We start from the raw sequence: 104,670 nt of genomic DNA, 5'->3' as shown, positions 1-104,670 counted from the left end.
CGGAGAGGCCCCCCCCCCCCCCCCCCCCCGCCCCCCCCCCCCCCCCCCCCACCCCCCCACCCCACACACCCCCCCCCCCCCCCCCCCCCCCCCCCCCCCCCCCCCCCCCCCCCCCCCCCCCCCCCCCCCCCCCCCCCCCCCGGCCCCCCCCCCCCCCCCGCCTCACTCGCGGGCGAGCCGCTTCTCGATGAGCGCGCGGAACTCCTCGTACGAGCCGGGGTTGGGGATCCTGAGCCCGTCGACGAAGAACGTCGGTGTGCCCTGGACACCGAGGCCGAGGCCGTCGCGCTGGTCGGCCTCGATCCGCTCGGCGGTGGCCGGGTCGTTCAGCGCGGCGGTGAACTTCTCCATGTCGAGACCGAGTTCCTCGGCGTACGTGCGGAAGAGGGCTTCCTTGGACTCGTCGGCCTCGCCCCACTGCGCCTGGGTGGTGAAGAGCTTGCCGTACATCTCCTCGAACTTGCCCTGCCGGGACGCGGCCTCCACCGTACGGGCGGCGAGCTGCGCGTTCTTGTGTCCCGGCATCGGGAAGTAGCGGGCGATGAAGGTGACCCGGTCCCCGTACTCCTCGCGCAGCTTCTCCACGGCCGGGTGGACCGCTCCGCACGCCTCGCACTCGAAGTCCAGGAACTCCACCACCGTCAGCTCGCTCCGCTCCGGTGAGGTGAGCCGGTGGCTGGAGGCTCGTACGGGCTGGGCCTGGGCGGCGGGTTCGACGTCCGCCATCCCCCGGTCGCGGTCCTCGGGTGCCAGCAGGAGGAAGGAGCCGAGGCCGGCGGCCAGGGCGGCCAGGATCACCGCGGCGACGATCAGATGCTTCTTCATGGGTCGTGCGTCCTCATGGATGGGCCGGACACGCCGATGGTCGGGTGCCCGGCGGGGCAAAACGGGCGTGGCAGGGCCCGTCAGGGCAGGCAGGGGCCGCCGGCCGGCATCGGCCGGACGAGCGGCGGCCCGGACGGAGGTGCCCTCCCCGACCGCAGCCGCGCGAGGACGGCGGACTTCGGCCGCCGCGTGCGCTCTCGGTGCCTTCGCTGCGCCCCATGGACGCGGGGTTCGCAGGCCTGCGGCCGTAGGAAGGCCAGGAGGCGGCCGACCGCCGCCAGCAAGGGCCGACCACGCCCGAGCAGCAGCTCCGTGAGGCCCAGGGCGCGGGCCGCGACGAGCAGCGCGACCAGCTGTCCGGAGAGCAGCACACCTGAGGGGACGTGGGTGTTCGCCACATGCCCGGTCCAGAGCGGCACACCGCTCGCGCCCACCGCACGGCAGACGCCGGGCAGCGCGTACGCCAGGTGGTACGCCAGCTGCGAGACGGCCAGGACCGCGACGACCTGGGTGTCCGGCAGACGCCGCCGGGTCAGCACCACCGCCGCCGGAACCGCGACCACCGCGACCGCGGCGACGGCGGCCCACACCGGGGCCCGGCAGCGGGCGAGCAGATGAGCGGCGAGCGGCAGCGACACGCACAGCACGGCGAGCGACCCCGCCCGCAGCCCGCGCGCCATCCCGGCCGCCGTGGCGGCGGGGCGCGTGGCGCGGAGCGGTGGCATACCAGGGGCTTTCGAGGAGTCGGGGCGGCTGCGGAGGGCCTGCGCCGCACGGCCGCGCACGCACCCGCAGCGTACTCGCCGCGCCTTCGCCTCCCTTCGACGGGATGAGAGCGACCGATCGACGGGCTGACAGCGGCCGAAAAGGACCTGCGCGGCCGATCGGGCAGGTGGTCGAATGCTCCGATGCGCAGAGGTGACGTTGACAGGACCGAGACCGTGGACCGTGGGCGCTTCCCGGACGCCAGGACTCCCTGGGACGACCCGGACGTCCGGTCGGAGGCCCTGGACTGGGCGACCGGGCAGTTGGCTGCCCACGGACTGCGCGAGTCCGGCCACCGGCAGGTCCGGCTGCGCCCCTGGTCGGTGCTCGTACGGTTCTCCGTCGGCGGTGGCCACGGTGACCGGCCGGTCTGGTTCAAGGCCGTGCCGCCTGCCGCCGCCTTCGAGGCGGGTCTCGCCGCCGGCCTGGCCGCCTGGGTGCCGGACCACGTCCTGGCGCCGCTCGCCGTCGAGGCGGAGCGCGGCTGGTGCCTGCTGCCGGACGGCGGGCCGCTGTTCCGGCAGGTGCTGGACAAGGGCGCGGGCACACTCGCGGACTGGGAGGACGCCGTGCGGAGTTACGCGGTGATGCAGCGCGCGCTCGTCCCGTACGCGGAGAGGATGACGGGTCTCGGTGTGCCCAGCGCCCGCCCGTACGAAGTGCCGGGGCTGTTCGACACGCTGCTGGCGGAGAACGCGGCGCTGGACCGGGAGGAGCGGACGGCCCTGGAGGCGCTACGGCCCCGGCTGGTGGAGTGGTGCGCGGAGCTGGCCGCGGTGGGCGTGGCCGATTCGCTGGACCATGCCGATCTGCACGACGGCCAGCTCTTCCGGCCCGCCGCCGGCCGGTTCACCTTCTTCGACTGGGGCGACGCGCTGGTCGGCCACCCGTTCTCCAGCCTGCTGGTTGCCGTGCGGTCGGCCGAGGACCGGTTCGGGCCGCACGTACCGACCCGGCTCCGGGACGCCTATCTGGAGCCGTGGACGGGCGACGGGATCGCTGCGGGCGACCTGCGGCGCGCGGTGAGCCTGGCCTGGCGGCTCGCCTCGCTGGGCCGGGCCGCCTCCTGGGGCCGGATGTTCCCCGCTCCCGGCGCTCCGGCCGCACCCGGCGGCGCCGAGGCGGCCCACTGGCTGCGCGAGCTGCACACCGAGCCGCCGATGTGACCGTGGCGCTCCTCCGGTCCACCCTGCGGCGGCCCGTTCACCACCGCCGGGAGGCGGACCGGGGTGCATCCGGTGAGGATGAGGAGTGCATCGGCCGGTATACGGGGCAGGCGAGCGCAGAACCACGCAAGCCCGAGAAGGGACGCAGACCGTGGCACCACCCAGGATTCTCGTCGTCGGCGCCGGCTTCGCAGGTGTCGAATGTGTACAGCGTCTGGAGCGCAGGCTCGCTCCGGGCGAGGCCGAGATCGCGCTCGTCACGCCGTTCTCGTACCAGCTCTACCTACCATTGCTGCCCCAGGTGGCCTCCGGCGTGCTGACCCCGCAGTCCGTCGCCGTCTCCCTGCGCCGCAGCCGCCGCCACCGGACCCGGATCATCCCCGGCGGAGCGATCGGCGTGGACACGAAGGCCAAGGTCTGCGTCATCCGGAAGATCACGGACGAAGTCGTCAACGAGCCGTACGACTACATCGTGCTGGCCGCCGGGAGTGTGACCCGGACGTTCGACATCCCCGGGCTGCTGGACCACGCGCGCGGGATGAAGACGCTGGCGGAGGCGGCGTACGTACGCGATCACGTCATCGCGCAGCTCGATCTGGCCGACGCCAGCAGGGACGAGGCGGAGCGGGCCTCGCGGCTCCAGTTCGTGGTGGTCGGCGGCGGTTACGCCGGTACGGAGACGGCCGCCTGCCTGCAACGGCTCACCACGAACGCGATCCGGCACTACCCCCGGCTGGACCCGAAGCTGATCAAGTGGCATCTGATCGACATCGCGCCCAAGCTGATGCCGGAGCTGGGCGACAAGCTGGGGAAGGCCGCCCTGGAGATCCTCCGCAAGCGGAACGTCGAGGTGTCGCTCGGGGTCTCCATCGCCAAGGCCTCCGCCGAGGAGGTGACGTTCACCGACGGCCGGGTGCTGCCCTGCCGGACGCTGATCTGGACCGCCGGAGTGGCCGCCAGCCCGTTGATCGCCACGCTCGGCGCGGAGACCGTACGCGGCCGGCTCGCCGTGACCCCGCAGCTGAAGCTGCCGGGTTCGGACGGGGTGTTCTCGCTCGGCGACGCGGCGGCGGTGCCCGATCTGGCGAAGGGCGACGGGGCGGTCTGTCCGCCGACCGCTCAGCACGCGATGCGCCAGGGCAAGGTGATGGCGGACAACCTGATCGCCTCGCTGCGCAACCAGCCGCTCAAGGACTACGTCCACAAGGACCTGGGTCTCGTCGTGGACCTCGGCGGCAAGGACGCGGTCTCCAAGCCGCTCGGCATCGAACTGCACGGGCTGCCCGCGCAGGCCGTGGCGCGCGGCTACCACTGGTCGGCGCTGCGGACGAACGTCGCCAAGACCCGGGTCATGACGAACTGGCTGCTCAACGCGGTCGCCGGTGACGACTTCGTACGGACGGGGTTCCAGGCGCGCAAGCCGGCGACGCTGCGGGACTTCGAGTACACGGGCGCCTATCTGACGCCCGAGCAGATCAAGGAACACACGCAGTCGTCGGTCATCAAGCACTGACCGCCGACGCCTGAGCCGCGCCCCCGCTGTCCCGGGGCGCGGCTCACCGCTGTCGTGAGAGGACCGTCTCCACCGTGTCGGCCTCCTGGGCCGTCTTGTCCTCGCGGTAGCGCAGGACGCGGGCGAAGCGGAGGGTGACGCCGGCCGGGTAGCGGGTGGAGCGCTGGAGGCCGTCGTAGGCGATCTCCACGACGAGTTCCGGGCGGACGGTCACCACGTGTCCGTCCTCCTCGGTCGCCAGCTCCCGCAGCTTCCCGGTCTGCCACTCCAGCAGCGCGTCGGTGAGCCCTTTGAAGGTCTTGCCGAGCATCGCGAAGGTGCCGTCGGGCCGGCGCGCGCCCAGGTGGAGGTTGGAGAGCTTTCCCGTACGCCGTCCGCTCCCCCATTCGGCGGCCAGCACCACCAGGTCCAGGGTGTGCACCGGCTTGACCTTCAGCCAGGAGGCGCCCCTGCGGCCCGCGCTGTAGGCGGCGGCCAGGTCCTTGACCACAACGCCTTCGTGGCCCCGCTCCAGGGTCTCGGCGAGGAAGGCTTCGGCGGCCCGGCGGGCTTCCGCGTCCGCAGGGTCCGGAACCAGTGCGCGCCGGACCCGCAGGTGCTCGGGGACCAGCCGGGCCAGGGCCGCGTGGCGCTCGGCGAAGGGAAGGTCGAGCAGCTCCTCGCCGTCGGCCGAGAGGGCGTCGAAGAAGACGGGCACGATCGGTACGCCGGCGGCCGCGGCGGCCACATCCCGGCGCGAGCCCACCCGGGAGGCGGTCTCCTGGAAGGGGCGCGGCCTGCCGTCCTCCCCCAGCGCGATCACCTCGCCGTCCAGGATGAAGCGCCGGGTCTCCAGCGCGGCCACGGCGGTGACGAGTTCGGGCAGCCGGTCGGTGATGTCGTCCAGGGTTCGGGTGTAGGCGCGGACCCGGTCGCCGTCCCGGTGGACCTGCACGCGGATGCCGTCGAGCTTCTCCTCCACCGCGCACGGGCCCAGCTTGTCTACGGCCTCGGTGACGGAGACGGCGGTGTGGGCCAGCATCGGCTGGACGGGCCGGCCGACGGTGAGCCGGAAGGCGGCGAGCGCTTCGGGCCCGTCCGCGAGCAGGGTCCGCGCCACCTCCTGGAGCGATCCGGCGAGCATCACGGCCCGGCGGACGTCGGCGGGCGGGGCCTCGGCGGCCTTGGCCAGCGCGTCGGCGGCGACGGCGTCCAGGGCGCCCTGGCGGACCTCGCCGGTGAGCAGGGCCTTCAGGAAGCGCTGTTCGTCCTCGGTGGCGGCGGCGAAGAGCCCGCGCAGCCGGTCCCGGCGCAGGGCCTGGGAGCCGGTGCCGGAGATCGCGGCCAGCGCGGTCAGCTCGGCGTCGACGCCGGTGACGGTGAGCGTGGGCTCGGCGGCCGGTTCGACGGGGTCCCCGAGGGACCGCCAGCCGACGCCGATGCGGCCCTGGGGCAGCCGTCCGGCGAGGTACGGGATGACCACGGGCACGTCGTCGGGTCCGGCGTCCCGGAAGAGCGCGGCGAGGAGGGCCACCTTCTTGGACCGGGCGGAGGTGGCGGCGACCTCGAGGGAGACCTGGGCGAGCTCGGTGAGCAGCATGCGGCCATGGTGCTACGGGGCCGGCCGGACCACCCGCTCGCGACACGGCCGCCGGGTCATATGAAGTTGAGGGCCGCTGCCGCTCCCACTCCCCCGAGCACCATGAACGCGGGCATCAGCAGCTTGATCTCCACCCAGCTGCCGGCGCGGAACCGCATGAACTTCGGCGGGCCGAGCGCGTACCAGCGCTTGCCGCCGATCGGCAGCGGCCACAGGATCGGGCACCCCGAGATGGTCAGGGCGTCCCCGATGTCGTGGACCAGGGCGCCCAGCACGATGGGCAGGCCGAGCCACATGTACTCCTGGCCGGGGGCGTCGAAGAGCCAGCCGGCACCGTGGCCGGGCTGGTCCAGGACTCCGGCGAGGATCCACGCGCTGGTGGCGCCGAGCAGCCAGACGAGCACATCGCTGGAGACCCGGGCGGCCCGCCAGAGCAGGCCCTCGACGGCGAGCACCAGGTGGACGAAGAGGATCGCCAGGACCGCCCAGCGTCCGCCGGTGACGGCGGCGAAGGAGCAGCCGGCGCCCATCAGGACGGCGAAGAACCAGGTGTGCGTGAGGGTGCGGTGGCCACCGGTGCGGCGGGGGTCGGCCTTGCTCTTGGTGGCCTTGTAGACGGCGTAGGAGACCTTGTCGGTGATCTCGCAGAGCGCCTTGGAGATGGGCCCGAAGGCACGTGAGATGGTCGCGGCCTTGTGGTCGAGGTCGGGGGCGAGGGCGGCTCCCGCGCTGATCAGCGCTCCGACGACCAGGACGGGCCAGGGCATCGTGTGGCCCATGGCGGCGGCCGCCGCACCCACCCCCAGCCAGGCCGCTGCCCCTGACAGAGAGTGCGCCGGTCCCATCATGGTGTCTTCCGCCCCCAGTGCGTCATGCGCCCATCACCGGTATGGCGCGGGCTGGTTGAGTGCGCAGCGTATCGCCCGTGATCTTGGTGGTGCCCGCCGGTTCCCTCATCCGGTCCGAAGACAGGCAAGATGGGGGGCGTGACCCTCATCGACCAGCTTCCCCAGACCGCCGACCCCGACGCCCTCTTCGAGGCCTTCTCGTCATGGACCGAGAGCCAGGGCATCACGCTGTATCCGGCTCAGGAGGAGGCGCTGATCGAGGTGGTGTCCGGGGCGAACGTGATCCTTTCCACCCCGACCGGCTCGGGCAAGAGCCTGGTGGCGGCCGCCGCGCACTTCACCGCGCTGGCCCAGGACAAGGTCACCTTCTACACCGCGCCGATCAAGGCGCTGGTCTCGGAGAAGTTCTTCGACCTGTGCAAGCTCTTCGGCACGGAGAACGTCGGCATGCTGACCGGTGACGCCTCGGTCAACGCGGACGCCCCGGTGATCTGCTGTACGGCGGAGGTGCTGGCCTCCATCGCACTGCGCGACGGGAGGTACGCCGACATCGGCCAGGTCGTGATGGACGAGTTCCACTTCTACGCCGAGCCGGACCGCGGCTGGGCCTGGCAGATCCCGCTGCTGGAGCTGCCGCAGGCGCAGTTCGTGCTGATGTCGGCGACGCTCGGCGACGTCTCGATGTTCGAGAAGGACCTGACCCGCCGTACCGGCCGCCCGACCTCGGTGGTGCGCTCGGCGACCCGTCCGGTGCCGCTGAGCTACGAGTACCGCTTCACGCCGATCACCGAGACGCTGACCGAGCTGCTGGACACCCGGCAGTCGCCGGTCTACATCGTGCATTTCACCCAGGCGGCGGCGGTCGAGCGGGCGCAGTCGCTGATGAGCATCAACATGTGCACGAAGGAGGAGAAGGAGAAGATCGCCGATCTGATCGGCAGCTTCCGCTTCACCACCAAGTTCGGCCAGAACCTCTCCCGTTACGTGCGCCACGGCATCGGCGTGCACCACGCGGGCATGCTGCCCAAGTACCGCCGCCTGGTGGAGAAGCTGGCGCAGGCGGGTCTGCTGAAGGTGATCTGCGGGACGGACACGCTCGGTGTCGGTGTCAACGTCCCCATCCGTACGGTGCTGTTCACGGCGCTCACCAAGTACGACGGAACCCGGGTACGGACGCTGCGGGCGCGGGAGTTCCACCAGATCGCCGGGCGGGCCGGGCGGGCCGGGTTCGACACGGCCGGGTTCGTCGTGGCGCAGGCTCCCGAGCACGTCATCGAGAACGAGAAGGCCGTCAAGAAGGCGGGCGACGACCCGAAGAAGAAACGGAAGGTGGTCCGTAAGAAGGCGCCGGAAGGGTTCGTCGCCTGGTCGGAGACCACGTTCGACAAGCTGATCCAGTCCGAGCCGGAGCCGCTGAGCTCCCGTTTCCGGGTCACGCACACGATGCTGCTCGCGGTCATCGCGCGCCCCGGCAACGCCTTCGAGGCGATGCGGAGCCTGCTGGAGGACAACCACGAGCCGCGCCGGGCGCAGCTGCGGCACATCCGGCGGGCCATCGCCATCTACCGGTCGCTGCTGGACGGCGGGGTGGTGGAGCAGCTTCCGACGCCGGACGCCGAGGGGCGGATCGTGCGGCTGACGGTCGACCTCCAGCAGGACTTCGCGCTGAACCAGCCGCTGTCCACGTTCGCGCTGGCCGCGTTCGACCTGCTGGACGCCGAATCGCCGTCGTACGCGCTGGACATGGTCTCGGTCGTCGAGTCGACGCTGGACGACCCCCGGCAGATCCTGGCGGCCCAGCAGAACAAGGCGCGCGGTGAGGCCGTGGGGCAGATGAAGGCCGACGGGGTGGAGTACGAGGAGCGGATGGAGCGGCTCCAGGAGGTCACGTACCCCAAGCCGCTGAGCGAGCTGCTGTGGCACGCGTACGACGTGTACCGCACGAGCCACCCGTGGGTGAACGACCACCCGGTGTCGCCGAAGTCGGTGATCCGGGACATGTTCGAACGGGCCATGACCTTCACGGAGTTCACCTCGCATTACGAGCTGGCCCGGACCGAGGGCATCGTGCTGCGGTATCTGGCGAGCGCGTACAAGGCGCTGGAGCACACGATCCCGGACGACGTGAAGTCCGAGGACCTCCAGGACCTGATCTCGTGGCTCGGCGAGATGGTCCGCCAGGTGGACTCCAGTCTGCTGGACGAGTGGGAGCAGCTGGCCAACCCCGAGGTGGAGACGGCCGAGCAGGCGCAGGAGAAGGCGGACGAGGTCAAGCCGGTCACGGCGAACCCGCGCGCCTTCCGGGTGCTGGTGCGCAACGCGATGTTCCGACGGGTGGAGCTGGCCGCGCTGGACCGGGCGCGGGACCTGGGCGAGCTGGACGGCGACTCCGGGTGGGACGAGGACGCGTGGGGCGAGGCGCTGGACGCGTACTGGGACGCGCACGAGGAGATCGGCACCGGCCCGGACGCGCGGGGCCCGAAGCTGCTGAAGATCGAGGAGGACCCGGCGCACGGGCTGTGGCGGGTCTGGCAGGCGTTCGCCGACCCGGCGGGCGACCACGACTGGGGCATCAAGGCCGAGGTGGATCTGGCCGCGTCCGACGAGGAGGGCCGGGCGGTCGTCCGGGTCACCGAGGTCGGCCAGCTGTGAGCGGATCCCCGGCACGGAACTGGAGAGGTACGGCATGACGAACCCGGCCGAACATCTGGTCGACCTTCTCGACCTGGAGCCGATCGAGGTCAACATCTTCCGCGGCCGCAGCCCGGAGGAGTCCCTGCAACGGGTCTTCGGCGGCCAGGTCGCGGGCCAGGCGCTGGTTGCGGCGGGCCGGACGACCGACGGGGAGCGGCCGGTGCACTCGCTGCACGCCTACTTCCTGCGCCCGGGCCGCCCCGGCGTACCCATCGTCTACCAGGTCGAACGGGTCCGCGACGGCAGGTCCTTCACCACGCGCCGGGTCACGGCCGTCCAGGAGGGCCGGACGATCTTCAACCTGACGGCCTCCTTCCACCGTCCCGAGGAGGCCGGCTTCGAGCACCAGCTGCCGCCGGCCCGGATCGTCCCGGACCCCGAGGAGCTGCCGACGGTCGCCGAGGAGGTACGCGAACACCTGGGCGCGCTGCCGGAGGCGCTGGAGCGGATGGCCCGCCGCCAGCCCTTCGACATCCGCTACGTCGACCGGCTGCGCTGGACGAAGGACGAGATCCAGGACGCCGATCCGCGCAGCGCGGTGTGGATGCGGGCGGTCGGCCCGCTCGGTGACGACCCGCTGGTGCACACGTGCGCGCTGACGTACGCGAGCGACATGACGCTCCTGGACGCGGTCCGCATCCCGGTGGAGCCGCTGTGGGGCCCGCGCGGCTTCGACATGGCGTCCCTGGACCACGCCATGTGGTTCCACCGGCCGTTCCGGGCGGACGAGTGGTTCCTGTACGACCAGGAGTCGCCGATCGCGACGGGCGGGCGCGGTCTGGCGCGGGGCCGGATCTACGACCGTGCGGGGCAGCTGTTGGTGTCGGTGGTGCAGGAGGGACTGTTCCGGCGGCTGTAGTGCGGCCCGTCTCATGTGCCCGGCAGCGTGTCCTGGTCGACCTCGTGGCGGCGGGTGCGGATGTCGGGCGGTGCCGGGTGCAGTTTGGCGTCGCAGGAGGGCCCGAGGCCGGTGCGGCGGGAGTCGGTGCCGGTGAGGGGGCGGCCGCAGAGGCGGCAGCGGACCAGGCGGCGGGCCGGGGCGTCCTCGGCCGCCGGGTCCGGTGCGAGGGCCCCGTCGGCCCCGGGCAGCGGTCGGGCCCCGGGCAGCGGGTCGGGGAGGATGTCTGGAGTGTCCACGCCCCGATCCTCCCAGTACGGCTCCCCGGCTGTTCGGGGGCGTGTCCGGCGACCCCCTGACCGGCCGGTGCCCGGTTGCCGAGCGGGGTCCGGGCCGCGTTACTGGAGTCCGGTCCCCGTGCCGCCGGCCGGGCGGAGCCGGGAGCCGCGGAGGTAGCGGTATGGACATGATCCACATCCGCGCGGTGAGCCCGCCCGACCTCACCGACGAGGTCGTCGGCCTGCTCGCGGACGATCCGTGCGTGCTCAACCTGATCGTGCAGCGGGCCGCCGCGCGCCATCCGGACGGCGACTCCATCGCCTGCGACATCCTGACCGGAGCGGCCAACGAGGTCCTGCACCGGCTGCGGACCCTGCGGGTCGACCAGCGTGGCTCGCTGGTCATCGAACCGGTGGACATGGCCTTCGCGAGCGCGGCCGCGGAGGGTGGACGGCGGGCCCTCGGACCGCTGCGAGGGGCGCCGGTCTGGGAGCAGGTCGAGGCACGGATCCGGGCGGAGGGCCGGTACCGGCCGAGCTTCTACCTCTATCTCGTCATCGCGGGAATGATCGGTTCGGTCGGCATCGTCACCAACTCGCAGATCCTGATCGTGGCGGCCATGGTCGTGGGGCCCGAGTACGGGGCGATCGTCGCCGTGGCGCTCGGGATCGACCAGAAGCACGGCGCCATGGTGCGGCGCGGCCTGTTCGCGCTGGGGACGGGTTTCCTTCTGACGATCGCCGTCACCTTCCTGTTCAGCCTCCTCATCCGTGGCTTCGGTCTGGAGTCCGACGCGTTCGACCGGGGACTGCGCCCCGTCTCCAATCTGATCAACACACCGAACTTCTTCTCCATCGCCGTCGCCACGCTGGCCGGGATCGTCGGGATCGTGTCGCTCACCGAGGCCAGGACGAGCGCGCTGCTCGGCGTGTTCATCTCCGTCACGACGATCCCCGCCGCCGCCGACATCGCGGTCTCCACCGCGTTCACCAGCTGGCCCGACGCCTGGGGTTCGCTCGTCCAGCTCGTGGTGAACATCGTGGTGCTGATCGTGGTGGGCGCGGCCGTGCTCAAGATCCAGCGGGCCCTCTGGCAGCGGGTGGGCCTCCGGCGCGCCCATCACGCGGGCCAGGAGAAGGGGACCTGACCCTCTTCGGGGGCACGCCTCCCGCATATCGGGGAGACCATGCGGATAGGAAACCTACGGCGGAGGAGCCGGATCACGTCGGCGTCCGGCCCCGGTCCGTCCCCTCCCGACTGTTCAGCTGTGAAAGGACCCTTGCGCATGACCGAGATCGTCCACGTGAGCGGCCCCGAGCTGGTCACGTACGCCGATGCGATGGCCGAGCTGCTCGTGGAGACCGTCGAGGAGGGCTCCTCGGTGGGCTTCCTCGCCCCGCTGGACCGGGAGAAGGCCGCCGTCTGGTGGCGGGAGCGCGCGGGCGCCGTGGAGTCCGGTGAGGTCTCCATCTGGATCGCCCGGGAAGGCGGCCGGGTCGCCGGGACCATCGCCCTGGTCCGGGCGCCGCTGCCGAACGCCCGCCATCGCGCCGAGGTCGCCAAGCTGATGGTCCACCCCGCCGCCCGCGGCCAGGGGCTCGGGCGGGCGCTGCTGGAGGCCGTGGAGGCGTACGCGGAGGTGGAGGGCATCACCCTGCTGATCCTGGACACCGAGAGCGGCAGCCTGGCCGAGCAGGTGTACTGCAAGGCGGGATGGACGGAGGTCGGCTCCGTACCGGGATACGCGGCCGATCCGGCGGGCAGCCTCAAGCCGACCACCTTCTACTACAAGGAGCTCGCCGGTCCGTGAGCGGCGGACCGCGAGCGGCACAATGAGCACCACACGCGATGATCAGGGAGAGAACTTCATGACGCTGCACGACATTCCGCTGCACACCCTCACCGGCGAGCCGACCACACTGGGCGCCTGGAGCGGCCGGGCCGTCCTGCTGGTGAACGTGGCGTCCAAGTGCGGGCTCACGCCGCAGTACGAGGGCCTGGAGCGGCTGCAGCAGGCGTACGGGGACCGGGGGCTGACCGTGCTCGGCGTGCCCTGCAACCAGTTCGCCGGGCAGGAGCCGGGGAGCGCGGAGGAGATCGAGACCTTCTGCTCGACGACGTACGGCGTCACCTTCCCGCTCCTGGAGAAGACCGAGGTCAACGGGGCCGGCCGGCACCCGCTGTACGCGGAGCTGACGAAGCTGGCGGACGCGGACGGTGAGGCCGGGGACGTCCAGTGGAACTTCGAGAAGTTCGTGATCTCGCCGGCCGGTGAGCCGGTGGCCCGGATCCGCCCGCGCAGCGAGCCGGAGTCGACGGAGGTCGTGGCGGCGATCGAGGCGCAGCTGCCCGGCTGAGCGATGACGCGCGAAAAAGGGGGGGCCGCCCTGGGCGGCCCCCCCCTTTTTTTCGTATGTCCGCTAGCGGATCGGCATGCCCGACAGCGTGCGCGCGATCACCAGGCGCTGGATCTCGCTGGTGCCCTCGAAGATGGTGTAGATCGCGGCGTCCCGGTGCATCCGCTCGACCGGGTACTCGCGGGTGAAGCCGTTGCCGCCGAGGATCTGGATGGCCTGCGCGGTGACCTTCTTGGCGGTCTCGCTGGCGTACAGCTTGGACATGGAGCCCTCGGCCGAGGTGAACGGCTTCCCGGTGGTCGCCATCCAGGAGGCGCGCCAGACCAGCAGCCGGGCCGCGTCGATCTGTGTGCGCATGTCGGCGAGCTGGAAGGCGATGCCCTGGTTGTCGATGATCGGGCGGCCGAACTGGCTGCGCGTCTTCGCGTAGTCGAGCGCCACCTCGTACGCCGCCCGGGCGGTGCCCACGGCCATGGCGCCGACGGCCGGGCGGGAGGCCTCGAAGGTGGCCATCGCCGCGTTCTTGACCCGCTCGCCGCCGGACTTGGCGCGCTCCCGGGCGCGGGCGAGGCGCTCGTCGAGCTTCTCCTTGGAGCCGAGCAGGCAGTGGCCGGGGACGCGGACGTCCTCCAGGACCACCTCGGCGGTGTGCGAGGCCCGGATGCCGTGCTTCTTGAACTTCTGGCCCTGCGAGAGGCCCGGGGTGCCCGGCGGCACGATGAAGGAGGCGTGGCCCTTGGAGCCGAGGTCCGCGTCGACGACGGCGACCACCACGTGGACGTTGGCTATGCCGCCGTTGGTCGCCCAAGTCTTGGTCCCGTTGAGGACCCACTCGTCCTTGGCCTCGTCGTAGACGGCACGCGTGCGCATGGCGGCGACGTCGGATCCGGCGTCGGGCTCGGAGGAGCAGAAGGCGGCGACCTTCACGTCGTTCGCGTCGCCGTACATCTGCGGGATCCAGGTGCCGATCTGCTCCTCTGTGCCGTTGGCGAGGACGCCGACGGCCGCCAGGCCCGTACCGACGATGGAGAGGGCGATACCCGCGTCGCCCCAGAACAGCTCTTCCATGGCCATGGGGATGCCGAGCCCCGTAGGGTCGAAGAACTGCTGGGCGTAGAAGTCGAGGGAGTAGATGCCGACCTTGGCCGCCTCCTGGATGACGGGCCAGGGCGTTTCCTCACGCTCGTCCCACTCCGAGGCCGCGGGGCGGATGACGTCCGCCGCGAAGCCGTGGAGCCAGTCACGGACCTGCTTCTGGTCGTCGTTGAGATCGAGCGTGAACTCGGCCATGTTCCCCTCCATGCACTGCCGTGAAAAGCATGCGTTACTTGCGGTAACCGCAGTCTGTTACCGGACAGTAGCCGCTGTCAACAGCCTCGGCGCTGATCGACAAGGGCGCCGGGCGTGGTGTTACGTTGCGCAGGCGCGAAGAAGCAGTCGTGAAGTAAATCGCATGGCCAGGGGCGGGAGAGACCACATGGAGACCACACGCGGCGCCGAGCGGCAGCGGACCGCGGCCGAGGCCCGCCGCCGTGAGCTGCTCGAAGCGGCGGACCGGGTGGTGCTCAGGGACGGCCCGCAGGCCTCCATGAACGCGATCGCCGCCGAGGCCGGGATCACCAAGCCCATCCTCTACCGCCACTTCGGGGACAAGGGCGGCCTCTACCGCGCGCTGGCCAAACGCCACACCGACGCCCTGCTCAGCGCCCTGCGCGCGGCGCTGGACGCGCCGGCCGAGCGCCGCGCCCGGGTCGAGGCCACGCTCGACACCTACCTCGCCGCGATCGAGGCCCGCCCGCAGGTCTACCGCTTCCTGATGCACCCGTCCGACGACTCCGCCACCTCGGCGGAGGTGGCCCTCTCCGCCGAGCACGGCTTCGACGTCGGCCGCCACTCCGCCCCGCTGCTGCGCCGCCTCGGCGAGGAGCTGGGCCAGGTGATCGCCGAGCGCGTGGACCTCGGGCCCGACAGCGAGCAGACGGCCCGCATCTGGGGCCACGGCATCGTCGGCATGATGCACGCGGCGGGCGACTGGTGGCTCGCCGACCGGCCCTGCTCGCGCGAGCGGCTGGTGCGCAGCCTCGCCGACCTGCTGTGGGGCCGGCTGACGGAGGCGGGCGACCGCGACGTGAAGGGCGGCCCGGGGTTCTGACCCGTACGCCTCAGGCTTGACGCGCCCACGGCGCCCGGCGCGCCGCCCGCAGCGCCCGGGACCGCCGCAACCCGGTCAGCCGGTCGGTGTAGACCCTGCCCTCCAGGTGATCGCACTCGTGCTGGAGGCACCGGGCGAACCAGCCCGTCCCGGCGATCCGCACCGGCTCGCCCGTCATCGTCAGGCCCTCGACGACCGCGTGGTCGAAGCGTTCCGTGCCCGCTTCCAGACCCGGAAGTGACAGACATCCCTCCGGTCCGCGTACGGTGAGTCCGTCCGCCTCGACCAGTTCGGGGTTGACGACATGTCCCAGATGACGGACGTCGTCGTCGTCCGGGCAGTCGTAGACGAACACTTTGAGCGGGACGCCGATCTGGTTGGCGGCGAGCCCGACCCCCTGCGCGGCGTACATCGTGGCGAACATGTCCTCGACCAGCCTCGCGAGCGACGGTCCAAAATCCGTCACGTCCTCACAGGCGCGGTGGAGCAACGGGTCGCCGAGCAGACTCATCTCACGGACGAGTCCGGAACTGCCGGGGATCGGGCGGTTTCGCATGGCGGCAAGCGTACGTTCCGCCACGGTCCGCCAGTTCCGTGGTGCCGCGGTGCGGTCGTTGCGACGGACATCGATAGGCTGGGCGCGGACCGATGCAAGGAGGATCTAGGACGATGGCAGGCAACACGGAGCCGTTGTCGCCGCGGGCCAAGCTGGCCGTGACGGCGGGCAAGGCCGCGGCGGCGGTGTCACGCGCCGCGGGGCGGGGCAGCGGATCGGTGATCGGCGGCCGGGTGGCGCTCAAACTCGACCCCGACCTGCTGGGGCGGCTGGCGCAGCACCTGGACGTGATCCTCGTGTCGGCGACGAACGGCAAGACGACCACCACCCGGCTGATCGCCGAGGCGCTGCGGGCCGCCGGGCCGGTCGTGTCGAACGCGCTCGGCGCGAACATGCCGGCGGGCATCACCTCGGCGCTGGCCGGCGGCTCGGACGCGAAGTTCGGCGTGATCGAGGTCGACGAGAAGTATCTGGCGGGGGTGGCCCGCGACACCACGCCCAAGGCGATCGCCCTGCTCAACCTCTCCCGCGATCAGCTGGACCGCGCGGCCGAGACCCGGATGATGGCCGAGCACTGGCGCGAGGGCCTCTCCGGCTCGAAGGCCGTGATCATCGCCAACGCGGACGACCCGCTGGTCGTCTGGGCGGCCTCCTCCTCGCCGAACGTGGTGTGGGTTGCGGCCGGTCAGGCGTGGAAGGACGACGCCTGGTCCTGCCCGTCCTGCGGCGGCGTGATGCAGCGCCCCGGCGACGACTGGTTCTGCGGTCAGTGCGGCTTCCGCCGTCCCGCGCCGAGCTGGGCGCTCAACGGCGACTACGTGCTGGACCCGCACGGTTCGGCCTGGCCGATCCACCTCCAGCTGCCGGGCCGCGCGAACAAGGCGAACGCCACCAGTTCGGCCGCCGTCGCCGCCGTCTTCGGAGTGCCGCCGCAGGTCGCGCTGGAGCGCATGTACCAGGTGCAGGCGGTCGCCGGACGCTACGACGTGGTGAACTTCCAGAACCGCGAGCTGCGGCTGCTCCTGGCGAAGAACCCGGCCGGCTGGCTGGAGACGTTCTCGCTGATCGACCCGCCGCCGACGCCGGTGATCCTCTCCGTCAACGCGCGCGGCGCGGACGGCACGGACACCTCCTGGCTCTGGGACGTGGACTACACCCAGCTCGCCGGCCACCCGATCTTCGTGCTCGGCGACCGGAAGCTGGACCTCGCGGTCCGCCTCGAAGTCGCCGGTCTCGACTTCCGGGTCTGCGAGAACCTCGACGAGGCCGTGCAGTACGCGCCGCCCGGCCGTATCGAGGTCATCGCCAACTACACCGCCTTCCAGGATCTGCGCCGTCGTGTCGGCAACTGACCCCGGCCCCGGCCACCTCCGGAGAGGACGAAGCATGAGCAACAACGGTCTGCGTCTGGTCTGGGTCTACCCCGACCTCCTCAGCACCTACGGCGACCAGGGCAACGCGCTGGTCGTGGAGCGGCGGGCCCGGCAGCGCGGTCTGGACGTGCAGCGCGTCGACGTGCGCAGCGACCAGCCGGTGCCGACGTCCGGTGACATCTATCTGATCGGCGGCGGCGAGGACCGGCCGCAGCGCCTGGCTGCGGAGCGGCTGCGCCGCGACGGCGGGCTGAGCCGGGCCGCATCCAACGGCGCGATCATCTTCTCGGTCTGCGCGGGGTACCAGATCCTCGGCCACGAGTTCATCAACGACCTCGGTGAGCGCGAGCAGGGTCTCGGCCTCCTCGACGTGGTCTCGACCCGCGGCGAAGGCGCCCGGTGCGTCGGCGACGTACTGGCGGACATCGACCCGCACCTCGGTCTGGAGGCGCTGACCGGGTTCGAGAACCACCAGGGCGTCACCCATCTCGGCCCGACGGCACGGCCGTTCGCCCGGGTGCGGTTCGGCCGGGGCAACGGCACCGGGGACGGCACGGAGGGCGCGTACAACGACACGGTCTTCGGTACGTACATGCACGGTCCCGTGATGGCCCGCAACCCGCAGATCGCCGACCATCTGCTGAAGCTGGCGCTCGACGTGAACGCGCTGCCGCCGACCGACGACCGCTGGTACGAGGCGCTGCGCGCGGAGCGGATCGCGTCGGCGACACAGCCCGCCTGATGAGGGGTTTTCCGCTCGGTTGAGCGGAGTCCAGCAGGCGGACGGACGGTTCGGCCCCGCCACCCTGCGCCGGTAGGGTGGCGGGGATCCAACCGGACGACGTGGTCCGGCTCGTCGGCTTAACGTTGCAAAGGTTTTCGGGCCATGCGCATTGGCGTACTCACCTCCGGCGGCGACTGCCCCGGCCTCAACGCCGTCATCCGTTCCGTCGTGCACCGCGCGGTGGTGGACCACGGTGACGAGGTCATCGGCTTCCACGACGGGTGGAAGGGCCTGCTGGAGGCCGACTACCGCAAGCTCGACCTCGAAGCGGTGAGCGGCATCCTGGCCCGCGGCGGCACGATCCTCGGCTCCTCCCGGGTCCAGCCCGCCCATCTGCGCGACGGTGTGGAGCGGGCCCGCGGCCACGTCGCCGACCTCGGCCTCGACGCCATCATCCCGATCGGCGGCGAAGGCACGCTGAAGGCGGCCAACCTCCTCTCCGAGGCCGGACTGCCCATCGTCGGCGTCCCCAAGACCATCGACAACGACATCGCCTCCACCGACGTCACCTTCGGCTTCGACACCGCCGTCGGTGTCGCGACCGAGGCGCTGGACCGGCTGAAGACCACCGCCGAATCGCACCAGCGTGTGCTGATCGTCGAGGTCATGGGCCGTCACACCGGCTGGATCGCGCTGCACTCCGGCATGGCGGCCGGCGCCCACGCCATCGTCGTGCCCGAGCGCCCCTTCGACATCGACGAGCTGACCGAGCTGGTCGGCAAGCGCTTCTCGGCGGGCAAGAAGTTCGCCATCGTGGTGGTCGCAGAGGGCGCCAAGCCGCGCGAGGGCTCCATGCAGTTCGAGCAGGGCGTGAAGGACATCTACGGCCACGAGCGGTTCGCCGGGGTGGCCACGCAGCTCTCCGGCGAGCTGGAGCAGCGGCTCGGCAAGGAGGCCCGCCCGGTCATCCTCGGCCACGTCCAGCGCGGCGGCACGCCGACCGCGTACGACCGCGTCCTCGCGACCCGGTTCGGCTGGCACGCGGTGGAGGCGGCGCACCGGGGCGAGTTCGGGATGCTGACCGCGCTGCGCGGCACCGACATCGTGATGGTCCCGCTGGCGGAGGCGGTCGAGACCCTGAAGACGGTCCCGGCCGAGCGGTACGCCGAGGCGGAGTGCGTACTTTAGTTCGCCGCTCCTCCAGAACTGCCCCCGGCCGCGAGCGCGGCCGGGGGCAGTTCTACGCTGTACCGGACAACCGGCACGAAACGGGGACGTGTCCCCATCGGGAGTGAACAGATGGATCACAGCGGGCACGGCATGAACATGGATCTGCCGCCGTTCACGCTGGGACGGGGGCTGGAGCTCTCACCCGACCCGTTCTTCCTGACCGGTTGCGTCCTGGCGCTCGCCCTCTACGGGTACGGCGTGGCGCGGCTGCGGCGGCGCGGGGACCGCTGGCCGGTCAACCGGATCGTCTTCTTCACCGTGGGCGTGCTGAGCGTCGCGCTGGTGATGTGCACCAAGCTCAACGACTACGGCATGGTCATGTTCAGCGTGCACATGGTGCAGCACATGGTGATCAGCATGCTGTCGCCGATCCTGCTGCTGCTGGGCGCGCCGGTGACGCTGGCGCTGCGCGCGCTGCCGCCCGCCGGACGGGGCCGGACCGGGCCGCGCGAGCTGCTCCTGAAGCTGCTGCACAGCCGGTACATGAAGATCATCACGCATCCCGCGTTCACGATCCCGCTCTTCATCGCGAGCCTGTACGCGCTGTACTTCACGCCGGTCTTCGACTTCCTGATGAGCTCCAAGCCGGGTCACATCGGGATGATGGTGCACTTCCTCGCCGTCGGCCTGGTCTTCTTCTGGCCGATCATGGGCATCGACCCGGGCCCGCACCGGCCGGGCTATGTGATGCGGATGCTGGAGCTGTTCGCGGGGATGCCGTTCCACGCGTTCTTCGGAATCGCGCTGATGATGGCGAGCACGCCGATGGTCAAGACGTACGAGAATCCGCCCGCGTCCCTCGGTATCGACGCGCTCAGCGACCAGAACTGGGCCGGCGGCATCGCCTGGGCGTTCAGCGAGATCCCCTCGGTGCTGGTGCTGATCGCGCTGGTCTACCAGTGGTACCGGTCCGAGCAGCGTACGGCCAAGCGCTCGGACCGGGCCGCCGACCGCGACGGCGACAAGGAGCTGGAGGCGTACAACGCCTATCTCGCGTCATTGCAGGCGCGACAGTAGCGCAGGGGGCGCTTCCGGGGCGACCATGGAGTGAACGGCCGCGCGGCCGACGAGGAGGGACGCGCATGTCCGGATCGACGAAGACCATGGGATACCTGACCGTCGGAGCGCTGGTCACGGTGACGGCGTACACGGTGGCGCTCGGAAGCAGCGGCTGGCTCTGGTTCGGCTGGATCGTGCTGGGGCTCTGCACACTCGGCATGCTGGCCACCCAGGACACCTGACCCGTCACGGCGGGTGGCCACGCCTGAGGGGCCCGGTGGCGGGTACGAGCCGGGGGGACGGTTCGTCACGGTCGCACGGCGATGCCGGAGACCTACACTGACGGTCCCCGGCACGACCATGACCTGGAAGTCCGCAGCGACCCGGCAGTACGCGACCCTGACGCCGGCCCGGCAGAGCGAGGTGCACCCGCACGGTGTTTTATTACGTCCTGAAATATGTCGTGCTGGGACCGCTGCTGCGGGTGCTGTTCCGTCCTCGTATCGAAGGGCTGGAGAATATCCCGCAGGACGGCGCGGCGATCGTCGCCGGGAACCACCTCTCCTTCTCCGACCACTTCCTCATGCCCGCCATCCTCAAGCGGCGCATCACCTTCCTCGCCAAGGCCGAGTACTTCACCGGCCCGGGGGTCAAGGGCAAGCTCACCGCCGCGTTCTTCCGCAGCGCGGGCCAGATCCCGGTGGACCGCTCGGGCAAGGATGCGGGCCAGGCGGCGATCCGCGAGGGCCTGGGCGTGCTGAGCAAGGGCGAGCTGCTGGGGATCTACCCGGAGGGCACCCGCTCGCACGACGGCCGGCTCTACAAGGGCAAGGTCGGGGTGGCGGTCATGGCGCTCACCGCAGGGGTGCCGGTGATCCCGTGCGCCATGCTCGGCACGTTCGAGATCCAGCCGCCCGGACAGAAACTCCCGAAGATCAAGCAGGTCGCGATCCGGTTCGGCGAGCCGCTGGACTTCTCGCGGTACGCGGGCATGGAGAACCACAAGGCCGCGATCCGGGCCGTGACGGACGAGATCATGTACGCGATCCTCGAACTCTCCGGCCAGGAGTACGTGGACGAGTACGCGGCCAAGGTGAAGGCTGCCGAGCAGGCGGCCGCACCGCCGGGGAAGTTCCGCAGGCTGCGACGCTGACGGCGAATTCGCCACCAGCAGAGCGGCCTGGCCCGGCCGCGCTCGCTGCGCCTAGCGTCGGTTCCATGAGCGACGGACACGTGTGGGTGCTGGGAGCGACGGGCCAGATCGGGCGGGCGGCGGTGCGTGCGCTCGCCGGGGACGGCTGGGAGGTGACGGCCGTATCGCGCGGCGGCGGCCGGGACGAGCGGTGGGACGACGGGGTCCGGGCGCTGGCGCTCGACCGTGACGAGGAGGGAGCGCTGGAGAAGGCGCTGGGTGACGGCTGTGACGTGCTGGTCGACATGGTGGCGTTCGACGGCGCGCACGCCCGGCAGTTGACGGGGCTGGCCGGCCGGATCGGCTCGGCGGTCGTGATCTCCAGCGGTGCGGTGTACGAGGACGAGCGCGGCCGCAGCTTCGACACCCAGGCCGAACCCGACGGCTTCCCGCGCTATCCGGTGCCGCTGCCGGAGAGCCAGGCCACGGTGGCTCCGGGAGATGCCACGTACGGGACGCGGAAGGTGCTGCTGGAGCGCGAACTGCTGGCGGCGGGCGACGCGCTGCCGGTGACGCTGCTGCGCGCGGGCGCGGTCCACGGTCCGTACTGCCGCACGCCGCGCGAGTTGTACTTCGTGAAGCGGCTGCTGGACGGACGGCGGCGACGGGTGCTCGCGTACGGCGGCGAGAGCCGCTTCCATCCGGTCCATGTCGCGAACGCGGCCGAGCTGATCCGGCTGGCGGCCCTTCGACCCGGCTCACGGGTGCTCAACGCGGCGGATCCGCAGGCGCCGACGGTGGCCGGGATCGGGGCGGCGATCGATGCGGTGCTGGGCCGGGAGACGGAGACGGTGCTGGTGGACGGTCCGCCACCCGAAGGGGGCGTGGGCGAGACGCCGTGGAGCGGGGCGCATCCTGTTGTGTACGACATGACGGCGGCGGAGCGGGAGCTCGGGTACCGGCCGGTGACGGGGTACCTGGAGTCGCTGCCGGAGACGGTCGAGTGGCTGGCCGGGCGGCTGGCGGGGCGGGACTGGCGGGAGGCGTTCCCGAAGATGGCGCGGAGCTACGGGGAGGTGCTCTTCGACTATGCGGCGGAGGACGCCTGGCTGGAGGCGTACGGCCGGGGCCGCCGCTGAGCTGAGGCGGCCCCGGCCGGTCGGAAAAGGGTCCTTACGGCTTCGGCGTGGCGTGCGGAGCGCACACCACGTCGCGCCGGTCGGTCTTCCCGGTGAGCAGGTAGGTGTCCACCCGCTCGTTCACGCAGGGGTTGGCCAGCCCGGTGACGCCATGGGAGCCGGCGTCCTTCTCGGTGATCAGCCGCGAGCCCTTGAAGCGCTGGTGCAGCTCGACGGCGCCTTCGTACGGAGTGGCGGCGTCGCGCTCGGCCTGCACGATGAGGACCGGCGGCAGGCCCTTGCCGGTCTTCACGTTCAGCGGGGTCTGCTGCTTGGCCGGCCAGGTGGCGCAGGGCAGGTTCATCCAGGCGTTGGCCCACGTCATGAAGGGGTACTTCTTGTGCAGCCGGGTGTTGTCGCGGTCCCAGGTGCGCCAGTCGGTGGGCCACCTGGCGTCGGCGCACTCGACAGCGCTGTAGACGGCGTTGCCGTTCTCGGCCGACGCGTTGCCCGCCAGGTCGCTCATGTCGGGTGCGGCGGCGTCGATCAGCGCCTGGGTGTCACCGGCCCGGTAGGCGCTCCAGGTCTTGGCGGTGGGCGCCCAGGCGGAGTCGTAGTACGGGGCGCTCTGGAAGAAGCCGATGAGCTCGGCGGGGCCGACGACCCCGCCGATGGGGTTCTTCTTGGCGGCCGCGCGGAGCTTCAGCCACTCCTTCTCGACCTTCTGCGAGGTGTCGCCGATGCCGTAGACGGAGTCGTGCTCGGCGACCCACGCCTTCCAGTCGTCCCAGCGCGTCTGGAAGGCGATGTCCTGGTTGAGGTTGGCCCGGTACCAGATGTTCTCGCGGGCCGGATCGACCACGCTGTCGACGACCATGCGGCGTACGTGGGTGGGGAAGAGTGTGCCGTAGACGGCGCCCAGGTAGGTGCCGTAGGAGACGCCGAGGAAGTTGAGCTTCTTCTCGCCGAGCGCGGCCCGGATGACGTCCAGGTCGCGTGCGGTGTTGGGTGTGGTCATGTGGGGCAGCATCCGGCCGCTGCGCTCGCCGCACCCTTCGGCGTACTCACGGGCCAGCTTCCGCTGCGCGCGCTTGTCGGCCTCGCTGTCGGGAACGGGGTCGGCTTTCGGGGCCTTCACGAATTCCTGCGGGTCGACACAGGAGATCGGCGCCGACCGGCCCACGCCGCGTGGGTCGAAGCCGACGAAGTCGTACGCCTTCGCGGTCTTGGTCCAGAGCGGGTTCTTGTTGGTGACCCGCGTGGGGAAGCGCATCCCCGAACCGCCGGGCCCGCCCGGGTTGTAGACCAGAGCGCCTTGGCGCTCGGCCTGGGTGCCGGTGCTGGTGTGCCGGTCGACGGCGAGCTCGATCTTCTTGCCGTACGGCTTCGCGTAGTCGAGCGGCACGGTCACCCAACCGCACTGGATGGGAGCGGCCAGGCCCCAGTCCTCCGGGCAGTCCCGCCAGTCGATCCCGGCCTTCCCCGCCCGCTCGGCGGCGAGCTTCACGCCGCGCGCCTCGGAGTCCGCCCGGGCGTGGTGGCGGCCGTCGGCGGATACCGGTATCGCCTCCGCGGCGGGCGCGGTGATCGCTCCCGCGACGAGCGCGCCGGCCATCAGCGCCCCGGCCGCGCCGAGCCCTGCTGTGCGTCCCACGTGGAACCTCCCCCATCGTCGTCCGATGCGCCGCCGGTGGCGGCGTGGTCTCCATCGGAGCGTTCCGGGGATCCTTTCGCCTGCGGGGTTCCCGGGGCCAGGGCGTACACCTGTTTCTTTACCGAACCCATAACCGGTGAAGGAGATCCGCTGAGCGGACTCAGGAGCCGTGGTTCGCCTTCAGCCCGTCCAGCAGGTCGTACATCGCCTCGTCCAGGATCGCGCGCAGCAGGCGGGCGTCGGCGGCCACGGCGGTCACCAGGACGGCGGGTCCGGCGAGCGGGGTGAGGGCGGCGGTGGGTCCGAGGAGGCGGGCGGGCATGGGGGCGTCTTCGAAGGACGGGTCGGACAGGAGGAGTTGGCCGACAGCGCGGTGGCCGCCGAGAACGGCCGGTCCGTCCCAGCCGCCGGACGCGCCTGGTCCGTAGGCGAGTTGCTGGTCCAGGAGCGGGCGGCCCGCGCGGTGGACGGTGAGGCGGGTGGTGAGGGCGCCGGTGGATTCGCCGTGGCGGCCGAGGATCTGTTCCTCGCGGAGCAACAGGCGTGCGGTGGCTGCCAGTTCGACGCGGGTGGTCTGGTGGAGGTGGCTGCCGTGGGCGGAGATGAGCTGTTCCGGAAGCCAGTGCAAGGTGGCCCGCTCCCCCACGGTCAGGTGGATGTCGTACGCGGACGGGCCGGTGGCCGACCGCGCGCCCGGGAGCGCGACCGTGGCCGCCGCCGCGTCGACGGTGAGATGGGCGCCGTCGGCGGCCTCGGCCTCGATCGCCAGGCGGTCGCCGTCGAGCGGGGCGCTCATGGCGCCGACGACGGTGACCCGGGCGCGTTCCGGGAGCGGCGAGCGGGTGCGGCGGAGAGCCAGCGGGCCGGCGGACTCCAGGATGGGCAGGGCCGTGGAGCCGCGGCCGTCGGGTTCGGCGCGGAGGCGGGCGGTGGCGTGGACGCTCATGCGGTCCAGGCGGCGAGCTGCGCCCGCACCCAGCCGGCGACCGGCCCGACACCTTCGGCGGAGGTCAACGAGGTGAAGAGTACGGGGAGTTCGCCGCGCTGCTCCTTGGCGTCGCGGGCCATCCGCTGGAGGTCGGAGCCGACGTACGGGGCGAGGTCGGTCTTGTTGATGACGAGAAGGTCGGCGGTGGTGACGCCGGGGCCGCCCTTGCGTGGGATGTCGTCGCCGCCCGCCACGTCGATGACGAACACCTGGGCGTCGACGAGGCCCTTGGAGAAGGTGGCGGTGAGGTTGTCGCCGCCGGACTCGACGAGGATCAGGTCGAGCGGGCCGACCGCGTCCTCCAGGTCCTCGACGGCTTCGAGGTTGGCGGAGATGTCGTCGCGGATCGCGGTGTGCGGGCAGGCGCCGGTCTCCACGGCCTGGATGCGCTCGGGCGGCAGGACGGCGTTGCGGAGGAGGAAGGCGGCGTCCTCGCGGGTGTAGATGTCGTTGGTGACGACGGCGATGGAGAGCCGGTCGCGCAGCTCGCGGCAGAGTGCGGCGACGGTGGCCGTCTTGCCGGAGCCGACGGGGCCGCCGAGGCCGATGCGCAGGGCGCGCCGGGTGCCGTCGGGGCGGGTGGCGTCGGCGCTGACGGCGGCGGGGCCGTCGTGGGTGTGGCCGAGGTGCATGGGGGCTCCTTGGGGTGGTCGGGGTTACGAGGCGAAGAGGCGGACCGGCCAGGCGGCGTGCGCTTCTGCGGTGATGTCGAGGAGCGGGGCCGAGGCGGCGGGCAGGGCGTCGATGCCTTGGCGTGCGGCCTCGGCGGCCTGCGCGGCCACCTGGTCCAGCTCCGGTGCGAGACGGGCGAGTACGGCGGTGGCCTGGAAGGGGTCGAGGGAGAGCAGCCGGACCACGGCGGTGGCCGGGCCGCTGACCGTCTCGTACGCCACACAGTGCGCCGCATCCTCGGGCCCGAGCCCGGCCGCCCTGGCGGTGAGGCCGAGGACGACGGGCTGGTGGGCGCCGCGCGGCCGGGCCGTGGCGAGCGCGTCGAGTTCGGGGCTCGGCCAGGTGGCGCGGGCGGCCCTCATCATCTGGCGGCCCAGCTTGCGGGCGGTGGCCCGTAGCGCCGGTGAGGGCGTACGGGCGTCGGCGGCCTCGTCCAGGGCGAGCGGGTCGAGGCCGCCGGCGGCGGCCGCGGCGAGGGCCGCGGCGGTGAGGCCGGTGGTGTGCAGCCGGCCCCGGCAGAAGGCGGCGAGGTCGTCGGCGTCGCGGATGCGCCCCTGGGTGACGGCCGGTTCGGCGCCGCCGGAGTGGGCGTGGCCGCCGGCCGGGAACCGGCCGTCGGCGAGGACGAGCAGGGCTGCGCGTGACATGGCTGGTGGTCCGCCCGGCTCAGAAGAGGAAGTAGCGCTGGGCCATGGGCAGTTCCGCCGCTGGTGCGGGCTCGACCGGTTCGCCGTCGATGGTGACGGCGAAGCTGTCCGGGTCGACGTGGACGTGCGGCATCGCGTCGTTCTCCCGCATGTCCGCCTTGGTGACCCCTCGCGTGCTGGCGATCGGCGTGAACGCCTTCTCCAGGCCGAGCCGTTCGGGCAGCCCGTCCGCGATCGCCGTCTCGGTGACGAAGTTGAAGGAGCCGCGTGCGGCCGCCCGGCCCAGTGCGCCGAACATCGGCCGCGGCAGCACCGGTTGAGGCGTCGGGATGGAGGCGTTGGCGTCGCCCATCTGCGCGTACGCGATCTGGCCGCCCTTGATGACGAGCTGCGGCTTCACGCCGAAGAAGGCCGGGTCCCAGAGCACGAGGTCGGCGAGCTTTCCGCTTTCCACGGAGCCGATCTCCCGGTCCAGGCCCTGCGCCACCGCCGGGTTGATGGTGTATTTGGCGACATAGCGACGGACCCGGTGGTTGTCGGCCCGCCCGTCGCCGGGCAGCGCCCCACGCCGCTTCTTCATGACATGGGCGGTCTGCCAGGTCCGCAGGATCACCTCGCCGATGCGGCCCATGGCCTGCGAGTCCGAGGAGATGATCGAGATGGCGCCGAGGTCGTGGAGGATGTCCTCGGCCGCGATGGTGGAGGGCCTGATGCGGGACTCCGCGAAGGCGAGGTCCTCGGGGACGGCCGGGTTGAGGTGGTGGCAGACCATCAGCATGTCGAGGTGTTCCTCGATGGTGTTGACGGTGTGCGGCCGGGTCGGATTGGTCGAGCTGGGCAGGACGTACGGCTCCGAGACCACGGTGATGATGTCGGGCGCGTGCCCGCCGCCCGCGCCCTCGGTGTGGTAGGCGTGGATGGTGCGTCCGGCGATGGCGGCGAGGGTGTCGGCGACGAACCCGGCCTCGTTGAGGGTGTCGGTGTGGATGGCGAGCTGGGCGCCGGTCTCCTCGCAGACGGTGAGGCAGGAGTCGATGGCGGCCGGGGTGGCGCCCCAGTCCTCGTGGATCTTGAATCCGAGTGCTCCGCCGCGCAGTTGGGAGTACATGGCGTCGCGCGAGGTGGTGTTGCCCTTGCCGAGCAGTCCGATGTTGACCGGGAAGGTCTCCAGCGCCTCGAACATCCGGGCCAGGTGCCAGGGGCCGGGCGTGATGGTGGTGGCCTTGGTGCCTTCGGCCGGTCCGGTGCCGCCGCCGACGAGGGTGGTGATGCCGCTGGAGAGCGCCTGGTCGAGAAGGGTCGGCGAGATGAAGTGGACGTGCGCGTCGACCGCGCCGGCCGTCAGGAGCTTGCCGTTGCCCGCGATGACCTCGGTCTCCGGGCCGATCACCAGGTCGGGGTGGACCCCGTCCATGGTGTCCGGGTTCCCGGCCTTGCCGATGCCGGTGATCCGGCCGTCGCGGATGCCGATGTCGGCCTTGACGATGCCCCAGTGGTCGATCACGACGGCGCCGGTGATGACGGTGTCGGGTGCGCCCTCGGCCCGGGTGGTGCGGGCCTGGCCCATGGACTCGCGGATCACCTTGCCGCCGCCGAAGACCGCCTCGTCGCCCGCGTGTCCGGGGCCGCCGGAGCGGTCCTCCTCGATCTCGACGAGAAGGTCGGTGTCGGCGAGGCGGATCCGGTCGCCGGTCGTGGGCCCGAAGAGGTCCGCGTACACGGCCCTGTTGAGGTCAGGCATCGAGCGCACCCCCGGTTTCGCCGCGCAGGCCCGGGACGATGCGGCGGCCTGCGAGAGGGACGAGTTCGACCTCGACGGGGATACCGGGCTCGAAGCGGACCGCCGTGCCGGCCGCGATGTGCAGCCGCAGTCCGTGCGCGGCCGCGCGGTCGAAGCGGAGGCCGGGGTTGGCCTCGGCGAAGTGGTAGTGGGAGCCGACCTGGACGGGGCGGTCGGCGGCGTTGAGGACGGTGAGGCGGGTGACGGGACGCCCCTCGTTGAGGGCGATGCCCCCGTCCCCGTACAGGATCTCTCCGGGAATCATCGGCGCGGCCCCGTCAGACGATCGGATCGTGGACGGTGACGAGCTTGGTGCCGTCCGGGAAGGTGGCCTCGACCTGCACGTCGTGCAGCATCTCCGGAATGCCTTCCATGACGTCGTCCCGGGTGAGCAGCTTGCGGCCGGACGCCATGAGTTCGGCGACGGTGCGGCCGTCCCGGGCGCCTTCCAGCAGGTGGGCGGTGATGAGGGCGACCGCCTCGGGGTGGTTGAGCTTCACCCCGCGTGCCCGGCGCTTCTCGGCCACATCGGCGGCCACATGGATGAGCAGGCGTTCCTGCTCGTGCGGGGTCAGTTGCACGCTTCCACCTCATCGTCTTCCGCCCGGTACCGGCCTCCGGGCGCAGCGGGACCCTATCCCCGTTCAACAGTTCGTTGAACGGGGAACCCGGCTCTCGCGACCAGGTATTGCACGTTAGGGCGGAAGTTTTTCCGTTGCGTTAACTAGCCTTTTGCGGGCCCATGGACATCAGTCCGCGCAGGCCGTTCTCCGGGACCTCGGGAGTGACGTCTCCGAAGAGGGCCTCCTGCACGAGGAAGCCCTGGGCGGTGGCGATCATCGTCCGCGCCACCTGGTCGGCCTCCACCTCACCGCTCAGGATCCCGGCGTCCCGGTAGGCCTCGACCAGTCCGGTCCATGCGGCGCGCATCGTGGCGTAACCCTCGTCCAGCTGTGCGGCGAGTCGCCTGTCGCGCAGCGTCTCGGACCAGAGCTGTACGGCGAGGGCGGCGAAGGTCCGGCGTTCCAGCCCGTACACCTCCCCGGACAGCACCCGGCCGAGCACACTGCCCAGCAGCACGTCCGGGGTGGGCGGCGGAGTCATGCGACCGGCCTCCTCGAACGCGCCGCGGATGGCGGCGAAGGTCTCCTCGGTGATGGCCGCGATGATGTCTTCCTTGCCGGGGAAGTAGCGGTAGACCGCACCGGCGGAGAGGCCCGCCTCCTTGAGGACGTCCTGCATGGACGTGCCGTGGAATCCACTGCGGGCGAAGCAGCGCGCCGCCCCGTCGAGGATCTGGCGGCGCCGGGCGTCGAGGTGTTCCTGGGATACGCGAGCCATGGGCTCAACCTAAAACGAACGTTCATTCTTGACAAGCGGGCGCACCGTCCCGACAGTGGGGCCGTACGTAAAACGAACGATCCTTCTCTATGATCGTGACCCGGAACGAGGCCCCTCATGTCCACTGCACCCAACCGCCGCGCGGTGGCAGTCGTCCTGCTGATCCCGCTGGTGGTGACGCTCGCCCTCTGGGCCTTCGCCTGGCCCGCCGCCCGGATCGCACCGCGCGACCTCCCGGTGGGCGTGGCCGGTGCGGCGCCGGCGGCCGATCAGCTGGGGCGGCAGTTCGAGCAGCGCGAGGGCGCTTTCGAGGTGCACCGCTTCGACGACGAGGCCGCGGCGCGGGAGGCGATCGAGGACCGGGTCGTATACGGAGCCGTGGTCGCCGGACCGGAGGGCCCGCACGTGCTCACCGCGACGGCCGCGAGCCCCGTGGTCGCCCAACTGCTGCGTGAGGCGGTGACGGCGGCGGCACCGGAGGGCGCCCGGGTGGAGGTCACCGATGTCGTCGCCGCACCTCCCGGGGACCCGCGCGGCAGCGCACTCGGCGCGAGCGTGCTGCCGCTGGCCCTGGCGGGGATGGGCGCCGGCGCGGCCGTGACCCTGCTGGGACTGCGCGGGATACGGGCGGCGCTGACGCTGGCGGGATCGGCCGCGCTGGTGGGGCTCGCCGCCACGGGCGTGGCGCACAGCTGGCTCGGCGTGATCACGGGCGACTGGTGGACCGAGGCCGGCGCGCTCGCCCTGACCGTCCTGGCGATCAGCACGGCGGTGGCGGGACTGGCCTCGCTGCTCGGCCCACGCGGGCTCGGCGTCGCCGCCCTGCTGATGATCCTGCTGGGCAACTCCTTCTCCGGGGTCACCAGCGCTCCCCAGCTGCTCCCCGAACCGGTCGGCGCGCTCGGGCAGTGGCTGCCGCCGGGCGCGGGCGGATCGCTGCTGCGCTCGGTCGCCTTCTTCGACGGCAGCGCGGCGGGCGGCCCCGTCCTCACGCTCGCGCTCTGGTCGGCGCTCGGCCTGGCGGCGGTGCTGGTCGCGGGACGACGGCGCACGACCGCCGCACCGGCCGGAGATCAGGCGCCCGGGTCGCCCTGACCGCGGTGCTCGGCGGCGATCCCGAACCGCTGACGTTCACCGGGGGCCGCCGGGGCGGCGGAGCGGATCGAGGAGGCCGAGCCGATCACCTGCTCCTCGCCCGCCGCGCCCTCCCCGTCGAGCCCTTCGAGCCGTTCCAGGTCGGCGGCGGAGACCAGCGCGACCAGCGGCTTGCCGTGCCGCGTCACGACGACCCGCTCACCGCCGTAGACGACGCGGTTGATCAGGTCGGCGAGCTCCGCCCGTGCTTGCGTCACCGGAATCTCGTAAGCCATGGCCCCAGCTTAAGGCGCGCGCACAACCACCCCGGAGCCGCGCGGCAACCGCACAACCCGACTCCATCGCCGAGCCGTGCCCACCACTCCCCCGCCCTTTGGTCACAACTCCGTCACCAACGGAACATCCTCCTCCTGCGGGCGCGCCCGGCTCACTAGCGTCATTCCTCCACGAACTTCCTTGGGGGGACGATGAATTGGAACGACCCACAGCACCCGTCACGGCAAGCGGACTGGGGGCCGGTCGGCCCCGTCCCGCCGCCAACCCCCTCCACCGGGCCACGCTGGGCCCGTAAGCGCGTCATCTTTCCCGCCGCCGGCGTGCTGTTCCTGCTCGGCATCGGGATCGGCGCCACCGGCGAGGAGCCGGAGGCTGTCCGGACAGCGGCGGTGAAGGCGGGGCCGGGGCCGACGGTGACCGTCACCGTGACGGAGACGGCGAAGGTGACCGTGACAGCCAGCCCGGAGCCGGCCCCGACGGTCACGAAGATCAAGAAGGTACGAGTCACCGTCACCGCTCCGCCGCCCGAGCCCGCCGCCGAGGCGCCCGACCCGGTCTACGACGAGGACGACGACTCGGGCGGGGGATCCACGTACTACAAGAACTGCACCGCCGTCCGCGCTGCGGGCGCCGCTCCCATCCGGAGGGGCGACCCCGGGTACGCCTCCCACCTCGACCGCGACGGTGACGGAGTCGGCTGCGAATAGACGAACAGGCGCCCACCGCCCCTCTCCTCGATCCGGCGAGCGCGTCAACCCTTCCCCTTTTCTGTACGTCCTGTACATTTTTGACAGGGCGTGAGCGCAGGACGGACCTGCGCCGCGCCTGCGTTCCGTCAGGCACAAAGGAGAGGGGCTCCGCCATGATCCGACCCGATGCCCGTTACGTACTGCCCGAGTTCACCGAGCGCACCGCGACCGGGACCCGGACCCAGGACCCGTACTCCAAGCTCCTGTCCGAGCGGATCGTCTTCCTCGGGAGTCCGATCGACGACACCGCGGCGAGCGACCTGATCGCGCAGCTCATGCACCTGGAGCACGCCGAGCCGGACCGGCCGCTGTCGCTCTACATCAACTGCCCCGGCGGCTCGTTCGGGGCGATGGCGGCGGTCTACGACACGATGCGCTTTCTGACGTGCGAGGTGGAGACCTTCTGCCTGGGGCAGGCCGGCTCCTATGCGGCCGCTCTTCTGGCGGCCGGGGCTCCGGGGCGGCGACATGCCCTGCCCGGAGCGCGGGTAGTCATTCAACAGCCCGCACTGGCCGAGCCGTTGCGGGGCCAGCCGTCCGACCTGGAGATCCACGCGCGCGAACTGGTACGCACCCGAGAGCTGTTCACGGACATGCTGGTCCGTCACACGGGCCGGACCGCCGAGCTGGTCACCGCCGACATCGAGCGCGACACCATCTTCGACGCGGAGGCCGCTCGCGCCTACGGGCTGGTGGACCACGTCGTGGAGAGCCGCACACTCTCCCAGCCGCCCCACGACGCGAGGTGAACCGCCTATGGAACCGACGGAGTTCCCGCCCCTGCCCGCACTGACCCGCGCCGAGGGCGAGCTGATCGACTGCTACCTGGCGGTTCTCGACCAGGTGGGCCGCATCAACCCGGCGCGCGGCAGCGACACCTACAGCGCCCTGCGGGCCGCCCAGGCCCTGGCCTCCCGGGCGGCGGCCCTGCGCGACGCACTGGCGCTGATGCACGAACGGGGTGAGCGGCAGATCCACGCGGCGACGCTCGCGCGGGCCCTGCGGGTGCTGGACGGCGAGCGGCGGGCGGGCCGGGTCGCCATGCCGCCGGCCCCGAACTGAGCCGCTGCGCGCGCCGGGAGCCCACTACGGGAGCGGGCCGGTCGTCCCGGCGTGCGACACGCCCAACCCCGCGACCGAATTCCCTCGCTCGTTCGGCGTAGGCGATCACCCGCGCGAGCGACCTCCCAACTTGCGCTCGACGCGCGGCCCGTACTCGAAATCCACCCTTTCGTCGCTGGTACGAGGGTGTGCGCCGGGCTCGGCGACGGGCGCGAACCGCCCCTGCCCACCTGAATGGATCAGTGGTGAGGAGACTCACAAATCACTGTTTGGGCTCGGAAATCCGGCACTTGGTGAGTCAAGATCCCTGGGACGACAAGCCCCCGCCGCCGCGGCGGGGCGGTCCGGGTGGACGCCGAGTCCTGCCGCCTCCCGGATGACTGGTCGACAGGAGTGGATCGGCAGGAGTGGAGGACCCGAGCACAACGGGCCGACCGGGAGACCGGGAAGCCCTCGGGGTGAAGCCGCAGCACGCGGCCGGGCAACTTCGCCAGCCCGAACCCGACAGGTCATCCTTCACAGGCGGCTGACGAAGGGTTGCGCATGTCTGCGCAGGTTCATGTCCCGTCTCTGTTCGCCCGGGTCGGTACGGCTTCCGTACTCACCTTCGCCGTGACGTCGGCGATGCTGGCGCCCGGCCTCGTCGACGACGCCGAGGCCGCCACCCATTCGACGAAGGCGCTCAAGATCGCCGCGTCGAAGAAGGGGGCTCCCTACAAGTACGGAGCCGCGGGTCCCAGCCGGTTCGACTGCTCGGGGCTGACGGTCTACTCGTTCAAGAAGGCCGGGAAGAAACTTCCCCGCACCGCACAGCAGCAGTACAACAAGACCCGCCATATCCCGAAGTCACAGCGTAAACAGGGCGATCTGGTCTTCTTCCATTCCGGGCGCAACGTGTACCACGTGGGGATCTACGCCGGAGAGAACAAGATCTGGCACTCCCCCAAATCCGGGGACGTGGTGCGCAAGGCGAAAATCTGGTCCAAGAGCGTCTGGTACGGAAGGGTCCGCTGACCCACCGACCGGACGCTCTTCGCTTGCGGGCGGCACACCGGCGCACCTCTCGGTGCCGCCCGCAAGGGCCCCGGCTCCCCCTTCCTCAGCGCAGGAGAGGCCCGGCCACCAGCGCCAGGCCCAGTCCGGTGAGCGCCACGCCGCTGCCGCCCTCGATCGCCCGGGCGGTACGCGGCCGGCGCAGCCACCGTCCCAGCCGGTCCACCAGCAGGGCGAGCGCCGAGAACCAGACGAGGGCGAGAGCGACGACGAGGGCGGCGAGCAGCAGGGTCCTGGGGAGCGGCGGCTGCCCGTCCGGGACGAACTGCGGCAGCAGGCTGAGGAAGAGGACCGGCGCCTTGGGGTTGAGCGCGTTGGTCAGGAACCCCTGCCGCAGCGCGCGCCCGAACCCCTCACGTACCGGCTGTTCCGGTTCGCCACCGGACGCCTCGGGCCCCCGGGGCGGTGCCTGGTCCGGCGCACGGCGCTCCTCGGCGACCCGGCGCCGCATCGCGTACAGCGCGCTGATTCCGAGGTGGAGCACGTACGCGCCGCCGAGCAGCTGGACCGTGCGGAACAGCACCGGCATCGTCACCAGCACCGCCGCGAGCCCCGCCACGGCGAGCGCGGTGTGGACGAGCAGTCCTCCGGCGACGCCGAGTGCGGTGGCCAGACCGGCGGTGCGCGAGGCCAGGGCGTTGCGTACGACGACGGTGAAGTCGGCTCCGGGCAGCGCGACCATTCCGGCGGCGACCCCGGTGAAGGCGATCAGTTGTGCGTCCATGGGGCCAGCCTGGACCGGCGGAGCCTTTAGCGTGTACTTGCAATCTTCTGGGTCTGCCTAAAGGAACGCTTCATGTACGACCCGACGCGGCTCACCGCGCTGGTGGCGGTCGCCGAGACCGGATCGATCACCCGGGCCGCCGCCCACCTGGGCTACACCGCGCCCGCGCTCTCCCAGCAGCTGGCCAAGCTGGAGCGGGAGGCCGGCGCGGCGCTGCTGGTGCGCCACCACCGCGGCGCACGGCTGACGGCCGCCGGTGAGCTGCTGGCGGGCCGGGCGCGGCGGGTGCTGGACGAACTGGACCGGGCCCGGCACGAGCTGGCGCAGCTGGCCGGGCTGTCCGGCGGCAGGCTGCGGGTCGGGACGTTCACGACGGCCGGGGTGCATCTGCTGCCGCCGGTCCTGAGCGCGTTCCGGCGGGCCCATCCGGAGGTGGAGCTGGCCGTGGCCGAGTACGAGCCGCCGGGCGGCGTCGCGGCGGTCACCGCGGGCGAGGTGGACCTGGCGCTGACCCATACGTACGAGCCGGCGGTGGCCGACCCGCCGCCGGCCGGGGTCACCGTCGAGCCGCTGCTGGTCGAGGAGCTGGTGCTGGCGACCTCGGTCGGGCACCGGCTCGCCGAGGGGACCGGGCGGCTGCCGGTCGCCGAGCTGGCGGGACGGCCGCTGATCAGCAGCGCTCCGGCGCATCCGCCCCGGCGCGGGGTGGAGAGCGCGCTGGCGGCGGCGGGCGCCGCACCGGCGGTGGTCTGCGAGTCGCCCGGCTACGCGCTGGTGTGCGCGCTGGTCAGCGCGGGGCTCGGGGTGGCGGTGGTGCCGGAGATGGTCGCGTCGCTGTCGGCCACGCCGCTGGCGGTCCGGCGGCTGGAGCCTCCGGACTTCCGCCGGACGATCTCCGTGGTCCACCGCGGCGACCGGGCCACCGCGGCGGCGGCGACACTGCTCGCCCTGCTGCGCAGCGGGTTCGGCCGGGCGGCGGCGAGCTGAGCGGTGGCCTGAGCCGGGCAGGCCGGGCGGCGGCCTGAACTCCGCCGCCCCGTCCGCGCCCGGTCGTCAGCCCTGGACCGGCACCGCCCACGGCAGCGTGATCCAGACCGTCTTGCCGCCCTCGGCCGTCGGGACGACCGTCAGCCGGCCCCCGTACTCCTTGGCCAGCGCCCGGATGATCACCATGCCGCGCCCGTTGTCCTGCCGTACGGCGGCGGGCAGCCGCTGAGGCCACCGAGGGTGACTGTCCGTCACGCCGAGGTGCAGCTCCTCGTCGCGTTCCAGGCGCAGATCGACGGTGAAGGTGGGCGACTGGCCGAACGTGTGCTGGACCGCGTTGGTCGCGAGTTCGGAGATGATCAGCCGGATGGTGTCGGCCAGCTCCGTCTCCTCGGAGAGGCCCCATTCGGCCAACGTCCTGGCCACATGTCTACGGGCCGAGGAGACCGAGACCGGATCGCTCGGCAGGGTGACGGTTGCTTCCTGATGGTCTGCCATGGCGACGCCGTCCCTTTCGCGCCCCGGCCGACCCGCGGTCGGCCGGGATTGTGCTTCGCGCCAGACTGCCATTGTTGAAGCTCGCTGTAACGACGTTCGACCAAGATATGCATATATCTGTCGCTCGAAGCGGTGAATTCGGGTCCCGCACCACCCGGACGACGGGCACACTGGCCCCCCTGCGGGCCCGGATCACGCGGTGCGTGAGGGTCCCGCCCCGTTCCGCACAGCGCGAGGAGACCCGGATGCAGCACGGCCCCGTCGTCCGACGACGGAAGCTCGGCGAGGAGTTACGGAGCCTGCGGCACGGCTCCGGACTCACCAGCCGGGACGCGGCGCACCTGCTCGGCTGGCACCAGTCGAAGGTGAGCCGTATCGAGACCGGCGCCAGCGGGGTTACGCCCGCGGACGTGACGCGCCTGCTCGACCTCTACGCGGTGCGCGACGCGCAGTTGCGCGCCCTGCTCGAAGTGCTGGCCGGGTCGGCGGGCGGTGGCGGCGCGGGGTGGTGGCACGCCTACCGGGGGCTGATCCCGCCCCAGTACCGCGACTTCATCAGCCTGGAGTCCCAGGCCGATACGGTGCGGACCCTGGAGACCTCGGTGGTGCCGGGCCTCCTCCAGACGGCCGGCTACGCGCGGGCGGTGACCCGGGCCTCGCTCGACGGGCTGCCGGCGGACGATCTCGACTCGCTGGTCGAGGTGCGGCTGACCCGTCAGCGGGTGCTGTACGCGAAGCCGCCGCTGCGGTTCACCGCCGTACTGGACGAGGCGGTGCTGCACCGGAGGGTGGGCGGGCTCGAGGTGATGCGCGACCAGTTGGACCATCTGACCCAGGTGTCTCAACTCCCCCACGTACAGCTGCAGTTGCTGCCGTTCTCGGTAGGCGGGTACGTCGGGCTCACCGGTCCTTTCGTCATCTTCTCCTTTCCGAACATTTCTGATCTGGATGTGGTCGTTCTCGACCACTTGACGAGTAGCCTCTATCTGGAGCGGAGAGAAGACCTTGAGGCGTACGGCTCGGCCTTCCGCACCCTGCAGACACACGCACTGACGCCGGACGGATCGCTGGACCTCATCGACGCGATCCGCTGCGGCCTGCGCTAGCACGATGGACCGCTGATCCGTTGGACCGCACCGACACGCTGACCCGACAGGACGTCCGACTCTGCCCGAGGGGGGCACCATGTCCGACCGTCTCGTACCCCGCACGGAGCCGCTCAGGTGGCGCCGCAGCAGCCGCTCCACCGGAATGAACAACTGCGTGGAGACCGCGCGGCTGTACGGCCCCGAGCCCGGCGGCGCGCTCCTCGCCGTACGCGACTCCAAGGACCTGGAGCGGCCGCCGCTCCGCTTCTCCGCCACTGCCTGGACCACGTTCGTGGCCGGACTGGAGCCGCGCTCCTTCAGCTGAGCGGAAGACCGGCCTCCCGGGGAGCGGTGGCGACGACCGTGGCCACCGCGGCGCCGATCTGCTCCTCGGTGAGGTCGGCCCGCGCGGTGAGGCGCAGCCGGGAGATGCCGTCCGGCACCGACGGCGGCCGGAAGCACCCGACCGCCACGCCGGCCGCACGGCAGTCGGCGGCCCACCGCACCGCCGCGTCGGCGGAGGGTGCCCGCACGGAGACGACCGCCGCGTCCGGGCGGACCGCCGTCAGCCCGGCTGCGGTGAGCCGCCCGTACAGCGCGGCGGCCACCTCCCGGGCCCTGGCCGCGCGTTCGGGCTCCCGGCGCAGCAGCCGCAGCGCGCCCAGTGCGCCGCCCGCCGCCGCCGGGGCGAGGCCGGTGTCGAAGATGAACGTACGGGCCGTGTTGACCAGGTGGTCGATGACCCGGGCCGGACCGAGGACCGCGCCGCCCTGGCTGCCCAGCGACTTGGAGAGGGTGAGGGTGGCGACCGCTCCCGCGCCGCCCGCGAGTCCGGCCGCCGCGAGCGCGCCGCGTCCCCCGTCGCCGAGGACGCCGAGGCCGTGGGCGTCGTCCACGACGAAGGCCGCGTCGGCGGCGCGGCAGACCTCGGCCAGCGCGGCGAGCGGTGCCGCGTCCCCGTCCACCGAGAAGACCGAGTCGGTGACCGCGAGCGCGCGTCCGTCGTGGGCCGCCAGCGCCTTGGCGACGGCGTCCGGATCGGCGTGCGGGACGACGGCGGTCCCGGCGCGGGAGAGCCGGCAGCCGTCGACGATGGAGGCGTGGTTACCGGCGTCGGAGACGATGAGCGAACCCCGTCCGCTCAGTGCCGTCAGTGCCGCCAGGTTGGCCGCGTAGCCGGAGGAGAGGACGAGGGCCGCCTCGAAGCCGCAGAAATCCGCGAGTTCGTGTTCGAGTTCGGTGTGCAGCGCGGTGGTGCCGGTGACCAGCCGCGATCCCGTCGCACCCGCGCCCCAGCGGTGGGCGGCAGCGGCCGCTGCGGCGGTGACCTCGGGGTGGCGGGTGAGGCCCAGGTAGTCGTTGCTCGCGAGGTCGAGGAGCCCGTCCTCCGCACTCCTCGGGCGCAGGGCCCGGACGAGTCCGGCGGCGGCCCGGCGGCGGGCCTCGTCGTCGATCCAGTCGAACGGGGAGGAGGGCGGGGCGAAGGACATGAGGCGGTCCCTTTTGTAGGCAGCTCACAGACCCTAGCGGGGTGCGCAGCAGGTCAGGATGTGGCAATACACACACCCTCCCCCGCGTCTGCTGTCTGGTTCCTCCTTGGCTGCAGGCGGTGCCGTACGCCAGGATCATCTTTCATGGACCTGCTGAACACGCTGGTGGACAAGGGGCTGCGGCGCGAACTGCCGACCCGCGAAGAAGCGCTCGCCGTGCTGGCGACCTCCGACGACGACCTGCTCGACTTGGTGGCCGCCGCCGGCAAGGTACGCCGCCAGTGGTTCGGGCGGCGCGTCAAACTCAACTACCTGGTCAACCTCAAGTCCGGGCTCTGCCCCGAGGACTGCTCGTACTGCTCGCAGCGGCTCGGCTCCAAGGCCGGGATCCTCAAGTACACCTGGCTGAAGCCGGACGAGGCGTCGAAGGCGGCCGCCGCCGGGGTCGCGGGCGGGGCCAAGCGGGTCTGCCTCGTGGCGAGCGGGCGCGGCCCGACCGACCGGGACGTCGACCGGGTCACCAAGACCATCGAGGCCATCAAAGAACAGAACGAGGGCGTAGAGGTCTGCGCCTGTCTCGGTCTGCTCTCCGACGGACAGGCCGACCGGCTGCGTTCGGCGGGCGCCGACGCGTACAACCACAACCTCAACACGTCCGAGGAGACGTACGGGGCGATCACCACCACCCACACCTACGCGGACCGTGTGGAGACCGTGCAGCAGGCCCAGGCCGCCGGGCTTTCGGCGTGTTCCGGGCTGATCGCCGGGATGGGCGAGAGCGACAAGGACCTGGTCGACGTCGTCTTCGCGCTGCGCGACCTGGACCCGGACTCGGTGCCGGTGAACTTCCTGATCCCGTTCGAGGGCACGCCGCTGGCCAAGGAGTGGAACCTCACCCCGCAGCGCTGCCTGCGGATCCTCGCCATGGTCCGCTTCGTCTGCCCGGACGTGGAGGTCCGGCTCGCGGGCGGCCGCGAGGTGCATCTGCGCTCGATGCAGCCGCTGGCGCTGCACCTGGTGAACTCGATCTTCCTCGGTGACTACCTGACCAGCGAGGGCCAGGCGGGCCAGGCGGACCTGGACATGATCGCGGACGCCGGTTTCGAGGTGGAGGGCCAGGGCACGACGACGCTGCCCCGCCACCGGGCCGACGCGCTCGCCGGTGGGTGCGGTTCGCATGAGACGTCCGGTGCCGCCGGTTGTGGCGCGCATGAAGGTTCCGGCGGCGGCTGCGGGCCGTGCGGTGGTCACGCGGGTGGTGAGGAGAGCGTTCCGGCTCCGGCCACGGAGCCGGCCGGTGCCGCGCGTACGGATCTGGTGGCGGTCCGCCGCCGCGGTGCGGGGACGGATCTCGCGCCCAATGCCTGAGCCGTACGGCCCCGGACTCCGCCGGCCCGCCGAGCCGGAACCGTACGCTCCCGACGAGCTGCGGGCGCTGGACCGCGCGCACGTCTGGCACCCCTACGGTCCGATGCCGGGCCGGCAGGAGCCGCTGGTCGTGGAGTCGGCCTCCGGCGTACGGCTCCGGCTCGCCGAACCCGTCGAGGGCCGGCGCGAGTTGGTGGACGGCATGTCGTCCTGGTGGTCGGCGGTGCACGGGTACAACCACCCGGTCCTCAACGAGGCCGCGCGCGGCCAGCTGGACCGGATGAGCCATGTGATGTTCGGCGGGCTCACCCATGAGCCCGCCGTCCGGCTGGCGACCCGGCTGGTGGAGATCACGCCCGAGCCGCTCCAGCACGTGTTCCTCGCCGACTCGGGGTCCGTGTCGGTCGAGGTCGCGGTCAAGATGTGTCTGCAGTACTGGCGTTCGGCCGGGCGGCCGGAGAAGCGGCGGCTGCTGACCTGGCGCGGCGGCTACCACGGCGACACCTGGCAGCCGATGTCGGTCTGCGACCCGGACGGCGGGATGCACGAGCTGTGGTCGGGAGCCCTGCCCCGCCAGGTCTTCGCCGACGCCCCGCCGGACGGTTTCGACGCGGAGCCGGATCCCGCCTACGTGACTCATCTGCGGGAGCTGATCGCCGCGCACGCCGACGAGTTGGCGGCGGTCATCGTGGAGCCGGTGGTGCAGGGCGCCGGCGGGATGCGGTTCCACTCGCCCGCCTATCTGCGGGTGCTGCGCGAGGCGTGCGACGAGCTGGACGTGCTGCTGGTCTTCGACGAGATCGCGACCGGCTTCGGCCGGACGGGCCAGCTGTTCGCCGCCGGGCACGCCGGCGTCTCGCCGGATGTGATGTGCGTGGGCAAGGCGCTGACCGGCGGTTATCTCACGATGGCGGCGACGCTGTGCACCTCGCGGGTGGCCGAGGGGATCTCGCGCGGCGAGGTGCCGGTGCTGGCGCACGGCCCGACGTTCATGGGCAACCCGCTGGCCGCCTCCATCGCCTCGGCCTCGGTGGACCTGCTGCTCGGGCAGGACTGGGAGGGCGAGGTGGCGCGGATCGGCGCGGGGCTGCGCTCCGGTCTGGCGGCCGCGTCGGAGATCCCCGGGGTCGTGGACGTCCGTGTCCTGGGGGCGATCGGGGTCGTCCAGCTCGACCATGAGGTGGACATGGCGGCGGCGACCCGGGCGGCCGTGCGCGAGGGCGTGTGGCTGCGGCCGTTCCGCGACCTGGTGTACACGATGCCGCCCTACGTCACCGGGGACGACGACGTACGACGTATCTGCCGGGCCGTGTGCGCCGCGGCACGGGAGGGCTGAGATGGCTCCTCGGCACGGGAGGACTGGCATGGCGACGATCCTGGTGGTGACCGGTACGGGCACGGAGATCGGCAAGACGGTGGTGACCGCCGCGGTGGCAGCCGCCGCGCGTGGGCGCCGGGTCGCGGTGCTGAAGCCCGCGCAGACCGGGCTCGCGCCCGGGGAGCCGGGAGACGCGGCGGAGGTGGCGCGGCTGGCCGGCGCCCATGTGACCCCGGTCGAACTGGCCCGGTTCCCCGAGCCGTTGGCCCCGGCGACGGCGGCCCGGCGGGCGGGGCTCGCCCCGGTACGGCCGCACGAGGTGGCCGAGGCGGCGGAGAAGCTGGCCACCGGGCACGACCTGGTGCTGGTGGAGGGGGCGGGCGGGCTCCTCGTCCGGTTCGACGACGACGGCGCCACGCTGGCGGACGCGGCGCGGCTGCTGTCTGCTCCGGTGCTGGTGGTGGCGCCCGCGGGTCTGGGCACTCTGAACGCCACGGCTCTGACGGCGGAGGCGCTGCGGGCCCGTGGGCTGGCGTGCCTGGGCGTGGTGGTCGGCAGCATGCCGGAGCGGCCGGACCTGGCCTCCCGGTGCAACATCGAGGACCTGCCGGTGGCGGCGGGCGCCCCGCTGCTGGGAGCCGTACCGGCCGGTGCGGGAGCGCTGTCGGGCGCCGACTTCGCGGCGCGGGCGGGCGGTTGGCTGGCGCCGGAGCTCGGCGGGACATGGGCCGTGCCGTCGGTGTGAGGCGGGGGTCCGCCTCGGTGCCGTACGGGGCGGGCCGTTCGCGTACGGGGTCGTACGCGCCGAGCCAGCACCGTCCGGACATGCCTGCATCGGCCCGTACGGGGGAGAATCGGTGAGGAGAGCCGCCGCGTCATCTCCCTCAGCTCACGGAGGTCGCTCATGCAGCTGCGCAACAGGAAGCTCCCGCGCGACGCCGTACGCCACCCGGTCTTCGCCCGCTACTACGCCCGGATGAGCGTGACGGCCGACCTCAAGGGCGGCGTCGCCGCGTACCGCCAGGAGCTGCTGGCGGAGCTCTCCGGCCGGGTCATCGAGATCGGTGCGGGGAACGGGCTGAACTTCGCGCACTATCCGGGCGCCGTCTCGGAGGTGGTGGCGCTGGAGCCGGAGCGCTCGCTGCGGCAGCTCGCCGCCCGGGCCGGGCTGCGCGCCGAGGTGCCGGTGGACGTCGTGCCGGGGGCGGCCGAGGCGCTGCCGGTGAAGAGCGAGGCGTTCGACGCGGCGGTGGCCTCACTCGTCCTGTGCACCGTACGGGATCTGCCGAAGGCGCTCGCCGAGATCAGGCGGGTCCTGCGCCCGGGCGGTGAACTGCGGTTCTTCGAACACGGGCTGGCATCGGGCAGGGCTCTGGCGGCCGCACAGCGCACGGCGGACCGGACGGTGTGGCCGCTCCTCTTCGGCGGCTGTCATACGGCCCGGGACCCGCTGGCCGCGATCGAGGCGGCGGGCTTCGAGCTGGGGACGTACCGGAGGCTGCGGATCCCGGAGAAGGGTATGCAGTCCCCGTCGTCGCCGTGTGTGCTGGGCGTGGCCCGCAAGCCGTTCACCGTGGAGTGACCGCGCCGCGTGTCATCCGCTCCACCGGCGCGGCTCGTCCGCGATGGCCCGCAGGTCCAACGGGCCCCTTCGCGCCGGGTGCCCTCGTGCCGAGGGCCTTCGCGCTCCGGGCCGAACTCCTCGGCGAAGACCGACTCGCACTGCGTAAAGCGATCGACCTCCCAGGCAGGCGGATGGTGGGATGGCCGCCATGGACGATCTCTCTCTCTCCGGCCGGCGACCACGGCCGATCTGGACCAGGTCCTCGCGTTCTGGAAGGTGGCCGCGGAGGGCACCAGCATCAGCGACGACGGGGACGGGATCACACGCCTGGTGGAACGGGACCCCGACGCGCTGATCCTCGCGGAGCGTGGTGGAACGCTGGTGGGCACCGTGATCGCGGGCTTCGACGGCTGGCGCTGCCATCTCTACCGGCTCGCGGTCCATCCGGCGCAGCGGCGCGGAGGTGTGGGCGGGGCGCTGCTCGCGGCGGCGGAGGAACGGTTCGCCGCGCTCGGCGGGCGGCGCGCCGACGCCATGGTGCTGGACCGGAACGAGCCGGCGCACCACGCCTGGCGCGCGGCGGGGTACGGGCATCAGCCGCAGTGGAGCCGCTGGGTCAAGCCACTCGCGGACTGATCGGATAGGACTCGGCAGCGGTGGGCAGACGCCTACGATGACCTGCCCCTCCCGTCACCCGCTGCCTGAGGGTATGAGCCTCTTTCCCTGGGCGAGCCTCCCGGCAGCCGCATCCGCCGACACCGCGCGGTCCGACCGGCCCTGCCTGATCATGGGACGGAGGTGAACCGATGATCGAAGTGCTTCTGCTGTTCGTCGCCCTGCTGCTCTGTGTCGCGTGCGGTGCCTTCGTCGCGGCGGAGTTCTCGCTGACCACGGTGGAGCGCGGGGAGCTGGAACGGGCCGCCGAGCGGGGCGACCGGGGTGCCGGGAGCGCCCTGAAGGCCGTACGGAGCCTGACGTTCCAGCTCTCCGGCGCGCAGCTCGGGATCACCGTCACCAACCTGGTGATCGGCATGCTCTCCGAGCCGTCCATCGCCAAGCTCATCCGCGGCCCGGTCGAGGCCGCGGGCCTGCCGCCCGCCGCGGCGTCCACGCTGGCGCTCGTCATCGGTACGGCCCTGTCCACGGTGGTGCTGATGGTGATCGGCGAGCTGGTGCCGAAGAACTGGGCGATCTCCTCACCGCTCTCCGTGGCCAAGGCGGTCGCCACACCTCAGCGGGTGTTCACCGCCGTGTTCCGGCCCTTCATCAGCCACCTCAACAACACGGCCAACCGGATCGTGCGCCGCTTCGGCCTGGAGCCGACCGAGGAGCTGGCCTCCGCCCGCAGCCCGCAGGAGCTGGTCGCGCTGGCGCGGCACTCCGCGAAGGAGGGCGCGCTGGAGGCGGACACCGCCGAGCTCTTCGTCCGCACCCTGAATCTGGCGCAGCTGACCGCGGAGAACGTGATGACGCCCCGGGTCCAGGTGACCGCGCTGGAGGTACGGGCGACGGCCGAGGACGTGGCCAACGCGACCCGCGCCACCGGCCTCTCCCGCTTCCCCGTCTACCGCGGCAGCCTGGACACCGTGGTCGGCGTGGCCCACATCAAGGACGTGCTGGCGGTCCCGGCCGACGAGCGCCCCCGCAAACGCGTCTCGGAGATGCTGCGTGAGCCTCTTCTCGTACCGGAGACGCTCACCGTCGACCGGCTGCTGGACCAGCTGTCCGGCAAGCTCGCCATGGCGGTGGTGATCGACGAGTACGGCGGTACGGCCGGGGTCGTGACGTTGGAGGACATCGTGGAGGAGGTCGTCGGCGAGGTCCGCGACGAGCACGATCCGCACGAGACGCCCGACCTGGCGGCCGCCGGCGAGGACGCCGACGGCCGCACGGTGTGGTCGGCCGACGGCGCGGCCCGCACCGACCAGCTGAACCGGATCGGGCTGCGCGTGCCGGACGGGCCGTACGAGACGCTGGCCGGACTGGTGGCGGCGGAGCTGGGACGGATCCCGACGGTGGACGACAGCGTGGAGCTGGAGGGGTGGCGGATCGACGTGGTGGACGCCACGGGCCGCCGGGCCGCGCGAGCGCTGCTGCACGCGCCGCCGCCCGGTGCCGAGGAGCAGCGGCGGGAGGAGACCCGATGATCGTCCTTCAGCTCTTCATCGGCCTGTTGACCCTGGTGGCCAACGCCTTCTTCGTGGGCGCCGAGTTCGCGCTGATCTCGGTGCGCCGCAGCCAGATCGAGCCCGAGGCCGAGGCCGGCGACCGGCGGGCCCGGAGCGTCATCTGGGGCCTTGAGCACGTGTCGGCGCTGCTGGCCGCCGCCCAACTCGGCATCACGCTCTGCACGCTGGTGCTGGGCATCGTGGCGGAGCCCGCCATCGCCCATCTGCTGGAGCCGGTCTTCGACGCGGTGGGTGTGCCGGACGGGCTGGTGCACGCGCTCTCGTTCGTGATCGCGCTGAGCGTGGCGACGTACCTGCACATGCTGCTGGGCGAGATGGTGCCGAAGAACATCGCGCTGGCCGAACCGGCGCGCAGCGCGCTGCTCCTGGGTCCGCCGCTGGTCGCGATGGCGCGTGCGCTGCGGCCGGTGATCTTCGCGATCAACGCCTTCGCCAACGCGCTCCTCAAACTCCTGCGGGTCGAGACGAAGGACGAGGTCTCCGCCACGTTCTCGGACGACGAGCTGGCCCGGATGGTGCAGGACGCCGGGGACGCGGGGCTGGTCGACGACCGGTCGGCGGAGCGGCTGCACCACGCGTTGGAGCTGGGCCGCCGTCCCGTACGGGATGTGGTCATGCCGGTGGACCGGGTGCTGTACGCCCGGGTCGGCACCACGCCCGAGGAGCTGGAGCGGCTCTCGCACGTCTCCGGCTTCTCGCGGTTCCCGGTGATGGGCAGCGAGGGCCGCATCCTGGGGTATCTCCATGTGAAGGACGCCCTGGACGCGACTCCTCGGGACGCGCCGTTCCCGGTGACGGCTCTGCGGCCGATCGCCCGGGTCCGCGCGGCGACCCCGCTGGACGACGTGCTGACCGCGCTGCGGCGCAGCCGGACCCATCTCGCGGCGGTGCTCGACGAGGGGGACCGGCTGGTCGGCATGGTCACGATGGAGGACGTGCTGCGTGAGCTGGTGGGCCGGGCGCAGTCCCGCTGAAGGCCTGGCCGGACAGCTCCCCGTACCGTCCGGCCGGTACGGGGAGCTGTCACGGTAGAATCGACGGGCCATGGAATTGAATGCCTCCTACACCAGTCTCGTCGCGGTCGGCGACTCCTTCACCGAGGGCATGTCGGATCTGCTGCCCGACGGCACCTACCGGGGCTGGGCCGATGTCCTCGCCTCGCGGCTCGCCGCCCGCTCCCCCGGATTCCGGTACGCCAACCTCGCGGTGCGCGGCAAGCTCATCAGCCAGATCGTCGACGAGCAGGTGGGCGCGGCGGCGGCGATGCAGGCCGATGTGGTGACCCTCGTCGGCGGGCTGAACGACACGCTCCGCCCCAAGTGCGACATGGGCATGGTCAGGGGGCGGCTGGAAGAGGCCGTGGAGCGTCTGGCCCCGTCCTGCAAGCAGCTGGTGCTGATGCGCAGCCCCGGGCGCAACGGGCCGGTGTTCGACCGGTTCCGTCCGCGGATGGAGGCGCTGTTCGCTCTGATCGACGACCTGGCGGCCCGGCACGGCGCCTCGGTGGTCGACCTCTACTCCGCGCCCTCGCTCAGCGACCCGCGCATGTGGGACGCCGACCGGCTGCACCTGGCCGCCGAAGGGCACCGGCGGGTGGCGGAGGCGGTGTGGCAGACGCTGGGGCTGCCGCCGGAGCTCGACTGGCAGGAGCCGGTCCCCGCCTCGCTGCCGCCGCGCTGGGCGAACCGGCGGGCCGACGACATCCGCTTCGCCCGCCGCCACCTGGGGCCGTGGATCGGCCGCCGGCTCACGGGCCGGTCCTCCGGGGACGGCCGGTGGGGCGCCCAGTTCGACGCCGGGGCGGCCTCGGCCTTCTGGATCACGCCGGAGGACGCCGAGACCCCGGGCCCGGTGACGGGCTGGCGCCGGTTCCCCTCCGAGGAGGGCCCGGCCTCCGCGTCCTCGTAGCCACCCGCCGCAACCGGCCTGCGCTGCCGGCCTTCGTAGCAAGCCACAAAGAGGCCCGCGGCGCTGGCCTGCAGAAACCGACAGTAGAATCCCTTTACGTGACTGCTGTGTCTGCGAAGCCTCGCATCCCCAATGTCCTGGCCGGCCGCTACGCCTCCACGGAGCTGGCCGTCCTCTGGTCCCCCGAGCAGAAGGTGAAGCTGGAGCGTCAGCTGTGGCTGGCGGTGCTGCGCGCTCAGAAGGACCTCGGGATCGAGGTGCCGGACGGAGCCCTGGCCGACTACGAGCGGGTGCTCGACCAGGTCGACCTGGCGTCGATCGCCGAGCGCGAGAAGATCACCCGGCATGACGTGAAGGCCCGCATCGAGGAGTTCAACGACCTGGCGGGTCATGAGCAGGTCCACAAGGGCATGACCTCCCGGGACCTGACGGAGAACGTCGAGCAGCTGCAGATCCGCCTCTCGCTGGAGCTGATGCGCGACCGTACCGTGGCGGTGCTGGCCCGGCTCGGCAAGCTCGCGGCGGAGTACGGCGAGCTGGTCGTCGCCGGTCGCTCGCACAACGTGGCCGCGCAGGCCACGACGCTCGGCAAGCGCTTCGCGACCGCGGCCGACGAGCTGCTGGTGGCCTACGGCCGGCTGGAGGACCTCCTCTCCCGCTATCCGCTGCGCGGGATCAAGGGCCCGGTCGGTACGGCGCAGGACATGCTGGACCTGCTGGGCGGTGACGCGGCCAAGCTCGCCGACCTGGAGCAGCGCATCGCCGCGCACCTCGGCTTCGCCGAGGCGTTCACCTCGGTCGGCCAGGTCTATCCGCGCTCTCTCGACTACGACGTGGTGACCGCTCTGGTGCAGCTCGCCGCGGCCCCCTCGTCGGTGGCGAAGACGATCCGGCTGATGGCCGGACACGAGCTGGTGACCGAGGGCTTCAAGCCGGGGCAGGTCGGCTCGTCCGCGATGCCGCACAAGATGAACACGCGCTCCTGCGAGCGGGTCAACGGTCTGATGGTGATCCTGCGGGGCTACGCCTCGATGACGGGTGAGCTGGCGGGCGACCAGTGGAACGAGGGCGATGTGTCCTGTTCCGTGGTCCGCCGGGTGGCGCTGCCGGACGCGTTCTTCGCGTTCGACGGTCTGCTGGAGACCTTCCTGACGGTGCTGGACGAGTTCGGCGCGTTCCCCGCGGTCGTGGCGCGTGAGCTGGACCGTTACCTGCCCTTCCTGGCGACCACCAAGGTCCTCATGGGCGCGGTGCGGGCCGGGGTCGGCCGCGAGCTGGCCCACGAGGCGATCAAGGAGAACGCGGTCGCCTCCGCTCTGGCGATGCGGGAGCAGGGCGCCGAGCGCAACGAGCTGCTCGACAAGCTGGCGGCCGACGAGCGCATTCCGCTCGACCGGGCGCAGCTGGACGCGCTGATGGCCGACAAGCTCTCGTTCACGGGCGCGGCGGGCGACCAGGTGGCGACGCTGGTGTCCCGGATCGAGGAGATCACCAAGCAGCACCCGCAGGCCGCGGCGTACGCTCCCGGCTCGATCCTCTGACCGGCACCGCGTTCACCGCATGACCCCAAGGTTCATCGCATGACGCGCAGGTTGACCGCATGACCCCCGAAGAGCTGAGTGCCGCCCGCGACCGCATCGTGCCCGATGTGGCCGCGGGCGGTCTGCGCGTGCTCTTCTGCGGCATCAATCCGAGCCTGATGACCGCGGCCACCGGCCACCACTTCGCTCACCCGGGCAACCGGTTCTGGCCGGTCCTCCACCGCTCGGGTTTCACACCCCGTCAGTTCCTGCCCTCGGAACAGTCGGAGCTGCTGCCTCTCGGTCTCGGCATCACCAACGTGGTCGCGCGGGCGACGGCTCGGGCGGACGAACTCGGCGCGGACGAGTTCCGGGAGGGCGGAGCGGCTCTCACCGAGCGGGTCGAGCGGCTCGCGCCGGCGTGGCTCGCGATCGTCGGCATCACCGCCTACCGAACGGCCTTCGGCGAGCCCCGCGCGCGGATCGGCCGGCAGGAGCGCACGATCGGCGGTGCCCAGGTGTGGGCGCTGCCCAATCCCAGTGGCCTCAACGCGCATTGGACGGTCGGCACGATGGCCGAGGAGTACGCCCGGCTGCGCGAAGCCGTACGTGCGCCGGACCTCTCCGGCTGACCCCCGACCGTACGCAGGTTCCGGCCGTCCGGGTCAGGGCGGCGTACGCCGGTTCCGGTCCGGCCGCCCGGGTCAAGGCGGGTCGACGACCGTCACCAGCACCGTCAGCTCGCAGCCCGGTCCCCCGTCCTCCAGGGCCAGCCCGATCGCGACCCACCTCTCCTCGACCTGCCAGAGCCGGACGAACTCACATCCGGACACCGGGTCCGCCCAGGGTTCCGGTATCACCTCGCCCGCCAGCATCCGCTCCTGCGCGCTCCACAGGCTCACCAGCTGCGGTTCGCCCCATCGGGCGGAGAGGAGCGTGAGCAGGGCGTCGTGCTCCGCCAGGCACTGGGCCCGGTACTCCGGGCCGGCTTGTTCGTCGTCGTCCCAGGGTTCGTGGTCGGTGCGCAGGAATGCCGTGTGGTAGCCGGGTCCGCTGACTCCCGAGACCGACGGTGTGCGCGCCCGGGGGAACTCCCTGGTGCGCATCCCGTCGATGAGGCGGAGATGGTGTGCGGTCGTCATACCGTCAGTAAACCGTCCGCCACCGACAGCCGTTGCCCTGCCCCCGGCACCGCGTACGCCGGTGCGGAGACCGTGCAAGCCGTGCGCCTGCTCCGGTTGGCGGCCCGGTATCCGTCGAACGCGGAGGCCGCCGCCGGGCCGGCCGACGGTGCCGGGAAGGCGAAGCCTCATGTCCGTTCGACTCTTATGCAGTTGGGCACCCCGCACCGTACGCACGCGATCGTCGTGACGTACGCCTCCGTTCCCATGGCTCCGGACCGACGCAGGTTGCGGCTCGATACCGGCTTGTGGAGCTGCTCGCAGGCCCTGCGAGCAGCGAGTACGATCCGGCAGACATGCGCACGAGCTGGGAGGACGCACCGTGAGCCGGCTGACCGGGGGAGATCCGTCGCTGCTGCGGCGGATCAATTCAGCGGTGGTACTGCACGCCCTGAGAGGGGCCGGTTCGCCGACGCTCACGGATCTGACCCGGATCACGGGTCTCTCCCGGCCGACGGTCGAAGGCGTCGTCGAGGGGTTGTTCGAGGCCGGTCTGGTGGTCGAGGCGCTGCCCGACGAGAGTGAGGCGCGGCGCCAGGGACGGCCTGCCCGCAGGTTCCGCTTCCGGGCCGAGGCCGGGCATCTGCTGGGCGTCGAGATCGGGCCGCACCGGGTTTCGGCCCTGCTGTCGGGGCTCGACGGCCGGGTGACCGGAGCGGGTTCCCGCACGGTGTCGGAGACGGCCGGCGCGGACGAGCGGCTCGACCAGGTGCGGGCCGTGATCGCGGACCTGCTGCGCCGCACCGGAGTGGCCCGGAGCAGTCTGCGGGCCGTCGGCGTCGGCAGCCCGGGCATCGTGGAGGCGGACGGGACCGTGCGGCTGGGCACGGCGCTGCCGGGGTGGACGGGGCTTCCGCTCGGGGAGCGGCTGAGGCGGTCGTTCCGCTGCCCGGTCCTCGTGGAGAACGACGCCAATGCCGCCGCCGTCGCCGAGCACTGGAAGGGTGCGGCCACCGAGTCCGACGACATCGTCTTCGTGCTGGCCGGACTGAGTCCGGGGGCCGGTTCGCTGATCGGCGGGCGGCTGCACCGGGGATTCGGCGGGGCGGCCGGGGAGATCGGCGCGCTGCACCTGCTGGGCCGGGACGTGACGCCGGAACATCTGCTGTCGACCACGGGGACCCCGCTGGAGCCGCTGGACGAGCAGGCGGTGGCCGCGGTGTTCGCCACGGCGCGTCAGGGCGACGCGGAGGCGCAGGCGGCCGTCGAGCGGTTCCTCCAGCGGCTGGTGCACGACGTGGCGGCCCTGGTCCTGGCGCTCGATCCGGAGCTTGTGGTGGTGGGTGGCTGGGCCGCCGGTCTGGACGGGGTGCTGGAGCCGCTGCGCAAGGAGCTGGCCCGCTACTGTCTGCGCCCACCGCGCGTGACGTTGTCGCTGCTCGGTGAGGCCGCGGTCGCTACGGGGGCCCTGCGGCTGGCGCTGGACCATGTCGAGGAGCAGTTGTTCGCCGTGGAGGGCGCGGTGACGGCCCGCCGCTGATCGCCGGGGGCTGCGGGCGGCAGATACGCCGATGGCGGCCCGGCCGGTCTCCCGGTGGGCCGCCATGAGGTGGCGCCGTTCTCGCGGGCGCGGCACGAACGGCGTGCGGAAGGCGTACGGGACGCCTTCAGGACGCCCGGCGCTCCTGCTGTTCGTCGTGGCTGATCTCCAGCGCGCCGGAGTCGCCGAAGGTGAGCCGGCAGGTGTCCGCCCGGTAGGTGGCGATGGAGACGGCCGCCGTGCCGCCCGCGGCGAAGTACCGGGTGGTGACGACGAGGACGGGTGCGCCGGGGAGCCGGTCGAGCTCCCTGGCGTCGTCCGCGCGCGCCGAGCCGAGCTCCACGGAGCGGTCCTGGCCCTCCAGGCCCAGCCGGTGCAGCTCGCGCAGCACGGCCCGGGCTCGCACGGTGCCCGACGGCGCGTCGATCGCGGAGAGGTCGGGGACGGAGGAGGCCGGTACGTAGAGAAGCTCGGCGGCCACGGCCTGGCCGTGGGTGTCGCGGATGCGGCGCACCACGTGGACCGGCTCGGTGCCGGTGGAGAGCATGGCGGCCACGGCGGCCGGGGCCGCCTCGAAGGCGCAGTCGACCGGCTGCCACGCCTCGCCGGCCACACCGCCCGTCCACTCGTGCTGCGCGGTGGAGACGGCCACACCGACGCGCGGCGGCGCGACGGTCGTGCCGACGCCCCGGCGGCGCTGCAGTCTGCCCTCGAGTTCGAGCTGCTCCAGAGCCTGTCGGAGCGTGGCACGCGCGACTCCGAACCGTGCCGCGAGGTCCCGCTCGTTCGGCAGGATCTCACCCACCGCGAAGTCCGAGTCGAGTGCCTCACTGAGCACGGTCTTGAGGTGCCAGTACTTCGGCTCCTGCACCGATTCCAGCTGCGTGGTCCCCACCAAGTCCTCCGCAATCGCCCAGCGGCTTTTCCGCGACGCTATTTATTAAAGGTTCCTGCCTTAAGGTGACCCTAAGGCGGCGCACCTCCTTGGTCAAGACCAATCCTTATTCCGTAACGGAACGAAACGGGACTTTGGCGTAGAGCGTTCACAAGACGTTCGCGGTGCCGTGAGCCGCGCGCAGCACGAAGCCCCGCCACCGTCCCGGTGGCGGGGCTTCGGCAGGTCAGTCGCGGAAGGAGGTCATCCGGATTCGCGTTGGCCGGAAAGGGTGGGCGGCCGCACGGCGGACAGCTCTGCGAGCTTGTCCGGATTACGAACGATATAGATGCATTGAATGACGCCGTTCCGCACATCGATCTGGAAGAAGGTGTCCGCCTTTCCTGCGACAAAGCACGCCACGGCGGGCCCGCCGTTGAACTCGGCGATGCGCAGGTCCCAGTCCGGCCCGATCTCCCGGCCGACGCCGGCGAGGAGCCGGCCGACCTTGTCGGCGCTCTCGACGGCCCGCAGCGCCGCTTTCGCCTTGCCTCCGGCGTCGCTCACGAGCCGGACGTCCGGCGCCAGCAGAGCCATCAGCTGCTCGATGGAGCCGCCGGACGCGGCGGCCAGGAACCGCTCGGTGAGGTCGCGGCGCTCGGCCGGATCGACGTCGTAGCGCGGCTTGCGCTCGTCCACATGGCGCCTGGCCCGACCGGCGAGCTGCCGGACGGCCGCCTCGGTGCGGTCCAGGGTGGCGGCGATCTCGGCGTACGGGAATCCGAAGGCCTCCCGGAGCACGAAGACGGCGCGCTCCGGCGGCGAGAGCGATTCGAGGACGACCAGCACCGCGAGGGAGACCGAGTCGGCGAGGACGGCCCGCTCCGCCGCGTCGGGCACGGTCGCCCCGAAGTCGGTGGCCATCGGTTCGGGCAGCCACGGACCGACGTACGCCTCCCGGCGCGACTTCAGGTGGCGCAGCCGGTCGATGGCCAGCCGGGTGGTGATCCGCACCAGGAAGGCCCTCGGCTCGCGGACGCCTTCCCGGGCCGTGGTGGACCATCGCAGCCAGGCCTCCTGCACCACGTCCTCGGCATCGGTGACGCGGCCGAGCATACGGTAGGCGACGCCGAGGAGGACCGGCCGGTGCTCTTCGAAGACGTCGGTGGCGGGGTCGGGTGTCACCGGCCCATCCCAGCCGACCCGCCGGACGCTGTCCAGCGGGAATCGCCGGAGCCCTTGAACTCCAAGCTACCGGACGGTAATTGTTGTTGACGCGATGTCTACCCACTCCAGGGAGCGGCTCCATGACCACCACGGTCTCCTTCACCGTCGATGCGGCGCACGGCCCCCGTCCGGTCTCGGTGGCGTACGAACGGACCGGTGCGGGAGAGCCGTTGGTCCTGCTCCACGGCATCGGCCACCACCACCAGGCCTGGGAGCCGGTGACGCGCGTGCTGGCCGCCGAGCGCGAGGTGATAGCCGTCGACCTGCCCGGCTTCGGCGCCTCTGCGGGGCTGCCGGACGGAGTTCCGTACACCCTGGAGGCGGTCCCCTCGGTCCTCGGAGCCCTCTTCGCCGCGCTGGGCCTGGACCGCCCGCATGTGGCCGGGAACTCTCTCGGGGGTCTCTTCGCGCTGGAGCTGGGGCGCACGGAGCTCGTCCGCTCGGTGACCGCGTTGTCGCCCGCGGGCTTCTGGAACGAGCCGGAGCGCCGCTACGCGTTCACGACCCTGCGGGCGATGCGCCGCGCCGCGCTGGCACTTCCGGTACCGGCGATCGAGCGGCTCTCCCGTACCGCGGCCGGGCGTACGGCGCTGACCAGCACCATCTACGCCCGGCCCGGACGGCGTTCACCCGAGGCGGTCGTCGCCGAGACCCTGGCGCTGCGGGGAGCGACCGGATTCCACCAGACGCTGGCCGCCGGCGGGAGCGTCACCTTCACCGAGGACGTGAAGGGCCTTCCCGTCACCGTCGCCTGGGGCACCCGCGACCGGATCCTGCTGCGGAGGCAGGGGATCCGCGCCAAGCGGGTCATCCCGGAGGCCCGGCTCGTGCGGCTGCCGGGCTGCGGGCACGTGCCCATGAACGACGACCCGGCCCTGGTGGCGCGCGTCATCCTCGACACCAGCCGCTGACGGGCCGCGGCGCGCCAGGACCCCTGAGCCGAGCGCCACCCCGGCGCCGACCAGGAAGCTCCCGGCGCCCTGCGCCATGCCGTACGTCCCGGCTCCGACGAACGGTGCGGTCAGCGCGGCGGAGACCGGGATGAGGCCGGAGAAGAGGGTGGCGCGTTCGGCGCCGATGCGCTGCATGCCCATGTACCAGCAGACGAAGCCGATCACGGTGACGACGACGGCCTGCCAGAGCAGCGCCGTCGTCTCGGCCGAGGTCGGCACCCGCAGGAACGCGGGCCCGTGCATCACCAGGCCGAGCAGCGCGGACTGTACGGCGGCGATCGCGCACACGGTGGCCGCGAGCAGCTTCGGGCCGAGCGGTCGCAGCACCGGTACGGCCAGGACCGCGAAGCCGACCTCGCCGGCGAGCGCGCCGGCCGACCAGCCGATGCCCGCCAGGTCGGTGCGGCCCCAGCCCTGGACCGTGAACGCTCCGACGGCGACGAGCCCGGCCGCGTACAAGGTGGTACGGGACGGGCGTCGGCGCTCCAGGAGCGGGACCAGAACGCCGACGACGATGGGCGCGCAGCCGACGAAGACGCCCGGAACAGCTGGTTCCGCCGTCCGTTCCGCTGCCAGGACCGACAGGTTGAAGCCGACCATGCCGACCGCGGCGAGCAGACCGAGCCGCAGCCGGTGGCGCCCGGAGAGGCTTCGCAGCGGCACGGCGACGGGGTCGGGGCCGCGCCGGAGCAGAGCGGCCAGCAGGAGGGCGGCCAGGCCGTAGCGGAGCGCCTGGCCGCCCGCGTACGGATAGTCGCCGAGGACGCTGTTGGCGGTGAAGGAGGCCCCCACCAGGACACAGGCGAAGGCCGCCAGGAGGGCCCCGCGCAAGGAGTTCGCGTTCATGACGGTGACGCTAGGTTTCGGAGCGGACCGGTTTAAGGTCCACTTCCATGACGTCTTCGGGGACCAATGCGAGCGGTGGAGACGGCAGCGGTGGATCCGGCGGCCCTGGTTCCACTTCTCCCGCCTGGGAGTTGCTGCTGCCCGCCGCTGCCGCACCGGCGCGCGGGCGGGGGCGCGCGCTCCGGTCCGCGCTGCGGGAGGCCGTGCGCTCGGGCCGGCTCGCCGCGGGGACGAGGCTGCCGTCCAGCCGGGAACTGGCCGCCGATCTCGGGGTGTCGCGCGGGCTGGTCACCGAGGTGTACGAGCAGCTGACCGCCGAGAGCTATCTGCGCAGCGGGCAGGGCGCGGGGACCTGGGTGAGCGACGGCGTGCGCGCCGCGGCGCATTCCGTACGAGATCTGGCGCCGCGTGCGCCGGGTGCGCGGGTGGACTTCCGGCCCGGCGTCCCCGACCTCTCGCTCTTCCCGCGCGCCGCGTGGGCCGCCACCCAGCGGACGGTGCTCGGCCGGCTGCCGCACGCGGCGCTCGGGTACCCCGATCCGCGCGGGCTGCCGGAGCTGCGGGAGGCGCTGGCCGGTCTGCTGGCGCGGCGGCGCGGTGTGGTGGCAGAACCGGAGCGGCTGGTGGTCTGTTCGGGGGTGGCGCAGGCGACGACGCTGCTCGGCTTCGCCCTCCGGGAGCGGGGCCTGGCCTCGGTCGGCGTGGAGGACCCGGGAAGCCCGGAGCACGCTTCGCTGTTCGCGGCGACCGGGCTGGACGCGACGCCGCTACCGCTCGACGCCGAGGGGGTCGTACCGGAGTCGCTGCGGCGCTCCGGCGTGCGCGCTGTGGTGACCACGCCGGCGCACCAGTTCCCCACCGGAATCGCCTACTCCGCCGAGCGCCGCCGCCAGTTGCTCGACTGGGCGCGCGAGGCGGACGCCGTGATCATGGAGGACGACTACGACGGGGACTTTCGCTACGACAGGGCTCCGGTGGGTGCCTTGCAGGGGCTCGACCCGGAGCGTGTCGTGTACACGGGGTCGGTGAGCAAGTCCCTGGCACCGGGCCTGCGGCTCGGCTGGCTGATCGCTCCCGTCGCGCTGACCGACCGGATCGTCGCCCGCAAACGGACCATGGACCTCGGCAATCCCGCGATCGACCAGGCGGTGCTGGCCGACTTCATCGTGCGCGGCGCCTACGACCGGCAGTTGCGCCGCTGTCAGCGTGCCTACCGGGAGCGCCGCGACGCCATGGTGGCCGCGCTCGCCGAGCACTTCCCGGGCACGGTGGTCACCGGTATCGCCGCGGGCCTGCACATCATCGCGCGGCTGCCGGAACGGTACGGCCCCGAGAGCGCGTTCCTGGCCCGCGCGGCCGGGGCGGGCATCGTGCTGCGGCCGCTGAGCGACTGCGGGGACGCGGGGCCCGGGGACGGCACGGTGGCGCTCGTGCTGGGCTACGCGCACCTGGGCGCCGGTGAGATCTCCCGGGGCCTCGCGCTGCTCGCGGCAGCGTGCGAGCCGGGCGCCCGGGTCTGACGGTGCCTTGGACCGGCCCCGTTCACCCGGCGTTCGGGCGGCGGCCTCCGCGCACCACTAGGCATGGAGGCGGAGACCGGCTCCGGCCCGACGGAGCGTCGCGCGGTCTCCGTCCGCCCGTTCCGCCCACCGCCCCGGAGGCGCCCCGATGCCGCACCGCCCGCGTATCCCCTCGCCCGGCCGCCGTACCGTCCTGCGTGGCTCACTGCTCGTCCCGGCCGCCGCCCTGCCCACGGCCGCCGGAGCGGCCCCCGCCCTGGCGCTGGCGGGACGGCCGGAGGCGGCGTGGGGCGTGCAGGTGGGGAGCGTCACCGCCTCGTCGGCACTGGTGTGGGTGCGCTCCGACCGGCCGGCCCGGATGCTGGTGGAGACCTCGGCGACGGCGTCCTTCCGCCGCTCCCGAAGCTGGTACGGACCGCTGATCGGCCCGGGAAGCGACTTCACCGGCACCACTCCGCTGTACGGGCTTCCGGCGGGCGAGCAGGTGCACTACCGGGTCACGCTGGCCGACCCGCACGATCCGCGCCGTACCGGGAAACCGGTGTACGGAACCTTCCGTACCGCTCCGGCCCGGCGCCGGGACGGCGTGCGCTTCCTGTGGTCCGGGGACATCGCGGGCCAGGGCTGGGGCATCAACCCGGACATCGGCGGCTACCGGGTGTACGAGGAGATGCGCCGCCTCGACCCGGACTTCTTCCTGTGCAGCGGCGACACCGTCTACGCGGACGGGCCGCTCCTGCCGAGCGTGACGCTGCCCGACGGGCGGGTCTGGCGCAACGTCATGACCGAGGAGAAGGCCAAGGTCGCCGAGACGCTGGACGAGTACCGGGGGAACTTCCGCTACAACCTGCTCGACGACAACGTCCGGCGCTTCAACGCGCAGGTGCCGTCCGTGGTCCAGTGGGACGACCACGAGGTGCGCAACAACTGGTATCCCGGCCAGATCCTCGACGACGACCGCTACACCGAGAAGAACGTCGACATCCTCGCGGCCCGCTCCGCGCGCGCCTTCCACGAGTACTTCCCGGTGTCGACGCCGCACGGTTCGTACGGCTCGTCCTCGCGGCGCTCACGGATGTACCGCACCGTCCACCACGGGCCGCTGCTGGACCTCTTCGTGCTCGACATGCGCTCGTACCGGAACCGGAACTCGCCCAACCGGCAGGCCGACGACACGACCGGCATCCTCGGTGCCGAGCAGCTGAGTTGGCTGAAACGCTCCCTGGCGCAGTCCCGTGCGGTGTGGAAGGTGATCGCCGCCGACATGCCGCTCGGCCTGGTGGTCCCGGACGGGGCGACGGATTTCGAGGCGGTGGCCCAGGGCGATCCGGGCGCTCCGCTCGGGCGGGAGCTGCAGATCGCGGAGCTGCTGAGGTTCATCAAGCACCGCAAGGTCACCGGCACGGTGTGGCTGACGGCCGATGTGCACCACACCTCTGCGCAGCACTACGCGCCCGAGCGGGCGGCGTTCAGGGACTTCGCGCCGTTCTGGGAGTTCGTCTCGGGCCCGCTGGCCGCAGGGGGATTTCCGGCCAGCGCGCTGGACGGCACGTTCGGGCCGGACCGGGTCTTCGTGCGGGCGCCGGACCGGGCCAATGTGTCGCCGATGGAGTCGCCGCAGTTCTTCGGAGAGGTCGCGATCGACGGCGAAAGCGCGGAGCTGACGGTGCGTCTGCGGGCGGAGGGCGGTGCGGTGCTGTTCAGCAAGGTGCTGCGGCCGGGGCACATCGGTCAGTGAGAGGGCGCCGCTGAGCTGCTCGGACGGCTGCTCAAGGGCTGGCTGGGGCCCTCCTCCGAGCCTTGGTCCGGGGCCCGTTGCCGACTGCGCCAGGGCCCGTTGTCAGCTGCGCCGGGACCCGTTGTCAGTGGTGGGTCCTACCGTTTTCCTCATGACCCGATCCGTTCAGGCCTTGGCCTACGCACGCCCGTCCGCCCTGGAGTCCTCGCAGGTGGGAGCCGCCCTCGGTCTGGAGACCGCGGGCGGCCTCACCCCGCGCGGGGCGGAGGCGCATCCCCGGTTCTTCGCCGGATTCCTCTCCGCCCCGCGCATCGCGGCGCGAGGTCTGCTGGCGGTGGCCGATGTGGCCGCCGCCCGCTACTACCAGCGCACCTTGGCCGCCTCGCTGGACCCGGTGGTGACGGGGAACGGGGACCGGCTGCGCTTCGAGTCGTTCTCCGGCTGCTGCGGGGTGTACGCGCGCCTCGATGTGCTCCAGGAAGGGCTGGACGGCGAGCGGACGGGCCACGGTACGACCAATGTGGACGTCAACAATCCGCTGCGGGACGCCCTTTCACGGATAACGGCGGACGACCCGCTGCATCTGCGGGTGGGCCCGGAGGAGCTGGCGGTCACCACGCTGGACGGGCCGGTGGTGGAGAAGAAGGTGCCGCTGCCGGACCGGTGGCTGCGGGGGTTCGCGGAGGCGCAGGTGGCCTCGGCCGGGTTCGATCTGCGGGCCGAGCTGTCGGCGGCGCGGGCGGTGGCGTTCCTGCGCTCGCTGCCGCGCGGCTCGGGCAACGCGGCGCGGGGCGCGCAGTGGGTGGTGGCGTCCGGCTCCGCTCTGCGGCCGACGACCCGGCCGGTGCCGGGTGCGGTGTGTCTGCCGGGGCCCGAGCGGCTGGTGGCTCTGCAGCGGGTGCTGCGTCATGCCACGGCGTTGCGCGTGTACGGGCCTCCGGTGGTGGACGGTGCACCGGTGGCGAGCGCCTGGGAGGTGGTGCTGCCGGGCATGCGGCTCACGCTGACGCTGTCGCCGGACGCCTCGCGCGGGTTCTCGGGCGAGGGCGGGGTGCTGGAGGCTATGGCCACCGACGAGGCGGCGGCCGACGCCGAGCTGGTCTCCGTCCTGCTCGCCTGGGAGCCCACGATCGAACCGGCCGCGCTGGCCGAGGGGTCGGGACTGAGCGTCGAGCGGGTGCGTGCCGCGCTCACCCGGCTCGGCACGGCGGGCCGGGTCGGCTACGACCTGGCCGACGCGGCCTACTTCCACCGCGAACTGCCGTACGACGCGGACCGGGCCGAGCGCCACAACCCGCGGCTGGTCGCCGCCCGCGAGCTGGCGGGTGCGGGAGCGGTGACGCTGGACGGCGCGCTGGCGTCCGTGGCCTCCGGTGACCGGCGCTACCAGGTCCGCGAGAGCGAGGGGCGGCTCACCTGCACCTGCCAGTGGTGGGCGGACTACCGGGGAAAGCGGGGCCCGTGCAAACACGCCTTGGCCGTGACGATGGTCCGGCGCGGGGCGACGGTCGCCGGAGGCGTGCGATGAACGACCTGCTCACTGCCGTACGCGCGGGAGCGCACCGCGAGGTTCCGGCGCTGGTCCTCCGGCTGGACCGGGCCGGCCGCCGGGCCGCCCTGGCCGAGTTGAAGGAGCTGCGCAAGGAGGCCAGGGGCTGGGAGTGGCAGCGCCAGGACAAGATCCGCAAGGCCCTCCATGTGGCCGGGGCCGGATGCCACACCGGGGCGGCGGGCTGCGCCGGCTGGATCGGCGGCCGCGATCTGCGCGGCTGGTCCCGGTCTCCGTACCCGCTGATCCTCGTGGCGCTGGGCGACCGCGATCCGGCCTGGCTCGCCGACCTCGCGCACCGGCTGGCGGCGAAGCAGCTCAACTCCGAGGCGGAGTACACGTTCATCAGCGAGCTGGCCCGGATGGCCGCGTGTCCGATACCGACGACGGACAGTCTGGTCGAGGGCTGGTCGGAGCGGATCAGCACCGCGCGGTGGCACGGCAGGTCCGGCCGGGTGCCGCTGGTCGGCATCCTGCGCGCCGACCCGCACGTCGCCGTGCTCGCGCCCCGGCTCTTCGAGATGCAGGAGCTCCCGGCGCAGGTCGGCTGGTACGACACACCGGATGCCACCGACCACTGGCCGGCCGCGCTCTGCGCGCTGGCGGTGGACGGCGTGCTCGACCGGTCGCAGCTGGTCGAGCGGTGCGTGACGCGTCTGGTGCGCGGCGGCAGGACGGGTGACCAGCGGTTCTTCCTCACCGTGCTCCAGCATCTCGGCCTCACGGAGGACGAGGAGAGAGCTCACCTCCGCGACTGGACGGGGATGGCGGCGGACGCCGTCCCGGTGGTCGCCTCCCACGCCCAGGATGTGCTCACGCGGCTGGACGCGCGGGGCGAGCTGCCCACACGGGAGCTGGCGGAGGTGTCGGGCCCGGTGCTCTTCCGCCGGGAGAAGAAGCTGGTGCGCGGGCAGTTGATCCTGCTCGGGAAGGTGCTGGGCCGGGACGGTTCGACGGCCGGCGAGCTGCTTCCGGTGGTCGCCGAGGCGTTCGGGAACGAGGACGTGGCGCTCCAGGAGCGGGCGCTCAAGCTGATCGCACGCCATCTTCCGGCCGGGGACGCGGCGTTGCGGGAGGAGCTGTCCTTCGCGGCGGCGCGGTTGGGTCCGGTCCACCGGGAGGCGGTCACCGCGTTGTTCGGGGAGGTGGACGAGGGCGGTGCGGTGGAGGGTCCGTACGAGGAGTTGCTGCCGCCCGCGCCCGAGCGGGTCCGGCTCGTCCCGGCGCCGGGGAGCGTGGCGGAACTGGTGGAGGAGGTGGCGGCCCAGCTGAAGTCCCGTTCCTGGCAGGGCTCCACACCGGGCGCCCTGGCCGCCGCGTCCGGGATCTCCGGCTTCGAGCGCGCGCTGGACGGGCTGGTCCGCGTGGCCCGCGCCGACCGGGCCGGGCTGACGGAGGCGTTGCGGGAGGCCCTGGCCGGGACGTGGTTCATGGAGCACGGAATCGACCGGCGGCCGGAGCCGGCGTACGTGACGACGGGTGACGCGCTGGCACTGGTGGTGGGCTCACTCCTCGGCCGGGTCTCGTACCAGGCCGTGGTCGAGGGGAAGAGCCGGTGGACCGGGACCGGGACGTGTGCCCATGCGGCGCTGAACGGCGTCCTGCTCGCCCGGGCGTGGGAGGCGGCCGGCGATGTGGCGGCCGACCGGGTGCCCTTCCTGCTCGCCACGCCGACCTGGCACACCGGTGCGCTGGACGCGGCGGAGCTGGTCGAGCGGCTGCGGACGTACCAGCGCCTCGGCATCGCCCCGGGGCCCGCCGACTTCGCGCAGGCTCTGCTGCGTGTGCGCCGGAAGGACGCGTCGGTGGCCGCCGAGGCCGCGGCGGCGCTCGGCACACCGCAGGGCGACCGGCTGGCCGCCTGGATACGGGCCGACGAGCCGGTGGCGCCCGTCCTGCGGCACGGGCTGACCGGCGACCGGCCCTCGGCCGGCAACTGGTGGCAGCGGTCGGCGTCCGGCGTCCGGCACGTGTTGCTCGCCACCAGGGAACGGCTGGTCATCCAGCGGGAGTTCCCGCGCTCCTTCCACTGGCTGGGCCGCCCGCACGTGCCCGACTCCCGGCCCTGCTACCACTGGGGCGCCGAGCAGTGCCCGCACTGGCCGGCCACGCTGCCGGAGGACGGCGACACGCTGTCCGCCTGGCTGATGACGGATCTGCTCCACACCGCCGACGATGGCCCGCGCGGCGGGGCCTGGCTCCTCCCGGCGCTCGTGGAGACCGGCGGCGAGGCCGGTGTCGCGCTGCACCTCGCGCTGGCCTACGGGCTGGGCGCCCGCCATCCCGAGGACCGGATATCCGCCGTGGACGCGCTTCTCGTGCTGGCCGCTCAGCGGCGGCTGGACAGCGCGCTGCTCGGGCGCGAGCTGGGCATCCTCGTCGACCACGACCTGGTCAAGGTCAACCGGCTGGCGGACGCCGCCCGGACGGCGTCCGCCACCGGTGCGTACCGGACCGTGCTGGGCGTACTCGCCGCGGCGCTGCCCACGCTGCTCGCGTACGAGAAGGCGCCCCGGGGCATCGGGGACCTGCTGGCCGTGGCGGCGGAGTGCGCCGAACACTGCGGTACGGAGGGGATCGAGCCGATCACCGGGCTGGCCGCGACGGCCGGGCGGAAGGGGTCCTCGCAGACCGTCCGGCAGGCCGCGCGCCTGCTGAAGACCTTCAAGGAGTGAAGAATACGGCTGAAAAACGACGATAGGCGATCAGATCCATACTTAACCCATCAGTCACAAGGTGTTCGTGATCAGGCAACACCAGCCGTTCACAGTAAGGATATGACTGATGTGACAGCGGCGATCCCCCATGTGCTCGGGCAGCGTTCCGATGTGACCTACCTGCTCATCGCGTCCGCCGTGGCTCTGGTGGCCACGGCGGCGTTCGCCACCTGGTGGGCCAAGCGCCACAGCAACGATCCCCCGCCGGAGCCGGGAGAAGCCGGCCCCTCCGGTACGGCACCGGAGACGGCCGCCGGCTCGATCGACGGGGCAGGTGCCGGCGAGACGGTCCTGTGGCGGTTGCGGACGACCGTGCGGGACACGCCGGGCAGTCTGGCCGCGCTGTGCCTGGTGCTCGCCCGGCTCCGCATCGACATCCTGACCCTGCAGACCCATCCGCTGGCGGACGGCACGGTTGACGAGTTCCTGCTGCGGGCGCCCGCAGCGCTCCCGGCGCGGGAGCTGACCCGGCAGATCGAGGCCGCCGGCGGCACCTCCACCTGGATCGAGCGCGCGGACACCCACGATCTGGTCGACACCCCGACCCGGGTGCTCTCGCTGGCCACCCGCACAGCGCTGGACGCCGCCGAACTGCCGCTCGCGCTACGCCAGTTGCTCGGCCGGTGCACCATCCACTCGCTGCCCGCCGTCTCCATCACCGGCCGCCCGACCGGACAGAGCGCCCCGGTCGAAGGCGTGCTGGAGGAAACGGTGATGCGGCTCCGCGACCCGTCCGGCGGCGTCATCTCCGTCGAGCGGCTCCATCTGCCGTTCACCCCGACCGAGTTCGCCCGGGCCCGCGCCCTGGTGGAGCTGGACGCCCGGCTCGGCCCGCGGGTGCCCCGTAGCGAGTCCGTCCTCACGCTGCCAGAAGGCAACGAGATCACCGTGCGCCGCGCGGACCGCAGCGACCTCGCCGCCGCCCGCGCGATGCACGACCGCTGCTCCCCCGGCACGCTGAGCCTGCGCTACCACGGCCCCGTCGGCGACGCGGACCGTTACCTGGACCACCTGCTGAGCCCGCGGTTCGGCCGGACCCTGGCCGTCCAGACCGCCTCCGGCAAGCTGGTCGCGCTCGGCCACCTCCTCTGGGACGGCGACGAGACCGAGGTGGCCCTCCTCGTCGAGGACGCCTGGCAGCGCCGGGGCATCGGTGCGGAGCTGCTCCGCCGGCTGGTGCGGCTCGCGGAGGAGGCGGGGTGCGAGAGCGTGTACGCCGTCACCCAGTCCCGTAACACCGGGATGGTCGCGGCGATGCGCGCCCTGGAGCTGCCCCTCGACTACCAGATCGAGGAAGGCACCCTGGTCATCACCGCGCGGCTGACGAGTGCGGCGCAGCCGGCGACCACGACGGACCGGACGGGTGCGACGGCACCGGCTACCGCGCCGGAGCCGGAGCTGTCGACCGGGCCGGACGAGCGGACTGCCCGGCCGACGGAAGGACGTCCCGCTCAGCGGTCCGGGTCCGCGGAACAGGCCCGTCGCTGAGCGCCTGGCACAGGTCGGCCCAGAGGTCCTCGACGTCCTCCAGCCCCACCGACATGCGCAGCAGCCGGTCACCGACCCCGGCCGCCTGCCGGTCGCCCTCATCCACGATGCGGTGGCTGATGGAGGCCGGGTGCTGGATCAGCGAGTCCACGCTGCCCAGGCTGACGGCGGGCGTGATGAGCCGTACGCCGGCGATCACGGCGTGCGGGTCCCCGTACACCTCGAAGGAGACCATCGCGCCACCGATCTCCGGGTAGTGCACCCGGGCGATCCGCGGGTCGGCGGTCAGCCGGCGCGAGAGCTCGGCGGCGGAGGCCGATGCGGCCCGGACGCGTACCGGAAGGGTCGACAGCCCCCGCAGCAGCAGATATCCGGCCAGCGGGTGCAGCACTCCGCCGGTGGCGAACCGCACCTGGCGCAGCGTGGCGGCGAACTCCTCGTCGCAGGCGACGACTCCGCCCATCACGTCGCCGTGGCCGCCGAGGTACTTGGTGGCGCTGTGCAGGACGATCCGGGCGCCGTGTTCGACGGGCCGCTGGAGCACCGGGGTGGCGAAGGTGTTGTCGACGAGCAGCGGCACGGAGCCGCAGGAGTGGGCGACGGCCCGGATGTCGATCTCGGCGAGGGTGGGGTTGGCCGGGGTCTCGACCATGACCAGGCCGGTGTCCGGGCGGATCGCGTCGGCGATGCCCGCCGGGTCGGTCCAGGTCACCTCGGTACCGAGCAGTCCGGCGCCCAGCAGATGGTCGCTGCATCCGTAGAGCGGCCGGACCGCGACGACGTGGCGCAGCCCCAGGCTCGCGCGGGCCAGCAGGACGGCGGTGAGGGCCGCCATGCCGCTGGCGAACGCGACGGCGCTGTCGGTCCCTTCCAGCCGGGCGAGCGCGGTCTCGAAGCGGCCGGTGGTCGGGTTGTCCAGCCGCGCGTAGACGGGCGGGCCGTCCGGCCGGGCGCCGGTGGTGGCGAAGGCGTCGATCCGCTCGGCCTCGCCGCGCGAGTCGTAGGAGGGGTAGGTGGTGGACAGGTCGAGCGGCGGGGCGTGCAGGCCGAGGGAGGCGAGGTCGTCGCGTCCGGCGTGCACGGCTTCGGTGGCCAGCGCCCTGGACGGGGTGGGGGCAGGGGGCGTCATCGAGACTTCGTTGTCCATGACAACAGCCTGAACAGTTACCTGCTCGTAGCGGCAAAAGACCGTGCTACGTTCGCCGTATGGCTGATTCTGTCGCTCTGGATCCGGTGGATCTGCACATTCTGCGGCTGCTGCAGAACGACGCACGGACCACCTACCGGGAGCTGGCGGCCGAGGTGGGCGTGGCGGCCTCGACCTGTCTGGACCGGGTGGCCCGGCTGCGCCGCTCCGGGGTCATCCTCGGTGATCAGCTCCGGCTGGATCCGGCGAAGCTCGGCCGGGGTCTCCAGGCGCTGCTGCTGGTGCAGGTCCGGCCGCACCGCCGCGAGCTGATCGGCCCGTTCGTCGACCGGATCCGGGCCCTGCCGGAGTCCCGGGCGCTCTTCCACCTCACCGGGCCCGACGACTATCTCGTGCAGGTGGCGGTGGCCGATGCGGCGGATCTCCAGCGGCTGGTCCTGGACGAGTTCACCTCGCGCCGGGAGGTGGCCCGGGTGGACACCCGGCTGATCTTCCAGCAGTGGGAGTGCGGGCCGCTGCTGCCGCCCGGCGAACCGGCCCGCGGCTGACCACTCGGCGCACGGCCCGGGGCCGACCACCCGCGATCGGCCCGCGGGCTGACCGCCGGCGAGCGGCCGCTCATGATCGCCTTTCGGACGCGCGCCGCTGAACGGTGGTGACGGGGAGGGGCCCGCCGTTGGAGGATGTCCGCATGTCAGACACTTCGAGCAGCGCGCTGCCCCGTCAGGTCGCCGACGCCTACGTCGACGCCATCATCGAACTCGACCCCATCACGGGCACCCATATGGGCGTCCGTGAAAGCTCGCGCCGCCTGCCCGACTTCTCGCCGGCCGGTCAGGAAGCGGTCGCCGACCTCATCCGCGCCACGCTGCTGAAGCTGGACGACGCGGAGCGGCTGTCGGGTGCCGACAGCGATGAGGAACGCCGGTGCGGACGCCTCCTCCGCGAGCGGCTGACGGCGGAACTCGCCGTGCACGAAGCCGAGGAAGGGCTGCGCGCCGTCTCCAACCTGCACTCCCCCGTCCACAGCATCGTCGAGGTCTTCACCCTCACGCCGACCGGGACGGAGGAGGACTGGGACGCGGTCGCCGAACGGCTGCGCGCGGTCCCGGCCGCCGTCGAGGGGTACCGGTCCTCGCTCGGGCTCGGTCTGGAGCGCAAGCTGTACGGCGGCCCGCGCGCGACGGCCACCTTCGTCGGGCAGCTCACGGAGTGGAGCGGCGGCGGCGCGAGCGCGGGTTTCTTCGCGGAGTTCGTCGCGCCGGCACCGGAGGTGCTCCGCGAGGAGCTGGCCGAGGCCGCCCGGCTCGCCTCCGCCGCCCTCACCGCTCTGCGGGACTGGGTGCGTGACGTCTACGCGCCGGCGATCGAGGGCGCGCCGGACACGGTGGGCCGGGAGCGGTACGCGCGCTGGTCGCGCTACTACAACGGTACGGACCTGGATCTCGACGAGGCGTACGCGTACGGCTGGTCCGAGTACCACCGTCTGCTGGCCGAGATGAAGACCGAGGCCGCGAAGATCCTTCCCGGCGCCGGCCCGTGGGAGGCGCTGGCCCACCTCGATGTGCACGGCAAGCACATCGAAGGGGTCGATGAGGTACGCGAGTGGCTCCAGGGCCTGATGGACGAGGCCATCGAGGCGCTGGACGGCACGCACTTCGACCTGGCCGAGCGGGTCCGGAAGGTGGAGTCGCGCATCGCCCCGCCCGGCGGCGCGGCGGCTCCGTACTACACGGGCCCCTCCGAGGACTTCTCACGCCCCGGCCGCACCTGGCTGCCGACCATGGGCGAGACCCGCTTCCCGGTGTACGACCTGGTCTCGACCTGGTACCACGAGGGTGTTCCCGGCCACCACCTCCAGATCGCGCAGTGGACGCATGTCGCCGACAGCCTCTCCCGCTACCAGGCGTCGGTCGGCATGGTCAGCGCGAACGCCGAAGGGTGGGCGCTGTACGCGGAGCGGCTGATGGACGAGCTGGGCTTCCTGCCCGACCCGGAGCGGCGGCTCGGCTATCTGGACGCGCAGATGATGCGGGCCTGCCGGGTGATCGTGGACATCGGCATGCACCTGGAGCTGGAGATTCCGGCGGACTCGCCGTTCCACCCCGGCGAGCGCTGGACGCCCGCGCTGGCGCAGGAGTTCTTCGGCAACCACAGCGGCCGGCCGGCGGACTTCGTGGAGAGCGAGCTGACCCGCTACCTCTCGATGGCCGGCCAGGCCATCGGCTACAAGCTGGGCGAGCGGGCCTGGCTGCTCGGCCGGGAGAACGCGCGCGCGGCGCACGGCGACGCCTTCGACCTGAAGGCCTGGCACATGGCGGCGCTCTCGCAGGGGTCGCTCGGCCTGGACGATCTGGTGGACGAGCTGTCCAGGCTCTGAACGGCCCTGCTCCGGCCGCCTCGGACCGGTGCCCGTCGCCGCCCACGGTGACGGGCACCGCCCACCGTGACGGGCACCGTCCACCGGACGTCAGCAGCCGCAGTCGGCGGCGTCGATCGGAGCGGTGAGCGGGTCGGCGGCGCGCCGCTCACCGCCCTGCCAGGTCTCGAAGGCGAAGCCCTCGCGCGCCCAGTACTCGAAGCCGCCGAGCATCTCCTTGACCTGGTAGCCGAGTTGGGCGAGCGCGAGGGCGGCACGAGTGGCGCCGTTGCATCCCGGGCCCCAGCAGTACGTGACCACCGGGACGGCCGGGTCCAGCAGCCGCGGAGCCTGCTCGGGGATCAGGGCGGTGGGCAGGTGGACCGCGCCGGGGAGGTGGCCCTGGTCCCAGGAGGCGGTGGAGCGGGAGTCCACGACGACGAATCCGGGATCACCGCCGGCGGCGAGTGCCGAGGCGACGTCGGAGACATCGGCGTGGAAGGCGAGCGAGGCGCCGAAGTAGGCGGCCGCCGCGTCCGGGGAGGCGGGCGGGACGCGGAGGACGGGATGGGCGGCGGGAGCCGTGGTCCGAGATGTCATGATCATGAATCTACGACCGCCGACCGGGACCAGGAAGAGGGATTCCCCGGCACTCCTCTTGATTCGCCGGGGATTTCCCTGTTGTCTCGCAAACGTGACCGACTATTCCCCGGACGCCACCGACTGGCGCATTCTCGATGTCCTCCAGCGCGACGGCCGCGCCACCTTCGCCGAGCTGGCCCGCGCCGTCGCCATGTCTCCCAGCGCCGTGACGGAGAGGGTGCGGCGACTGGAGGAGACCGGCGTGATCAGCGGTTACGCGGCGGTGGTCGACGCCGAGCGGCTCGGGCTGCCGATCCTCGCCCTCGTCCGGCTGCGCTATCCGAACGGGAACTACAAGCCGTTCCACGACCTCCTGGAGACCACGCCGCAGATCGTGGAGGCCCACCATGTCACCGGTGACGACTGCTTCGTCCTCAAGGTGACGGCCCGGTCGATGCGGCACCTGGAGGAGGTGACCGGCCGGATCGGGGCGCTCGGTTCGGTCACCACCAGCGTCGTCTACTCCTCGCCGCTCCCCCGTCGCGCGATCGGCCGCTGACGGCTCCCGGCCACGGAGGGCGCCGGGTGGTGCCGTACTGTCCACGGTTTGACCGCTCCCCGACCAAGGCCGGTAGATGAGACAGAGAATGAGCCGCTTCGCGGTGCTGTGTTCCGTTCTGTTCACGATGATGGCGCTGTCCGCCGTGCCCTCACATGCGGCGGACGCGCGCCCGGTGCCCGTCACCGCCGGCGACAAGTACGCGCTGAGGTCTGTGAGCAACGGGCTCTATGTGTCGGTGGAAGTCAACACCGGCGGCGCCCGGCAGGCCATGCTCCGCGCTCGTACGGCCGCCTCCTCCCACAGCGCCCTGGGCTCCTGGGAGAAGTTCACGCTGCACACCACCGACAAGGGGTGGACCACCACACTGCGTTCGGAAGCGAACGGAAACTACGTCACGACCGAGCGGAACTACACCGGCGGCCACGAGAATCTGCTCCGGGCCCGCGCGGCGACCGCCGGTGAATGGGAGAAACTCCAGCTGGAGAAGCAGACGGACAACACGTACGCCCTCAAGGTCTGGACGGACGACGGCTACAAGTACGTGACCGCCGAGGTTCAGGACGCCGGGACCGACAACGGGCTGCTGCGGGCGCGGGGGGACTCGGTGGGCTCGTGGCAGAAGTTCGAGCTCGTCTTCCTGGGCGAGGGGAACGCGAGTGACGAGGGCGGGCGCCCCACTCCCGTGTCCCCCGCACCGGCGACGGACTTCCGGGTGATGTCGTGGAACGTCTGCGCCAACAACAACAGCAAGTGCGGCAACAACCGGGTGGAAGGCCCCTCCCTGGGCGCCCAGGTCACCGCCCGGATGGGTGATCAGGCGACGGAGTACCGTGCCGTGTTCCTCCAGGAGCTGTGCGAGTCGCACGCCAAGGAGATCGAGAGGGCCCTGGAGACCAGCACGGGCACCGGATGGGACGTGCGCTTCGCCCCCGTCAAGTACACCGTCGACGGATCGTCGGTGAAGGCCGCCAAGACGTGCGACAGGTCCGGATCCGCCACGGCCGGCTGGAAGGACCGGGGCGCCTACGGCATCGCCCTGGCCCTGCCCGACTCGAACGTCTGGTACACCTCGTACGACCTGCCTTCTCCGCAGAACGGCACCATCGACGGCACCTGGGTGCGTAGGGAACAGCGGACCGCCCTGTGCGCCGTTCTCCCGGCCCAGGCCGTGCAGTTCTGCACATCCCACTTCAGCGCCGGCATCACCGAGGACGACCCCGAGCCCGGGACGAAGCGCAAGGAACAGGCCGCGAAGCTCCAGGAGATCGTCCACGCGTACACGCCGACCGGCTACCGGACCGTCTACGGCGGCGACTTCAACGTCGTCCCGCCGGACGACGTATCGCTTGACAAGGCCAAGGACGCCTTGTCGTCCGCCTATGCGGCGGACACGGAGTGCGACGAGGGACGCTGGAGCGCGCGGCCGCGTGACGGCCGGGCCACGAAACCCCTGGACAACCGCGACATCAAGATCGACTACCTGTTCGCCCCGCCCTCCGCGGCCGTCGAGTCGTGCGACGTGCCGGCCGACGCGGGACGGTCGGACCACTACCCGGTCAAGGCGCGCTTCCGCTTCTGAGAGCAGGGGTCCGGGCCGGTCGGAACCGGTCCGGACCCCTGGCCGCACGGATGAGCCCCTGCCCCGTCGGAGCGGTCCTGAGCGGCTCACAGCCGGTGTCGGACCCTCGATCCCTGGCGTTCCTTGACCACTTCGAGCCGGGCCGGAATGCGGCGGCGCAGATCGGCCACGTGGCTGACGATCCCGACGCTGCGGTCCCGCTCGCGCAAGGAGTCCAGCACGTCGAGCACCTCGTCGAGGGTCTGGTCGTCCAGGCTGCCGAAGCCCTCGTCGATGAAGAGCGTGTCCAGGCGTACGCCGCCGGCCTCCTCGGTGACGACATCGGCGAGGCCGAGCGCCAGGGCCAGCGAGGCGAAGAAGGTCTCGCCGCCGGAGAGCGTCGCGGTGTCCCGTTCGCTGCCGGTCCAGGCGTCCACGACATGGAGGCCGAGCCCGGCCCGGCGGCCGCCCGTGCGCGCGTCGGAGTGGACCAGGGTGTAGCGGCCGGAGGACATCCGCCGCAGCCGGGCGGTGGCCGCGGCCGCCACCTGTTCGAGGCGGGCGGCGAGCACGTACGCCTCCAGGCGCATCTTGCGCTCGTTGTCGGCCGAGGTGCCCGCGGTGAGGCCGGCGAGCCGGGCGACCCGCTCGTACTCCTGGCGCACCGGTCCCAGCCGCCGGACCTCCTCGGCGGCCTCTCCGGAGAGCCGGTCGAGTTCGGCGCACCGGTCGCGGGCGGCGGCGAAGGCCGAGGAGGCTTCGCGCAGCAGCCATTCCGCCGTCCGGTGGGCACTCTCGGCCGCCTCCGGCCGAGCGGCCGGGCGCTCGGCGGCGGCGCGCGCGTCCTGTTCGGTGCGCCGGTCGGCGACCGCCGCCGCCTCCGCCTGCCAGGCATCGATACGGTGCTGGAGTTCGCGCTGCGCGGCGGCGTCGAGGAGCGTCGCGGCAGCGGCCCGCGGCGTGTCGAACCCGGCCTTGAAGGCCGCGTCGGAGAGCCGGTCGTCGGCCTCCTTCCGGCGCTGGGCCGCGTCCTGTTCGGCGCGTACGGCCTCGGCGGCGTCGGCGAGGAGCGCGACGCGGCGGGTCAGCCGGTCCGCGTGCGCGGCCACGGACGCCGACTCGCCCCGGGCGGCGGAGATCTGCTCCGCCAGGCGGGCCTGGTCGCGGTCGAGCGCCTCGCGCGCCGCGGTACGGGCGGAGATCCTGCCGTGCGCCTCCTGTCGCTGCGCGAGGCGCTCGGCGTGCTCGCGCTCGGCTGCGGTGAGCGCTTCACGTGCGGCGTGCGTGTCTGCGGCGAGGCGGTGGGCCTCGGTGTGCTCGGCGGTCAACCGGTCTACGAGGGAACGCAGTTCGGCCACGGCAGGGGATGCGGATGCGTCGTCCCCGCGGGCCTCCGTCTCCGCCGTCGCATGGCGTTCGCGCACGAGGCCGAGCTGCTGTTCCGCATGGGCGCGGGCCTCCTCCGCGGATCGCTGGACGGTGAGGGCCTTCTCCTCCGCGTCCCGGTCGACATGGCCGTCACCGGGGCTGGCGGGGTCCGGGTGTTCGGCCGAGCCGCAGACCGTGCAGGCTTCGCCCGTGACGAGCTCCGCGGCCAGCTCCGCCGCGATGCCGCGCAGCCGGCGCTCACGCACATCGAGCCAGAACGTCCGGGCGTCCAGCGCCTGTTCCCGTGCGGCGGTGAGCCGCTCCTCGGCCTGCTGTACGTCGGTGGCGAGCGTGTCACGGCGGTGCGCCGCGTCCAGGCGGCGGCGGGCCGGGGCCAGTTGTCCGGCGAGCTGTTCAGCGCGGGTGGCGGCTTCCTGCGAGGCGTCGGCGCGCTCCTTGAGCCTCGTACGGGTGGTGTCCCAGTCGGCGAGCCACGCGTCCGCCTCGCGGATCGACTCGTCGTCGGCCCGCGCCTCCCGGTTCAGCCGGACGCGTTCCTCGTCGATCCTCGCGCTGCGCTCCTCGGCTTCGCGCGCCGCGTCGAGTGCGTACAGCTCCTGCTGGAACTTCCGCTCCAACTGGGTCAGTTGGTCGGCTCCCGCACCGGTCAGCTCGGCGGGCAGCAGCCTCCTGGTCCGGTCGAGTGCCTCGCTCGCCACCCGGTAGGTCCGCTCGGCCTCCTCGCGCAGCTCCAGCGCCGGTGCGACCCGGTCCGCCTGACGGGCGCGCTCCAACTGCTCCCGGCAGCGGTCGTGTTCGGGGCGGCGCACCTCCAGATCCTCGGCGCGGCGCAGGGTTTCCGCGTACCGCCGCTGAAGGCGGTCCCGGTCACGCTCGGCCTCCAGGGCCCGGACGGCGGCCAGTTGGCGGCCCTCGGCGGCCGCGACCACCGCACCGGCGATGTCGAAGTGCTCCCGGGCGGCGCTGCGGGCGATCGCAGCCCACTCCAGGACCGCTTCGGCCAGGCCCGGTTCGCCCGCCCGCACGGTCGGCGCGGCCTCTTCCGCCGCCGCCGGGCCGCCCGCCTGGGCGATGCGCTGGGCGAGGGCGAGGATCTGTTCGTCGCCGGACTTCACGCGGGCCTCGGCCGCCCGGCGCAGTTCGGCGAGGCGTTCCTCGACGGCGGCGAAGCGCCGGGTGTCGAAGAGCTTGCCGAGGAGCTTGCCGCGGGCCTCGGCGTCGGAGCGCAGGAAGCGGGCGAAGTCGCCCTGCGGCAACAGCACGACCTGGCAGAACTGGTCCCGGCTCATGCCGATCAGCTGGGCCAGCTCCTCACCGATCTCCTGGTGCGACTTGCTGAGGGCCCGCCAGGCCCCTTCGGGGGCACGCTCGCGCAGCCGGCTCTGCGCCTTCTCCTGCGTGAACCCGCCGCCGCGCTTCTTGGGGCGCGGCTGGGCGGGGCTGCGGGTGATCTCGAGGCGTCGGCCGCCGACCGTCAGCTCCAGCTGGACCTCGGTCGGCAGGTCGACGGCTGCGTGGTCGCTGCGGAGGGTGGCGCCGGGGCTCTGCCGGGCGCCGGGGACGGCTCCGTACAGCGCGTAGCAGACGGCGTCCAGGACGGAGGTCTTCCCGGCGCCGGTCGGTCCGTGGAGGAGGAAGAGACCGGCGGAGGAGAGCGCGTCGAAGTCGACTTCCTGGGTGGCGCCGAAGGGGCCGAAGGCGGTGAGGGTGAGGCGGTGCAGTCTCATCGGGACACCTCGCGCACGCTCTCGTCGACCCGTACGTCGTCGAACGCGGCCCGCAGCAAGGTGCGTTCGGGGTCGCTGGGTCCGCTGCCGCCGCGTACATGGGCCACGAAGTCCTCGGCGATCTGGTGGTCGTCGCGGCCCTGGAGGCGCTGGGCGTAGGAGGCGAGCGGGTCCTCGGGGGGCCGCTCGGGGTCGAAGACGAGGCTGAGGGTGTGCGGGAAGCGGGCGGCGAGGCGGGCCATGGGGTCGGCGGGGCGGACGGGGTCGGTGAGGGTGGCTTCGACCCAGGCATGCTCGTGGCGGTCGAGCGCCGGATCCTCCAGGAGGGTGTCCAGTCGGCCGCGGAGGCGGGCGAGAGGCCGCTCGACCGGGCAGTCGATCCGCTCCTCTGCGGCGATGGCGCCGCTGCCGTCGAGCTCGATCAGCCACGTGGTCTTGCGGTGGTCGGCCTCGGAGAAGGAGTAGGCGAGCGGCGAGCCGGAGTAGCGGACGCGGCTCGTGACGCGCTGGGAGCCGTGGAGGTGGCCGAGGGCCACGTAGTCGACGCCGTCGAAGACCCCGGCCGGGACGGCGGCGACCCCGCCGACCGTGATGTCGCGTTCGCTGTCGCTGGGTTCGCCGCCCGCCACGAAGGCGTGCGCGAGGACGACGGAGCGGGTTCCGGCGGGACGGGCGGCGAGGTCGGCGCGGACCCGGTCCATGGCGGCGGTGAGGACCGCCTCGTGACCGGCCTTGGCGGCGCGGAGGGTGTCCTTGACCAGGGCCGGTTCCAGGTACGGGAGGCCGTACAGGGCGACATCTCCGTGGTCGTCGGTGAGGACGACGGGGGTGGCGCAGCCTTCGGGGTCCGTACGGAGGTGGATCCCGGAGCGTTCGAAGAGGCCGGAGCCGACGCCGAGCCGGCGGGCCGAGTCGTGGTTCCCGGAGATCATGACGGTCGGGACGCCGGCCGCGGCGAGCCGGTGCAGCGCGCGGTCGAACAGCTCGACGGCGGTGAGCGGCGGGACGGCCCGGTCGTAGACGTCACCGGAGACCAGGACCACGTCCACCTCCCGCTCACGCACCGTGGCCACCAGATGGTCCAGGAAGGCGGCCTGGGCGTCGAGCAGGGGGACGCGGTGGAAGGACCGGCCCAGGTGCCAGTCCGAGGTGTGCAGCATCCTCACGCGATCGCTCCACCGGCGGTGCGGGGCGTGCGCCGCGTCTGCCGGAGCGCTCCCTGTCGCGTGCGCCGTGTGTACCTGGCTCCGCGCCCTGTGCGCTGCATGTACGTCGTCCTCCACCCCGTGGGCCGCGCCGGGCGGCCCGTGATCCCGCGACCGGCACGGACCACGCTAACGCCGCCGGCCCGCCGATCCCGCATCGATCAAGAATTCGCCGCCCGTGGGACGGGGCTCACTCCCTGGCGGGCCCCTCACACGTCCCCGTACGCCTCGCCGCCCAGTTCCAGGGTGGCCGTGCCCGCGGTCGCGTCGGCCAGCCAGGCGGTGAAGGCGGCGACATCGGCGTCGGGCAGCCCGATCTCGATGGTCACGGCCTCCGCGTACCGCACCTCGCGCACGTCCCGGCCGGTGGCCCGCAGGTCGTTCTCCAGCTTGCCCGCCCGCTGGTGGTCGACGCGGACGGTCGCCAGCCGGAAGCGCTGCCGGGTGATCGTGCCGAGTGCGTCGAGCGCCTCGCCGACCACTCCGCCGTACGCGCGGATCAGTCCGCCGGCCCCGAGCTTGACCCCGCCGTAGTAGCGGGTGACGACCGCCGCGACGTACCGCACCTCGCGGCGCGTCAGCATCTGGAGCATCGGGAGGCCCGCGGTGCCGCCGGGCTCGCCGTCGTCGCCGGCCTTCTGCACGGAGGCGTCGGCGCCGATCACGTACGCGAAGCAGTTGTGGGAGGCGGTCGGGTGCTCCTTGCGGACGCGTGCGACGAACTCCTGCGCCTCCTGTTCGGTGGCGGCGGGGGCGAGGGAGCAGAGGAAACGCGATCGGTTGATCTCGCTCTCGTGCACACCCACGCGGGCGACGGTCCGGTACTGCTCCTGCATCCGTCCACCCTATGCGCCGCGACGGCAGCGGGTTCCGGCGGGAATGACGGGGCCCGGACCGGCGGTTGTCCCGGCATGGACAACGAGACAGAGACGATCCGGCGGATTCTCCAGGACACGGGGGACACCTGGGCGGTGGTGGGCCTCTCCGACAACCGCTCCCGGGCCGCCTACGGCGTGGCGCAGGTCCTCCAGCGCTTCGGCAAGCGGGTGGTGCCGGTGCACCCGAAGGCCGAGACGGTGCACGGGGAGCAGGGGTACGCCTCGCTGGCGGAGATCCCGTTCCCGGTGGACGTGGTGGACGTGTTCGTCAACAGCGAGCTGGCGGGCGGGGTCGCTGACGAGGCGGTGGCGGTCGGGGCGAAGGCGGTGTGGTTCCAGCTCGGCGTGGTGGACGCGGAGGCGTACGAGCGGACGCGGGCGGCAGGGCTGGACATGGTGATGGACCGGTGCCCGGCGATCGAGATTCCGCGGCTGGGGTGAGGGTGTGCGGGCCGTCCGGCGTGGGGAGGGATCCCGGCCGTGAGCGATCCTCCCGACGGTGAGCGGCTGGCCGCCGCACTGACCGCGCTGACCGCACTGACCGCGCTGGGCGTGCGCCCCGGCGACGTCCTGCTGGTGCATGCCTCGCTGCGGTCGGTGGGTCCGGTGGCCGGCGGGGCCGATGCCGTGCTGGCGGCTCTGCGCCGGGCGGTGGGACGGGAGGGGACCGTGGTGGTCCCGTCGTTCACGCCGGAGAACTCGGACACCTCGCCGCACTACCGCGCCCGGATCCGAGGCCTGGACGCCGCCGCGCGCGAGGCCGTCCGCTCGTCCATGGAACCGTTCGACCCGGCACTGACACCCGCACCGTCGATGGGCGCGCTGGCCGAGACCGTACGGACGGCGTCGGGGGCGCGGCGCAGCGGCCATCCGCAGACCTCCTTCGCCGCGATCGGCCCGGCGGCCGGAACACTGCTCGCCGGGCACCGGCAGGACTGCCACCTCGGCGAGGACTCTCCGCTCGCCCGGCTGTACGAGGCCGATGCCAGGATCCTCCTGCTAGGCACCGGCTACGCCACCTGCACCGCCTTCCATCTCGCCGAGTACCGCAGACCCGGTCCTCCGCGCCGCCGCTACCGCTGTGTGGTGGCTCCGAGGGGTGTGCGGCAGTGGTGGGAGTACGAGGACGTCGCCCTGGACGACAGCGACTTCGGGGCCTTGGGCGCCGCGTTCGAGGAGGCCGCCGGCCCCGGTGACGTGACGACGGCCCTGCTCGGATCCGCACCGTGCAGGCTGCTGCGGCTGCGGGCCGCCGTCGACTTCGCCACGGGGTGGCTCACGGAGCACCGGCGGCCCGGCGGCTGAGCAATCGAACGCGCGCTCTGTCGCGCGCCCTTCGGAGTTCCGAGGCTGCCATGGCGGAGGTCCGGCACATCCATGTGCGGTCACGGGCCACGGACCGGGTGGGCGACACCCATGAGCGCATCATCGACGTGCTGAAGGGCGCCGGCCGGTCGGCTGGACGCGTCGGCCCGTCCCCTATTGCGACGGTCGTGACGCCGGCCCCCCAGCCCCTCCACGACGACCGCACCCGGCGGGGCCCGCGAGCGCTTCGCCCCGGCGGGCCGTCGAGCCTGGGACCACCGTCAGCGGGTGTCGGGCTCCTGCTCCGGCTTCAGCTCGGCCAGCGCGAGCAGCTGCTCCGGAGTGACGCCCTTCGGGATCGGCACGGGCGCCGGCGTGCGCAGGGGCGGCTGCCAGCCCTTCTCCGGGTCCCAGCTCCGTACGACACGGGCCGGTGCGCCCGCGACCACCGCGTGGTCCGGCACCTCACCTCGTACGACCGCGCCTGCCGCCACCACCACATTGCGGCCGATCCTGGCGCCCGGCAGGATCACCGCGCCCGTGCCGATCCAGCAGCCGGGGCCGATCTCCACCGGCTCCATCCGGGGCCACTGCTTGCCCACGGGCTCGTGCGGGTCGTCGTAGCTGTGGTTGGTCGAGGTGATGTAGACGTACGGACCGCAGTACGTGTCGGAGCCGATGGTCACCGTCGTGTCGGCGATCACATGGCTGCCGCGCCCCAGCACCACGCCGTCGCCGAGCGTGAGGATCGGGTCGGGCCCCAGGTCCAGGTCCGGCATCATCCCGGCCGTGAGGGTCACCTGCTCGCCGATGATGCAGTGCCCGCCGAGCTCGATCCACCGCTCCCCGAAGACCGTGCCCTGCGGAAAGGCGAGCCGCGTCCCCCCACCGATCGCGCCGAAGCGCAGCCGGCCCGGGTGCTCGGCGGTGACGGCCCCCGCCTCCCGCGCCCACTCCCAGCCGCGGTGGACCAGCCAGGAGGCGGCGCGGCGGCGTCGGCGGGCGAGGAAGGAGAACGTGTTTCGGTTCTTCGGCACGGGCTCACGGTAGTCGGCACCGCGGGCGGCGATCCGCGCGGTGACCTGTGATGTTCGCCCTACCCACCGGCGTACGCGGCGAGCCGTCGCCTACCGTGTGAGGCGGCCCGATCCCGATCGAAGGCCCAAGCGCATCAGCACACCGGACCACCGAGGAGCAGGCCATGGCGGAGCAGGCGTTGATCACGGGCATGGGCGGCAAGGAGCCGGACATCGACGCGGACGCGTTCGTCGCCCCCACCTCCGTGGTGATCGGAGAGGTGACGCTGGCCGCCGGTTCCAGCGTCTGGTACCAGGCGGTCCTGCGCGCCGACTGCGGGCCGATCACGCTCGGCCCGGACAGCAACATCCAGGACAATTGCAGCGTGCACGCCGACCCCGGCTTCCCGCTGACCGTGGGCGCGCGGGTCTCGGTCGGCCACAACGCGGTGCTGCACGGCTGTGTCATCGAGGACGACGTGCTGGTGGGGATGGGCGCCACGGTGCTCAACGGCGCGCACATCGGCGCCGGGTCGCTGATCGCCGCGCAGGCGCTCGTACCGCAGGGGATGCGGGTCCCGCCGGGGTCGCTGGTCGCGGGCGTGCCCGCCAAGGTGAAGCGGCCGCTGACGGCGGAGGAGCTGGAGGGCATCCGGTTCAACGCGGCCGGTTACGTGGAGCTGGCCAAGGCCCACCGCGCGGCGCACGAGGGCTGAGCCCCACCCGGACGCGTACATCCGGACCCGTACATACCGAAGCCGCCGCACCCTCCCCGACCGGAGGGGCGGCGGCCCCGGGAACGTGCGCCCGCGGGCGTCAGCTGTTGGGGCGCAGAGTCCAGACGACGGTCATCTCGCCGGTGACCGCGCCGTCCGCGCGCCGGATCTCGATGGCGACCGGGAACTCGGGGCGCTGTCCGGCATCCAGCTCGGCCACCACGTCGGCGATCGGGCGGCCGAGGGTGGCGGTCGCGGTGACCTCGCCCATGGCCAGCTTCTTGTAGCCGATCTCGGCCTTGACGGCGAGCGGTACGGCCCGGCTCATCTGGTCGCCGAAGGCGGCGATGACGATGGCGCCGCTGGCGGACTCGGCGAGCGTGAACATCGCTCCGGCGTGCGGCCCGCCGACGTGGTTGTGGTACTCCGCCTGGTCGGGGAGCCGGACGACGGCGCGCTCGGGGGTCGTCTCCAGGAATTCGAGGTTGAGGGTCCGGGCCATCGGAACCGTCGCGACGAGCATCTCGCCGACGGTCATCTGTTCAGCGCTCATGGACCGAAGGTTACTCATGAGTAGGGATGTTTGACCATCCCCTGGGCCCGGTCCGGACCTACCGCTGTTACGGCACCGGGACAGCACTGGGACAGGGGTGCCCGTAGCAGCGCACACGACACCCATCTATGGTTACCAGCCATGTGGCCAGGACAGCAGCCGCCCGGGGGCGAGCAGAACCCGCAGGACCCGAACCAGAGCCCGTACCAGCAGCCGGGGTACCAGCAGCCGAATCCCTATCAGCAACCGGGATATCCGCAGCAGGGCCAGCCCGGCCAGCAGCCGGGCCAGTCCGGCGCGCCCGGATACCCGCCGGGCCAGCCCGGTCAGCAGGGCCAGCCCGGCTACGGTCAGCCGGGGTACGGACAGCAGCCCGGGTACGGACAGCCCGGTTACGGGCAGCCCAATCCGTACCAGCAGCCGACCGTCCCGCAGTACGCGGTGCCGGGTCCGCCCGGCGGGCCCAAGCCGGGCGGTGACAAGAAGAAGACGACCGTCATCGCCATCGTCGCGGCGACCGCCGTCGTCGTGGCCGCCGTCGTCACCGGCGTCGTCCTGCTGAATGACGACGACGACAACGGATCAACCGTCGCCGACGACAAGAAGTCCGCCTCCCCGAGCGCGAAGCCGAGCGTCTCGGAGGACACGAGCTCCGCGCCGGTGGAGAACCCGCGCGGTTCAGAGGGCGATCCCAAGCCGCTCATCCCGGGCTGGAAGGTCGTCACCAACCCCAAGTGGGGCACGCAGTTCGACGTACCCGGTGACTGGGAGGTCTCCAGCTCGGGTACGTTCGCCGGCTTCGAGGACGCCAAGAACCCGACCGGCAAGCCCGTCGCCGGCTTCTCGGCGCCCGCGTACTACAAGAGCAAGTGGTGCGTCGACGACTCCGACAAGGACGGCAACGACGAGGAGACCGAGCTGGCCGGCGTCGGCACGAAGGGCGCACGCGGGGCGAAGAACTCCGACGAGGCGGCGCGCGCAGAGGCGGGGACCTGGGTGTGGGCGGCCTATGGGCAGAGCGACTCGAAGGACAAGGTCAAGATCGCCCCGGCCAAGCCGTTCACCACGAAGTCGGGGCTCTCCGGCAGCGTCGTGACCGCCACGGCGACCGGTCTGGCCAAGAAGGAGAAGTGCGACACCGACGGCAAGTCGATCGCCTTCTCGTTCAAGAACGGCAACGACGAGTTCTCGACCTGGGTCCTCTACGGTCCCAAGGGCGTCGAGGGCGAGCTGCCGGAGACCACCATCCAGCAGATCCTGAGCACGGTCCGCCTCTCCGCCGAGAAGCCGACCGGCTGACGCGACCGACACGGCTGACATCTGCCCTCCGGCCCGGGAACGCTGTCCCCCGGGCCGGAGGGCACCGTACTGCTCAGCCGATGCTGAACGCCCCGTCCGGCGGTTCCGGTGAGGCGACGGCGTCCGCGTCCACCACCGGGCGCGCTCCGCCGATCAGCCGGACCAGCGCCGAGCCGTCGGTGACCCGGGCCGGAAACGCGTCGGCGGCGCAGCGGCGGATGAGCGGTGCCGTGTCGATCGGGGTGTGCGAGGCGAGCAGGACGACGTTGCCGAAGCGCCGTCCGCGCAGCACCGCCGGTTCGCCGATCAGCGCGAGCTCGGCGAAGGCTGCCGAGAAGTTGGCGAGTTGGGTACGGAGGAACGCGAAGGGCGCGCTGTCCGCCAGGTTGGCGGCGTAGATCCCTTCGGGCCGCAGCGCCCGCGCGGCGGCCCGCGCGTACTCCACCGACGTGAGGTGGGCCGGGACGCGCGATCCGCCGAAGACGTCCGCGACGATCACATCGGCGGACGCGGGCGGTGCGGCCTCCAGCCGGACCCGGGCGTCGGCGGCGTGCACGGTGATGTCGCTGCCGCCGGGCAGCGGCAGGTGCTCCCGGACCATCCGCAGCAGCTCCCGGTCCGCCTCGACGACGTCCTGCCGCGAGCCGGGCCGGGTGGCGGCGGCGTACCGGGGCAGGGTCAGCGCGCCGCCGCCGAGGTGGAGGACGTCCAGCGGGGAGCCCTCGGGCGCGGCGCAGTCCAGGACATGCGCGAGGCGCCGTACGTACTCGAACTCCAGGTACGTCGGGTCGTCCAGGTCCACGTAGGACTGCGGGGCCTCGTCGACCGTGAGCAGCCAGGCCCGGTCGCGGTCCACATCGGGCAGCAGCCGGGCGGTGCCGCAGTCGGTGTCGCGGATGACGGGTATCGGCTCGTTCACCTCTCCATTGTCGCGCGGCCCGCCACCCCTGAGGTCCAGAGGTGACGGGCCGCGCGAGCCCTCAGAGCAGGCCGGTGACCGTGCCGGCGCCGACCGTGCGGCCGCCCTCGCGGATCGCGAAGCCGAGGCCGGACTCCAGCGGGACGTCACGGCCGAGCTCCACGGTCATGGTGACCGTGTCGCCGGGGCGCGCGACAGCGCTCCCGCCGAGGTCGACGTCGCCGACGACGTCCGCCGTACGGATGTAGAACTGCGGCCGGTAGCCGGTGGCGACCGGGGTCGACCGGCCGCCCTCCTTCGTCGACAGCACGTACACCTGCGCGGTGAACCGGCGGCTCGGCACCACGCTGCCCGGCGCGGCCACGACATGGCCGCGGCGGACCCGGTCGCGCTCCACGCCGCGCAGGAGCAGCGCCACGTTGTCGCCGGCCTCGGCGGACTCCATCGGCTTGCCGAAGGTCTCCAGGCCGGTGACGACCGTCTCGATCTCCGCGCCGAGCACCGCGACCTTGTCCCCGACCCGGACGGTGCCGCGCTCCACGGCACCGGTGACGACCGTGCCGCGGCCGGTGATGGTCAGGACGTTCTCCACGGAGAGCAGGAACGGCGCGTCGGTGTAGCGCACCGGCATGGGTACGTACGTGTCCACGGCGTCCAGCAGCCCTTCGATCGCCGCCGTCCACCGCGGGTCGCCCTCCAGCGCCTTGAGCCCGGAGACCCGGACCACGGGGACGGTGTCGCCGCCGTACCCGTGCGCGGAGAGCAGCTCGCGGACCTCCAGCTCGACCAGGTCGGTCAGCTCGGGGTCGCCCGCGTCGGCCTTGTTGAGGGCGACGACGATGTGGTCGACGCCGACCTGACGGGCCAGCAGGACGTGCTCGGCGGTCTGCGGCATGATCCCGTCGAGCGCGGAGACGACGAGGATCGCCCCGTCGAGCTGCGCCGCGCCCGTGACCATGTTCTTGATGTAGTCCGCGTGTCCGGGCATGTCGACGTGCGCGTAGTGGCGGGTGTCGGTCTCGTACTCGACGTGCGCGATGTTGATGGTGATGCCGCGCTGGGCCTCCTCGGGGGCCCGGTCGATCCGGTCGAAGGAGACGTAGGAGGTGGAGCTGGAGGCGCGCTCGCTGAGGACCTTGGTGATGGCGGCGGTGAGGGTGGTCTTGCCGTGGTCGACGTGGCCCATGGTGCCGATGTTGAGGTGCGGCTTGGTGCGCACGTAAGCCGTCTTGGACATGGCTCGTTCCTTTGAGAACTCGAAGCCGAAGAGCCTCGAAGCTGAGAAGGGAGAAGACCCCAGGGCCCCGCCGACCCTCCCCTTGCGGGGTCCGCCGGACTGTCGGGGGAGGGTCAGCTTCGGGCGCCGCCGATGGGCGCTGCGGCAGCGGTGAAGGCTGCGTCGAGGGCTGAGGTGGCGGCTGCGGCCATGTCGTTCACGGCAGCCTTCGGCGCGTCCGCGACTGCGGACGGCGCTGCGAGGAAGGCGTACCGGAACATGCCTCCGATCATCGCGGGGCGCGGCGGTGGTGTCGAACGGTTTTCCGTCCGCCGCTCAGAGGTTCTTGAGCGCCTCACGCACCGAGAGCGGTGACAGCCGGTCCCGGGCGCCGTCGACGAAGTCGCGTACGGCGGCGGGGTCGGTCTTCGCGTACTCCCGCAGCGCCCAGCCGATGGCCTTGCGGATGAAGAAGTCCGGGTGGTCCGCGCGGCGGAGGCAGTAGCCGAAGAGCCGGTCGGTGTCGGTGGCGTCCTTGTAGCGGAGCTGGTGCAGCAGGGCGGTCCGGGCGACCCACAGGTTGTCGTCGCCGATCCAGCGGTCCATCGCGCGAGCGAGCGCCGGGTCGGCGGTGACCAGCGGCCCGGCGACGTGCGCGGCGAGCAGATCGACCGTGTCCCACCAGGCGTCTGCGGTGACGAGGTGGTGCAGGACGGGCAGGAAGCCGGAGGAGCAGGAGGAGACGTGCCGGCGGAGGTAGTCGACGGCGAAGTACCGGTACTCCCGCTCCGGCAGCTCCCAGCAGCGCAGCGCGATCGCCGTGCAGTCCGGCTCGTCCGGCCGCCCGATGCCCGCCAGTACGGCCTTCGACAGGGCCCGGCGGCGCGGGGTCGGAATCCCGAGGAACGGCGCGATGTGCTTCATGTACGCGGCGGCGCCCTCGGCCCGTCCGGCGTCGGCGGCCGGGGCGTACAGCTCGGTCAGCCGGGCGAGGACGGTGTCGGCGAGCGGGCTGTCCGGCACGGCGGGCGCGTGCACCACGGCATCGGGAAGCGGGCCGCCAGGTGCGGCGGACGCGTGCACCACGGCATCGGGAAGCGGGCCGTCAGGTGCGGCGGGTTGGGGGGCTGCTGCGGGGTCCACGCGACGCACATTACGGCGATCAGACACCGCTTTCGGTTACTCTCCCCGAATGTTCGACCCTGTCCGCACCACCCAACCCACCGGTGCCACGGCCCTTCGTCGTTCGAAGGGGCTGCTCTCCCCCTGGTCCCGGTTCTCGCTGCTCGTCGCCGTGCTGCTCGGCGCCGCTTCGACGATGCTGCTGTTCGAGCCACAGAGACTGCTGGCGTCGGGGTGGCCGGAGCAGCTGACCGGCGGCGGTGCGGCGATGCTGTTCGGGCTCGCGTACGGGGCGCTGACCGTGGCGTTCGTGCCGCGTCCGCTCCTCAACCTCGCGGCGGGGGCGCTGTTCGGCGCGCAGTTGGGCCTCGCGGCGGCCTTGGCGGGCACGGTGCTCGGTGCGGGCGTCTCGTTCCTGCTGGGCCGGGTGCTGGGCCAGGACGCGCTCCGCACGCTGCTGCGCGGGAAGGTGCTCACCGCCGCCGACGGGGTGCTGAGCCGGCACGGCTTCCGCTCGGTGCTGGCGCTCCGCCTCTTCCCGGGCATCCCGTTCGCCGCCGCCAACTACTGCGCGGCCACCTCACGCATGGGGTACCCGCCCTTCCTCCTGGCCACCGGGCTCGGCTCCATCCCGAACACGGCGGCGTACGTCATAGCGGGCAGCGAGGCCGCCTCGCCGACCTCGCCCCTCTTCCTGGCGGCGATGGGGTTCATCGTGGTGTCCGGTCTCGGCGGCGCGCTGGTGGCCTGGCGCAAGCGCCACCGGCTCGGCCGGGACACGCCGGACAACTGAGCGTACGGCGGCACGTGGATGACCCCTGCGGTCATCCTGGCGTTCACCTCCAGGCGATACGCTTCCCGCGACCTCGATGTCCGCGATGTCCGCGGCCGCACTCCGTAGTCAGCAATCCGTAGTCCGCACTCAGTACGCCGCACTCTGCCGACGGGCCCAGTCGTCCCTGGCCGATGCACGATCATTTCCGGGATGGCCGAAGCCCCATGAGCTGGTTCGAATCATTCGTCCTGGGACTCGTTCAGGGACTGACCGAGTTCCTGCCGATCTCCTCCAGCGCCCATCTGCGGCTGACCGCCGCGTTCGCCGGCTGGCACGACCCAGGGGCGGCCTTCACCGCGATCAGCCAGATCGGCACGGAGGCGGCGGTGCTGATCTACTTCCGCAAGGACATCGCGCGGATCCTCTCGGCCTGGTTCCGCTCGCTGACGGACAAGGAGATGCGCAGCGATCACGACGCCCAGGTGGGCTGGCTGGTCATCGTGGGCTCGCTCCCCATCGGCGTGCTCGGCATCACGCTGAAGGACCAGATCGAGGGCCCCTTCCGCGACCTGCGGCTGATCGCGACGACGCTGATCGTCATGGGCATCGTCCTCGGCATCGCCGACCGGCTGGCCGCCCGCGACGAGGACGGCGGCAAGCACCGCGCGGTGAAGGAGCGCAAGACGCTCAAGGACCTCGGCATCCGGGACGGCCTCGTCTACGGGTTCTGCCAGGCGATGGCGCTGATCCCCGGCGTCTCCCGCTCGGGCGCGACCATCAGCGGTGGCCTGCTGATGGGCTACACCCGCGAGTCGGCCGCCCGCTACTCCTTCCTGCTGGCCATCCCCGCCGTCCTCGCCTCGGGCGTCTACGAGCTGAAGGACGTGGGCGAGGGCCATGTGTCGTGGGGGCCGACGATCTTCGCGACCGTGGTGGCGTTCTTCGTCGGATACGCCGTCATCGCGTGGTTCATGAAGTTCATCACGACCAAGAGCTTCATGCCGTTCGTCTACTACCGGGTGGCGCTCGGTGTCCTCATCTTCATCCTCGTCTCCACCGGTGTGCTGAGCCCGCACGCGGGTGAGTCCGCGGGCTGACGGTTCCGGTCGTACGGCCCCGCCCGGGAGCAGCCGGGCGGGGCCGATCCAGCAGCGCAGCAGCCAGCAGCGCGGATAGATGTCACCACGGTAGGGCGGGGGTCTGACAATCCCGGTTCAGCGGTCCGTGAAACCCGTCGCCGCGAGCACCGCGTCCACCGTCTCCTCGACCGTCAGCTCGGCGTTGTCGATCCAGAGGGCTTCGCCGGTCAGTTCGTCGCGCATCACCGTGTCCAGGAACGACCAGTCCGTGGTGAGCGTCTTGTCCCGGGCGCGGTTGCGCTCCCCCGCCTTCGCCACGCCCGGTGCGAGCACCACGCAGTGCAGCGGTCCGACGGCGATCTGCCGCCGGTAGAAGCCGAGGTGGGCCCGGCGGACGACCACGTCGTCGATGACGGGCAGGAAGCCGGCGGTGACGAAACTGTCCGCCAGCAGGCAGGCGTTGCGGGCCCGCAGGAAGATCTGCCGGTCCGCCTCCGCGTCCGGCTCCGGTGAGGGCCGGCGCCCGCCGGTGACGATGAGTTCCTGGAGGGCGTCGACCTCGATGTGGGCCGAGGCCGTGAACCGGGCGGCGAGCGCGGCGGCCACGGTGGACTTGCCGCTGCCCGGGATACCGCTCAGCAGCACGGCTCCCGCCGCCGGTCCGGTGTCCACCGGCACCTCGGTCCAGCTCATCGTCCCGGCTCCCTCCGCGTGCGGTCCGGCCCGCCTCCGCCCGGTGATCCTAGGACACCTCCCGGGCGGGAACTTCCCGGGCCGGGCCGCCGACTACTGGAGAACGAGGCCCGGCGGAACAGCCGCGGCGGCACGGCGGCCCCACGAGGGCCGGGAGGAGGCCGACAGGCATGCATTGGTACGAGGACGACGCGCTCTGGTCCGATTTCGCCTCGACGATGTTCCCGCCCGCCCGGGCCGAGTCAGCCGCCGCCCTCGTCACCTCCTCGCCCCTGCTGGACTTCCCACCGGGCTCACGGGTGCTGGACCTGTGCTGCGGTCCGGGCCTCTTCGTGGTGCCGCTGGCGGCGCGCGGGTACGCGGTGACGGGCGTCGACCTCTCGCCGTCGATGCTGGAGCGGGCGCGGAACGTCTGCGAGGCGGCGGGCGCCGAGGTCCGGCTGGAGCGGGCCGACATGCTCACGTACGCGGAGCCCGGCGCCTTCGACGTCGTACTGAACGTCTTCACCTCGTTCGGCTACTTCGCGGACGCCGAGGACAACCTCCAGGTGCTCCGCAACGCCTACGAGAGCCTCGCGCCCGGCGGGCAGCTGCTGGTCGACGTGATGGGCAAGGAGGTGCTGGCGGGCTGGATCGGACGGCCGAAGGTGGTGGATCTGCCGGACGGCGCATATGTCGTCCAGCGCGACACCGTCCTCGACAGCTGGCGGCGGCTGCGCACCGACTGGACCCTGGTGCAAGGGAGTTCGGCCCGTACGGCCTCCATCCACTCCTGGCTCTACTCCGCCGCCGAGCTGCACGCCTTGTTCACGGAGGCGGGGTTCACCGACGTGGAGTGCTTCGGCGGCTTCGACGGTTCGGGCTACGACCAGCACTCCGACCGGCTCATCGTCAAAGGACGGCGCAAGTGAGCTCCCGGGCGCGGCAGCCGGCCGCCACCGCGACCGTGCACGAGCACATCACCGACGCCGTGAAGACTCCGGATCTGATCCGGCTGGACGGCGAAATGGTGCTCGCGCGGTTCGAGACGATGAAGGTGTACGCGGCGCTCGGCGCGGTCCGTTCGCTGCTGCGCCGGGGCCGGGTGGTGCCGGGTCAGACGCTGGTGGACAGTTCCAGCGGCATCTACGCGGTGGCGCTCGCCATGGCGTGTCACCGCTACGGGCTGCGCTGCCACATCGTGGCCTCCACCACCGTCGACGCCACGATGCTCGCCCAGTTGGAGATCCTCGGCGCAACCGTGGACAAGATGCCGCCGTCGCAGAGCCTGCGCCTGGACCAGGAGCTGCGCGTCCGCCATGTGCGCCGGCTCCTCGCCGAACGGCCGGACTTCCACTGGATGCGGCAGTACCACGACGCCGTGCACCACGAGGGGTACCGGGAGTTCGCCGAGCTGCTCACCGCATCCCTGCCCGAGGGCCCGCTGACCGTGGTGGGCGCGGTCGGCACGGGTGCGTCGACCGGTGGACTGGCCCGTGCGCTGAGGGAGTCGGGGCGGGCGGTGCGGCTGGTGGGGATCCAGCCGTTCGGCAGCGTCACCTTCGGCAGCGAGCAGTTCAGCGACCCGGAGGCGATCATCGCGGGCATCGGCAGCTCGATCCCGTTCGGCAACGTCCACCACGAGCTGTACGACACCGTGCACTGGCTGGACTTCCGCCATGCGATGGCCGGTGCGGTCGGGCTGCTGCGCCGGCACGCGGTGTTCGCCGGTCTCTCCACCGGTGCGGCACATCTGGCGGCCTCCTGGGAGGCGGCCCGCGATCCGGGCCGACTGCACCTCGTGCTGGGCGCGGACACCGGACACCGTTACGCCGAGCGGGTGTTCACCCGTCACGCCGAGGCGCTGGACCCGGCCTCGCTGCGTCCCCGGCCCATCGATTCGCTCGACGCGCTGCGGCCGCCGTGGTCGGTGATGGAGTGGGGCAGGCGCGCCGCTCCGAAGGCCGCCCGCCTGCCCGAACAGGCCTCCCCCGCCTCCGTACCGACCGTGGAGATGCTGCCGTGACGATCGCCGCCCTGGAGTCCCTGTCCTTCGGGCTCGGCCGGATGGCCGAGGCCGCCGGGGAGACCGGCCACCGGCTCTGCCTGCTGACCGGCGACCGCTCGGTGTACCGGCACGAGCTGGCCGTCCTGCCGCCCGGCGCGCTGGACGTGGTGGACGTGGACACCGACGACCCGGCTGCGGTCCGCCGCGCGCTGGCCGCCGTGCCCTCGCTCGCCGGACTCATCAACACCACGGACACCTGGAGCGTTCCGGCCGCCGAACTCGCGACCGAACTGGGTCTCCCGGGCCCGGACCCGGAGGCGGTCCGGCTGCTGCGGGACAAGCGGCGGGTCCGGGAGGCGCTGTACGCACAGGGGCTGAGCCGGTCGGCGGCCGTGGCCGTGCGGCCCGGCCCGGCGGGGACGGAGGCGGTCCTGCGTACGGTCGGGCTGCCCGCCGTCCTGAAGGACTCGGCGGGCACCTCATCGCGCGGGGTGTGGATCGTGCACGACGAGGAGGAGCTGCACCGGGCGCTGGCGGAGGCCGGTCGGCAGAGCCTGAAAGGTGAGCTGTTCGCGGAATCCTTCCTCGCGGGTCCGCTGTACAGCGCGGAGACGCTGAGCTGGGAGGGAACCACGCGGCTGCTCGGCGTGCTGAGCCGACAGACGTCCCGGTCGGCGGTGGTACGGGAGGAGGTCGCGGCATTCCCGGTGGCGCTGCCGGGCGGGGAGCGGGACGGGATCGAGGCGTGGGTGGGCCGGGTGCTCGAAGTGGCGGGCCACCGAAGCGGGTTCGCGCACGTGGAGTTCATCCTGACCGCCGACGGGCCGGAGCTGGTGGAGATCAACCGGCGGATCGGCGGTGCGCTGGTCGGCGAGGTGCTCTGCCGGACGCTGGGCACCAATGTGTACACGGCGATGATGGATGAGGCGCTGGGCCGCCGCCCGGGACTGCTCGACGCCGAACTCGACGGCCGGGGCCCCGCGTACGGCTTCGTCCTCGTCTACGCCGACCGGCCCGGGCTCCTGAAGGGCTGGCACGGTCTCGGTGAACTCGCGGCCTTTCCGGGGTCCGTGGAGTGGTTCCCCGTACGCGAACCGGGTGAGCACCTGCCGCACGTGGGCGATCAGCGCGGGTGCACGGGGATGGTGCTGGCCGAGGCGTCGACGGCGGAGCTTGCGCAGCACCGGGCGTGGAGTGCGGCGGTCCGGGTGCGGCCGGTGATGGCGGACACGCCGTGAGGGCGGGGTGAGCCTCGAACGGACCCCGAAGCAGCAGTGGTTCACCGCTCCACAAGGGTTCCTGCTGGCGGGCTCGTTCGTGATCACGCTCGGCAGCTTCGCCGTGCTGCCGTACATGTCGGTGCTGCTGCACCAGCGGCTCGGTCTCGGGCTCGGCACCGTGGGCTTCGTGCTGGCGGTGGCTTCGCTGATCCAGTTCGCCGGCGGTGTGGTCGCGGGCCCGGTTGCCGCGCGGATCGGGCTGCGGCGGTCGATGCTGCTCGCGCTGGCGCTGCGGACGGCCGGATTCGCCGCGTTCGTACCGGGCTCGACCAGTCCCGTCCTGGCGATCGGTGCGCTCCTGCTGGTGTCGGCCGGCGCGGCGCTCTACCTGCCCGCCAACAAGGCTTATCTGGTGTCCGGTTCGCCCGACGAGGACCGGCCGAGGCTGCTGTCGGCGAGCAGTTCGGCGTTCAACGCGGGCATGGCGCTCGGCCCACCTGCCGCCGCGCCGCTGGTGATGGGCTCGCCCGGCGTGCTTTTCGCCTGTGTCGCCGGGCTGTTCGCCCTGGTCGCGGTGGGGCACGCGTTCCTGCCGCGCGACCAGGCGCGTCCGGAGGCGGTCGCGCCCCAGGAGTCCCCGTCCGGCGAACGGCGTTCAGGCCTCTCGCCGTTCCTGGTCACGGTGGTGAGCGTCTACGCGTTCATGTTCTTCCAGCACTACCTGGCGCTGTACGCGGTCCCCCGGACGTCGGCCGGCTTCTACGGCGTGGTGCTCATGGGGTACGCGGCCCTCCTCGTCGTCGCGCAGCCGCTGCTGGCGGAGTGGGTCGCCGCTCTGAGCTATCCGGCGGCGCTGCGGTGGGGGTTCGGGGCCATGGCGGCGGGGATGGCGGCCATCGCCGGTGGCGGTCACGTGGGCATCGCGGTGGGCGGGGCACTGCTCTGCGTGGGCGAGATCGTGCTCTTCCTGAAGAACGACCTGGAGGCGCTGGCCCGCGCCTCCGCTCCCGCCGCCACCGTGTTCGGCCGCCAGCGGCTCGCGGCGGGCATCGGGGCGTTCGCCAGCGGGGTGGTGGGCGGTCAGCTGTACGCGGCGGCGGAGTCGGCCGGTTCGGCGCGGGCGTTCTGGGTGGTGGTCTGCCTCCAGTGCCTGCTGCTCCCGGTCTTCCTGCTGGCCCGCCGTACCGCCCGGGACCGGTCGGAGCCCCGGGCGGAGACAAGGTCCGGGCTAGGGCGTGTTCCGGCGGATCCTGACCGGGGCCACGACGCCGGGCACACCCTGGACCGTGGCTGAACCGGCGACCACCGGCGCCCGCTCCCCCGGTTCCGTACGCCACTGCCCGGCCAGTTCTCGGCGGGCGCGGGCCACGCGGGAGCGCACCGTGCCGACGGGGCAGCCCGCCGCGTCCGCCGCCTCCTCGTAGGAGAGCCCCAGCACCTGGGTCAGGACGAAGGCCTGGCGGCGGGCCGGGTCCAGGTGGGCCAGGGCGTCGAAGACCGCGACCGACTCGTCGAAGCCGGGGAGGTGGCGCGGCTGGGCCCGTTCCGCCGCGATCTGCCAGTCGGCGGTGTCGGCGGTCCTGGGGCGGACGGCGGCCGTGCGGTGGCGGTCGATGACGACGCGCCGGGCGATGGAGAGCAGCCAGGTGCGGGCGCAGGAGCGGCCGGCGAAGCGGGCCAGGCCGCTCATCGCCCGCAGATAGGTCTCCTGGGCGAGGTCGTCGGCGCCGGGGACGTCGGCGCTGAGGTAGGCGACGAACCTGCGGACGTCCTCGTAGGTCGCCCGGACGAAGCGGTCGGCGGCCTCCCGGTCACCGCCGCCGGCGGCCAGCGCCCAGTCGGTGATCTGCACGTCGTTCTGGCGGGTGGCGTACGCCCGGGGCCGAGGCGCCGGGGTGACGGGCGGCCCGGCGGGGAGGGGGGTGGCAGTAAGGGTCACAGCAGTCCTTCGCGTCCTGGCGGGCCGTGGCGCGGTCGTCGGCGCCCGGTTCCGCGGGGCCGGGCACGCGGACGCCCCGGAGGGCGGTCCGGCGGTCACCGGCATGCCTGTCACAGGTGTGGGCGCGAGCGCACACCCGTACCGCCGCCGGGTCTCACGGACCGGGTGGGCGGCTGGAGGTCACAGAGAGGGAGCGGGAAGGGGTGGACCGCGCCGGGAGATGGCGTGCAGGGCGAGGAGGTCCTGAGGGCGGCGGCCGGGCCTGCGGCGGGTGCGCGGCCGGGCCGGCGGGACTGCGTCGAGCGGTGTCGCCGACCAGAGGCGCCAGGCCGTGCGGAGCGGAGTCCGTACGAAGAGGGCCAGGCAGCGGCCCAGCCGGGCGAGCGCCACCTCGCCGCGCCACAGCCACCAGCCGCAGACCAGCCCGGCGACCGCGTGGGCGGCGGCCATGCCGGTGGTGAACACCGAGGCGTCGAAGGCCGTCAGCAGCTCCATCCGGTGCGAGACGTCCCCGGCCGGGGCGGTGTGGGAGGCGTGGCGCATCGAACCCCGCGCGTGGTGCGCGCCTCCGGTGGCGGCGGCGAAGTAGGCGTGCAGCCCCAACTGGCCGAGCACATGGGCCGATACGGTGACCGGGGCGTTCCGTTCGCGGCCGGCGAGCCACCAGCCCGCGGCGGCGACCGGTACGAGGACGGCGAGCAGGGGCGGCAGCGGCAGCGGCCCGCCGGACATCAGGGCATGGCCGAGCCCGGACACGGCGACGCACACGACCGCGAACAGCGCGGTGCGGGCGAGGCGGAGTGCGGTTCCGGCTCCCATGGCGGCCATCGTGCCAGCAGCACCCGCCTCGCGGTGAAGACCAGCAGATGCGGAAACAACGGGAGTTCACCCCGTTTGCCCCAGCCGCCACCTCTGTGATTCATGTCACACAGCCCGCGATGGAACTTTCACCTCTCCCCCACCGACTGCTCCAACAACGCGTCCGCACACGCCTCGTGGCCCGGGGCCGACGCGTCCGCCCCGCCAGCCGACGCCCCCCGAAGAGGCCGCATGACGAACCAGCCCCCCGCACCCGAACCGGCAGCGGCCTCCGAACTCCCCGCGGACTCCTCCGAGATCACCGCGCCGGACCCTCGACTCCCCGGCCCCCGAACGCCGCGGCCGACCCAGCGCACCACCCTCCGCTCGGACCTGCGCGCCTCCTGGCCCGACGGTCTGGTGGCGCTCCTGGTGACGGCGGCCGTCTTCGTCCTCCTCTACGTACGCATCCGCAACAAGACCTCCTCCACGGTCTCCGTGATGCCGTTCATGGCCGACGCGGGCGGCTTCTGGATGTACTTCCTGAGCCAGGCGTTCGGCTGGTCCGCGCTGCTCTGGGCGTGGGGAACGGTGATCCTCGGCCTCCTGCTCTCCGGCCGGCGCCCCTCTCGCCTGCCACTCTCGGGCCCACGCCTGGAGCGCCTGCACCGCACCACGAGCCTCAACACCATCGCGCTGATCACCGCTCACGCCCTGCTGTTCGGAGCCGAGTTGGTGCGCCACTCCACCGCTTCGTGGAACTCCGCGCTGACGACCGCCTTCATCGAGACGTTCGTCCCCGGCGGCTACACCTCGGGCACCGGCCAGATCGCCATCCCGATCGGCCAGGCGGCGTTGTACCTCGCGATACCGCTCGGCCTCCTCTTCTACGTACGCCACCGCATCGGCCCGAAGACCTGGCGGGTCCTGCACCGGTTCGTGATCGTGGTCTACGTGCTGAGCGTCTGGCACACCCTGCTGTACGGGACGAACGTCTGGTACGACGGCTGGTTCCGCACCAGCGTCTGGCTCCTCCAGCTGCCGATCGCCGCGCTGCTGCTCGTCCGCCTGCTGCGCCCGGCCCGCCGCTCCGAGAAGCTGCCCCTCTCGCCCGGTGCCACCGCCTCGCGGACCGGGTGGGCGCTGCGCCTCGGCGGCCGCCTCGCGGTGGTCGGGGTCATGGTGGCGCTGGTCGTGGTGGTGGTCAGCGGCAACGACGGCGGGCGGAGCGTGCCGCCGGACGACACCTCCTCCACCCACAACCACGACTGACCGGCGCCCTCGCCGGCCGCGTGGGCCCGGCGACGTACGCTCGGGTCCATGACCACCCATGATCTTCCCGTGATCGCCGCCGTCGACGGCTCCACCCACAGCCGGCAGGCGCTCGACTGGGCCGCGCGGGAGGCCGTGCGGCGCGGGCTCCCGCTGCTGATCGTCCACGTCATGCCGCTCACCCGGAACGTCGACGAGGAGACCCGGCAGCGCGAGGCGGACGAGCTCCTCGCCGCGTCCGTACGCCGGACCGAGCTGATCGCTCCGGCGCTGCGCCCCGCGACCCTGGCCCCGCTGGACTTCCCGGCCGCCGCCCTGGTCTCGCTGGCCCGGGACGCGTCGCTGGTCGTGGTCGGCTCGCGGGGGCTCGGCGGCTTCCGGTCGCTGATGATCGGATCCAACAGCCTGGCGACCGCGTCGATGGCCAGCTGTCCCGTCGTCATCGTGCAGGACAGCGGCTCGGAGGAGGACGACCGGCCGCAGGACCACGGGGCGGCCTGCACCGACATCGTGGCGGGCGTGGCCGCCGACGAGAGCAGCGAGGCCGTCCTGGAGTTCGCCTTCGCCACCGCGGCCGCCCGGCCGGGTGCGCGGCTGCGGATCGTGCACGGCTGGACGATGTTCTCCTCGATGCTCTCGGGCGGGCCCGTCTTCGACCGGGAGAGCGCGGCGGGCTCGGCCGAGCGGAGCCTGTCGGAGGTGACCGCCGGCTGGGAGGAGCGGTACCCGCAGGTGGAGGTCGTACGGGAGCCGGTCAACGGGTCCGCCTCACGCACCCTGGTCACCGCCTCCGCCACGGCGGCGCTGACGGTGGTCGGCCGCCGCAAGGGCGGGGAGTCGCTCGGTCTCGGCCTCTCGCCGGTGGCGCAGACGACGGTCACGCATGCGCTGGGTCCGGTCGCGGTGGTGCCCTGCTGACCGGGCGGGCGGTCAGCTGCCCGCCCGCGCAGGCCCCTTGGCGTGGCGGGCGGCTTGACCGAGACTTGACCGATGACACAGCGTGTGGCACTCGCGACCGTGATGGACCGGCTCGCCATCGATGATGTGATCACCGGGTACGCCGTGACCGTGGACGACGGCGACTGGTCCGCGTACGAGGCCCTGTTCACGCCGGACGGCCGTGCGGACTACACGGGCGCGGGCGGCGTGGAGGGCCCGGCGGGCGAGATAGCGCGGTGGCTCACCGGGACGATGCGCCTCTTCCCGATCCGCCAGCACCTGATCGTGAACCGGCGCATCGACCTCCAGGACCTCGGCGGCTACCCGGGCGACCGGGCCCAGGTGCGGGCCGACTACCTCAACCCGATGCGCCTGGCGCGCGAGGGAGAGGCCTACGGCACGGGTGACACCGCGCCGGACTTCGTCTCCGGCGGGCGGTACACCTTCGAGCTGCACCGTACGGAACCGGGCTGGCGGATCCGTACGGTCACCGTCCACGAGAGGTGGCGCCGCACTCCCGGCCCGGCCTGAACCAGACCCCCGGCCGGGGGTCTCCGGTGTCCCGTGGGGATCACCTCCCCCACACTGGGTACAGAGCTGACCTGGCAGACCACGCGGCTGCTCACCCCGGTGGGACGAGGAGGGCACGGCATGCGGATGCGGGGCGGAGGGGTTCCGGCGTCCGACGGACAGCCGCCGGGCGAGGGCTCGGCGTCCGGCGGACAGCCGCCGGGCGAAGGCTCGGCGTCCGACGGGCAGCCGCCCCCAAGGGACCCGGCGTCCGACGGTCGGCCACCGGGCGGAGGGCCGCCCGTCCGCCCGTCGCTTCCCGCTTCCGGCTGGCTCCGGGGAGTCGCCGCGCTGCTCGCCGGGGCACTGCCCGCGCTCGCGTTTCCCGCGCCCTCGCTCTGGTGGCTGGCCTATGTCGCACTCGTCCCCTGGCTGCTCCTGATCCGCTCGGCGGCGACGGCACGGAGGGCGGCGCTGGACGGCTGGATCGGCGGCATCGGCTTCGTCATCGCCGTGCACCACTGGTTGGTGCCGAGCCTGCACGTCTTCATCGTGCTGCTGGCCGCGCTGCTCGGTCTGCTGTGGGCACCGTGGGGCGTACTGGCCGGACGACTGCTCGGCGGTGCGCCCTCCCCGCTGCGGGCCGCCGCCGCGGTGGTGGCTGTGCCCTCGGGGTGGCTGGTGATCGAGCTGGTCCGCTCCTGGGAGGGGCTGGGTGGGCCGTGGGGGCTGCTCGGGGCGAGTCAGTGGGAGGTGGGCCCGGCGTTGCGGGTGGCGTCGGTGGGCGGGGTATGGCTGGTGAGCCTGCTGGTGGTGGCCGTCAACACGGCACTGGTGCTGGTCACGACCGCGCGCGCCTCCGCCCGGACGACGGCCGGAGTGCTGCTGGTCGTCTGCGTCCTGGCCGTGACCGGGGCGTGGGCCTGGGCGCCGCGGCCCGCCGCCGCCGGGACGGCCAGGATCGCCGTCGTACAGCCGGGTGTCATCGCCGGCCGGGACAGCGTCGAGCGGCGCCTGGCCCGGGGCGAGGAGCTGACCCGTACGGTCGCGGGCCGGGACGTCGACCTCGTCGTCTGGGGCGAGAGCAGCATCGGCGCGGGCGCCTGGCAGGACCCGGAGACCGCTCGGCGCCTGGCGGCGCTCTCCCGGGAGACCGGGGCCGATCTGCTGGTCAACGTGGACGCCCGGCAGACGGACGGTTCCGGCCGGAGCGGGATCTTCAAGTCGGCGGTGCTCGTGGGACCGGACGGGCCGACCGGCGACCGGTACGACAAGATGCGGCTGGTGCCGTTCGGCGAGTACGTCCCGGCGCGCTCGCTGCTCGGCTGGGCCACCTCGGTCGGCAAGGCGGCGGGCGAGGACCGGCTGCGCGGCGACCGGCAGGTGGTGATGGCCCTGCCCGACGGCGACCGGCGGCTGCGGATCGGACCGCTCGTCTGCTTCGAGTCCGCGTTCCCCGACATGAGCCGGCGGCTGACCCGCGACGGCGCCCAGATCCTCGTCGCGCAGTCCGCCACCTCCACCTTCCAGCAGAGCTGGGCCCCGGCCCAGCACGCCTCGCTGGGGGCGCTGCGGGCCGCCGAGAACGGCCGGCCCATGGTCCACGCGACGCTCACCGGGATCAGCGCCGTGTACGGGCCGCGCGGCGAGCGGATCGGGCAGCCGCTCGGTACGGACGTGAGCGCCGCGGCCGTGTACGACGTACCGCTGACCCGCGGTACCACGCTCTACACCCGCTTCGGCGACTGGGCCGTGTACGGGGCGCTGGCGGCGCTGGCCGCCCTGTGCGCCGCCGAAGGGGTGCGGGCGCTCAGGAGGAAGCCTGCTCCAGGGAGTCCCGGACGATCCGCTCGCACAGCTCATGGGTCGCCAGAGCGTCCCGGGCACTGAGCACCTCGCCCGCGCGGACCGCGTCCAGGAAGGCGTGGACGCACGCCTCGATGCCGCGCTGCCGGGCCACCGGCACCCAGTCACCGCGCCGGCGCACGGAGGGCCGGCCCTTGTGGTCGACGATGTCGGCGAGGTTGAGGACCTGGCGCTTGGTGTCCCGGCCGGAGACCTCCAGGATCTCCTCGGTGGAGCCGTTCAGCCGGTTCATCATCCCGATCGCGGTGAAGCCGTCGCCGGAGAGCTGGAGCACCACGTGGTGCATCAGCCCGTCGAGGATCCGGGCGCGCACGGTGGTGTGGTCGACGGGTCCGGGAACCAGGAAGCGCAGGGTGTCGACGACATGGATGAAGTCGTCGAGCACCAGCGTGCGGGGATCCTCGGGCAGGCCGACGCGGTTCTTCTGCATCAGGATCAGCTCGCGCGGGTGCTCGGCGCACTGGGAGTAGCCCGGCGCGAAACGTCGGTTGAAGCCGACGGCCAGGCTGACGCCGCGCTCCTCCGCGAGGTTCACCAGCCGCTCGGACGCGGCGTACTCGTACGCGATCGGCTTGTCGACATAGGTGGCGATCCCGGCGTCGAGGAGCCGCTCCACGATCTCCGGGTGGACGGCGGTCGGGGCGTGCACGAAGGCCGCGTCGAGCCCTTCGGCGAGCAGCGCGTCCAGGGTCGCGTGGCGGGCGCCGGCCGGGATGCGGTGGGTGTCGCCGACCGCGTCGAGCGTGGCCGGCGTACGGGTCTGAAGGTGCAGCTCGACCCCTGGGACGGCGCTCAGCACCGGCAGGTACGCCTTCTGCGCGATGTCGCCGAGCCCGATGCAACCGACCTTCACAGGGGTCTCCCTCTCGCCGTGCAGACGTTCCGAAAGTTCCGTTGCCCGGCAGCATACGGGGCCGCCGCCATGCCGCTTCCGGCGACCGGTCGGGAAAGAAATGCCTGGCCAGGATCGTGATCACGGTCCAGGATGACCGGATGACTTCCGCAGAACGATCCGAACCCGCCCTCGACGCAGCCGAACGCCCCATGCTGGAGGGCTGGCTGGACTACCACCGCGAGACGCTCGCGATGAAGTGCGAGGGGCTCACGGACGCCCAGCTGCGCGAGGCGTCCGTGCCGCCCTCCGCGCTCACCCTGCTCGGCCTCGTACGGCACCTGGCCGAGGTGGAGCGCTATTGGTTCCGCGAGATCCTGGCGGGCGAGGAGCTGGCAGATCTCTACTCCACCGAGGAGGACCCGGACGGGGACTTCAAGGTCACGGAGTCCACCACGTGGGCCGATACCGAGGCGGCATGGCGGGCGGAGACAGCGGCGGCCCGCAAGAGCGCCGCCGGGTACGGGCTGGACGAGTTCTCGCAGGGCGTCGGCTCGGCGGGCCGGCCGTTCAGCCTGCGCTGGATCTACACGCACATGATCGAGGAGTACGCCCGGCACAACGGCCACGCCGACCTGGTGCGGGAGCGTATCGACGGCGCGACGGGCGACTGACCGTTCCGGCTGTCCGCCCCCTGTGGCGCTGTGCTGACCGGGTCACTCGTGCGGGCCATTCCTCGCCCACGGGCTGCCGCGCCGGTCGCCCGCACCGCAGAGTTACCGCGTGCAGCGAACCAGATTCACCACGAAACTCCTGGTCGGGGTGGCCGTGACCGCCGTCTCCGGGTGCGTGACGGTCGCCCCGCAGGGGGACCCGCACCGGCCTGTGACGGTGGAGCGCGGCGGGCCGGCCCAGGATGTGTTCCCGCAGGTCGTGCAGCCGCCAGGCCGCGAGGCGCTGGAGGCCGTCGTGGAGCCGGGCCCGTCACCGGGCCGGGCCGCCTCTGCCGCGCCTCCTTCCGCCGCGCCCCCGCAGGTCCGCCGGGCCGAGCCCGTGCCGGAGCCCCGGCCACCGGAGCGGACCACGCCACCGCCGGGCCGGACACCGCCCCGGCAACTCCCCGGCGTCCCGCGCGGTGTGCTGCCTCTCCTGCCACAGGCCCGGGGCGGCGGCCCGCACGATGTGTGTGCGCTCGGCCGGGGGTACGGCGGTTGGCCGGCGGGCAGCACAGAGGCCAGGATCTGCGAGGACACGTACGGCCGGTGAGAGCCGACGGGAACCGGGACGGCAAGCCTCCTGCCCGCCCCGGCACCCCCGGCCTCACAGCCCGCCCCGCCCCCCCCTCGGCCCACAGGCCGGCCCGGCGCCCCCGGAGCCCTCACATCCCCCGCATCCGCAGTTCCAGCCGCTCGATGGCCGCCCGCACTCCCCCGTCGTGACCGCTGTACGCGCCCTGCGCCCCGCTCCCGCCACCGTCCAGCCGGTCCGCCGCGTCACGGGCCTGGCGCAGGTGGATGCGGGCCGCGTCGGGGCGCTGGAGCTTCAGGTAGTCCGCCGCCAGGTTGAGGTGGAGCGAAGGGCAGAGCGCCTGGACCGCCAGCGAGTCCCGGTGCCCGTCGGGCCGGTCACCACTCAGCCCCTCGGCGGCCGTCAGTGCCCGCAGGTCCCACGCCAGCTCGTCCCCGGGGTCGTCCTGGGTGTCGGCCATGTAGTGCGCCAGGGTGCAGCGGTGCAGGGCGTCGCCGTCGGCGCCGAGCTCCGACCAGAGGAGGCCGAAGCGGTTGCGGGCCTCCTCCCGGTCACCGCCGTGGAGCAGCATGACCGCCTGGCCGATCCTGGTCATGACGGCGTCCTCGGACGCCTCCTGCTGCTCCACCACTGCGGTCTCCTTAGGCCCGTCCCGGCCGGTCGCGGTCCCGGTCCTTCCCGACGCTAGCGCCGGTCCCGGTCAATACCGCTCAGGCACGGGCTCCCCGGCCCGGTCGGGCCTCAGGCGAGGTTCGGGATGCGCCAGTCGATCGGCTGGTGGCCCTGGGCGGCGACGGCCTCGTCGATCTGTGTGAAGGGCCGGGAGCCGAAGAACTTCTTCGCGGAGAGCGGCGAGGGGTGGGCGCCCTTGACCACGACATGGCGCTCCTCGTCGATCAGCGGGAGCTTCTTCTGCGCGTAGTTGCCCCAGAGGACGAAGACGGCCGGGTCGGGCCGGTCGGCGACGGCGCGGATCACCGCGTCGGTGATCTTCTCCCAGCCCTTGCCCTTGTGGGAGTTGGCCTCGCCGGCGCGCACGGTGAGCACCGCGTTGAGCAGGAGGACACCCTGCTCGGCCCACGGCATCAGATAGCCGTTGTCCGGGATCGGCAGGCCGAGCTCCTGCTGCATCTCCTTGTAGATGTTGCGCAGGGAGGGCGGCGTCTTCACGCCGGGCCGCACGGAGAAGCAGAGCCCGTGTCCCTGGCCCTCCCCGTGGTACGGGTCCTGGCCGAGGACGAGGACCTTGACCTTCTCGTACGGTGTGGCGTCCAGGGCGGCGAAGACCTGCTCGCGCGGCGGATAGACAGGCCCCTTGGCCCGCTCCTCCTCGACGAAGTCCGCCAGCTCCTTGACGTACGGCTTCTGCAGTTCTTCGCCGAGGACGCCGCGCCAGGACTCGGGCAGCAGGTCGATATCGGTCACGTCCACAACCTCCGGTGAGCAACAGGTTCTTGATCCCCGAACCTACCGCCCGCCACTGACAACGGGCCCGGGGAGGTGAACTCCCCGGGCCCGTACACCTGCTACCTGCTACCAGCTCGCCTTGCGGTACAGCTCCCACATCTGCATGACGGTCTGCGGGTCGAGCGCGCGCTCGCCGCCGCCGATGTCCTCGCCGGAGGCGACGTACAGCTTGCCCTGCCAGAGCGGCAGCAGCCGGACGTCGTCGACGAGGATCTGCTGGGCCCGCTCGAACTGCTTGCTGACCGCGCCCCGGTCGCTCTCCTGCCGCGTGGCGGGGATCAGCTGCTGGGTGATCTCCTTGTTGCGGTACGGGGTTCCGGTGACGCTCTCCTCGCCGACGAACGGGGCGATGAAGTTGTCCGGGTCCGGGAAGTCCGGGAACCAGCCACGGCCGAAGACCGGGTAGTCGCCCTGCGTGAAGCCTTCCTGGAAGGTCTTCCAGGGCGCGCTCTCCAGCGTGATCTCGAAGAGGCCCGACTTCTCCAGCTGTCGCTCCAGCTCCTCGAACTCGGGCTGCGTGGAGGAGCCGTACCGGTCGGAGGTGTACCAGAAGGTCATCTTCACCGGCTCGGTGATCCCGGCCTCGGTGAGGATCTCCTTGGCCTTCTTCACGTCCGGGTCGCCGAAGGTGTCGAAGAAGCTGGTGGTGTGCCCGGAGATGCCCTTGGGGATCATCGAGTAGAGGGGCTCGGCGGTGCCCCGGTAGACCTTGGCGACCAGGGCGTCGCGGTCCACGATGTGCGCGATGGCCTTGCGGACGGCGGGCTTGGCGGAGGCCGGGTCCTTCGGGTTGAAGACCAGGAAGCGGATGTCGGCGCCGGTGGTCTCGATGATCTGGAGGCCGTCGTTGCCCTCCTTCTTGTCCTCCAGGCCGACGACCTCCTCGGCGGTCAGACCGCGGTAGGTCGCGTCGATCTCCTTGGTCTTGAGCGCGTCCACCATCTCGTTGGACTTCTCGAAGTACCTGATGGTGACCGCGTTGTTCTTCCGGTTGGCGAAGCCCTTGTAGTCGGGGTTCTTCGTCAGCTCGGCGGAGACACCGGCCTCGTAGGAGTCCAGGAGGTAGGGCCCGGAGCCGGTGATCTTGCCGTCGTCGCGGATCTTGTCCTTCGGGTAGTCGCCGGGGGCGACGAGGGACATGGCGGGCGTGGCCAGGATGAACGGGAAGGTGGCGTCGGACTTGTTCAGGTGGAAGATGACGGTGTCGTCACCCTTGGTCTCGATCCGGTCGAGCGAGCCGAGCATGCCGGCCGGGCCGCCCTTGAAGTGGATGTCCACGACCCGGTCGATGGAGTACTTGACGGCCTCGGCGTCGAGCTTCTCGCCGTTGGAGAACTTGAGGTTCTTCTTGAGCGTGCACCGGTAGGCCATGCTCGTGGCGTCGGTGAACGTGCAGGTGTCGGCCGCGTCCGGTTCGGGGCTCGTACTGCCGGTGGGGAAGCTGACCAGGGTCTGGTAGATGTTCCGCATCAGCTCCCAGGAGCCGTCCCAGGCCGCCGCGGGGTCCAGCGTGGACGGGGAGCTCGTCGTCCCGACGGTTATCTTCTGGTTCTCTTCCGATCCGCTGTCGGAGAGAAGACCGCAGCCTGCCAGCAGAGAAAGGGATGCTAGGGCTGCAGCGGCCTGCAGACTGGCCCGGTAGAACACGTGCACGCTCCTCGATCAGCCATGGGTCGGCAGACCATACCGCAGCGCCCCGCCGGAGCAATCCGTCGGCCCAGCGGGGCACTTGAGTCAATCAGGACCAAACCGGTTCAGGCCGCTCTCAGCCGACACCGGCGTTGAGGAAAATTCCTCCGTCGACCACCAGGGTCTGCCCGGTGATCCAGTCCGACTGTGCCGAGGTCAGGAAGGCCGCGGCACCTCCGATGTCCTCCGGCACGCCGAGCCGGCCGAGCGGATAGGCGGCCGCCGCCTCCGCCTCGCGGCCCTCGTAGAGCGCCTCGGCGAACTTGGTCTTGACCACGGCGGGCGCGATCGCGTTGACCCGGACGACCGGTGCGAACTCGTGCGCCAGCTGGGCGGTCAGGTTGATCATGGCCGCCTTCGACATCCCGTACGCGCCGATGAACGGCGAGGGCGCGACGCCGGCGACGGAGGCGATGTTGACGATCGCCCCGCCGTTCTCCTTCTGCCAGGCCTTCCAGGTCTGCTGGGCGAAGCCGAGCGCCGAGATCACGTTGGTCTCGTAGACCTTGCGGGCCACGTTCAGGTCGAGCTCGGCCATGGGGCCGAAGACCGGGTTGGTGCCCGCGTTGTTCACCAGGTAGTCGACCCGGCCGAACGCCTCCATGGTCCGCTCGACCGCCGCCGCCTGGTGGGCCTCGTCGTGGGCCTTGCCGGGGATGGCGATGACCCGGTCGGCGCCGAGCCGCTCCACGGCCTCCTTCAGGGCGTCCTCGCCCCGTCCGGTGATGGCCACCCGGTCGCCGCGCGCGACGAGCGCCTCGGCGACCCCGTAGCCGATGCCCCGGCTCGCGCCCGTGATGAGCGCGACTTTTCCGCTGTCCTGCACCGTCATGTCGTTCGCTGCCCTTCGGGTCAGTTGAGGGGGCCGCCGGCCACGTAGATGACCTGGCCGGAGACGAAGCCGGCGTCGTCACCGGCGAAGAAGGCGATGGCGTTGGCGACGTCCTCGGGACGGCCGACGCGCTGGACCGGGATCTGGGTGGCGGCGGCCGCCTGGAACTCCTCGAAGCCCATGCCGACCCGGGCGGCGGTCTGCGCGGTCATCTCGGTGACGATGAAGCCGGGCGCGACGGCGTTGGCGGTGACGCCGAACTTGCCGAGCTCCTTGGCGAGCGTCTTGGTGAGGCCCTGGAGCCCCGCCTTGACGGCGGAGTAGTTGGCCTGGCCGCGGTTGCCGAGGGCGGAGGAGGAGGACAGCGAGACAATCCGGCCGAACTTGGCCTCCACCATGTGCGCCTGGACGGCCTTCGCCATCAGGAACGCGCCCTTGAGGTGGACGTTCATCACGATGTCCCAGTCGGACTCGCTCATCTTGAACAGCAGGTTGTCGCGGAGCACGCCCGCGTTGTTCACGAGGATCGTCGGGGCACCCAGCTCGGCGGCGACCCGCGCGACGGCGGCCTCGACCTGGGCGCTGTCCGACACGTCGCAGCCGACCGCGAGCGCGGTGCCTCCGGCGGCGGTGATCTTCTCGACGGTGTCCTTGCAGGCCGCCTCGTCGAGGTCGAGTACGGCGACGGCGCGGCCCTCGGCCGCCAGGCGTACGGCGGTGGCGGCGCCGATGCCCCGCGCCGCTCCCGTCACGATGGCGACGCGCTGCTCGGTGGTGGACATGCTTGGTTCTCCTCGCCCTTGGAATCGCGGCTCAGCGGACGTCGGAGCGTCTCCCTGACAGTCCCAGCAGAGAGACCCCGATGACTGAGCAACCGCTTAGTACCTTCAGCAGACGAGACGCTAGAAGCCCTGGCACCCGGTGTCAACGGCGTACGGCCCGGGAGGCCGCACGTCACACCCGGCGGCGGCCCCCTCGTACCGGAACTCAGCGCACCAGCAGGTCGAGCAGCCGCTCCACCTCACCGGCCGGGTCGGTGGTGAGGCCGCTGTGCACGGCACCGGGCTGGACGACCGTGGAGCGCGGCGCGATCAGCCAGCGGAAGCGCCGCCCGGCATCGTCGCCGGCCGCCTGACCGGCCCCTTCACCGCCGCCGCAGACCCCTTCGACCGCGCGCAGGGCGGCCCGTACGCCCACCACGTCGGCGTTCGGGTCCAAGGCCTTGAGCTTCGCCTCGTCCAGATGCGTACGGGCGGCGACGAACGAGTGCGCCCGGCAGTAGACGAGCACCCCGGCGTTGAAGCACTCCCCGCGCTCGACCCGCGGGACGACCCGCAGGAGCGCGTACTCGAAGACATCGCGGCGCGTCATCGGCCACCCTCCCGGCCGGTACGGGCGGCTGCCGCGGCTCCGTCGCCGGAGGACGGCTGCGGCCGGGGCGGCAGCCGGTCGGTGAGCCAGCCCGGGGCCTGCGAGGGCCGGTTCGCGGTCGGCGCGTCCAGCGTGATCCGCTCATGGATGGTGGCGGCCCGCGCCAGCAGCGGCGCCACATAGGCGCGGCGCAGCTCTTCGGTGGAGGAGAACCCGGGCTCGTCCACCAGCCAGGCGTCCGGCACCTCGGCGGCCACCTCGGTCAGCAGCTCCTCGGTGACCAGCGGGGCGAGCTCGGCGGCAGCGGCGGCGATGTCCGGGGCGAAGGGGGCCAGCACATGGTCGGAGGCGTTGTACGGCTTCGCGGCCGAGGCCTCGGCGCCCGGCCAGTTGTGGTGCCAGATCATGGTGGCGCCGTGGTCGATGAGCCAGAGGTCGCCGTGCCAGACGAGCATGTTGGGGTTGCGCCAGGAGCGGTCGACGTTGTTGATCAGCGCGTCGAACCAGACGACCCGGCCCGCCTCGGCCGCGCCGACCTCGTAGGCGAGGGGGTCGAAGCCGAGCGAGCCCGGTAGGTAGTCCATACCGAGGTTCAGTCCACCACTCGCCTTGAGCAGCTCCTGCACCTCCTGGTCGGGTTCGGCGAGCCCGATGACCGGGTCGAGCTCGATGGTCACCAGCTCCGGCACCCGCAGCCCGAGCCGGCGGCCCAGCTCGCCGCAGATGACCTCCGCGACGAGCGTCTTGCGACCCTGGCCCGCGCCGGTGAACTTCATGACGTACGTACCGAGGTCGTCGGCCTCGACGATCCCCGGGAGCGAGCCACCCTCACGCAGGGGCGTGACGTAGCGGGTCGCTACGACCTCTTGCAACACCTTTTTAGGCCACCCATCTCTTCAACCTTGCAA

Annotated in this window: 102 protein-coding genes, 2 pseudogenes and 1 riboswitch; of the genes and pseudogenes, 60 read left to right on the top strand and 44 right to left on the bottom strand. The window is 72.4% G+C overall.

Translation table 11 applies throughout. The features are described from left to right. Positions 1 to 162: 162 nt before the first annotated feature. Both ACIRR8_RS30035 and ACIRR8_RS30030 read right to left on the bottom strand, forming a co-directional pair. The gene (locus ACIRR8_RS30035; RefSeq protein ID WP_404070717.1) at positions 163 to 825 is read right to left on the bottom strand and encodes a DsbA family protein; all 663 of its coding nucleotides are present in this window, start codon (positions 823 to 825) and stop codon (positions 163 to 165) included. Between the two features lie 80 nt (positions 826 to 905). After that, positions 906 to 1,610 (bottom strand): hypothetical protein, encoded by a 705-nt coding sequence (locus tag ACIRR8_RS30030; RefSeq protein ID WP_404070714.1) that lies wholly within the window; start codon positions 1,608 to 1,610, stop codon positions 906 to 908. 123 nt (positions 1,611 to 1,733) lie between these two features. Between ACIRR8_RS30030 and ACIRR8_RS30025 the strand changes: the two genes are divergently transcribed. Both ACIRR8_RS30025 and ACIRR8_RS30020 read left to right on the top strand, forming a co-directional pair. Beyond that, positions 1,734 to 2,756 carry a phosphotransferase gene (locus ACIRR8_RS30025; protein ID WP_404070711.1) on the top strand — a complete coding sequence of 341 codons (1,023 nt, stop codon included), beginning with the start codon at positions 1,734 to 1,736 and terminating at the stop codon, positions 2,754 to 2,756. A gap of 151 nt (positions 2,757 to 2,907) precedes the next feature. Further along, positions 2,908 to 4,269 carry an NAD(P)/FAD-dependent oxidoreductase gene (locus tag ACIRR8_RS30020; RefSeq protein WP_404070708.1) on the top strand — a complete coding sequence of 454 codons (1,362 nt, stop codon included), beginning with the start codon at positions 2,908 to 2,910 and terminating at the stop codon, positions 4,267 to 4,269. Between the two features lie 43 nt (positions 4,270 to 4,312). On the opposite strand, the gene ACIRR8_RS30015 is transcribed toward ACIRR8_RS30020, so the two are convergent. After that, entirely contained in the window at positions 4,313 to 5,848 is a 1,536-nt protein-coding gene (locus tag ACIRR8_RS30015; RefSeq protein WP_404070705.1) for an ATP-dependent DNA ligase, read from the bottom strand. A gap of 56 nt (positions 5,849 to 5,904) precedes the next feature. Then, positions 5,905 to 6,696, bottom strand: a complete 792-nt coding sequence (locus tag ACIRR8_RS30010) for a metal-dependent hydrolase (protein ID WP_404070702.1) — start codon at positions 6,694 to 6,696, stop codon at positions 5,905 to 5,907. A 138-nt stretch (positions 6,697 to 6,834) separates the two neighbouring features. Here ACIRR8_RS30010 and ACIRR8_RS30005 point away from each other — a divergent pair, with 138 nt between their 5' ends. Further along, positions 6,835 to 9,348, top strand: a complete 2,514-nt coding sequence (locus ACIRR8_RS30005; RefSeq protein WP_404070699.1) for a DEAD/DEAH box helicase — start codon at positions 6,835 to 6,837, stop codon at positions 9,346 to 9,348. A gap of 34 nt (positions 9,349 to 9,382) precedes the next feature. Further along, a complete protein-coding gene (locus tag ACIRR8_RS30000; protein ID WP_404070696.1) occupies positions 9,383 to 10,249 on the top strand; it encodes an acyl-CoA thioesterase in 867 nt (288 codons plus the stop codon). Positions 10,250 to 10,260: 11 nt separating this feature from the next. Here ACIRR8_RS30000 and ACIRR8_RS29995 read toward each other — a convergent pair whose 3' ends face one another. Beyond that, the gene (locus ACIRR8_RS29995; protein ID WP_404070693.1) at positions 10,261 to 10,527 is read right to left on the bottom strand and encodes a DUF6011 domain-containing protein; all 267 of its coding nucleotides are present in this window, start codon (positions 10,525 to 10,527) and stop codon (positions 10,261 to 10,263) included. 161 nt (positions 10,528 to 10,688) lie between these two features. Between ACIRR8_RS29995 and ACIRR8_RS29990 the strand changes: the two genes are divergently transcribed. The 3 genes from ACIRR8_RS29990 (at position 10,689) to ACIRR8_RS29980 (ending at position 12,864) form a co-directional block, all read left to right on the top strand. Next, entirely contained in the window at positions 10,689 to 11,654 is a 966-nt protein-coding gene (locus tag ACIRR8_RS29990; RefSeq protein WP_404070690.1) for a DUF389 domain-containing protein, read from the top strand. A gap of 138 nt (positions 11,655 to 11,792) precedes the next feature. Continuing rightward, positions 11,793 to 12,317 (top strand): GNAT family N-acetyltransferase, encoded by a 525-nt coding sequence (locus ACIRR8_RS29985; RefSeq protein WP_404070688.1) that lies wholly within the window; start codon positions 11,793 to 11,795, stop codon positions 12,315 to 12,317. A 58-nt stretch (positions 12,318 to 12,375) separates the two neighbouring features. Continuing rightward, complete coding sequence (locus ACIRR8_RS29980) at positions 12,376 to 12,864, top strand: glutathione peroxidase (protein WP_404070685.1); 489 nt, start codon at positions 12,376 to 12,378, stop codon at positions 12,862 to 12,864. A 63-nt stretch (positions 12,865 to 12,927) separates the two neighbouring features. Here ACIRR8_RS29980 and ACIRR8_RS29975 read toward each other — a convergent pair whose 3' ends face one another. Further along, the gene (locus tag ACIRR8_RS29975) at positions 12,928 to 14,154 is read right to left on the bottom strand and encodes an acyl-CoA dehydrogenase family protein (protein WP_404070682.1); all 1,227 of its coding nucleotides are present in this window, start codon (positions 14,152 to 14,154) and stop codon (positions 12,928 to 12,930) included. Between the two features lie 187 nt (positions 14,155 to 14,341). On the opposite strand from ACIRR8_RS29975, the gene ACIRR8_RS29970 reads away from it, so the two are divergent. Further along, on the top strand, positions 14,342 to 15,016 hold the full coding sequence (locus ACIRR8_RS29970) for a TetR family transcriptional regulator (protein WP_404070679.1): 675 nt from the start codon (positions 14,342 to 14,344) through the stop codon (positions 15,014 to 15,016). Between the two features lie 10 nt (positions 15,017 to 15,026). On the opposite strand, the gene def is transcribed toward ACIRR8_RS29970, so the two are convergent. After that, positions 15,027 to 15,572, bottom strand: coding sequence for a peptide deformylase (gene def, locus ACIRR8_RS29965; protein ID WP_356751070.1), 546 nt, complete (start codon positions 15,570 to 15,572; stop codon positions 15,027 to 15,029). Positions 15,573 to 15,685: 113 nt separating this feature from the next. On the opposite strand from def, the gene ACIRR8_RS29960 reads away from it, so the two are divergent. The 7 genes from ACIRR8_RS29960 (at position 15,686) to ACIRR8_RS29930 (ending at position 22,169) form a co-directional block, all read left to right on the top strand. Then, positions 15,686 to 16,924: a MurT ligase domain-containing protein gene (locus ACIRR8_RS29960; protein WP_404070676.1), complete on the top strand. Its 1,239-nt coding sequence runs from the start codon at positions 15,686 to 15,688 to the stop codon at positions 16,922 to 16,924. A gap of 34 nt (positions 16,925 to 16,958) precedes the next feature. After that, the gene (locus ACIRR8_RS29955; RefSeq protein ID WP_030567487.1) at positions 16,959 to 17,687 is read left to right on the top strand and encodes a type 1 glutamine amidotransferase; all 729 of its coding nucleotides are present in this window, start codon (positions 16,959 to 16,961) and stop codon (positions 17,685 to 17,687) included. Between the two features lie 144 nt (positions 17,688 to 17,831). Next, the gene (locus ACIRR8_RS29950; RefSeq protein WP_404070673.1) at positions 17,832 to 18,857 is read left to right on the top strand and encodes a 6-phosphofructokinase; all 1,026 of its coding nucleotides are present in this window, start codon (positions 17,832 to 17,834) and stop codon (positions 18,855 to 18,857) included. 111 nt (positions 18,858 to 18,968) lie between these two features. After that, positions 18,969 to 19,916 carry a cytochrome c oxidase assembly protein gene (locus ACIRR8_RS29945; protein WP_404070670.1) on the top strand — a complete coding sequence of 316 codons (948 nt, stop codon included), beginning with the start codon at positions 18,969 to 18,971 and terminating at the stop codon, positions 19,914 to 19,916. Between the two features lie 65 nt (positions 19,917 to 19,981). Further along, positions 19,982 to 20,140: a hypothetical protein gene (locus ACIRR8_RS29940; protein ID WP_043186658.1), complete on the top strand. Its 159-nt coding sequence runs from the start codon at positions 19,982 to 19,984 to the stop codon at positions 20,138 to 20,140. 194 nt (positions 20,141 to 20,334) lie between these two features. Further along, positions 20,335 to 21,051 (top strand): lysophospholipid acyltransferase family protein, encoded by a 717-nt coding sequence (locus ACIRR8_RS29935; protein ID WP_404070666.1) that lies wholly within the window; start codon positions 20,335 to 20,337, stop codon positions 21,049 to 21,051. An 86-nt stretch (positions 21,052 to 21,137) separates the two neighbouring features. Beyond that, positions 21,138 to 22,169, top strand: a complete 1,032-nt coding sequence (locus ACIRR8_RS29930; protein ID WP_404070730.1) for an NAD-dependent epimerase/dehydratase family protein — start codon at positions 21,138 to 21,140, stop codon at positions 22,167 to 22,169. 34 nt (positions 22,170 to 22,203) lie between these two features. Here ACIRR8_RS29930 and ACIRR8_RS29925 read toward each other — a convergent pair whose 3' ends face one another. The 8 genes from ACIRR8_RS29925 to ACIRR8_RS29890 all read right to left on the bottom strand — a co-directional run bounded on the left by ACIRR8_RS29925 (position 22,204) and on the right by ACIRR8_RS29890 (position 29,230). After that, the gene (locus tag ACIRR8_RS29925; RefSeq protein ID WP_404070727.1) at positions 22,204 to 23,763 is read right to left on the bottom strand and encodes an alpha/beta hydrolase; all 1,560 of its coding nucleotides are present in this window, start codon (positions 23,761 to 23,763) and stop codon (positions 22,204 to 22,206) included. 199 nt (positions 23,764 to 23,962) lie between these two features. Then, a complete protein-coding gene (locus ACIRR8_RS29920; RefSeq protein WP_404070663.1) occupies positions 23,963 to 24,748 on the bottom strand; it encodes an urease accessory protein UreD in 786 nt (261 codons plus the stop codon). After that, a complete protein-coding gene (gene ureG / locus ACIRR8_RS29915; RefSeq protein ID WP_404070660.1) occupies positions 24,745 to 25,422 on the bottom strand; it encodes an urease accessory protein UreG in 678 nt (225 codons plus the stop codon). Before ureG ends, ACIRR8_RS29920 begins: the two co-directional genes overlap by 4 nt. A gap of 24 nt (positions 25,423 to 25,446) precedes the next feature. Further along, complete coding sequence (locus tag ACIRR8_RS29910; protein WP_404070657.1) at positions 25,447 to 26,109, bottom strand: urease accessory protein UreF; 663 nt, start codon at positions 26,107 to 26,109, stop codon at positions 25,447 to 25,449. Between the two features lie 19 nt (positions 26,110 to 26,128). Then, on the bottom strand, positions 26,129 to 27,850 hold the full coding sequence (locus ACIRR8_RS29905; protein WP_404070654.1) for an urease subunit alpha: 1,722 nt from the start codon (positions 27,848 to 27,850) through the stop codon (positions 26,129 to 26,131). Beyond that, a complete protein-coding gene (locus ACIRR8_RS29900) occupies positions 27,843 to 28,154 on the bottom strand; it encodes an urease subunit beta (protein ID WP_404070651.1) in 312 nt (103 codons plus the stop codon). The genes ACIRR8_RS29905 and ACIRR8_RS29900 overlap by 8 nt, the downstream gene beginning before the upstream one ends. Before the next feature lie 13 nt (positions 28,155 to 28,167). After that, positions 28,168 to 28,470, bottom strand: a complete 303-nt coding sequence (locus ACIRR8_RS29895) for an urease subunit gamma (RefSeq protein ID WP_404070648.1) — start codon at positions 28,468 to 28,470, stop codon at positions 28,168 to 28,170. Between the two features lie 139 nt (positions 28,471 to 28,609). Then, positions 28,610 to 29,230 carry a TetR/AcrR family transcriptional regulator gene (locus ACIRR8_RS29890; protein WP_404070645.1) on the bottom strand — a complete coding sequence of 207 codons (621 nt, stop codon included), beginning with the start codon at positions 29,228 to 29,230 and terminating at the stop codon, positions 28,610 to 28,612. Between the two features lie 117 nt (positions 29,231 to 29,347). Here ACIRR8_RS29890 and ACIRR8_RS29885 point away from each other — a divergent pair, with 117 nt between their 5' ends. Next, the gene (locus ACIRR8_RS29885) at positions 29,348 to 30,325 is read left to right on the top strand and encodes an ABC transporter permease (protein ID WP_404070642.1); all 978 of its coding nucleotides are present in this window, start codon (positions 29,348 to 29,350) and stop codon (positions 30,323 to 30,325) included. On the opposite strand, the gene ACIRR8_RS29880 is transcribed toward ACIRR8_RS29885, so the two are convergent. Further along, complete coding sequence (locus ACIRR8_RS29880; RefSeq protein WP_404070639.1) at positions 30,304 to 30,600, bottom strand: type II toxin-antitoxin system Phd/YefM family antitoxin; 297 nt, start codon at positions 30,598 to 30,600, stop codon at positions 30,304 to 30,306. The genes ACIRR8_RS29885 and ACIRR8_RS29880 overlap by 22 nt on opposite strands. A 192-nt stretch (positions 30,601 to 30,792) precedes the next feature. On the opposite strand from ACIRR8_RS29880, the gene ACIRR8_RS29875 reads away from it, so the two are divergent. The 4 genes from ACIRR8_RS29875 (at position 30,793) to ACIRR8_RS29860 (ending at position 33,426) form a co-directional block, all read left to right on the top strand. Next, positions 30,793 to 31,308 (top strand): excalibur calcium-binding domain-containing protein, encoded by a 516-nt coding sequence (locus ACIRR8_RS29875; protein WP_404070636.1) that lies wholly within the window; start codon positions 30,793 to 30,795, stop codon positions 31,306 to 31,308. A 155-nt stretch (positions 31,309 to 31,463) separates the two neighbouring features. Beyond that, the gene (locus ACIRR8_RS29870; protein WP_404070633.1) at positions 31,464 to 32,099 is read left to right on the top strand and encodes an ATP-dependent Clp protease proteolytic subunit; all 636 of its coding nucleotides are present in this window, start codon (positions 31,464 to 31,466) and stop codon (positions 32,097 to 32,099) included. 7 nt (positions 32,100 to 32,106) lie between these two features. Continuing rightward, positions 32,107 to 32,412, top strand: coding sequence for a hypothetical protein (locus ACIRR8_RS29865; protein ID WP_404070630.1), 306 nt, complete (start codon positions 32,107 to 32,109; stop codon positions 32,410 to 32,412). A gap of 353 nt (positions 32,413 to 32,765) precedes the next feature. Further along, positions 32,766 to 32,952: riboswitch (cyclic di-AMP (ydaO/yuaA leader) on the top strand. Positions 32,953 to 32,955: 3 nt separating this feature from the next. Continuing rightward, positions 32,956 to 33,426 (top strand): C40 family peptidase, encoded by a 471-nt coding sequence (locus ACIRR8_RS29860; protein ID WP_404070627.1) that lies wholly within the window; start codon positions 32,956 to 32,958, stop codon positions 33,424 to 33,426. Positions 33,427 to 33,511: 85 nt separating this feature from the next. On the opposite strand, the gene ACIRR8_RS29855 is transcribed toward ACIRR8_RS29860, so the two are convergent. Further along, positions 33,512 to 34,189: a LysE family translocator gene (locus tag ACIRR8_RS29855; protein WP_404070624.1), complete on the bottom strand. Its 678-nt coding sequence runs from the start codon at positions 34,187 to 34,189 to the stop codon at positions 33,512 to 33,514. Positions 34,190 to 34,261: 72 nt separating this feature from the next. On the opposite strand from ACIRR8_RS29855, the gene ACIRR8_RS29850 reads away from it, so the two are divergent. Further along, positions 34,262 to 35,176, top strand: coding sequence for a LysR family transcriptional regulator (locus ACIRR8_RS29850; protein WP_404070621.1), 915 nt, complete (start codon positions 34,262 to 34,264; stop codon positions 35,174 to 35,176). Positions 35,177 to 35,242: 66 nt separating this feature from the next. Here ACIRR8_RS29850 and ACIRR8_RS29845 read toward each other — a convergent pair whose 3' ends face one another. Then, a complete protein-coding gene (locus ACIRR8_RS29845) occupies positions 35,243 to 35,674 on the bottom strand; it encodes an ATP-binding protein (protein ID WP_404070618.1) in 432 nt (143 codons plus the stop codon). A 245-nt stretch (positions 35,675 to 35,919) separates the two neighbouring features. On the opposite strand from ACIRR8_RS29845, the gene ACIRR8_RS29840 reads away from it, so the two are divergent. Together ACIRR8_RS29840 and ACIRR8_RS29835 are read left to right on the top strand one after the other, a co-directional pair. Next, entirely contained in the window at positions 35,920 to 36,780 is an 861-nt protein-coding gene (locus tag ACIRR8_RS29840; protein WP_404070615.1) for a helix-turn-helix domain-containing protein, read from the top strand. A 79-nt stretch (positions 36,781 to 36,859) separates the two neighbouring features. Then, entirely contained in the window at positions 36,860 to 37,087 is a 228-nt protein-coding gene (locus tag ACIRR8_RS29835; RefSeq protein ID WP_404070613.1) for a DUF397 domain-containing protein, read from the top strand. On the opposite strand, the gene ACIRR8_RS29830 is transcribed toward ACIRR8_RS29835, so the two are convergent. Then, a complete protein-coding gene (locus ACIRR8_RS29830) occupies positions 37,080 to 38,252 on the bottom strand; it encodes an 8-amino-7-oxononanoate synthase (protein WP_404070611.1) in 1,173 nt (390 codons plus the stop codon). The genes ACIRR8_RS29835 and ACIRR8_RS29830 overlap by 8 nt on opposite strands. Before the next feature lie 144 nt (positions 38,253 to 38,396). On the opposite strand from ACIRR8_RS29830, the gene bioB reads away from it, so the two are divergent. The 10 genes and pseudogenes from bioB to mug all read left to right on the top strand — a co-directional run bounded on the left by bioB (position 38,397) and on the right by mug (position 48,751). Continuing rightward, complete coding sequence (bioB, locus tag ACIRR8_RS29825; protein ID WP_404070609.1) at positions 38,397 to 39,620, top strand: biotin synthase BioB; 1,224 nt, start codon at positions 38,397 to 38,399, stop codon at positions 39,618 to 39,620. Beyond that, positions 39,613 to 40,956 carry an adenosylmethionine--8-amino-7-oxononanoate transaminase gene (locus tag ACIRR8_RS29820; RefSeq protein ID WP_404070607.1) on the top strand — a complete coding sequence of 448 codons (1,344 nt, stop codon included), beginning with the start codon at positions 39,613 to 39,615 and terminating at the stop codon, positions 40,954 to 40,956. The genes bioB and ACIRR8_RS29820 overlap by 8 nt, the downstream gene beginning before the upstream one ends. 28 nt (positions 40,957 to 40,984) lie before the next feature. Next, positions 40,985 to 41,683, top strand: a complete 699-nt coding sequence (gene bioD, locus ACIRR8_RS29815; protein ID WP_404070605.1) for a dethiobiotin synthase — start codon at positions 40,985 to 40,987, stop codon at positions 41,681 to 41,683. A gap of 159 nt (positions 41,684 to 41,842) precedes the next feature. Further along, positions 41,843 to 42,520: a class I SAM-dependent methyltransferase gene (locus ACIRR8_RS29810; protein ID WP_404070603.1), complete on the top strand. Its 678-nt coding sequence runs from the start codon at positions 41,843 to 41,845 to the stop codon at positions 42,518 to 42,520. Between the two features lie 181 nt (positions 42,521 to 42,701). Further along, positions 42,702 to 43,138: pseudogene (locus ACIRR8_RS29805) on the top strand (GNAT family N-acetyltransferase). Between the two features lie 170 nt (positions 43,139 to 43,308). Beyond that, a complete protein-coding gene (locus tag ACIRR8_RS29800; RefSeq protein WP_404070601.1) occupies positions 43,309 to 44,649 on the top strand; it encodes a hemolysin family protein in 1,341 nt (446 codons plus the stop codon). Next, a complete protein-coding gene (locus tag ACIRR8_RS29795) occupies positions 44,646 to 45,665 on the top strand; it encodes a hemolysin family protein (RefSeq protein ID WP_404070599.1) in 1,020 nt (339 codons plus the stop codon). Before ACIRR8_RS29800 ends, ACIRR8_RS29795 begins: the two co-directional genes overlap by 4 nt. 70 nt (positions 45,666 to 45,735) lie before the next feature. After that, positions 45,736 to 46,599, top strand: a complete 864-nt coding sequence (locus ACIRR8_RS29790) for an SGNH/GDSL hydrolase family protein (protein ID WP_404070597.1) — start codon at positions 45,736 to 45,738, stop codon at positions 46,597 to 46,599. A 98-nt stretch (positions 46,600 to 46,697) separates the two neighbouring features. Beyond that, on the top strand, positions 46,698 to 48,140 hold the full coding sequence (gene purB / locus ACIRR8_RS29785) for an adenylosuccinate lyase (RefSeq protein WP_404070595.1): 1,443 nt from the start codon (positions 46,698 to 46,700) through the stop codon (positions 48,138 to 48,140). A 59-nt stretch (positions 48,141 to 48,199) separates the two neighbouring features. Beyond that, entirely contained in the window at positions 48,200 to 48,751 is a 552-nt protein-coding gene (gene mug / locus ACIRR8_RS29780; protein WP_404070593.1) for a G/U mismatch-specific DNA glycosylase, read from the top strand. 72 nt (positions 48,752 to 48,823) lie between these two features. On the opposite strand, the gene ACIRR8_RS29775 is transcribed toward mug, so the two are convergent. Next, the gene (locus ACIRR8_RS29775) at positions 48,824 to 49,261 is read right to left on the bottom strand and encodes a hypothetical protein (protein WP_404070591.1); all 438 of its coding nucleotides are present in this window, start codon (positions 49,259 to 49,261) and stop codon (positions 48,824 to 48,826) included. A 361-nt stretch (positions 49,262 to 49,622) separates the two neighbouring features. On the opposite strand from ACIRR8_RS29775, the gene ACIRR8_RS29770 reads away from it, so the two are divergent. Next, positions 49,623 to 50,780: an ROK family protein gene (locus ACIRR8_RS29770; protein WP_404070589.1), complete on the top strand. Its 1,158-nt coding sequence runs from the start codon at positions 49,623 to 49,625 to the stop codon at positions 50,778 to 50,780. A 127-nt stretch (positions 50,781 to 50,907) separates the two neighbouring features. On the opposite strand, the gene ACIRR8_RS29765 is transcribed toward ACIRR8_RS29770, so the two are convergent. After that, positions 50,908 to 51,675: a GntR family transcriptional regulator gene (locus tag ACIRR8_RS29765; RefSeq protein WP_404070587.1), complete on the bottom strand. Its 768-nt coding sequence runs from the start codon at positions 51,673 to 51,675 to the stop codon at positions 50,908 to 50,910. Between the two features lie 243 nt (positions 51,676 to 51,918). After that, positions 51,919 to 52,839: an RNA polymerase sigma-70 factor gene (locus tag ACIRR8_RS29760; RefSeq protein WP_404070585.1), complete on the bottom strand. Its 921-nt coding sequence runs from the start codon at positions 52,837 to 52,839 to the stop codon at positions 51,919 to 51,921. A gap of 122 nt (positions 52,840 to 52,961) precedes the next feature. On the opposite strand from ACIRR8_RS29760, the gene ACIRR8_RS29755 reads away from it, so the two are divergent. Further along, complete coding sequence (locus ACIRR8_RS29755; protein WP_404070583.1) at positions 52,962 to 53,792, top strand: alpha/beta fold hydrolase; 831 nt, start codon at positions 52,962 to 52,964, stop codon at positions 53,790 to 53,792. A gap of 42 nt (positions 53,793 to 53,834) precedes the next feature. Here ACIRR8_RS29755 and ACIRR8_RS29750 read toward each other — a convergent pair. After that, positions 53,835 to 54,680 (bottom strand): annotated as a pseudogene (locus ACIRR8_RS29750) (DMT family transporter); the annotation flags it as partial. Between the two features lie 47 nt (positions 54,681 to 54,727). Here ACIRR8_RS29750 and ACIRR8_RS29745 point away from each other — a divergent pair. The 5 genes from ACIRR8_RS29745 (at position 54,728) to ACIRR8_RS29725 (ending at position 63,692) form a co-directional block, all read left to right on the top strand. Beyond that, a complete protein-coding gene (locus ACIRR8_RS29745; RefSeq protein ID WP_404070581.1) occupies positions 54,728 to 56,200 on the top strand; it encodes a PLP-dependent aminotransferase family protein in 1,473 nt (490 codons plus the stop codon). A gap of 148 nt (positions 56,201 to 56,348) precedes the next feature. After that, positions 56,349 to 57,938: an alkaline phosphatase D family protein gene (locus ACIRR8_RS29740; protein ID WP_404070579.1), complete on the top strand. Its 1,590-nt coding sequence runs from the start codon at positions 56,349 to 56,351 to the stop codon at positions 57,936 to 57,938. A gap of 151 nt (positions 57,939 to 58,089) precedes the next feature. Further along, positions 58,090 to 59,466: an SWIM zinc finger family protein gene (locus tag ACIRR8_RS29735; RefSeq protein ID WP_404070577.1), complete on the top strand. Its 1,377-nt coding sequence runs from the start codon at positions 58,090 to 58,092 to the stop codon at positions 59,464 to 59,466. After that, positions 59,463 to 62,162, top strand: a complete 2,700-nt coding sequence (locus ACIRR8_RS29730; protein ID WP_404070575.1) for a DUF6493 family protein — start codon at positions 59,463 to 59,465, stop codon at positions 62,160 to 62,162. The genes ACIRR8_RS29735 and ACIRR8_RS29730 overlap by 4 nt, the downstream gene beginning before the upstream one ends. Positions 62,163 to 62,264: 102 nt before the next feature. Continuing rightward, positions 62,265 to 63,692, top strand: a complete 1,428-nt coding sequence (locus ACIRR8_RS29725) for a GNAT family N-acetyltransferase (RefSeq protein ID WP_404070573.1) — start codon at positions 62,265 to 62,267, stop codon at positions 63,690 to 63,692. Here the strand turns inward: ACIRR8_RS29725 and ACIRR8_RS29720 are convergent. After that, entirely contained in the window at positions 63,583 to 64,839 is a 1,257-nt protein-coding gene (locus tag ACIRR8_RS29720; protein WP_404070571.1) for a trans-sulfuration enzyme family protein, read from the bottom strand. The genes ACIRR8_RS29725 and ACIRR8_RS29720 overlap by 110 nt on opposite strands. A 59-nt stretch (positions 64,840 to 64,898) precedes the next feature. Here ACIRR8_RS29720 and ACIRR8_RS29715 point away from each other — a divergent pair, with 59 nt between their 5' ends. Both ACIRR8_RS29715 and ACIRR8_RS29710 read left to right on the top strand, forming a co-directional pair. After that, a complete protein-coding gene (locus ACIRR8_RS29715) occupies positions 64,899 to 65,387 on the top strand; it encodes an Lrp/AsnC family transcriptional regulator (RefSeq protein WP_404070569.1) in 489 nt (162 codons plus the stop codon). 143 nt (positions 65,388 to 65,530) lie between these two features. Continuing rightward, positions 65,531 to 67,219: a DUF885 domain-containing protein gene (locus tag ACIRR8_RS29710; protein ID WP_404070567.1), complete on the top strand. Its 1,689-nt coding sequence runs from the start codon at positions 65,531 to 65,533 to the stop codon at positions 67,217 to 67,219. Positions 67,220 to 67,309: 90 nt separating this feature from the next. Here ACIRR8_RS29710 and ACIRR8_RS29705 read toward each other — a convergent pair whose 3' ends face one another. Beyond that, complete coding sequence (locus ACIRR8_RS29705; RefSeq protein WP_404070565.1) at positions 67,310 to 67,804, bottom strand: rhodanese-like domain-containing protein; 495 nt, start codon at positions 67,802 to 67,804, stop codon at positions 67,310 to 67,312. 88 nt (positions 67,805 to 67,892) lie between these two features. Here ACIRR8_RS29705 and ACIRR8_RS29700 point away from each other — a divergent pair, with 88 nt between their 5' ends. Together ACIRR8_RS29700 and ACIRR8_RS29695 are read left to right on the top strand one after the other, a co-directional pair. Beyond that, positions 67,893 to 68,339, top strand: a complete 447-nt coding sequence (locus tag ACIRR8_RS29700) for an Lrp/AsnC family transcriptional regulator (RefSeq protein ID WP_404070563.1) — start codon at positions 67,893 to 67,895, stop codon at positions 68,337 to 68,339. Positions 68,340 to 68,427: 88 nt separating this feature from the next. Then, positions 68,428 to 69,921 carry an endonuclease/exonuclease/phosphatase family protein gene (locus tag ACIRR8_RS29695; RefSeq protein ID WP_404070561.1) on the top strand — a complete coding sequence of 498 codons (1,494 nt, stop codon included), beginning with the start codon at positions 68,428 to 68,430 and terminating at the stop codon, positions 69,919 to 69,921. An 86-nt stretch (positions 69,922 to 70,007) separates the two neighbouring features. Here ACIRR8_RS29695 and ACIRR8_RS29690 read toward each other — a convergent pair whose 3' ends face one another. From ACIRR8_RS29690 to ACIRR8_RS29680, 3 genes are all read right to left on the bottom strand, one after another. Beyond that, the gene (locus tag ACIRR8_RS29690) at positions 70,008 to 73,016 is read right to left on the bottom strand and encodes an AAA family ATPase (RefSeq protein ID WP_404070559.1); all 3,009 of its coding nucleotides are present in this window, start codon (positions 73,014 to 73,016) and stop codon (positions 70,008 to 70,010) included. Further along, the gene (locus ACIRR8_RS29685) at positions 73,013 to 74,182 is read right to left on the bottom strand and encodes an exonuclease SbcCD subunit D (RefSeq protein WP_404070557.1); all 1,170 of its coding nucleotides are present in this window, start codon (positions 74,180 to 74,182) and stop codon (positions 73,013 to 73,015) included. The genes ACIRR8_RS29690 and ACIRR8_RS29685 overlap by 4 nt, the downstream gene beginning before the upstream one ends. A 248-nt stretch (positions 74,183 to 74,430) precedes the next feature. Beyond that, positions 74,431 to 75,057, bottom strand: a complete 627-nt coding sequence (locus tag ACIRR8_RS29680; RefSeq protein WP_404070555.1) for a YigZ family protein — start codon at positions 75,055 to 75,057, stop codon at positions 74,431 to 74,433. Positions 75,058 to 75,132: 75 nt separating this feature from the next. On the opposite strand from ACIRR8_RS29680, the gene ACIRR8_RS29675 reads away from it, so the two are divergent. After that, a complete protein-coding gene (locus ACIRR8_RS29675; protein ID WP_404070553.1) occupies positions 75,133 to 75,540 on the top strand; it encodes a CoA-binding protein in 408 nt (135 codons plus the stop codon). Positions 75,541 to 75,579: 39 nt separating this feature from the next. Continuing rightward, positions 75,580 to 76,404, top strand: a complete 825-nt coding sequence (locus ACIRR8_RS29670) for an aminoglycoside N(3)-acetyltransferase (protein WP_404070551.1) — start codon at positions 75,580 to 75,582, stop codon at positions 76,402 to 76,404. 281 nt (positions 76,405 to 76,685) lie between these two features. Here the strand turns inward: ACIRR8_RS29670 and ACIRR8_RS29665 are convergent, their stop codons facing one another. Beyond that, positions 76,686 to 77,441, bottom strand: coding sequence for an acyltransferase (locus ACIRR8_RS29665; RefSeq protein ID WP_404070549.1), 756 nt, complete (start codon positions 77,439 to 77,441; stop codon positions 76,686 to 76,688). Positions 77,442 to 77,605: 164 nt separating this feature from the next. Here ACIRR8_RS29665 and ACIRR8_RS29660 point away from each other — a divergent pair, with 164 nt between their 5' ends. Beyond that, entirely contained in the window at positions 77,606 to 78,136 is a 531-nt protein-coding gene (locus tag ACIRR8_RS29660) for a gamma carbonic anhydrase family protein (protein ID WP_404070547.1), read from the top strand. 100 nt (positions 78,137 to 78,236) lie between these two features. Here ACIRR8_RS29660 and ACIRR8_RS29655 read toward each other — a convergent pair whose 3' ends face one another. Continuing rightward, on the bottom strand, positions 78,237 to 78,674 hold the full coding sequence (locus tag ACIRR8_RS29655) for a DUF4442 domain-containing protein (RefSeq protein ID WP_404070724.1): 438 nt from the start codon (positions 78,672 to 78,674) through the stop codon (positions 78,237 to 78,239). A 156-nt stretch (positions 78,675 to 78,830) separates the two neighbouring features. Here ACIRR8_RS29655 and ACIRR8_RS29650 point away from each other — a divergent pair, with 156 nt between their 5' ends. Next, positions 78,831 to 79,988 (top strand): hypothetical protein, encoded by a 1,158-nt coding sequence (locus ACIRR8_RS29650; RefSeq protein ID WP_404070545.1) that lies wholly within the window; start codon positions 78,831 to 78,833, stop codon positions 79,986 to 79,988. A 73-nt stretch (positions 79,989 to 80,061) separates the two neighbouring features. Here ACIRR8_RS29650 and ACIRR8_RS29645 read toward each other — a convergent pair whose 3' ends face one another. The 3 genes from ACIRR8_RS29645 to ACIRR8_RS29635 all read right to left on the bottom strand — a co-directional run bounded on the left by ACIRR8_RS29645 (position 80,062) and on the right by ACIRR8_RS29635 (position 83,164). Further along, a complete protein-coding gene (locus tag ACIRR8_RS29645) occupies positions 80,062 to 80,907 on the bottom strand; it encodes a spermidine synthase (RefSeq protein ID WP_404070543.1) in 846 nt (281 codons plus the stop codon). Between the two features lie 61 nt (positions 80,908 to 80,968). Beyond that, complete coding sequence (tuf, locus tag ACIRR8_RS29640; RefSeq protein WP_404070541.1) at positions 80,969 to 82,144, bottom strand: elongation factor Tu; 1,176 nt, start codon at positions 82,142 to 82,144, stop codon at positions 80,969 to 80,971. 315 nt (positions 82,145 to 82,459) lie between these two features. After that, positions 82,460 to 83,164, bottom strand: coding sequence for a DNA alkylation repair protein (locus ACIRR8_RS29635; RefSeq protein ID WP_404070722.1), 705 nt, complete (start codon positions 83,162 to 83,164; stop codon positions 82,460 to 82,462). Positions 83,165 to 83,315: 151 nt separating this feature from the next. Here ACIRR8_RS29635 and ACIRR8_RS29630 point away from each other — a divergent pair, with 151 nt between their 5' ends. Then, positions 83,316 to 84,038: a TVP38/TMEM64 family protein gene (locus tag ACIRR8_RS29630; RefSeq protein WP_404070539.1), complete on the top strand. Its 723-nt coding sequence runs from the start codon at positions 83,316 to 83,318 to the stop codon at positions 84,036 to 84,038. Between the two features lie 206 nt (positions 84,039 to 84,244). Beyond that, on the top strand, positions 84,245 to 85,117 hold the full coding sequence (locus ACIRR8_RS29625; RefSeq protein WP_404070537.1) for an undecaprenyl-diphosphate phosphatase: 873 nt from the start codon (positions 84,245 to 84,247) through the stop codon (positions 85,115 to 85,117). Positions 85,118 to 85,234: 117 nt separating this feature from the next. On the opposite strand, the gene ACIRR8_RS29620 is transcribed toward ACIRR8_RS29625, so the two are convergent. After that, a complete protein-coding gene (locus tag ACIRR8_RS29620; RefSeq protein WP_404070535.1) occupies positions 85,235 to 85,792 on the bottom strand; it encodes an AAA family ATPase in 558 nt (185 codons plus the stop codon). Positions 85,793 to 85,962: 170 nt separating this feature from the next. Here ACIRR8_RS29620 and ACIRR8_RS29615 point away from each other — a divergent pair, with 170 nt between their 5' ends. Genes ACIRR8_RS29615 through ACIRR8_RS29600 form a run of 4 tightly spaced genes read left to right on the top strand, consistent with a single transcriptional unit; the run spans position 85,963 to position 90,293 of the window. Then, on the top strand, positions 85,963 to 86,703 hold the full coding sequence (locus tag ACIRR8_RS29615) for a class I SAM-dependent methyltransferase (RefSeq protein WP_404070533.1): 741 nt from the start codon (positions 85,963 to 85,965) through the stop codon (positions 86,701 to 86,703). Beyond that, positions 86,700 to 87,797: a pyridoxal-phosphate dependent enzyme gene (locus ACIRR8_RS29610; RefSeq protein ID WP_404070531.1), complete on the top strand. Its 1,098-nt coding sequence runs from the start codon at positions 86,700 to 86,702 to the stop codon at positions 87,795 to 87,797. Before ACIRR8_RS29615 ends, ACIRR8_RS29610 begins: the two co-directional genes overlap by 4 nt. Beyond that, entirely contained in the window at positions 87,794 to 89,017 is a 1,224-nt protein-coding gene (locus tag ACIRR8_RS29605; RefSeq protein ID WP_404070529.1) for an ATP-grasp domain-containing protein, read from the top strand. The genes ACIRR8_RS29610 and ACIRR8_RS29605 overlap by 4 nt, the downstream gene beginning before the upstream one ends. Before the next feature lie 7 nt (positions 89,018 to 89,024). Then, a complete protein-coding gene (locus ACIRR8_RS29600) occupies positions 89,025 to 90,293 on the top strand; it encodes an MFS transporter (protein ID WP_404070527.1) in 1,269 nt (422 codons plus the stop codon). Here ACIRR8_RS29600 and ACIRR8_RS29595 read toward each other — a convergent pair. Both ACIRR8_RS29595 and ACIRR8_RS29590 read right to left on the bottom strand, forming a co-directional pair. Next, entirely contained in the window at positions 90,228 to 90,938 is a 711-nt protein-coding gene (locus ACIRR8_RS29595) for a sigma-70 family RNA polymerase sigma factor (protein WP_404070525.1), read from the bottom strand. The genes ACIRR8_RS29600 and ACIRR8_RS29595 overlap by 66 nt on opposite strands. Before the next feature lie 180 nt (positions 90,939 to 91,118). Further along, positions 91,119 to 91,757 carry a hypothetical protein gene (locus ACIRR8_RS29590; RefSeq protein ID WP_404070523.1) on the bottom strand — a complete coding sequence of 213 codons (639 nt, stop codon included), beginning with the start codon at positions 91,755 to 91,757 and terminating at the stop codon, positions 91,119 to 91,121. A 231-nt stretch (positions 91,758 to 91,988) separates the two neighbouring features. On the opposite strand from ACIRR8_RS29590, the gene ACIRR8_RS29585 reads away from it, so the two are divergent. The 4 genes from ACIRR8_RS29585 (at position 91,989) to lnt (ending at position 96,347) form a co-directional block, all read left to right on the top strand. Beyond that, on the top strand, positions 91,989 to 93,008 hold the full coding sequence (locus ACIRR8_RS29585; RefSeq protein WP_404070521.1) for a ferric reductase-like transmembrane domain-containing protein: 1,020 nt from the start codon (positions 91,989 to 91,991) through the stop codon (positions 93,006 to 93,008). A gap of 48 nt (positions 93,009 to 93,056) precedes the next feature. Continuing rightward, positions 93,057 to 93,926 carry a universal stress protein gene (locus ACIRR8_RS29580; protein ID WP_404070519.1) on the top strand — a complete coding sequence of 290 codons (870 nt, stop codon included), beginning with the start codon at positions 93,057 to 93,059 and terminating at the stop codon, positions 93,924 to 93,926. A gap of 72 nt (positions 93,927 to 93,998) precedes the next feature. Further along, positions 93,999 to 94,478 carry a nuclear transport factor 2 family protein gene (locus tag ACIRR8_RS29575; RefSeq protein WP_404070517.1) on the top strand — a complete coding sequence of 160 codons (480 nt, stop codon included), beginning with the start codon at positions 93,999 to 94,001 and terminating at the stop codon, positions 94,476 to 94,478. Positions 94,479 to 94,598: 120 nt separating this feature from the next. Further along, a complete protein-coding gene (lnt, locus tag ACIRR8_RS29570; protein ID WP_404070515.1) occupies positions 94,599 to 96,347 on the top strand; it encodes an apolipoprotein N-acyltransferase in 1,749 nt (582 codons plus the stop codon). On the opposite strand, the gene ACIRR8_RS29565 is transcribed toward lnt, so the two are convergent. Further along, entirely contained in the window at positions 96,268 to 97,176 is a 909-nt protein-coding gene (locus tag ACIRR8_RS29565; RefSeq protein ID WP_404070513.1) for a Gfo/Idh/MocA family protein, read from the bottom strand. The genes lnt and ACIRR8_RS29565 overlap by 80 nt on opposite strands. A 140-nt stretch (positions 97,177 to 97,316) precedes the next feature. Here ACIRR8_RS29565 and ACIRR8_RS29560 point away from each other — a divergent pair, with 140 nt between their 5' ends. Both ACIRR8_RS29560 and ACIRR8_RS29555 read left to right on the top strand, forming a co-directional pair. Further along, positions 97,317 to 97,829 carry a DinB family protein gene (locus ACIRR8_RS29560; protein ID WP_404070511.1) on the top strand — a complete coding sequence of 171 codons (513 nt, stop codon included), beginning with the start codon at positions 97,317 to 97,319 and terminating at the stop codon, positions 97,827 to 97,829. Positions 97,830 to 97,938: 109 nt separating this feature from the next. After that, positions 97,939 to 98,421, top strand: a complete 483-nt coding sequence (locus ACIRR8_RS29555) for a hypothetical protein (RefSeq protein ID WP_404070509.1) — start codon at positions 97,939 to 97,941, stop codon at positions 98,419 to 98,421. Between the two features lie 112 nt (positions 98,422 to 98,533). Here ACIRR8_RS29555 and ACIRR8_RS29550 read toward each other — a convergent pair whose 3' ends face one another. The 7 genes from ACIRR8_RS29550 to ACIRR8_RS29520 form a co-directional block, all read right to left on the bottom strand. Then, entirely contained in the window at positions 98,534 to 99,034 is a 501-nt protein-coding gene (locus ACIRR8_RS29550) for a hypothetical protein (RefSeq protein ID WP_404070507.1), read from the bottom strand. 110 nt (positions 99,035 to 99,144) lie between these two features. After that, the gene (locus ACIRR8_RS29545; RefSeq protein WP_404070505.1) at positions 99,145 to 99,828 is read right to left on the bottom strand and encodes a uracil-DNA glycosylase; all 684 of its coding nucleotides are present in this window, start codon (positions 99,826 to 99,828) and stop codon (positions 99,145 to 99,147) included. 108 nt (positions 99,829 to 99,936) lie between these two features. Next, positions 99,937 to 101,517, bottom strand: a complete 1,581-nt coding sequence (locus ACIRR8_RS29540) for an ABC transporter substrate-binding protein (protein ID WP_404070503.1) — start codon at positions 101,515 to 101,517, stop codon at positions 99,937 to 99,939. Positions 101,518 to 101,635: 118 nt separating this feature from the next. Next, the gene (locus tag ACIRR8_RS29535) at positions 101,636 to 102,391 is read right to left on the bottom strand and encodes an SDR family oxidoreductase (protein ID WP_404070501.1); all 756 of its coding nucleotides are present in this window, start codon (positions 102,389 to 102,391) and stop codon (positions 101,636 to 101,638) included. Positions 102,392 to 102,411: 20 nt separating this feature from the next. Next, positions 102,412 to 103,173 (bottom strand): 3-oxoacyl-ACP reductase FabG, encoded by a 762-nt coding sequence (gene fabG, locus ACIRR8_RS29530; RefSeq protein ID WP_015607234.1) that lies wholly within the window; start codon positions 103,171 to 103,173, stop codon positions 102,412 to 102,414. Between the two features lie 205 nt (positions 103,174 to 103,378). Then, a complete protein-coding gene (locus tag ACIRR8_RS29525; protein ID WP_404070499.1) occupies positions 103,379 to 103,762 on the bottom strand; it encodes a DUF3037 domain-containing protein in 384 nt (127 codons plus the stop codon). Then, the gene (locus ACIRR8_RS29520) at positions 103,759 to 104,637 is read right to left on the bottom strand and encodes a HipA family kinase (protein ID WP_404070497.1); all 879 of its coding nucleotides are present in this window, start codon (positions 104,635 to 104,637) and stop codon (positions 103,759 to 103,761) included. Before ACIRR8_RS29520 ends, ACIRR8_RS29525 begins: the two co-directional genes overlap by 4 nt. Positions 104,638 to 104,670 lie beyond the last annotated feature (33 nt).

It is taken from the genome of Streptomyces sp. NPDC101178, from assembly GCF_044767965.1.
Taxonomy (GTDB): Bacteria; Actinomycetota; Actinomycetes; order Streptomycetales; family Streptomycetaceae; genus Streptomyces.
Note: the sequence above shows the minus strand (reverse complement) of the source record. Positions and strands in the feature narration are given on the sequence as shown.

What these genes read in the sequence shown, in the direction of transcription:
- def (WP_356751070.1), bottom strand. Translation starts at nt 15,572, where the DNA reads ATGCGAAACCGCCCGATCCCCGGCAGTTCCGGACTCGTCCGTGAGATG.
- ACIRR8_RS29775 (WP_404070591.1), bottom strand. Translation starts at nt 49,261, where the DNA reads ATGACGACCGCACACCATCTCCGCCTCATCGACGGGATGCGCACCAGG.
- ACIRR8_RS29625 (WP_404070537.1), top strand. Translation starts at nt 84,245, where the DNA reads ATGAGCTGGTTCGAATCATTCGTCCTGGGACTCGTTCAGGGACTGACC.
- ACIRR8_RS30025 (WP_404070711.1), top strand. Translation starts at nt 1,734, where the DNA reads ATGCGCAGAGGTGACGTTGACAGGACCGAGACCGTGGACCGTGGGCGC.
- ACIRR8_RS29695 (WP_404070561.1), top strand. Translation starts at nt 68,428, where the DNA reads ATGAGCCGCTTCGCGGTGCTGTGTTCCGTTCTGTTCACGATGATGGCG.
- ACIRR8_RS29790 (WP_404070597.1), top strand. Translation starts at nt 45,736, where the DNA reads ATGGAATTGAATGCCTCCTACACCAGTCTCGTCGCGGTCGGCGACTCC.
- ACIRR8_RS29950 (WP_404070673.1), top strand. Translation starts at nt 17,832, where the DNA reads ATGCGCATTGGCGTACTCACCTCCGGCGGCGACTGCCCCGGCCTCAAC.
- ACIRR8_RS29675 (WP_404070553.1), top strand. Translation starts at nt 75,133, where the DNA reads ATGGACAACGAGACAGAGACGATCCGGCGGATTCTCCAGGACACGGGG.
- lnt (WP_404070515.1), top strand. Translation starts at nt 94,599, where the DNA reads ATGCGGATGCGGGGCGGAGGGGTTCCGGCGTCCGACGGACAGCCGCCG.
- ACIRR8_RS29690 (WP_404070559.1), bottom strand. Translation starts at nt 73,016, where the DNA reads ATGAGACTGCACCGCCTCACCCTCACCGCCTTCGGCCCCTTCGGCGCC.
- ACIRR8_RS29720 (WP_404070571.1), bottom strand. Translation starts at nt 64,839, where the DNA reads ATGGACAACGAAGTCTCGATGACGCCCCCTGCCCCCACCCCGTCCAGG.
- tuf (WP_404070541.1), bottom strand. Translation starts at nt 82,144, where the DNA reads ATGTCCAAGACGGCTTACGTGCGCACCAAGCCGCACCTCAACATCGGC.
- ACIRR8_RS29615 (WP_404070533.1), top strand. Translation starts at nt 85,963, where the DNA reads ATGCATTGGTACGAGGACGACGCGCTCTGGTCCGATTTCGCCTCGACG.
- ureG (WP_404070660.1), bottom strand. Translation starts at nt 25,422, where the DNA reads ATGCACCTCGGCCACACCCACGACGGCCCCGCCGCCGTCAGCGCCGAC.
- ACIRR8_RS29990 (WP_404070690.1), top strand. Translation starts at nt 10,689, where the DNA reads ATGGACATGATCCACATCCGCGCGGTGAGCCCGCCCGACCTCACCGAC.
- ACIRR8_RS29920 (WP_404070663.1), bottom strand. Translation starts at nt 24,748, where the DNA reads ATGAGCGTCCACGCCACCGCCCGCCTCCGCGCCGAACCCGACGGCCGC.
- ACIRR8_RS29830 (WP_404070611.1), bottom strand. Translation starts at nt 38,252, where the DNA reads ATGTCCTTCGCCCCGCCCTCCTCCCCGTTCGACTGGATCGACGACGAG.
- ACIRR8_RS29580 (WP_404070519.1), top strand. Translation starts at nt 93,057, where the DNA reads ATGACCACCCATGATCTTCCCGTGATCGCCGCCGTCGACGGCTCCACC.
- ACIRR8_RS29660 (WP_404070547.1), top strand. Translation starts at nt 77,606, where the DNA reads ATGGCGGAGCAGGCGTTGATCACGGGCATGGGCGGCAAGGAGCCGGAC.
- ACIRR8_RS29875 (WP_404070636.1), top strand. Translation starts at nt 30,793, where the DNA reads ATGAATTGGAACGACCCACAGCACCCGTCACGGCAAGCGGACTGGGGG.
- ACIRR8_RS29800 (WP_404070601.1), top strand. Translation starts at nt 43,309, where the DNA reads ATGATCGAAGTGCTTCTGCTGTTCGTCGCCCTGCTGCTCTGTGTCGCG.
- ACIRR8_RS29680 (WP_404070555.1), bottom strand. Translation starts at nt 75,057, where the DNA reads ATGCAGGAGCAGTACCGGACCGTCGCCCGCGTGGGTGTGCACGAGAGC.
- ACIRR8_RS29855 (WP_404070624.1), bottom strand. Translation starts at nt 34,189, where the DNA reads ATGGACGCACAACTGATCGCCTTCACCGGGGTCGCCGCCGGAATGGTC.
- ACIRR8_RS29590 (WP_404070523.1), bottom strand. Translation starts at nt 91,757, where the DNA reads ATGGGAGCCGGAACCGCACTCCGCCTCGCCCGCACCGCGCTGTTCGCG.
- ACIRR8_RS29850 (WP_404070621.1), top strand. Translation starts at nt 34,262, where the DNA reads ATGTACGACCCGACGCGGCTCACCGCGCTGGTGGCGGTCGCCGAGACC.
- ACIRR8_RS29655 (WP_404070724.1), bottom strand. Translation starts at nt 78,674, where the DNA reads ATGACCGTCGGCGAGATGCTCGTCGCGACGGTTCCGATGGCCCGGACC.
- ACIRR8_RS29970 (WP_404070679.1), top strand. Translation starts at nt 14,342, where the DNA reads ATGGAGACCACACGCGGCGCCGAGCGGCAGCGGACCGCGGCCGAGGCC.
- ACIRR8_RS29940 (WP_043186658.1), top strand. Translation starts at nt 19,982, where the DNA reads ATGTCCGGATCGACGAAGACCATGGGATACCTGACCGTCGGAGCGCTG.
- ACIRR8_RS29535 (WP_404070501.1), bottom strand. Translation starts at nt 102,391, where the DNA reads ATGACGGTGCAGGACAGCGGAAAAGTCGCGCTCATCACGGGCGCGAGC.
- ACIRR8_RS29745 (WP_404070581.1), top strand. Translation starts at nt 54,728, where the DNA reads ATGACGTCTTCGGGGACCAATGCGAGCGGTGGAGACGGCAGCGGTGGA.
- ACIRR8_RS29905 (WP_404070654.1), bottom strand. Translation starts at nt 27,850, where the DNA reads ATGCCTGACCTCAACAGGGCCGTGTACGCGGACCTCTTCGGGCCCACG.
- ACIRR8_RS29885 (WP_404070642.1), top strand. Translation starts at nt 29,348, where the DNA reads ATGTCCACTGCACCCAACCGCCGCGCGGTGGCAGTCGTCCTGCTGATC.
- ACIRR8_RS29975 (WP_404070682.1), bottom strand. Translation starts at nt 14,154, where the DNA reads ATGGCCGAGTTCACGCTCGATCTCAACGACGACCAGAAGCAGGTCCGT.
- ACIRR8_RS29730 (WP_404070575.1), top strand. Translation starts at nt 59,463, where the DNA reads ATGAACGACCTGCTCACTGCCGTACGCGCGGGAGCGCACCGCGAGGTT.
- mug (WP_404070593.1), top strand. Translation starts at nt 48,200, where the DNA reads ATGACCCCCGAAGAGCTGAGTGCCGCCCGCGACCGCATCGTGCCCGAT.
- ACIRR8_RS29740 (WP_404070579.1), top strand. Translation starts at nt 56,349, where the DNA reads ATGCCGCACCGCCCGCGTATCCCCTCGCCCGGCCGCCGTACCGTCCTG.
- ACIRR8_RS29650 (WP_404070545.1), top strand. Translation starts at nt 78,831, where the DNA reads ATGTGGCCAGGACAGCAGCCGCCCGGGGGCGAGCAGAACCCGCAGGAC.
- ACIRR8_RS29705 (WP_404070565.1), bottom strand. Translation starts at nt 67,804, where the DNA reads ATGATCATGACATCTCGGACCACGGCTCCCGCCGCCCATCCCGTCCTC.
- ACIRR8_RS30010 (WP_404070702.1), bottom strand. Translation starts at nt 6,696, where the DNA reads ATGATGGGACCGGCGCACTCTCTGTCAGGGGCAGCGGCCTGGCTGGGG.
- ACIRR8_RS29960 (WP_404070676.1), top strand. Translation starts at nt 15,686, where the DNA reads ATGGCAGGCAACACGGAGCCGTTGTCGCCGCGGGCCAAGCTGGCCGTG.
- ACIRR8_RS29585 (WP_404070521.1), top strand. Translation starts at nt 91,989, where the DNA reads ATGACGAACCAGCCCCCCGCACCCGAACCGGCAGCGGCCTCCGAACTC.
- ACIRR8_RS29985 (WP_404070688.1), top strand. Translation starts at nt 11,793, where the DNA reads ATGACCGAGATCGTCCACGTGAGCGGCCCCGAGCTGGTCACGTACGCC.
- ACIRR8_RS29910 (WP_404070657.1), bottom strand. Translation starts at nt 26,109, where the DNA reads ATGTCACGCGCAGCCCTGCTCGTCCTCGCCGACGGCCGGTTCCCGGCC.
- ACIRR8_RS29810 (WP_404070603.1), top strand. Translation starts at nt 41,843, where the DNA reads ATGCAGCTGCGCAACAGGAAGCTCCCGCGCGACGCCGTACGCCACCCG.
- ACIRR8_RS29575 (WP_404070517.1), top strand. Translation starts at nt 93,999, where the DNA reads ATGACACAGCGTGTGGCACTCGCGACCGTGATGGACCGGCTCGCCATC.
- ACIRR8_RS29795 (WP_404070599.1), top strand. Translation starts at nt 44,646, where the DNA reads ATGATCGTCCTTCAGCTCTTCATCGGCCTGTTGACCCTGGTGGCCAAC.
- ACIRR8_RS29900 (WP_404070651.1), bottom strand. Translation starts at nt 28,154, where the DNA reads ATGATTCCCGGAGAGATCCTGTACGGGGACGGGGGCATCGCCCTCAAC.
- ACIRR8_RS29725 (WP_404070573.1), top strand. Translation starts at nt 62,265, where the DNA reads ATGACTGATGTGACAGCGGCGATCCCCCATGTGCTCGGGCAGCGTTCC.
- ACIRR8_RS29630 (WP_404070539.1), top strand. Translation starts at nt 83,316, where the DNA reads ATGTTCGACCCTGTCCGCACCACCCAACCCACCGGTGCCACGGCCCTT.
- ACIRR8_RS29845 (WP_404070618.1), bottom strand. Translation starts at nt 35,674, where the DNA reads ATGGCAGACCATCAGGAAGCAACCGTCACCCTGCCGAGCGATCCGGTC.
- fabG (WP_015607234.1), bottom strand. Translation starts at nt 103,173, where the DNA reads ATGTCCACCACCGAGCAGCGCGTCGCCATCGTGACGGGAGCGGCGCGG.
- ACIRR8_RS29925 (WP_404070727.1), bottom strand. Translation starts at nt 23,763, where the DNA reads ATGGCCGGCGCGCTCGTCGCGGGAGCGATCACCGCGCCCGCCGCGGAG.
- ACIRR8_RS29715 (WP_404070569.1), top strand. Translation starts at nt 64,899, where the DNA reads ATGGCTGATTCTGTCGCTCTGGATCCGGTGGATCTGCACATTCTGCGG.
- ACIRR8_RS29945 (WP_404070670.1), top strand. Translation starts at nt 18,969, where the DNA reads ATGGATCACAGCGGGCACGGCATGAACATGGATCTGCCGCCGTTCACG.
- ACIRR8_RS29620 (WP_404070535.1), bottom strand. Translation starts at nt 85,792, where the DNA reads ATGAGCTGGACCGAGGTGCCGGTGGACACCGGACCGGCGGCGGGAGCC.
- ACIRR8_RS29980 (WP_404070685.1), top strand. Translation starts at nt 12,376, where the DNA reads ATGACGCTGCACGACATTCCGCTGCACACCCTCACCGGCGAGCCGACC.
- ACIRR8_RS29890 (WP_404070645.1), bottom strand. Translation starts at nt 29,230, where the DNA reads ATGGCTCGCGTATCCCAGGAACACCTCGACGCCCGGCGCCGCCAGATC.
- ACIRR8_RS29735 (WP_404070577.1), top strand. Translation starts at nt 58,090, where the DNA reads ATGACCCGATCCGTTCAGGCCTTGGCCTACGCACGCCCGTCCGCCCTG.
- bioD (WP_404070605.1), top strand. Translation starts at nt 40,985, where the DNA reads ATGGCGACGATCCTGGTGGTGACCGGTACGGGCACGGAGATCGGCAAG.
- ACIRR8_RS30015 (WP_404070705.1), bottom strand. Translation starts at nt 5,848, where the DNA reads ATGCTGCTCACCGAGCTCGCCCAGGTCTCCCTCGAGGTCGCCGCCACC.
- ACIRR8_RS29755 (WP_404070583.1), top strand. Translation starts at nt 52,962, where the DNA reads ATGACCACCACGGTCTCCTTCACCGTCGATGCGGCGCACGGCCCCCGT.
- ACIRR8_RS29525 (WP_404070499.1), bottom strand. Translation starts at nt 103,762, where the DNA reads ATGACGCGCCGCGATGTCTTCGAGTACGCGCTCCTGCGGGTCGTCCCG.
- bioB (WP_404070609.1), top strand. Translation starts at nt 38,397, where the DNA reads ATGGACCTGCTGAACACGCTGGTGGACAAGGGGCTGCGGCGCGAACTG.
- ACIRR8_RS29955 (WP_030567487.1), top strand. Translation starts at nt 16,959, where the DNA reads ATGAGCAACAACGGTCTGCGTCTGGTCTGGGTCTACCCCGACCTCCTC.
- ACIRR8_RS29560 (WP_404070511.1), top strand. Translation starts at nt 97,317, where the DNA reads ATGACTTCCGCAGAACGATCCGAACCCGCCCTCGACGCAGCCGAACGC.
- ACIRR8_RS29840 (WP_404070615.1), top strand. Translation starts at nt 35,920, where the DNA reads ATGCAGCACGGCCCCGTCGTCCGACGACGGAAGCTCGGCGAGGAGTTA.
- ACIRR8_RS29710 (WP_404070567.1), top strand. Translation starts at nt 65,531, where the DNA reads ATGTCAGACACTTCGAGCAGCGCGCTGCCCCGTCAGGTCGCCGACGCC.
- ACIRR8_RS30000 (WP_404070696.1), top strand. Translation starts at nt 9,383, where the DNA reads ATGACGAACCCGGCCGAACATCTGGTCGACCTTCTCGACCTGGAGCCG.
- ACIRR8_RS29820 (WP_404070607.1), top strand. Translation starts at nt 39,613, where the DNA reads ATGCCTGAGCCGTACGGCCCCGGACTCCGCCGGCCCGCCGAGCCGGAA.
- ACIRR8_RS29865 (WP_404070630.1), top strand. Translation starts at nt 32,107, where the DNA reads ATGGAACCGACGGAGTTCCCGCCCCTGCCCGCACTGACCCGCGCCGAG.
- ACIRR8_RS30035 (WP_404070717.1), bottom strand. Translation starts at nt 825, where the DNA reads ATGAAGAAGCATCTGATCGTCGCCGCGGTGATCCTGGCCGCCCTGGCC.
- ACIRR8_RS29870 (WP_404070633.1), top strand. Translation starts at nt 31,464, where the DNA reads ATGATCCGACCCGATGCCCGTTACGTACTGCCCGAGTTCACCGAGCGC.
- ACIRR8_RS29860 (WP_404070627.1), top strand. Translation starts at nt 32,956, where the DNA reads ATGTCTGCGCAGGTTCATGTCCCGTCTCTGTTCGCCCGGGTCGGTACG.
- ACIRR8_RS29835 (WP_404070613.1), top strand. Translation starts at nt 36,860, where the DNA reads ATGTCCGACCGTCTCGTACCCCGCACGGAGCCGCTCAGGTGGCGCCGC.
- ACIRR8_RS29880 (WP_404070639.1), bottom strand. Translation starts at nt 30,600, where the DNA reads ATGGCTTACGAGATTCCGGTGACGCAAGCACGGGCGGAGCTCGCCGAC.